We start from the raw sequence: 114,651 nt of genomic DNA, 5'->3' as shown, positions 1-114,651 counted from the left end.
CGGGCCATCCGCACCGTATGTAGCCCCGCTGCGCGAGGTCATGACCGCTAGTGGAGCAGCCGAGTGGACAGGCGATGACCAAACTCGCCGCGCGACACTGCGGATCTTCTGCCGCGCTGTGCACTTGCGGCCTGGACAAAGCGATTGGCGTCGAATTGCCTATGATGGCATCGCCTACGGTGAGCAGCTGTCCACAGACGTCATCTTCCAACAGGAGAGTGCCCGGGCTGCGGCATGGCGGGGACTGCTGCTGCGGCACCGGTTCGTGGGCGCCTGGCGACTGTGGTGGGCACGGCTGGTCGATGAGGTGCGTGAGGCACCAGAGCCCGTGCAACGAAACCAACTTCACGACTGGGTACGTGAACAGATGCCAGAAGGGCAGCTGGGCGCGTTCCTGGCAGATCTTCCGCCGACCGTGGATGCTGCCGGCCACCCGCTCCCGGCCGAGGACGACTTAGCCGACCGCGGAGAGCTTGAAACAGCGCTCGCCACGTTGCTGTTGGGCGCTCGCCGCTTGGGTGAACTCGAAGGGGAGGCGTTGGCGGCCTTCCGCGGTGGACGGCAAGCGCCGCGGCGGGCATACCTCGACCCACTATGGGTGGGTTCTCGCGCGTCCGAGGCATCACACGAAACGGTGCGGGACTTCGCATCGCTGATCGTTGACGACATGCTCGCGCAGTCGCATCGCATTGCGCTGAGCAAGCTCGAGGTCACTGCGGGCGGTCGGATCGTGCTCCCGACGAAACTCGGTGAGCGAGAGGGGCGGTACTTCGCGCTGGGGACCGAAGGCGCATACAACATCGGATTTCGAGCTGAATCCCTGGGCCGGATCGCTCACCAGCTCGGCATGCTGTCCTCGGACGCCGATGGGTTTGCCGTTACCGAAGTGGGTAGCAGCGTGATGGGGCTGCCGTGAGCGAGCGGGTGCAGTTCGACTTCTGCTCACCGTTGACACTGCTTCAGCAGTGGCACGACCGTGCGGACGGCGCCGGACTGCGCGAAGTGTTGCTCACCGGCTACACCCTGGATCTGTTGTTTGTCGAGCAGCGGGCGGTTGCGTTGGCTCGTGGCATGGGCGCACGGGTGACGATTCTCAGCGATGCTCATCACGCCGTTCACGACCCTGTCGACGTGCGGCGTGCCGGCCGCGCTTATCAGCACGCACACGCAGTTTGTACCGGCGCGTTCCACCCGAAGCTCGCAGTCCTCGTCGGTGAGAACGACGTGTGGGTGGCGATTGGCTCGGGTAATCCGACGACCGCCGGGTGGGGCCACAACGACGAACTCTGGATTGTGTTGCGCGGGAGCCGATCACACGGTCCGGCAGCATTCGTTGACCTCGCCGACTGGCTGAAGGAACTTGCCGACCATCCGGCCGTACACATGCCGAGCTGGATCGCTGCCGTCGTCACTCAGATCGCGGACATGGTCCGCCCACAGACAGTCGAGAACTCGGCGGTGCGGATTCTTGGCAATCTCGACCGCCCGATTCTCGACCAACTGCCTGATCTGGCGGTGGATGCGTTGGGTGTCAGCGCCCCGTTCCTCGACCCCGATGCCGCGGCTCTCGCCGCCCTGGTCTCTCGACTGAAACCCAAGTCGCTGACGGTGGCGCTGCAACCTGGACTCAGCAGCTACGACGGCGGCAAGGTGGCCGCAGCCGCACGCGGCGTTAATCAGGTCGAATTCCGCTGGCTGTCTGAGCAAGGTAGGCGCCTCAGTCACGGAAAGCTCGTCGAGTGGTGGACAGGCGATGCGCTCAGCGCCATGGTGGGCAGCCCGAACCTCAGTCGGGTCGCGCTACTGATCGCCACCCGCGACGGCGGGAACTGCGAACTCGCCGCTGTTAGTCCGGTCACCGATTCGCTGCTGCCCCAGGGGGTCGCGGTGGAGGAATCTGAAATTCGGCTGCGCCATACCATTTCGCCCATCGACAACCGCGCGACCGCAGTCGTGACGTTGCTCGGAGCACGGGCCAGCGACGGTGGCATCTCCGTCGAAATGATCTGCCGCAACGCCGCGCGAATCACGATTGAGATGGCGTCGACAGCCGCACCCGGACAGTGGCGTTCGTACCACACACTCGAAATAACTGAGGACCGCCGGGGCGCCCTCGTTGCAGAGTTTCTGGCACCAGAATCGGCGGGAGCCGCTGTTCGAGCGACCGCCACGATCGGCGATCAGACAATAACCAGTTCAGTGGTGTTCCTGACAGACACCGCAGCGTGCCTGCCGCGAACGGGCCAGGCTTCGACACCCCGGCTCACACGCGACTACACGACGGTCTTCGCCGATGATGAGCTGCGAGCCCGGTTTGAGAACGACCTCCTGAAGTTGTTGCAGGCCAATGCTGCCCACCGAGCTGCGGCACCCTCGGGCGTCACGACCCCGCGCGACGTCGCCGTGGACGACAATGACCGATGGGGGGCCTGGCTCAACGATGTTGAGGCAGCGCTGGGACCGGCACTGACAACAGGACTGTTTCCCGCAGCCCTGGCCACTACCCGTACCTCCGACTCGACCTGGGCTGTCGACTCCACGGTCTCCCTGGACGCCGAGGAACCTCCCGACGACGAGCGCGAAGGCGAGAACGAGGCCGCCGACGACCTCTCGGATCGTCGCCCCCCGCCGGACATCCCCGCCGAACAACGCCGACGGATGCGGGCTTGGGCGTCACGGTTACGCCGAGGGGTCACCGCTAATCCGGCGCCCGCCGTCGAACTTCGCATGCTGGTATCGCAACTGCACCTCGACATGCTCGCCGCAGGAGTGTGGGGGCCGGACGACGAAGAGTGGGCCGACCAACTCGCCGACGTCCTGATCACGACGCCACCGACGGCAGCGGATGACCTGCCAGACAGGGTCGAGCCATACGTCAGCGCCCTCATCGCCGTAGGTTTGGCGCTACTCGCTCAGGACGCCACGCTGCACGGAGGACGGCCACGCGACATCGTTCTGCAGCGAGCGTGGACAGCGATCGGTGACCATGCCGCCGACGCCGACCCAGAACTCATCGAGCATTACCTGTATCAGCCAGCGCAGTGCTTCAGCCGTGTCGCAGATTGGCAGGACGTGGAGAGGGTCATCTCGCTGGCAAAGGCGTCCCGGGAAGACCCCTACGCCGAACTTCTCGCCGCCTTCGAGGCTGAAGGGATCGCCGTGGACTTGATCAATGCGGCATGGGTTGCCGATTGCGGGAACCTAGTCCCGAGGCGTTTCGCGGCCCGGATCGCCACACTCGTCGAGCGTCACCAGAAAACCTACGCCGTCGTAGCCCGGGGTGCCCGGGGCAGCTGTGTCCTGCTGTGTCACAACAACACCCTCCTGCTCGCCGAAACACGCTCGCAGATTTGGAGGATCTTCCGGCGGCCATCGCCGCTAAGCACTCCAACGACAATGCTCGCGGAGGGACTACCGGCAGGGAGTAGCTATCCGCGAGGTAAGAGCCCGGAGAAAATGCCTGAAAGCGTTGCACAACTGGCTAACTCAATTGGCGTGAACATCGCGATGATGCTGGCTGCGCTAGCCTAAAGAGGGTCGTGATCCACGCGGGTGCGTGGAAGGCGCCGCGAAGCTTACTGAAACTAACCGTCTGACCCTTTGAACCAGGAAGACCGACCTAACCCCCGAAGTCGGCATGGTTACCTTCCAGCCCCTGGAAATCTACTTACTGCTGGCCGATGTTCGTGAAGCTCCGCTTCACGTGCGCAGGAATGGCCGACATCAACGCAACGGGCTGACCAAAGGCCGTGACACGAACTTCGCACTGAACACAATCAAGCGCCGCTTCGATGATCGCTATCTGGGTCGCGGACGTCGTGCTCAACGCGGTCCTGGTCCACGATCCAATCAAGATCATCTGGCCCGTCGAATACTTCGGATATGTCACACCAGGTCCGCCACTCCCGCGGTGCCGGAAACTTGTCGGACGCCATCGTATCCACCGCCTTCTGCCTCGGCCCGTGACTGCCCTAACCGACATCCAAGGGTAGCGGCGCCGGCCACGCGAAGCGGTCGTTGCTATGTGACTATCGCTCGTCGGTAACCCGACGGGGATCGATCATCTCGATGCGCAAGCGGATTCTGTATCTCCCGTTGGGTGAGTCGGAGATACGTCGCTGGCTTCAGATCGTGCCGCGAGCCCAGATCGTGAACAGCAGGTGGGCTGCCGCCGCTGCCTCTCACGTGTCACCCCTGCGGGTGAGACTGACGTGTGTGAGTGACACCGAGCCGCAGTGGCGGCACATCTGCGAAGTGTGCGGGGTCGAGAAAATCCTGACCCCGGGAGATGCATTCAACCTCGGATGGGACTATCCGCCGCGGATGGGCCAGTTCGGGGTCGTTGGCCCCCGCTGTTGCCCGAATTGCCCCAACGTCGGAACGGTTTGGTGGGCTCTCGCGATAGACGGCTATACCGAGGACATGCTGACCGAAGAGCAGCGGGAGACGGTCAGACGCATCGCCGGTGAGCCGCAATCTATTGCGGTACTCAGTGATTGACTCGCAACGAGTCCTTGACGTGAGCCGTCGGACAGCGGAACTCGTTCGCCAGCGGTACCGTCTGCTCTCCCTAGTGCCTCACGGAGGTGTGTTGTGGCACAACGAAAACTGAAGAAGGTGGTCGTGTCGGGCGAGGCCCTCAGGAACGCTGGTCGCCGCGCCACGAAAGCCTCGGCCAAGCTGGCAGGCAGGGTGGTCCCGGCTGACCATCGTCGGAGTGCGGCCGTTAAGGCATATCTCGCCAGACAGCAACCGGGGCAGCGTTGAGCTCGTAGAGCTGTCGGTCCTGGCCAGTACGGTCCCGATGCGGGCACTTGGGAAAGGGGCGCGGATGGGTGATGACTGGATCGCCGCGCGGCAGTTGGTGTTCGTCGCTGTCGTCGACGAGACAGACACTGCTGGACGTTGGAAAGCGGTGGCGCTGGCATCAGTCGGCGAAGTGGCTGCGACCGCCCACCAGGTACACGGATCAGCAGCCCAAGATTTCCTGAACCAGCGATTGGCAGCTGTGCTCGACCGACGTCGGCAGATAGCCGAACCTTGACGTGAATCCCCAGTGATATTGGATCGAGTGGTTCAGCGTTGCCCGTGGCCGTTGATCTTCGTGAACTGACGCTGTTCGTCAGCGACGTCGATGCGACCGCGCGCTTTTATGAAGCGATCGGATTGGCGTTGTTCTGCATCGAGGAACCGGAACATCCGCGCCACTACGACGGCGAACTGGGGCTGCAGCTGTGGCCGGCGACCGCGCGCCGCCCGGTAAGCTCTGTGCAACTCGGCTTCGTGGTCGAGGATATTCCGGCCGCGGCTTGACGCCGCCGGAGCGTCGTGGACCTGCGACCTGCCAAACTTCGTGCGCACCTCGGACCCCGAGGGCAACAAGATCACCTTGACGCAGCGCCGCTGACGTAACGACCCGACAATGTCGGCCCGCCGTGGTTACCTACCCACCGGAGCGTCGCCTGCAGGGAGAGCCAGAATGGCAGAGTTCGAATACACACAGTGGCGTCATCGGTGGCCCGAAGTGGTTGTCCAGCGCCGTACCGACGAGGCTGTCGAACTGTTGAGGCGCTACTACGCCGTCACCGCTGCCGGACGACCGGCCTATTCAGGATCGCAGTTCGAGGCAATGGCCGCGCTGAACAGTGATCCGTATTCGATTGGGCCAGCGGACTTCACCGCAGCCTCGATGCTTAGCGTCGATATCCCTGCCCAGGCGGCGATCCGCCTGTTGGGTCGCGACGCCTGCGACATCACCGCTCTGCTGCAGGACATCCCGGTGGACGTCGACATCATCGACATCGACCCCGACGACCTTGTGGCCGGTGGGCCTGGCAGCCGGTTGTGGCAGGTGCTGCGCCGAGGTAACGACGGTATGGGAAGAACCCGGACCAGCAAGCTCATCGCTGCCAAACGTCCACGGCTCATCCCCATCGGGGACAGCTTCGTTGAGCAGGCCACCGGCCTGGACACCGTGGACTATTGGCGACAGTTCCAAGCGGTGCTCGCCGCCGACGACCGAGCGATATGGACGTGGTTGACGCAGATCCGCAGCGGTGTGCCGAATATGCCTGCTGCGGTGTCGAATCTGCGGATCCTCGACGTGCTGCTGTGGATGACAGTCGATCAGCAGCGTTAACGGGTGTGCGACGGTAACGGCACCCAGGGGCCGCCGCCCGGGTCACGGCAGTTTTCCGTGGAAAACCATTGGCACGCAGCCCTACTGACTGAAATGTGATCTGCAACACATTTATTCGGCTCTGCGGGGATCTGGTAGCTCTGGGTCCCGCTTATGTTGTGGTGGGCAGTGTTGCATTTCGTAACCGGCATCTTTCGACCCCGCTGCACGTCAGGGTGCTGCGATCGTTACCGCTGGTGGAAACGTCTCCTGCAGAGGGAAATTGCTATGTGCCGTCCGAAATTCAGGATGCGCCGGATGCCCAGACACGCGCAGATCATGGCTACCGCGATCACCTCAAGTAACGGTTTAGCTTCAGCCATGCCGGTGCTGTACCGGCAATCGAGCGGAGGCGGGCAATGGACAGACCACACACCAGGGTGCGGGAGCGGGTCCGGGTCGAGTTACGGCTGCCACCTCATGTGGCCCAGATGATCTACGACCGTGCCCAACACTGGGATGTCTCACTGTCCGAGGCCGGTTCGCGTCTGATCCAGATCGGCCGCGATGGCTGCGACAAGGACGCTACGGACTTGCCCCGCTAGATCGCGCGTGGCCTGACGTGCGCTGGCCATCTGGCTGAGTGCCCCCAAAGTGAGGAGGAACGGCTACCAGAAACTGTTGACGTAAGGCACTTTTCGTCGGAAGTCCGTTAAAAACGGGAAAAGCCGGGCGGCAACCCGGCTCTCCGTCCGCCGCAAGTTCGCGGCGACCTCGTTCCCTTGGAACCTTTCCCAGATCCACTCAGGAGGAACTTTGTTCATTTCATCGTGTTCGCATGCGCATGTCAACGGCTGTGCCGGTGTGTCGCGGGGCGTGTGCTGATGGGCCGCCACGGCGCCATGGCCTCCGCCGCCGACGACCCGGAGCCGGAGAAGCCAGTGTCCAAGACCGGACACGACCGAGCCGACAGCCAACGCCAGGTGCTCGCGCCGTTCCACCACGACATCGACGAGCAGCGCTATCGAGCGTTGGCGGGCCTCACCATCAGAGGCGTCGATCCGCGCTACCTGGCGCCCGCGCTGGAATCAGCCAAACGCCTGTGGTGCCGTCTGGGTGACTTCGCGCCGTCGACCGACCGAATCTCGGCCGCCCATCTCGCCCGCTATCTGGCGTTCGAGGCCGAACGCGTCGGCACCTTCGACTACCGAACAGCGTTGCGCCGAGCCAACGTCGACCGGCATCTCATGGACATCGCCACCCGGAAAACCAACCGGTCCATGCGCACCATCAGGTGGATTCTCTATGACGCCGGCCGATTGGTGCACCCCCGGGAATACCCGGAGGCACGCACTCTGCCCGCGCCACGCACCAAGAGAATCGACGCGGCCGCACCGCAGGACATTCGTGACTGGTACACCCTGGCACCGACCCTGCCGCATTGGCTCCGACGACGCCTCACGCTCTTACTGGACCTCTGCTACGGCGCCGGCGCGCGGCCGCCCGACTTCAAAGTCTTGCGCGGCACCTCCATCACAAGCGAGACCATCGACGGCCGACCCATCGCCATCGTGCGCTTGCAGAACACAGCTGGCGGTACACGGCTCGTTCCGGTAACCGATCCCGGCGTCTCCCGCCGTCTGTGGGCCCTTGCGCAGAGCAAGGGATCGGACTACCTGTTACCGGCCACCACGGGAGAAGTGGAGCGCAACGCGACCAACCGCATCGGCGAGCAACTCCGCGCCCGCGGTCACGGGAACATCAACGCCGCCGCGCTGCGTAACCGCTGGATCCTCGACCTCGCCGACCGCGTCCCAGCAGCACTTCTGCTGCAACTCGCCGACGTGGTCGACGTTCAAGTCCTCGCCGACCAACGCACCCAACTCCCCACCTACGGCATCCATCGCGCGATCGCCCTCATGACAGAAAGCTGAACCATGATCACCGACTTCGAAAAGTCATACCGCCTGTCAGACAACCTCTTCCGTGAGGCCAAGGTCATCATCGAACGATCACAAGCGGCGGAGATGATCAACGATTTCCATGACCAGCACCGCGGCGCCGGTGGACAAGACTGCACCGGAATCGCCTACACCATCTCCGCCGTCCTCGTCGCCGCCCTGGGACTGTTGATGCTTGGGCGAACCCCGACCTACAAGGCCATCCAGCAAGCCATCGGCGACCTCACCCCGCGACAACTCACCGAAGTCGGCATGGCAGGACAAGACACCTCCCGCATCTTCGCCGACCGCGCCGAGCAACGCCGCGAGCGGACACGCTTCGTCGCCTGGCTCAACCGCCGCCTCGCACCACTCGATCCCAGCCCCGACCAACCAGCACGACGAATCACCAACGCCGAACACCGCCGCATCATCGCCCACCGCAGCACCGAACAACGCACAGCGAGCGTAGAAGCCACCGAACGCCTGCGAACGGTCATGAATCGCATCGTCTTCGGGTCCATCGTCGATCCGCGGCCACCCGAGGCCGTCGGCGACATCGTGGCCGACGAGACGATCTTCGACCTCGCCGGCCCCTCAGCTGGGCTGGGGATAAAACCCGACAAACAGCGCGGAGCCGCATACTTCGGCAGCTACTACTCCCGAGACAAGCACTCCACCACCGTGTATCAAGATGCCAGCGGCGGCGGAAAGCGTGGCTTCGGCATCGGACTGACCGCCGTGATACGCGTTGGACCACCGGACCAGCTACACGCAGTCGCGCCCGTCATCATCGGGATGGACGTCCATCCACCCACCTCCGGCAGCGTCGATGGACTCGACGTCGCTATCACTCACGCCAAACGCAATGGCCTTGACACGCGGCGTGCGGGACGGGCACGCCTGCCGCGTCTCACTACGGATATGGGCTACAACCCCAAAGACGGCTTCGCACGCCTCATGCTCGACCAGCAGTACGCAGCCGTCGTGCGGTACCCACAACACTGGACACTCACCGATACCGCGGCCAATCCATCCGGCGCCACCACAGACGTCCCGCCGGGACCCATCCAGTTCGCCGGCTCGTTCTACTGTCCGGCCGCGGCCGACCTACTTGCCCAACACCACATGCCCAAAACCCGCAACCTGCTGGCCGACAACGGGTGGGAGGCGCACGACCGCCGCCTGGCAAGTGTCCTGCCCTTCCTGATGGGCCTGAACTCCCGGCCGCGACTGAGCCGACCACGTGGACGCCCACCCCTGGGAGTCGAACCAAGACTCGACGTGAAGGCGGAGCTGGTCTGCCCTGCCGTGCAGCTGCGCGTCCAATGCCCACTTAAACCGGCGTCGATGACACGCGCCGCCTTCGGCGCCCCGACAGCAGCGCCGACCTGGCAAGCAAGCGATCGGCAATGCTGCGCCCAATCGATCGTCACCGTCACCTTGACACCCCGTCAGCTCAAGAAGGCCCAATGGGGACCGGTCGGCGCCAGTTGGGAACACACGCTGTACTTCGAGGCAGCGCGCGCTCGAACCGAGCAGACATTCAGCATCTTCAAGTCGGCCCACGTCACCAAGCTCGTCGACCTCAAGTGGGGTCCCCGGCGCGAACCCATGGTCAAGCTTCTGTTGGCGCTGGCCGTAGCCAGCACTAATCACCGCATCCAGAAGAGTTACCGGTCACGCCCGGCTCGCGCAGAATCCATTGACGTCCGATGGCGCCAACTACGCCGCCATCTCGGACACGAACCCGCGAAGACACCACCCCTGACCTGACGAGACCCAACCGCAGCGGGCCGCGCGAACCTCGTGTCGGCCCGCTTAGGCATGCCCAACGGGTCCAGATAAATCCCGGCCAAAAATTACCGGTCAAGGGAAGATCGCCGACTTCGCCGTCTCCCGCGGCAGATCCGCGACCCTGCGTCGGCGCTGAACTCGCACAAGAAGCCGCACCATAGCCTCGTCAACCGGCACCGCGGGGTCATCCACTTAGCGCCGCGTGCGCCGGATAAATCACTGGAGATTCCACATAAAACCGCTGGAACCGATTCCGCGAAGGGCGCTCTGAACAGCTGAAACGTACCGCACACATTGAGCGGTTCTACGAACTGCGACCACAAGGTCACGAACTCGGAAGAGTTCGTGACCTTTGTGTTTGGCGATAAGACGGACGAGTGTGGCTGTCTCGTTTCTCTGGATGTGAGACAGCGACACCTCCGAAGTCCCCCCGCACGCACCAGCGCAAGTCACTTCTCGGTGTAGGTCGACGACTGGTAACGGACGATGCAGAATTCGTTGCCTTCCGGGTCTTGCAGAACGACGACGGTGCCTTCCGGATACTCGTGGCGCTCACCAGTCGCGCGACCACCAAGATCGACCACACGCTCAATCGCCTGGTCGACGTCATCAACCGTGATGTCTAGATGGATGCGAACCTTTCCGCGCTTGGGCTCCGTGACCGGTTGGAAGTTGATCCGAGGCTCATCGTTGCGGGACTTCAGCTGAACCCATCCCGGAAGACCGGGCTCAAGCTCGCGGTCGAGTAGCTCACCCCAGAACGCGGCGAGCCGGTCGGGGTCCGTGCAGTCGACCGTTAGACCACTCCACCGAGTTCGCATCACTAAGTGAATCAGCTCGGGGCTCGATTCGACCACGCGTGGAGACAGGAAATGATCGACCTCGTTTCTCTACGTGCGAGATGCACGCACGCCTTGTGGAAATTGACCAACTTGCCCCTGGTACAACACCTCACGCGCGGGCTATGCGGTGACATCGGACTTACTGTCGATTCGTAATTGTGTGGATTAACGGCGCTCACGGTGCAGGCAAGACGACGACCAACGCTTTGGTTCAGAAGTTGTTGCCAAACTCACGCGTGTTCGACGCAGAGAAGGTTGGCGAGACCCTCATGGACATCACGCCGGGCTTGCCCGAAACTGATAACTTCCAGCACTGGCCACCGTGGCGCCCACTTGTTGTGGAGACCGCTCGCCGGGTCCTCGAGTACACCGGGGGCACCCTGGTGATGCCGATGACGGTGCTCATCGAGCAGTACTGGCGAGAAATTCACTCAGGACTCACCCATTACGGAATCCCGGTGCAGCACTTCGTTCTTCACGCCGATCAGGAAACACTTCGCCGACGCATCGAGGGAGACATCGAGGGTCCCTCGTCGTTCCGGCTGATCAATCTGCCGGTGTACGCCGAGGCGGCTCGGACATGGCTACACGCCGAGGCCCACGTCGTCGACACGCAAGACGCCACCGCCGAACAAGTTGCCCAAACCATCGCGGACGCAACCAAGATCCGAGACAAGACCTCCGATCGGGATAAGAGTCAAGCGCTGGCATGTCGCAGTCGTTGACCATTTCGGGCACTCGGTCCGTCGCTCGGGGACTCTATGCCGACGATTCGGAGTGTCTGGCAGGTCGCCGTGCGTGCTGGTCTAGTTTGCAGTGATGAGCGAACGATGGCATGTCGCTGGGGACGTTAGGTGACCATCTGGACGCGGGAGCGTGTCCTCGAACAGTCGGCGTCGTGGGTGTCGCCATGGCGCCCGCCGGGGTCCACTCATGCAGTGGTCGAGGGCTACGAGTTCTATCTCCTGGGTTCGGAAGCCACTGTGATGGCCTGTCCCGCAACGTCGCCACATTCTCGCGCAGGGATTCGGGACGCACTCGGCGCGGCTGCCCGCTGCGGCGCCAAATCTTTGGAGATCACAGTGTGCCCCGATCATCCGGGAGGTGACGCAGCGTTGGAGGAGCTGGCAACGATGTCGGCGGTCGCCCTCGTCGAGGTCTTCGACATCCTGGCGGTGGACCTGTCGGGCTCGGCTGCCGCAACCGTGTCTGAACCAACAGATGTTGACGTGGTCGAGGTGGGGTCTTTCGAGGAGGTTGCTGCGTTCGAACGCACGTCTGCCTTGGGGTGGGGGTATCCGCTGCCGTCGGAGGACGACATCCGCTTGGCCCATCGCAAGGTGACGCCGGGTTCGTTCCTTGCCCTTTGCGCCGGCGTTCCGGCTGGGACGGGCGGTTTCACCCTCGCGGAGCCGGCCGCGCGGTTGTGGGGTGCAGCCGTGGTACCGGCGATGCGGGGTCGAGGCGTCTATCGTGGGCTGGTTGCTGCCCGACTCGGCGCAGCCGCTGCGCGGGGCGCGACCCTCGCATTGGTCCATGCCGGACCCATGTCCTCACCCGTCCTTCAACGGCTGGGATTTCGAAAGTTTGGCGAGCGCCGCACGTTCCGTGTCGACGTCGACTCTTGACGCATGCGTTGGGCGGAACGACCCGCTACGCCACGGCGTCACCGAGCGCAGTAGGGAACGCCTGAGCTTCGTCGAAGCTCAGGCCACCTTGCAGGCAATGGTAGAGCTGGCCGAGCAGCTTGTTGAACAGGGGCCGCATCGCTGCGGCGTGTCGATCGCCGTGGTCTCGGCGGCGCCGGTAGTGATCGCCAGAGGCTTCACTGTTTGTCGAGGCCGCGAAGGCCCAGATCCAACCGACGGCGGCGAGCCTGTCGTTCTTGATCCGGCGGTGCGTGATCGATATCGACCGCCCGGAAGCCCGGGTGACTGGTGCCGATCCTGCGTAGGCCTTCACGCACGTGCGTCGGCGAACCGGGCCCGGTCGTCACCAATTTCAGCGAGAACTCGGGCGCCGGTCGAATCGGCCAGACCCGGGAAACTGGTGATGATCGCGTGGTCAGGATGGGTCTGGAACAGCTCAGCGGCCGCCTGGCCGAGCTCGTCGACGTTGGCGCAGGCGGTGTCGAGAACGGCCAGCAGCGCCAGCGCGTGTTTACCCAGCGCCGCTTCGATGCGAAGTGGTTGGCGCAGTTGCGGTGTGCGCACGTTGGCTTTGATGTCGTTGGCGGCTTCGTCGATGCCTCGACTGCGTCCGGCACGGCGCAGCGCCGCGGAGATCCGGGTTACCGTCAGCTTCATCGCGTGGGCCGGTGTGGGCGCGACCGCCAGTATGGCGCGGGCTTCGGGCCTGCTGATACCCAGCGCAAACCGTCCGGTGAACGTGGCCAAGAACGTGGGATAGAAATCCCGCAGCAGCGAGCGTAATTCATTGTGAGCCTTGGTGCGTGCCCAGATCGCGTCCTGGTGCGCTCGGGCCAGCACCGCGATCGCTTGGCACAGGTCACTATCGGCCGGCAGGCAGTGGTGCAGGTGGGCGTCCACGCGCAGGATGTGCGCCAGCGCCATTGCATCGGCGTGGTCGGACTTCGACCTCGCCAACGAGTGACGTTCTCGATATCGAGCGACCGCGAGCGGGTTGATCGCGTAAACCGCGCGCCCGGTGGCACGTAGCGCCGCCACGAGTAGACCGCGCGGGGTTTCGATCGCTACCGCTATCGGGTCTTCGCTGTTGTCGCCCGCGGCGCCAAGATTCGCAAATCGCTGGAGAGCTACACCAGCACCTACCTGCGATTGGTGTGGACCGTGTCCGCCACCGCTGTCGTCGTGTTCTACGGACTGTGGGCGTTCGAACGAGACGGACATTCCGGGTCCTGGTTTGCTGTTTCGATGATCCCCATCACGATCGCGGTGCTGCGCTACGCCGTCGATGTCGACGGCGGCATGGCCGGCGACCAGAAGAAATTGTTCTCCGTGACCGCCTACTGCAACTACTGGGCGTCGCGTGGATCGCGATACTGAGCGTCGCAATCGCCCTCGCTTGAGTGACTTACCTGAGACAAGAACTGAGCAGTCCACACTCTCTAGTAATTAGACGAGGGCCATCAACCCATGTCAGCGCACCGAGTGATGCACATCGGCAATTAGCGGAACCATCTCGCCAATAGGGTGGCCAAGCCATCGTCGGCGGCCGAGGGGCAGACCTCGTCGGCTACCGCCTGCACCGAAGCGGGAGAGTTGCCCATTGCCACGCCGTGAGCAGCCCAGGCGAGCATCTCCATGTCGTTGACACCGTCACCGACAGCCAACGTCTCCGATGCAGCGACCCGCAACTGCACGCGCAACCGCTCCAACATCGCTGCCTTAGTCACCCCCGCGCTAGTTAGATCAGCCAGCGGCTCATCGGGATAGCAACAGCACTCGACGTAGGGAATCGCTTTGTTGGACAAAGCATCCGCCAGTTCGCAGCCGCGGTGTCCGGGCCAGTGCACAGCCAGGCGGGTTGTCGACGCAGCTACCAAATCATCGATCTCGACCAGAGTGACCGCCCCATAATGGGTGTCGGCGTCGTCGACAAGACCCGTGGCCCACACCCCGACACCGGGGTCCTCGGCCACGAACACCGCACCGGGCAGCCGCTCGCGCAGGTGTGCGATCGGCACGGACAGGGAGAACGAGACCTGTTCGATGACACGTCCGGTCGCAGCGTCGATCAGCACCGCCCCGTTAGAACAGACCGCGAAGCCGGCCGACATCTCCAATTCCTGCAGGAACGGCAGCGTCGCGGCGGACAAGCGCCCCGTGCACAGCACCACGTGAGCGCCGCTTTCGGCGACGGCGCGCACCGCAGCTCGAACAGCCACGCTGATGCCCTGGTGTGCTCCACGATGAGTATCCGACGCCGCGTGCAAGGTGCCGTCGATGTCCAGAACCACCATCTCCGGACGCCCCGCGGCGAAATCCCCCGATGCCACAACACAATGGTGCCCCACGAGGGCCGTGGATACGGCTCGGTCCCCTACGCAGCTGAGACAGAATCTGAGCCGTCCACATTCTCTGGATATGAGACAGCAGGTGCATTATCGGCGCTCAGAGTGCAGTTTTGGTCGGGGTGGCGGCTTCTGGTTATTGCCAGAATGGGGGTTTTCCTTGCGCGAGCCATCCGGTGCAGGTGTCATGCCAGGAGTTGGCCTGTAGTGCGGGCAGGTCGGTGACCGAGAGCTTGCGGAGCTTGGGCGCGGTGAGAACCGTGCGCAACTCGCGGAGGTGAGTGAGGCCGTGGATGTGCAATTCCGCCAGCTGGGTTAGTTCTGACATGTCGAACAGATCGGTCACTGAGGTGAGGCCGGCGAAGTAGAGGTATTCCAGGCTGGTGGCTTTAGCGAGAGAGGTGAGGTCCGCCAGGCTGCGGACTTTGTGAAAGGCCAGCCAGGTGAGGTTCGGCAGCGCGGCCAGGGCGTCGATATTGGTGATGCTGCCAAGGTTCATCGAGAATTTGGTGACTGAGGGCGGCAGGAAACTGAGGTCTGGCAGCTTCCCGGCGTACCCCATTTTCGCGTAAGTGACCGAGGTGAGGTTGGCCAGAGCCGACAGATCGCGGTAGTGCCCGTCGAGCCACAATTCTCGCAGTGTCACTAGCTCGCCAAGGGGTGCGGCCGACAGTTTAGCGTCGGGACGCATAACCGTTAGTTTTTTGACGTGGCGCAGCGATTGGATGCCGTCGAAGGACTCCAACGGATGCAGGTTGCAGGTGAAGCGTTCCAAATTCGGGAAATGACGCAGGAATCCGAGGCTGGTGATGGGGTGGGGGGCCGAGGAGAGTTGTAGTGCATAGAGCTTCTTGTCGGGTTGACGTTCCAGCACAGCGGCCAGCGCACGGTATTCCTCATCAGCCAGCGGCTCCGAGAAGAGAATTCCTAGACAGTCTTCGGGCATTGGTTCGAGCATCTGCGGCGTCAGAGGAGATGTGACCTCCCGGTTGTACTCTTTGCCCACTTCGTCGCGCTCCTATCATCCATTTCATTTACGTGCGCAGCTTGCCCGAATCACCCTAGGTGTGCGTTGTCGCACTTGAACATTGCGATGCCGCCCTCCGACGATCGTCAATCGTTGAGGTCGAAGAACCGCCCAGCGTGGTGTCTCGACGTGCTGCGCCGCCCGGGTTTGGCGTTGTGCTACTTCTGACCTTTGCGGTGCTTCTTGGTCGTGCTTTGTTTCTTGACTTTCTTCGGCTGTTGCTTCTTGGTGGTGCGATGGGTTGAGCCATTGCTTGTTGAAAAGGTCTTATTTGGCCTGGTTGATGATTCCTCGCCGTTATTCTCTGTAGCGTTGTTGGCCGCTCTGGCGGTGTTGAGTGCTGCATTTCGGCGCCGATCGGTGAACGACTGTGTGGTGTCGGCCCGGATGCCACGGTGCTGCCCCGGACGGATATTGGAGGTCCGGACGACACCATCAGGTTGGGTCCCGTGGATCCGCTGGTACTCAGAGATCGCCAGACGTGATTCGTCCGCAACATCAGCTCTCACTGCTTCCCATTCGTCGGGGTGCAAGCCTGATTTGGCGCCGTTACAGAGTCGGCACGCAACCATGGCATTTTCTTGGACACCATCCCCACCGAGTTTGCGCGGGTAATAATGATCGATCTGAGCGCGGTCGGGCGGCACCTGGTCACCAGCTTGCGTGCGGCCTTCCTGTCGGAACACACGCGATCCGCAGTAATCACAATGGAGGTTGCCCCGAGCATCGGTGGCATCGGCGTAGGCCTGGTCCTTGACCGCATCAGGGAACTTGGTTCCGGTGACGGTCGGAGCTGTCGAAGGAGGCCCCGTAGGGATCTTCGGGGTACTGACACCGGGCTTTGGGGTCGCTGCGCCGGCGATGTCGTTGGCCAGTTGCGGTGACGGGGTGGGGGTGACCGGTTTGACTACGGTGGCGTCTCGCAGGGCGCCTTCGGCGACGTCGTCCCCGATTTTCTGCGCCCCGCGTTCAACGACGGCGGTCAGGCCTTTTTGGACGGCGCGGGCGGGGCTGATGTAGTTGGTGACCTCCAGGGCATCGCCCGCTAGCCCGAGCATCTGATCGGTGGGATCAGCGGCCGCGGCTTTCTGCACCAGCCCCGTGGTACCCGAGAGGACCAGGCTGGCGCCGAAACCGGAGCCGACCCCGGTCACCATAAGCGCGCCGCCACCGATGATTTCGGCGGATTCGACCGGGTTGTTCTTGATCCCGGTGACCAGTGCACTGCCGGCGGCTTGCAGAGCCGCGCCGTTGGCGCCGCTGGTACTGGCGTGAGTGAACGCATCACAGGCCGAGATGCACGGGTCGGCATACACCGGCCACACCGTGGCGGCATCGGGACGGATCACCTGGGCCAGCAGATACAGCCCAGGCCGGATCCGCTGTGTCACAAAAGCACTCGGCACAGGAGTGCCGTGGCTGTCACGAGCCTGCGGTGCGGCGATCGTGGCTATGGTGGTTGCCGCTGGGGTGGCCTGGTTGACGGTGATGGTCCCGTCGGTGTGGGCCAGCATCACCGTGTCAGGTGGGGTACGTAGAAACATGGGAACGGTCGGCAGCGCCTGCCCATCGGCGGTCGCAGCCCCCGAAGCTGCCGTAGCGTTCGCGGCAGGCTTGGGGATGCGGGTGATGGTGCGGCCCCCCGTGCCTTTGTTTTCGGCGATCACGCTGAAACCGGCGCCGCGATCGGGGTAGACAACTTGCCCGTCGGGCGTGGGCTCGCCGGCACCCAAACCGGCGGGCAGCACCAGTTGCACGCGACGCCCATCGGTGGTGGGCAAATCCCACCCGGCTACCGGATCGGTCGGGATGTTCGCCGAACGTGCCGCCGCACTGAGCGTGTCGTCGGAGGCCATGGCCGTCCCGGTGAATGCTGAGGACGCCGTGGAAGCCATCGTCTGCGCATCTGCCGGCGACGGCTTCTCAGCGGTAACAGGATGGTCAGGCGATGCGACAGGGGCCAGCCAGTGCAGTCCAGCCACGGTCAGGGCCACTACCACAATCATCGCGAAGGCGGGCTGCCACCAGCGACTGGTACTCCACCACGGCCGGTCTCCCGGCAGGAAGCCATTCATGAGCCACTCCTTCTACATCTCTTCCACCGCCCGCCAGCTACGGCGAACTCCTGCAAGGTGTAGTCGGGACCCAACCCCAAGACCGAACGTCCAGACAGCGGTGATCTAGCCCACAGCAACCAGTGTCAGCCGCTTACAGCGCGATCCGACAACAGGTCCCGAGCCCAGAAACCCGCGGGCACAACCACAGGAAAGCCCGATCAAAGCGGGTCAGGACAATCGCCATCACCGCAGCTCAAGCAAACACCCCACGGCTGAATCAAAATGTTCCCGACCTACCGACCGCTCGCCGGGCTGAGCAAACCACAAAGCCCCTCGATGTCCGAGACAAGAAATGAGCGGCCCACAATCTCTAGATAGGAGCTACGTGGTGCTGAACAAGCATGTTCTCTAAAAGGAGGGGCGACACAGCTATTGTTCCTGGTGTTGCCACCAGCAAGAAGGCGACAGAACTCCGGGAGGCGCGCGGTATGGGAGAGCAAGGTCAGAAGCGCCGGGCGACAGTGTTTTTCAGCCTTTTCTATGACCGCAGACTCAGGCGGAGGGCCGCAAGCCTGTACTACTGGATAGCGGCACTCGTATTCGCTGGCCTCGCCGTGTGGGTGCTCACTCCCTATGCGCCCTTTACTCCTGACAGTGCCGGAATGTCAGCATCCATGAAGATTCTGACGACAGGTCTGGGGTCAGTAATCCTCTTCGGGTTATCAGTCGTGCACGTGGTCTTGGCGAGACGCGTGAACGCGGATTCGCGCTAAGCCTCAGCGGACAAGCACTATCCGTCAACTGGATTCACGCCAGACCGCTAGGCAGCGCCAGGGCCGGACTGGCCAGGCTGATCCTTGGGATAATCTTCGCTTCGATCACGTTGTCCGACCCCTCGACCACCTGCGGCCCCACGGGTGCGGACTGGTGAGACAAGATCTGACCCACCTCGTTTGTGTAATTCGAGACAGCCGCGAGCGTCCCGAAGGTGTTGCCCACCGACCAACCCGCCGACGCCCCCGACCCTCTTAGGAGTTGCTTAATTATCTCTTAAGTTCCTTATTTTCTGTGTAGGGTCGCCCCATGACCTTCCGCGAGGAACAGCGGGGCGACGGCACGTGCGCGCAACACAGCCATAAACCCCGGCTGCCACCCACCCCCGATGCCACAACCGCGTACCACATCGTTTACGAGCGTCTTGACGCTCTGCTCCGCGGGCGTGGCGACGTGGAATCGCTACCGGTACCGGCGTGTCCGGGCTGGAGCATCCGCGAGACGGTCGCGCACCTTGTTGGCGTTGCGCAGGATGTTGTGTCGCTCAACGTGGAAGACAAAGCCGCCGACTCTTGGACCCAAGCGCAGGTCGAACGCCTAGCCGGGCACAGCCTCGACGACCTGCTCGACCAGTGGGGACACACGATTGATTCAGTGGCCTCGACCTTGGCCATGGCTCCAGAACTCTCGGCGCGCCAACTGGTCTTCGACGCTCTCACCCATGAGCACGACATCCGAGCCGCACTCAGTGAATCCGGTTCGCGTACAGGCGATCTCACCTTCCAGGTCGCCCTCGGTTTCGTCACCACAATGGGAGATCAATTCATCCGCCAAGGACGATTGCCGACCCTTGAACTGACCACTCCCACGATAGGAACCGTCCAGCTCGGCCCACCGGACAGTGGACGCGGTCAACTCGCCCTCCAACTCTCCGATTTCGAAGCCCTCCGATCCTTTGGTGGCCGGCGTAGTGTCCGCCAACTGTTGGCGCTGCCCTGGCGCGGCGATCCCGCCCCTGTGCTCCCGGCCTTCACCAAGCTACTTCCGGCCTTCACCAACGATGGTGTGCGCCCCCCATCCCACGACCTCTTCGAATGACATCCACGATGAAAGTCCTTGTCGCCAAGCGACCCACGCCGCCACTCCAACACCACGACGCATGGTCAGCCATGCGGGAAGAAATCGTCGTGGCACCATTCGTGTGCCCCGACCACGACTTCATCTGCACCCGTGTACACCAGGGCATCGTGTCGCACGGCTACTCCACCAAGGCTGAAGTACGAGACGTCGACACGACATCAGAGGCCCTAGTCGCGGCCTGCAGGTTCCACCTCGACTTCAGTCAATGGGCCGCCGTCGTCGAGGACCCGGCCGAACTGGAGCTCTTAGCCGCCGACCTCATCGACACCATGGTTCAAACCGCATCCCAACACCCCACCGGCACCGTGCTGCACATGACGTTTGACCGTCCAACCTCGACCTGGCTCTATACGACGGTGACGACGTGAGACAGAAACCGCGCCTCCACCTGCTCTCGATCCGAGATAGCAACTCCTCCGAATTCCCCGCACGCGCCATCGCGATTCACTTCTCGGTGTCACTCGACGACAGGTAACCAGCGATGCAGAGATCCTTGCCTCTCGGGTCTTGCAGAACGACGACAGTGCCTTCCGGAATTCCATTCAACCTGGCGGACGCCGATTTCGTTTTCGGTGGCGGATCCCAGAACCGAACGGTTGCGCAGATGTTGATTGCTGCCCTGCCTGAGGCAACCTTGTGTGGGCCTGCTGGATGTTTCATCGTGGAGCTATCTCGGCGAACTCGTTGAGAGCGTCGATGCCATGGGCGGCCATCGCGCCGCCGGATTCGTGGCCCATGCCGGCCACGATATGCAGTCGCGCTGCGGGCCAGGCTTGGGCGAGGTGCCAGGCGATGTCTGGTGGACCACTGAGGTCGAGGCGGCCGTGAATCAGCGCCGCCGGAAGATGAGCGATGCGGGTGACGTTGTCGAGTAGCTCGCGCTCGCCGCGCCACGCGGCGTGACGCCAGTAGTGAGTGACTAAGCGAGCGAAACACATTCGGAAATCGGGGTCAGCGTTGACCAGTCGGGGCCGCGGCTGTGGTTCGAGGTTGACGTGGGCGTCTTCCCATTCACACCAATCCAGGGCTGCCTTGTACCGCACGGCGGGGTCATGGTCGTCGAGCAGCCTGCAGTACGCCTCCACGAGGTCGCCGTCGCGGTCAGCTTCGGGTACCCCGTCGCGGAATCGGGCCCATTGAGCGGGAAAGAGCCGGCCAACATCGCGGGTGATCCAGCGGACCTCGCGTGCTGTGGTGGTCGTGACCGCCGTGAGCATCAGCGCCGCGACGTGCTCAGGGTGTTCCTCGGCGTAGGCCAGCGCCAGCGTCGTGCCCCATGACCATCCGGCCAGCACCCAGCGCCGCACGCCGAGGTGGATTCGGAGTCGTTCGATGTCGGCGATCAAGTGATCGGTGGTGTTCGTTGCAAGATCGACTGCACTGTCGCTGGCGTGGGGCGTGCTTCGCCCGCAGCCCCGCTGGTCGAACAGCACGACTCGATATTTGGCAGGGTCGAAAAGTTGTCGCATTCCGGGCACGCACCCCGACCCTGGACCACCGTGCACCGCCAGCGCCGCGACACCTTGTGGATTACCCGAGCTCTCCCAATAGATGCGGTGGCCCTGGCCCACATCGAGCAATCCCGACTCGTAGGGTTCATTCAGCGGATACAGCGACAACTCCCCTGCCACGACTCTCGACCCTATCCGCCAGTGCAAATCCTCAAGGACCTCATCGCATCTGGATCGACGGCCGGGGCTGTTCCTAAGCTCGCGGTGTCTCATTTCTTTGTCTCGCACCACACGAGGCGCCTTTGAGCTAGGACGCAGGACTTGAGGCGTTGAAGCGGATGGGGAGTGTCACGGGTCCTCGGATGGCGGGTGTGTCGCGCCAGGTTGGTGGGCCTTCGAGTGTGGGGTGTCGTTGCAGGATGCTGTGCAGTGCTGCGGTGGTTTCCATTCTGGCCAAGGTCGCGCCGAGGCAGTAGTGGACGCCGTAGCCGAAGGTCAGCGGCGCCGGTCCTGGCCTGCCGGGCTGGAATACGTCGGGGCCGGGGTAGATGGTGGGGTCGCGGTTGGCGGCCGCGACGCAGACGAGTACTGCTTGGCCGCAGCGGATGTCGATGCCGGCGAGTGTGTGGTCGGTGGTGGCGGTGCGGCCGATGGCTTGTACGGGGCTGTCGAGGCGTAGGAGTTCGGTGATCACGGCCGGATCGGTGGGGTCGATGGGCTCGGCGAGGTGGTGACCGTTGTTGTCTGGGGTGAGTAGTCGCAGAAGGCTGGTTCCGATGAGGTGTGCGGTGGTTTCGTGACCGGCGACGGCGATCAGGATCGCGGTGATGACGACTTCGTCAAGGGTGAGGTTGGGGTCGGCGGCGAGGAAGCTGAGGAGGTCGTCGCGGGGGTGGGTTCGGCGGTCGGCTGCAGCGGGCAGCATGGCGGCGAGCAGTGCGACCGACGCGGCGACACCGTGTTCGAGTTGCTCGTGGGTGGCGAAGCCGCCGAGCACACTGATGATGGTCGATGAGTGTTCCTGCAGGGCGGCGCCCTGGTCGCTGTCCAGGCCCAGCCAGGCCCCGATGACGGCTGCCGGCAGCGGCCTGGCGATGTGGGTCATCGCATCGAAGGTCTGGTGGGCGGGGATCGCCGAAACGGTGTCGTGGCAGAGTGATTCGATGCCGGCGTGCAGTCCGGTGACGGCCGAGCGACTGAACACCTCGCGTACCGCTGTGCGGAGTCGGTCGTGGTCGGGCCCGTCGGTGAACAGCATGTTGGCGTCGATCATGGTCGAGTTGAGCAGCGGCCCCGCGCTTGCGTTCGGGTTGGCTCGTGGGTCGCTGGTCCACTGCGCGCCGGTGAGGGCCTCGCGGGCGGCGTGGTAGCCGAGGATCAGCCACGCCTGGGCGGTGTCGTCCCAGACCACGTCACCGGCCTCCCGCTGGCGGCTGTAGAACGGATACGGGTCGGCGGCATCCCAGGGCAGCCGCGGGGATGGCCTGTCAGTGTTGGTCATGGTGATCCAGCCCGCAGGGCAGTCCACGCCCGCGTAGCCAGGCGTGGTGTTGTCTGCCGAGTTCGGTTGTGGGACCAGCAATTCCGTCGAGGTCGTCGGTAATCGCCCGCACGGGTAGCGTCGCGTGCAGACCCGCCGCGATGTGGGTGAAGGCGATCCCCATCCGAGGCAGGAACACCGATTCTGGCGTCACCTGTACATGCGCGGCGGGCAGGAAGTCATCGTGTCCGAAGAATCCGCGAAGACTCTGCGCCATGAATTCCGTGGTGTAGGTGACGGGTTGGGGCTGGGTGATCTCGCGGGTCATGTCGGCCACGATGCGTCGCACATCGTCGCGGCTTATCGACGAATTGGCGGAGAACATGCCGAGCTGGGTCATCAGGTCGAGGCAGTCGTCGTAGCGTTCCTCGATGCCGGCTCGCACGACGGCCCAGAACAGCCAGCGCCGCCGCTCGGTGAACGTTTGCACACAGCCGAAGTCCAGGAACCCGACGGTGCCGTCGGGGTTGAATCGGAAGTTGCCGGGGTGCGGATCGGCCTGGGCGAGGTTGCTGTGGCGGGAATTGCCATTGAGGAATCGGAAGATCGCCTCCGCCCACCCATTCTTCAGATCCTGGTCTGCCTGTTGGGCCTCAGTCCAGGACAGTCCGTCGAGGTAGGTCATGGTCAGTACCCGCTCGCTCGATGCCGTGGTGATGACCTCGGGGATGCGGATGAAGGGGTGGCCGCGGTAGAGGTCGCTGAACGCGGTGATCATCGCGGCTTCGTGGCGGTAGTCGACTTCCTCGCTGATCCGCGCGGCGACTTCGGCGGCCATCTCCCGGACGTCGAGGACCATGCCCGAGGCCGCGGTCATGAACCGCAGGAACGTCGCGAGCAGCTCGGTGTTGGCCAGGTCATCGCGGATGGCCTGCGCGACCCCGGGATACTGGATCTTCACCGCCACCCTGCGCCCATCCCGCAGGACCGCCCGATGTACCTGACCCACGGAGGCCGCCGCGATCGGGATCTCCTCGATATCGGCGAAAAGCTCCATCGCAGAACCGAGTTCCTCGCGAAGAACAACGCGCATCATGGCCGCCGGCATGGGCGGCGCATCGGTCTGCAACCGCGCGAGGGCCTTCTGATAGGGCGCGAAGCCCCCGTTACCCAGTGCGCTGGCGTCCACCATCGACAGGATCTGACCCGCCTTCATCAAGGCGCCCTTGGAATGTCCCAGCAGATCGGCGTAACGCTCGGCGGTCCGTTCATGAAACCGCTCGATCGCACCATCGTTACCCGCGCGCTCGCGGAGGCCAGCGACCAGGCGCCCGCCAGCAGCGCGAGCAGTAAACCCGGCCAACGGCATGGTCCGCCGCACCCGGCCCCGCGGCACCGGCCTGTCGTCCTGTGGCATCGAATCACTCCCCGGAAACTCACTCGCGCGTAGTAAAGTGTATTCATACGGACAGTAAGTGATCACTTACAGGAGGTCAATCATGGCGGCTACCCCCACCCGTGAACGGCTGGTCACCGAAGCGATGAAGCTGTTCAGCGAGCGGGGTTTCGAAGCCACCAGCGTCTCGCAGATCGAAGCCGCCGCGGGTCTGTCCGCCGGCTCGGGCGCCCTGTATCGGCACTTCAAATCCAAGGATGCACTGCTGGCGGCGGGCATCGACCGACAGTTGGACCGCCGCGCAGCGATGCAGGACATCCGCGCACTCTTCGGTGGCCTCGGGGATCTGCACAGCGAACTGACCGTGCTCGGCCGCTACCTGCTGACCGTCATCGACCAAGAAAGCGAACTGCTGCGGATCGCCGCGCGCACCCCCACCGGGCTCTGCGAGCGCCTCGACAACGCCTACGCAGCCCTGATCGACGGACTACGCGACGAACTGACCGGATGGATCCGAACGTGGGCACCGGCCGCCGCACCGAAACAGGCCCGCATGCTGGCCAGACTCGGAATCAACAGCCTCCTCGGCGAACGCACCGCCACCCACCTCTTCCACCACACACCCACTGCCACAAGCGACGCACCGTACCTACGGGAATGGACCGAAACCCTCGCAGCACGCGTCAACTCATTGGGTTGACTGGGCGCGGAGTCCCGTCTCGTGCGGTGACGGAGCCAGTCGCGCGTCCATCGACCGACGGAACAGTCAGTTGTCTCGTTGTCCCACAACGACTACCGCCTCCCCGCTGACCTGATCAGCGGGGAGGCGCAGGTCAGCGACGAGACGCAAACCCACCTGTTGCAGCAGGAAGATGAGTTGTTCTGGTCGCCATTGGTACGTCGTCCACTGGACCGGTACTCCGTTGTAGGCCTGCGTGCGCACGACGTCTTCATCACCGACGTGGGTCGCGATGATCAGCTGCCCGCTCGGGCGTAACGCTTCAGCGAAGCTGGCCAAGACGGTGGGCAGGATGTGGCGTGGCAGGTTGAACAGGGACCACCAGCCCAGGATGCCGCCCAGCGAACCCGAAGCAAGGTCGAGGTCGGTCACCGAGCCGACGGTGAAGGTGCAGTGCGGATAAAGCCGTCGAGCGTGATCGATCATGCGGGGCGACAGGTCGACACCGGTGACCTCCACGCCCCGCTCGGCGAGATAGGCCGTGACCGTTCCTGGCCCGCAACCAGCGTCCAGCACACGACCGACCGGCGCGACGGTGTCGGCGAAAACATCCACAGCCGCTTTCAGCCACGGCTGGGCGTGGATGTCCCCAACACCGGTGCTCTTCACCATCTCGACGTAGTTGTCAGCCGCACGGTCATACGATTCACGAACCGTATCGAGATCATCGGGTTGCGGGTTTGGTCCCAGACTCACCGCAGCCACGATAACCAAGGGTCGGTCCGCCACCGGCGATGACCTCATCGCGACACCCACCAGGCCGCGAGATCGATGACGTGCGGCCGGAAGCGGGTCGATCCACACCGGACGCCGCACGGCGCCGCCGCGACGCGCGCTAGAAATCACTTCCTGATGAGTGCGGGCGGGGATACTCGGCGGGTGCTCGGTCATCTCGGTATCAACGTGCCCAACCTCACCGCCGCTCAGCAGTACTACGCGGCGCTGCTGCCGCTTGTTGGTTTCGAACCATTCCTCACCGCCGACGACCAGTTCGCCTTCAGACCCGCCAACGGCAAACCCGGAACCTATCTGTTCTTCTATCCCTCCGCCACGGACGGCGACTACTCACCAGACCGAACCGGGCTACAACATCTCGCCTTCGTCGTTCCAGGACGCTCCCATGTCGAGGCCGTACATGACGTCGCCGTCAGCCACAGCAACACCGTCCTCTACGCCCCTCAGCACTTCCCCCAGTACCCCGGCCACTATTACGCCACCTTCTGGTTAGACCCCTTCGGCCTCAAGCTCGAAGCCGTCTGCCACCACGACCGCGACTAGAGGCAACACCGTGTCGAGCGACAACTCACAGCAGCCACCCGGCGCCGAACGCTGAAGGTTCCCACCGTGCAAGGGCAGCCATCCTATGGTGATCGAGTGGATCTGCTGGATCGCTGGAAGGTCGACGTGCCCGTCGCACAAGCGGGAATGAGCAACATGGCAACGCCGGCTCTTGCCGCTGCCGTCGCCCGCGCCGGCGGATTGGGCACCATCGGTATGTGCGCGCCCGCGAAGTTGACCGCTGCAATTGACGTGGTTCGCCAAGAAGCTCCAGACCGGGCCGTCGCCGTCAACCTGCTGATGCCTTTTGCCAAACCGACTCACGTCGACGTGTGCATCAAGCACCGCATCGACGTGGCCGTCATCGCCTTTGGTGGGGACGCCAGCCTTGTCGCTCACTTACAAGCCGCCGGCATCGCTGTAATCGTGTTGGTCGGAACCGAGTCCCAGGCACGCACCGCGTTGGATGTGTGGAGTGCAGACGGCGTGATCGCCCAAGGCAACGAAGCCGGTGGACATCTCACAGGCCACACACCGGCCCGCTCGCTCCTGCCGACCGCGCTCGCCGTAGCGGGTGACCGGCCGGTGCTCCTGGCTGGAGGGATAGCGGATGGCTCAGATACCCGGGCCGCTATGGACGCTGGAGCAGCGGGAGTCGTTGCCGGGACCCGCTTCCTGCTCACCCACGAGTCCGGCGCACATCCGGCCTACCAGCAGCGACTTCTGCACTCCGACAAGACAATCGCTACGACACTGTTTGGCCTCAGCTGGCCCGTACGTCATCGGGTAGTGCCGAATGAGGCAACACGACGGTGGTGTCGTCCGGATGGAACCGCGCGACGGCTGCCGTCGATGCTCAACGCCAAGAGCTCTGCACTCGCCCGCATCGGACCGCAAGACGCAGACGACCGAGCAATCTTGAGACTCCAGCGAGCCTCACTTCCCATCTTCACCCCAGCGGCCCCGACAAAAGACGTGCCCGATCACTGGATTGAGCGCTCAGCACTCTACGGCGGCGACTCCGCCCAGCGGATACGTTCCGTGATCAGCGCGGCCGACGCACTGACCTCACTACGTAGCTGACTCACACCGCGTTTGTTGGTTCGTGAGACCGGGGACCGCTCGCATGCCGTCTCAGCTGCGTACGATCGGCGGCCTACCTAGGATCATTGTGTTGTGGCATCAGAAGATGAGCCGGCGCTTTTCGCCTCAGGGCGCCCGACGATGGTAGTTCTGGACATCGACGGCACCTTGCACGCGGGATCGGATGCCCAACGTCGAGCACACCGGCGCATCAGCGTGGCCGTCCGCGCTGCCGTGCGCACCATCGTCGAGAGTGGCGCTCACGTGGTGCTGTCCACCGGCCGTTTGTCCACCGCGACCCTGCCTTTCCTGCAGGAACTGGAGATCTCCGTGGGCTTCGCGGTCTGTTCCAACGGCGCTGTGCTTATCGACACCGCGACCGGACTCCTCATCGAACAGGTGGTGTTCCCACTAGCCGCGCCGATCGCGCATCTACACGATCGGCTTCCTGGCGCAGTGTTCGTAGCCGAGAACCCCGGCGTCGGGGTGTGGACCACTGGTCTGGTCGACGACGCCGATACCCATTATGGCGCTGTCACACTGGTTGAGATCGACCAGTTGGCGGCCGCCTGGACAACCCGGCTGGCCGTGCACTGGCCCGGACACAGCGGCTCCGAGCTGGCTGAAGCTCTATCCAACAATGTGATTCCAAACGTCCAGTGTTGTTGCTACACCGATGAGCCGTTGGCCGATGTCACTGCCGTGGGGGTTACGAAGGCTGCGATGCTGGAACGGCTCCGCGTGAAATTGGGCGTCGGCGCGTCGCAGACGTTGGCAGTCGGCGACGGCGTCAACGACATCGAGATGCTCATCTGGGCGGCCCACGGTGTAGCTATGGGCAACTCGCCCGCTTCGGTCCAGGCGATCGCCGACGAGATCTGCCCCTCAGCCGCTGACGACGGTGTGGCCACCCTACTGTCGAGATGGTTCCCCTGAACGGGATGCGTCTCCGGTGCGCCCACGATTGGGAGTCATCAGAAAAGTGCGATCGCCAGCGTCATGGTCAAGAACAGTGCGAGTTGGTAGGCGCAGTTGATGACGGTCAGCCTGGGCGGCTTGAGTTCAAATGCGTTGTGCTGGAGCAGGGTTGTCACCGAGAAAGCCAACCAGGCTACGACGCCGACGAGGATCGCGAGCCACGCAGAGTGAACACCGGTGGCAATAGACGCCACCTCGAATGCCAGTGCAAGCCCTACCGCCGTCAGCGCGTTGGCCAGGACCAACTGGACCATGTTTCGTGTGCTGGACGCCTTGGACTGCTCCGGGGTGATGCCGGTCAGAGACCACCATGCGGCGGCAAACAGCTTCCCGTACCACAGCCCGGCGACTGCCGTCCCCGCAACGAGTGCGACCACGACACCAAGCCAGTTCATCTGCATCCCACCACTCCTCCTAGGACCATGTTGCTGCCGCCGATCCCGGCTCCATCCGCTGCGCTCCGCCCACGCCGACATGATCACGTGTAATCTACAAGTCCACAATCAAAAATGAAGCTAGCATGTGAGGGCGGTCATGAGCGAGCTACTCAACAAGGTTCTCGACGCCTACGGCGGCGTGGACCGCTGGCGGGCCCTCACCACGATCACCGCGCGTGGCCGCGTGGGTGGGCTGCTGCCCCAACGTTTCCCCGGCAACAAGTTGTCGAACTTCACCGTCGAGGTCTCCCCTGCCGAGCAGCGCACCGTTCTCCACGACTTCCCGCAGCCCGGCCGCCTTGGCGTGTTCGACCGCGGCCAGGCGCGCATCGAAACAGCAGACGGAGAGGTGATCGATTTCCGAACCAATCCCCGCACTGCCTTCTTTGGCCTCAGCGGGCTGCGCCGCAACGTTCGATGGGATCGTTCGGACACCACTTACTTTGCCGGGTATGCGTTCTGGAACTATCTCACCTCACCGCTGCTGCTGACCTACCCGGGCATCATCGTCACCGAGGGACGCCCGTGTCAGATAGCCGGCCGCCGGTGGCGAGAGCTGCAGGCAACGTTTCCTGGCACCATCCACACCCACTGCCGCCAGCAGACCTTCTACGTCGATGACGACGGCCTCATCGGCCGCCACGACTTTCGCGCCGAACCAGTCGGTACCTGGGCCAACGCCACGCTGTTGTGCAGCCAGTACCGCACCATCGATGGACTGGTGTTTCCGACCCAGCGGCGCGTGCTCGCACGCGGGCCGCGACACAGCGTCATGTCGTTGCCGACCCTATTGGCACTCGACTTCGACGAGATAAACGTCCACTAGCGAAGCCGAAGAACGGGCAGGAAGGGTTGGTCACTGGATGAGGTCATACGGTCAGTACTGCGGCCTCGCGCGCGCACTCGATGTCGTGGGAAACCGGTGGAGCCTGCTCATCGTGCGTGAACTCCTCACCGGCCCAGCACGCTACAACCAACTCCACGCCGGGCTTCCCGGCATCTCCACCAATCTGCTCACCGACCGCCTGCGTGAACTCGAAGACGCTGGAGTTGTCCAACGCCAGCTCGACCACACCAGCAACGGCGTCGCTTACGCACTCACAATCTGGGGACACGAACTCCGCAGCACCGTGGCAGCACTGGTGAACTGGAGCAAGCCCCTCATGGCCACCGGCCCCCAAAACGACAGCTTCCAACCCCACTGGCTTGTCGTAGCCCTCGAGTCACTCCGCGGCCCAATTCAATCCGAAACCCCGGCCGCAGTAGGTATCGAGGTCGACGGCACAACCCTGAGCGTCCACATCGACGAAACCGGCACCCACATCAGCCCCTGTGCCGACCAACAATCCAAGACCGTGCTACGCGCTGAACCCACGGTCATACTGGGCCTCGCCGCCGGAATGCTCACCACCCAACAAGCGATCACCGCCGGACACCTCACCGGTGACAAACACGACCTTGCCGCGGTATTCGACCCGCGCTGACAGACATCACCACGACACGACCGAATCGCTGCACCTGGCACGGCTGGGCTGTTTCGGTTGAGACAGCGAGTGATCAGCCTCGTTTCTAGAAGTGCAGAAAGACTTCCAAGCTTCGTCGCCATTTCAGCCGGCGGCTTGGCTAGCTGTCGTCGATGAGGACGTTGATGATGTCGGTTCCTTTGCCCGGCTGGCTTTCTCGGGTGAGGACCCGGATAGGTATGGCGCCTGTTCGGCTGAGTGGCACGTGATGGTGGTAGTCCGCGACTTCCAGGATGCTGCCGAAGGTCAGTTCGGGCTGCGGAAAATTCAGCGGGGCGTCAAAGATGAGTCGCCCCAGCCCGGTGATGTCGGCGCCTCGGTAGACGTAGATGTCGACGGTGCGATTAGCGTGCTCGTCCTGGTCGTCAGCGAAGGTAAAGACGTTGACGCTCGATTCATCCGCGATGAACTCCACGGGGTAGTCGTCGAGTTCTGGAACCTCGTTCCAGCCCAATGCAACGAAAGAAATCTGGCGATAGTCGGGGATCATGGTGGCTTGGGGCGAGGAGTTCATTCCCGATCATCCCTGCCATCAGCGTCGTCCTTTCCAGTTCAGTGAGGTTTGGGGTGGTGCTGGCTGCTTTTCTTCTTCTTTTTGTCCTGATCGCGGTTCTTGTGCCCTGATGATCCTTGGTCGTCGTGAGTGCGGTTCTCGCGAGTGGATATCGTCCCTGCTTTCTGAACGGCGGTCAGGCGTGACGGTTAGTCACGGTAGCCGCCCGGTCTGCCTGGATCGCTCGCTGCTGCGCCGGGTTGGAGGGCCGCAGTTGTGGCTGTCTGGTGAGCAGGTCGCGTTGGGCACAGTCGCGGCAGCTGATCGGACCGGAGCGATTGCTGCAGTCGAATGTGGTGTCGTAGCCTCTCACAGGTAATTGTCAGCGGCATGTCTGGGACGGGGTATGGGAATGCGTATAGGCGCGTTATGGTGCGGTATCGGAGTCACGGCAGTGAGCTTGGTCGGTTGCGGGCCGGCAAACGAGCAACATCCTGCGACGGTGTCGACGGTCACGGTTACCTCCACCAGTCCGTCTGCCACCGAGTCGGCTACCGCCGCGCCGACGTCCACAACACGACCCGGCGACATAACCGACCAAGACCGGGTGTTCCTAGCCCAGCTGCAGTCGTCGTCACAATGGTCATTCTTTTCCACCGTCGAGCGTGGCAGCCTGTTCGACTCGGCACACATGGCGTGCAACAAGTTCGATACCGTCGGCAAGGTTGGCACCTTGCAGTGGATGCTCAAGGCTGGTTTCAACATTGATCAGGCGACCCCTTTTTTGGTCGCCGCGGCAATGGCCTACTGCCCGAAGAATCTATCTGGCGTCCAGTAGTTCGGCCCCAAATGGTCTGAACTCGCCCCTCCCGAAGGCTCGCGGGGAGATCTCGACGTTGTTTGGCGGCCAGCTCAGCGCCTGGTGTCGGGGCGTGGGTCGATAACTTCGGCCAATACGTACAGTTGCGGGGCAACCTTTTTGACCACGTACGACGACGGGACGAGTCTTCCTGTGGCGTCGCGGGTTTCGGCCGGACTAAACATGCCGACGGTCTCGGCGGTCGGCGTGGCGCGGTTGATGGTCAGGTAGCCGTTGGTGTGGGCCAGCATCACCGTGTCGGCCGGAGTGCGTACGAACGTGGTGACCATCCGCACCCCACCGGCGCTGTTGATGCGGGCCACCGTGCGGGTACCGGTGCCGGTGTTCTCGGCCAGCATGTCGAACCCGGCACCGCGATCGGGGTCAACAAAACAACACGCGCAGGCGGAAAAGCACGTAACGGCACCCAACTCCCTACGAACGAGACAGGAATTGAGCTGCCTCGAATCTTTAGATTTGAGACGGTGTAGCCGCCGCGGAGCCGACGTGGATGAGCGATGGGTCGCGGATGGCGCCGCGGTCAGCAGAGGTGACCAAGGCGGCGTAGGCGTGCAGGGCGGTCGAGACGGTGCGGACACGGTGTCGGGGTTTGTGACCTTCACCGGCCGCGAGGGCTCGACGGCGCGCTGCCAGCTCCGCTGGGTCGACCCGCAGATCGATGGTCCGGTTGAGGACGTCGATGTCGACGAGGTCGCCGCCGTGGATCAATGCAATGCTGCCGCCGGCGGCGGCCTCGGGAGAGACGTGTCCGATCGACAAGCCGGAGCTGCCCCCGGAGAAGCGGCCGTCGGTGACCAGCGCACACTCTCGATCCAACCCGCGGCCCTTGAGAAACGCAGTGGGGTAGAGCATTTCTTGCATGCCGGGTCCGCCGCGGGGCCCCTCATAACGCACCACGAGCACGTCCCCTGGACGTACCCCACCGGCCAGGATGACCTCGACGGCTTCCTCTTGGGAATCGACGACGACCGCTGGGCCGATGAAACGCAGCATCGTCGGTGCAACACCGGCGGTCTTCACCACACACCCGCCCTCGGCCAGACTGCCCCTTAGCACGGCGAGTCCACCGTCTGCAGTGTAGGCATGAGCGACGTCTCGAATGCACCCGTCGTGAGCATCGGTATCCAGTGAATCCCACTGTGCTGCTTGAGAGAACGCCTCGGACGACCGCTGTCGGCCGGGTGCGGCACCGAACAACTCCACGGCATGCGCGGTGGCGGTGCCGCCGCGGATGTCCCAGTCGTTCAACCATTCCGATAGCGAAGTCGCGTGCACCGCCCACACCCGCTCGTCGAGCAGCCCACCTCGACGCAGCTCACCCAGCAGTGCCGGGATGCCACCGGCGCGGTGCACGTCCTGCATCAAGTGGGGGCCGTTGGGGGCGACCTTGCACAGGCACCCGACCCGCCGAGAGATCTCATCGACGTCGTCCAGGGTGAAGTCCAGGCCGGCCTCATGGGCAGCGGCCAGTAGGTGCAGGACGGTGTTGGTCGACCCACCCATCGCGACGTCCATGGCCATCGCGTTGCCGAACGCCGCCCGACTGGCCACCCGCCGCGGCAGCACCCGATCGTCGTCGGTGTCGTACCACCGCCGCGCCAGCTCCACCACCAGCGCTCCACTGCGCTCATACAGACCGCGTCGCGCGACGTGGGTGGCCAATGTCGACCCGTTACCGGGCAGAGCCAAACCAAGGGCCTCGACCAGACAATTCATCGAGTTGGCCGTAAACATCCCCGAACACGACCCGCACGTCGGGCAGGCCGCTTCCTCCAGGCGCGTTAAGTCCTCGTCACTGACCCCGGCATCGGCGGCACCAGCCATCGAATCGATCAGATGCAACCCATCGCGCCGAGTTCCATCGCTCAGGGTCGCCGACCCGCCCTCCATCGGCCCGCCCGAGACGAACACCGTCGGGATATCGAGGCGCAAGGCGGCCATCAGCATCCCCGGCGTGATCTTGTCGCAGTTGGAGATGCACACCAGCGCGTCGGCGCAGTGGGCTTGGACCATGTACTCCACCGAGTCGGCTATCAGCTCACGCGAGGGCAGCGAGTACAGCATGCCCGCGTGTCCCATCGCGATCCCGTCGTCCACGGCAATGGTGTTGAACTCTCGCGCGATCCCGCCGGCGGCATGGATCGCCCCGGACACGATTCGTCCGACCGGCTGCAGGTGGGTGTGTCCGGGCACGAACTCGGTGAAGCTGTTGGCGACCGCAACGATCGGTTTGCCGAAGTCGTCGCGGGCGACCCCTGTTGCGCGAAGCAGGGCACGAGCACCTGCAGCGTTGCGGCCATGAGTGACGGTGCGGGAGCGAAGTTCAGGCATCCCACCAGCCTGGTCGAACGCTGCAGTGCCGGGAAGACGCGCGGACTACTAGTAGTGGCAGTACTAGTGTCTTGCTATGGCTGATGGGGCCGAGCGTCGCGCCGAGATGGGGGCGTTCCTGCGAGCCCGCCGCGAGCAGATGCCGCGTGAGGCACATGGACTGCCGGTGCTCCCACGGGGACGCACCACCGGGCTGCGCCGCGAAGAGGTGTCCTACCTGTGCGGGGTGAGCGTCACCTGGTACACCTGGCTGGAGCAGGGCCGGCCAATCACCCCCTCACGCCACGTGCTCGACGCCGTCGCCTCCGCGCTGCAGCTCAGCGTTCCTGAGCACCGCTACCTGCTCGAACTGGGCGGCTACAGCCCCCAGCGGCCCGGTCCAGAACACCGTGCCGAGTCCGTACCGGAGCATCTGCAACGCCTTCTCGACGACATCAGCCACCCGGCCTACGCGCTCGCTGCGGACTGGTCGATCGCGGCATGGAACATCGCCTACGCCGCGCTGTACCCCACCATCGCACACACCGACACCGAGAACCGCAACCTGCTGTGGCTGGTGTTTACCGACCCCAGCGTCCGCGAGCTGCTCGACGATTGGGATCTGACCAGCAGCCGCTTTCTGGCCGAGTTTCGCGCCGAAACCGCCGCACGAATTGGTGATTCACGCATTACCTCCCTCGTCGACCGATTGCGCACCATCAGCCCCGAGTTCCGACGGGCCTGGGACGGGCACCCCGTCGCCGGGTTCCAGTCCAGAGAACGGATATTTCACCACCCCACCGCTGGACGGGTACGGCTCGAACACCACCAGCTGCGTCCCACCGACAGACCCGAACTCCAGCTCATCGTCTACACCCCGCTAGATGAACACAGCCGTCGCCGACTGGCCAACGCACGCCCCGCGGACAGCGCCATTGAATGAGACAGGATGCGAGCCGTCCCAAATCTCCACATGCGAGACGGCCGGACGATTTTGTTAGGTACTAAACAACTCGGGCACAGGCACCGCCGCGCCGGGGCGCTGTGGGTGGGGCCTCGGAAGATGCTGCGCGATACTGGCGCGGTGGGGGCTTGGGTTTCGATGTCGCGCTGTGATCGACAGATCTGCGGGCGAAAGACCCTCATAGCCCGATGAAATCGATACTTGTCGCCGCCGGTATAGCCCTGGTGGTCGCCGCTCTACTGACTCCGGTGTTGATCCGGACATTCTCCCGGCTTGGGTTGGGACAACCCATTCGCGCCGAGGCCCCGAAGAGCCACCAACGCAAGCAGGGAACGCCCACGATGGGCGGGCTGGCGATCGTCACCGCGATCTGGGTCAGCTACCTGACCAGCACCCTTTTCGACGAACTCGCGCTCGGCGGTGAGGGGCCGACGGCATCAGGGCTACTCGTTCTCGGACTAGCAACCGCACTAGGTGTTGTCGGTTTCACCGACGATTACCTCAAAGTGCGGCGAGGCCGGAACCTCGGCTTGACCAAGCGAGCCAAGAGCGCCGGCCAGCTCGCCGCGGCCATCCTCTTCGGCGTTCTCGCACTGCAGTTCCGCAACGCGGACGGGTTAACCCCTGGCAGCCCCGCGCTGTCCTACGTCCGCGACATCGCAGCATTCGCACTGCCGCCGGTGGTGTTCGTGCTGTTCTGCATCATGGTGGTTTCTGCCTGGTCGAACGCGGTGAACCTCACTGACGGACTCGACGGGCTGGCCGCGGGTGCCATGGCCATGGTCACCGCCGCCTACGTCATCATCACATTCTGGCAGTTCCGAAACCAATGCGCTGAGGCCGCCACACCCGGGTGCTACCACGTCCGAGACCCACTCGACCTGGCACTCGTCGCCGCCGCGACCGCCGGAGCCTGCATCGGCTTTTTATGGTGGAACGCAGCACCCGCCAAGATCATCATGGGTGACACCGGTTCTCTGACCCTGGGCGGCATCATCGCCGGACTGTCGGTGACCAGCCGCACCGAAATTCTGGCCATCATCCTGGGCGCGCTGTTCGTCGCCGAAGTCAGCTCCGTGGTAATTCAGGTCATCTCATTCCGTAGTACTGGCCGACGCGTGTTCCGGAACTCACCGCTGCACCACCACTTCGAACTCATGGACTGGCCGGAAACCGCGCTAACCATCCGGTTCTGGCTAATCGCTGCCATCTCCTGCGGACTCGGAATCGCGCTCTTCTACAGCGAATGGCTGGCAGCCGCCGGGATCTAAGCCCACCACGTCAGCGTCGATCGGCGCACCGGCACTATGCGAGACAGGACATGAGACGTCCACTATCTCTAGATCTGAGACATGTCGGGGCTCGTTGGATCGGATCTAGTCGCGATCGTGGTGGCAGACCGCTTCTAACTTCAGTCCAAACGGGTCCAGCCAGAAGGTGGCGTAGTAGTGCCCGGGGTACTGCGGGAAGTGCTGGGGAGGGTAGACGATGGTGTTCCCGCTGCCGCTCGCGAACTCGTGTACGGCATCGACGAGCGATCGATTGCGGACCATGAAAGCTAAGTGCTGCAGCCCTGTTCGGTCTGATGAGTAGGCGCCAGCTACAGCGGATGGGTAGAAGAATAGGTATGTGCCGGGTTTGCTGTTGGCTGGTCGGAAAGCGAACTCATCGTCGGTATCAAGGAATAGTTCGAAGCCGACAAGGGGCATCAGCGCCGTGTAGTAGCGCTTCGCCGCGGCGAGATCGGGCATGTTGACACCGAGGTGACCCAGCATCGGACGAGTATCCCCGCCGTAGTGGGACAGCATCTGAGCGGCCCACAATCTCTAGATAGGAGCTACGTGGTGCTGAACAAGCATGTTCTCTAAAAGGAGGGGCGACACAACTATTGTTGCTGGTGTTGCCACCAGCAAGAAGGCGACAGAACTCCGGGAGGCGAGTGGTATGGGAGAGCAAGGTCAGAAGCGCTGGGCGACAGTGTTGTTCAGTCTTTTCTATGACCGCAGACTCAGTCGGAGGGCCGCAAGACTGTACTACTGGATAGCGGCACTCGTATTCGCTGGTCTTGCCGTGTGGGTGCTCACTCCCTATGCGCCCTTTACTCCTGACAGTGCCGGAATGTCAGCATCCATGAAGATTCTGACGACAGGTCTGGGGTCAGTAATCCTCTTCGGGTTATCATTCGTGCACGTGGTCTTGGCGAGACGCGTGAGCGCGGATTCGCGCTAAGCGTCAGCGGACAAGCACTATCCGTCAACTGGATTCACGCCAGACCCCTAGACAGCGCCAGGGCCGGACTGGCCAGGCTGATCCTTGGGAAAGTCTTCGCTTCGATCACGTTGTCCGACCCCTCGACCAGCTCCGGCCCCACGGGTGCGGACTGGTGAGACAAGATCTGACCCACCTCGTTTATGTAATTCGAGATAGCCGCGAGCGTCCCGAAGGCGTTGCCGACCGACGAGCGCGCCAACGCAGCACCCCTTAGGATTTACTTAATTATCTCTTAATTTCCTTACTTTCTGTGTAGGGTCCTCCCATGAACTTCCGCGAGGAACAGCGGGGCGACGGCACGTGCGCGCAACACAGCCATAAATCCCGGCTGTTACCCACCCCCGATGCCACAACCGCGTACCGCATCGTTTACGAGCGTCTTGACGCTCTGCTCCGCGGGCGTGGCGACGTGGAATCGCTACCGGTACCGGCGTGTCCGGGCTGGAGCATCCGCGAGACGGTCGCGCACCTTGTTGGCGTTGCGCAGGATGTTGTGTCGCTCAACGTGGAAGACAAAGCCGCCGACTCTTGGACCCAAGCGCAGGTCGAACGCCTAGCCGGGCACAGCCTCGACGACCTGCTCGACCAGTGGGGACACACGATTGATTCAGTGGCCTCGACCTTGGCCATGGCGCCAGAGCTTTCGGCGGGCCAACTGGTCTTCGACGCTCTCACCCATGAGCACGACATCCGAGCCGTACTCAGTGAATCAGGTTCGCGTACAGGCGATCTCACCTTCCAGGTCGCCCTCGGTTTCGTCACCACCATGGGAGATCAATTCATCCGCCAAGGACGATTGCCGACCCTTGAACTGACCACTCCCACGATCGGAACCGTCCAGCTCGGCCCACCGGACAGTGGACGCGGTCAACTCGCCCTTCAACTCTCCGATTTCGAAGCCCTCCGATCCTTTGGTGGCCGGCGTAGTGTCCGCCAACTGTTGGCGCTGCCCTGGCGCGGCGATCCCGCCCCTGTGCTCCCGGCTTTCACCAAGCTACTTCCGGCCTTCACCAACGACGGTGTGCGCCCCCCATCCCGCGACCTCTTCGAATGACATCCACGATGAAAGTCCTTGTCGCCAAGCGGCCCACGCCGCCACGCCAACACCACGACGCATGGTCAGCCATACGCGAAGAAATCGTCGTGGCACCATTCGTGTGCCCCGACCACGACTGCATCTGCACCCGTGTACACCAGGGCATCGTGTCGCACGGCTACTCCACCAAGGCTGAAGTACGAGACGTCGACACGACATCAGAGGCCCTAGTCTCGGCCTGCAGGTTCCACCTCGACTTCAGTCAATGGGCCGCCGTCGTCGAGGACCCGGCCGAACTGGAGCTCCTAGCCGCCGACCTCATCGACACCATGGTTCAAACCGCATCCCAACACCCCACCGGCACCGTGCTGCACATGACGTTTGACCGTCCCACCTCGACCTGGCTCTACACGACGGTGACGACGTGAGACAGAAACCGCACCCCCCACCTTCTCCCTATCCGAAACAGCAACACCTCCGCATTACCCCCGCACGCACCATCGCGATTCACTTCTCTGTGTCACTCGACGACAGGTAACCAGCGATACACAATTCCTTGCGCACCGGGTCTTGCAGGACGACGACAGTGCCTTCTGGATCCTCGGGGACTGTGGAAATAACGGTGTTTCCGGCACTGACACGCTGAGCGTTGCTCGGCGAGAAAGGTGCCGTGATGACGACACTGGAAGATGTGGCGAAGGAGAAGGCGGCTGAGCAGTCCGCGGAGCAGAAGGCTGCGGTCGAGTTGGTTCGGCTGGCCCAGGAACAGGGCCTGTCGCTGACCGGGCCCGACGGGTTGCTCAAGCAGTTGACCAAGACGGTCCTGGAGACCGCTCTCAATGAGGAGATGACCGAGCACCTCGGTTATGAGAAGCACGACCCGCCCGAGGCGGGGTCGGGCAATGTCCGCAACGGCACCCGCACCAAGACGGTGCTGACCGACACCACCGGCCCGGTCGAACTCGACGTGCCCCGCGATCGGGCATCCACGTTCGAGCCCCAGATCGTCAAGAAGCGCCAACGCCGACTATCCGGTGTCGACGAGGTGGTCTTGTCCTTGTATGCCAAAGGGCTTACCACAGGCGAGATTTCAGCACACTTCGCAGAGATTTACGGGGCGTCGGTCTCCAAGGAGACGATCAGCCGGATCACGGACAAAGTACTGGAGGAGATGAACGACTGGGCGGTGCGGCCACTGGATGAAACCTACGCCGCGATCTTCATCGACGCGATCGTGGTCAAGGTCCGCGACGGCCAGGTCGCCAACCGGCCGTTCTACGCAGCTATCGGGGTCACCTTGGCCGGGGAACGCGACATCCTCGGATTGTGGGCCGGGACCGGCGGAGAAGGCGCGAAGTTCTGGATGAGCGTACTGACCGATCTACGCAACCGGGGCATCAAGGACACCTTCTTCGTCGTCTGCGACGGGCTGAAGGGGCTGCCGGAGGTGGTGGGCAACGTGTGGCCGCAGGCGATCGTGCAGACCTGCATCATCCACCTGCTGCGCAACACATTTCGGCTCGCCTCCCGTAAATACTGGGATGAGATCAAGCGTGATGTGAAACCGATCTACACCGCAGTCAACGCGGCCGCGGCCCGCGCGGCGTTCGACGAGCTGACCGAGAAATGGGGACAGCGCTACCCGGCGGTGATCCGGTTGTGGGACAACGCCTGGGACGAGTTCATCCCCTTTCTGGACTACGACGTAGAGATCCGGCGGGTGATCTGCTCGACGAACGCGATCGAGTCGCTCAACGCCCGCTACGCCGCGCGATCAAGGCCCGCGGGCACTTCCCGTCCGAGCAGGCCGCACTCAAATGCCTGTATCTGGTCACCCGATCGCTGGACCCGACCGGTGCCGGCAGGGCACGATGGACGATGCGGTGGAAACCTGCCCTGAATGCGTTCGCAATTACCTTCAGCGACCGATTCCCGGCAGCCGAAACCTACTGATGAAAACCGCCGGAAACACCGTTAGCGAGATAGTCCCGGATGAACCCCGGCTTCGGCCGGGGTTTTTCTGTTGAAGGCTCCGGCGATCACGGCGGGTCGGTGTCGTCTGCGGCGTCGGTTCGCTTGAGGATGTGGTGGGGGTTGAAGTAGTAGTTGCGGGGTGGTCGGCGGCGGGTGTTTCGTCGGCTCGGCCGCCATTCGATTCCTCTGTTGCTGAGGGTGACCGTGTATCCGCCCTTTTCCAGGATGCGGTTGTCAGGCCCGGACATCAGTGACAGCTTGTCGATGTCCGTGGGCCCGTTGTGCGGTGCGGCCCACTTGATGTTGTGGTTGACCTCGCAATGGTCGAACGGGGTGATCGATCCCGGCCGCGTGCTCCCGCCGTCGCGGGCGAACAGCATCAGACGCTGGGCGGCAGTCGCGATGCGCTTGGACCGGCCTTCGTTGAGCTGCAACGACTTTGCACCGTGGAAGATGGCCAGATAGGGGTGGGCCTGCTTGGCGTCGAGCAGGGCGACGACATCGGAGATGGGCAGCATCGACCCGCTGGAGGTCAACGCGTGGCCGGCGCGGGCTTCGAGGTCAGCCAAGTCGGCGCGGATGATGAGTTTGACCGGTAGCCCGCGGTGGGTGCCGAGGACGTCAGAGGCCAGGAACGCGGTGAGTAAGGCCTGCAGCCCGTCATGGTGGCGCTGCGCGGGCGTGCGCTTGTCGGCGGTGATCTGGTCTTCGGTGGTCTCCGAGCCCACGGTGGTGGGGTTCTCGGGAAGGTTGTGCCCCGGGGCGGCTTCTTTCTTCAGGGCCGCTTCCCAGGTGGCCCGCATTGCCGGGGTCAGCCAGCCCGCGAGCCGGCTCATGCCGTCCGCGCCTTGCCTGCCGATGACAATGCCGCGCTTCTTGGCACGGTCGGCGTCGCTGAACTGACCATCTTGGTTCCAGCAGTAGAGCTGTTTGGTGACCAGGGTGCGTAGTTCTTCGGGCGTGAACGCCGCGGCCAGCTCGGCGAGGTTGGCTTCGGCCTCGGCGATCTCGTGCGGGTCGACACCGGCGGGGATCCGGGCGGCGAAGTCAGCCATCACCGCGACATGCGCTTCGGTGATCAGCCCGTCAGCCTGGGCGGCGGCCGTGGCCGGCAGTTCGGGTCCGAGTGGTTGGCCCGTCAGCGACGTCCGTGTACCGAGTGCTCTGGCGTGATCCACCCGGCGGCGCGCCTCCGCCGAGGACAGCAGCAGCAGATCGCGCAACCACACCGCCCAGGTCGGCGCGTCGCCGAGCTCAGCAGGGGTGCTCTGGCGCTGCAGCGCGGCCAGCAGCCGATGCTCGATAGCGGGCAGCGCATTACGCACCCGCTGCAGTGACTCCAGCGCCGCCACCATCTCGCGCGGGCTCAGAGCCTCCACATCACAGGCCGTCAACCCGGACAACGCGTCGAGCAGGTCACCACACGCACCCGGCACACCCGCGTCGGCGGTGCACCTGTGATGTCTCAGGACATTGGTGACAGTTCTGCCTCAGGACATCGGTGACGGTTGGTGTGTCAGGACATCGGTGACGGTTGGTGTGTCAGGAGATCGGTGATGTTCATCGGTCTTGTCGTGGGCCGCGGGGTTTTCCATTGCCGACGTATCGCACGCCGGGTGCCGGACGGGTGTGCTCGATGAGGACTTCGCCGTCGAGGTCGGCCACGGTGATGTGGTCACCGTCGGTGACGACCAGGACGTGTTCATAGGCGAGCCGTCCGTCGACCTTGTAGTAGACCCCGGCGAGCATGAATGTGCCGGAGGTGTTCAGCGTCATCACCCGCGTCCCGGCGGGGAGGTCCTGTGGAGGCGGCGCGGGCCGTTTTCGCTTCGGTGCCGGTGCGGTGAACAACGGCTTGTCGGGCTTGGGGCGTGGGGGTTGGGCCTTGGCGGTGGCCTCCCATGCCGTACGGGGCGTGACGCGCCCGGGTAGACCCTGATGAGGGCGCTGGTTGTTGTAGATGTCGTCGAAGGCATCGACGTGGGCCTGCAATTCGGCCAGCGTCACCGCCAGCGGCTGTTTGTCCAGGTAGCGGAACAGGGTCTGGTGGAAGCGTTCGTTCTTGCCCTGGGTGGTCGGCTTATAGGGCTTGCCGGTGATCGCCTCCACACCGAGGCGCCCGATGTGTTCAACGAGCTTGCCCAGGTATCCGCGCCGCGAGGGGTTGAGCGCTATTCCGTTGTCCGACAGCAGCTTTTGGGGCACACCGTGGGTGGCGACAGCTTTGTCGAACACCGTGATCGCCGCGTCGGCAGTCTCGCTCCAGGCCACGTGGGAGGCCACCGCGTAGCGGGAGTGGTCGTCGATGAGTTGGAAGATCACGCACTGGCGTCCGCGGGTCAGGACGTATCCGGTGGCGTCGAGCTGCCAGCACGCATTCGGGGCCGGATAGACGAACCGGCGCCACGCCGAGCGCGGCTTCTTCTTCGGCTCGGCCTTGGCCACACCGGCTTGGCGGAAGATCCGGGCCAACGAGGCGACCGAGGGCACGGGGTCCAGGCCCAGAGCCCGCATCTTGTCGTGCACGCTAATCGGTCCGTGGTCCAAACCGGAGGCCTGCAGCGCAGCACGCACCGAAATGGCCTGCTCCTTGACCTCGCCGGTCAACGTCGACGGGCTCGACCTCGGCCGTCGGGACCTAGGCTCGAGCACCGCGGCTGGTCCGTCGGCCTTCGCGCGTTTGCGCAACTCGTAGAACGACTTGCGGGAAATGCCATGCTCGGCGCAGAACGTCGAGACCGCCCCGCGAGGTGCGTCATCGGGCCACTGCGAGATCGCCAGACGGACACGAGGATCGATGGGTTCATTGACAGCCACCGCCCGAGCCTCGGGGCACAAGTGTCACCACCAAGACCACCCAAACCGTCACCGATGTCCTGATACAGAACTGTCACCGATGTCCTGAGAGATGACACGTCGGCGGTGCACCCCAGATTCATCCTTCGAACATACATTCGACCACCGACAAATCTCGGGGACGGATGTGCAGCCTTCGGCCGGGGCCTTCTGTTGTACTGCTCTGGTGATTCGCTTCGCCGTGTCAGCCGTCGTGGCTGCGTTGGTCTTGGGATCGCTATCGGCGACCGCCGAGGCGGAACCCGCTGCGTATGACTACGCCTTCACGTGCAACCGCACCTCTCTGACGGCCGACTTCGCGCAGCGGGACGGGTTACCGCAAACCGATGCCGATCCGGCGGGCTGGTATGTCGAGCGCAATGGTCGCTACCCGAACGGTGGCTGGGGACCTGCGGCGGCGGTGTTCCCCGCGGTGAATGTGCCCGTCGATGCCGGGTGCGATGACGCCACCTGGAAGCGTGAGCGCATCGTGGCGACGGCGTTGCGCTACCTCAACGTGCCAGGTAACCCGCTGGGGTTGCAGTACCGGCACCACCACATTCCCGCGTGGGATCCGCCGGCGTCCACCGCGCCGCCCGCGGTGCAGAATGCCGATGATGCCGACGGGCAGTCGCTGGAGACCTGGGGGCCCGGCCGCGGGCTGGACTGCTCGAACTTCACTGCCTGGATCTACAACTACGGCCTGGGCATCAAGTTCGGTGGCGATGTGGGCAAGCAGTATGCGGGCACGGCCGGCCCGATGGGCGAATCGATTCCGGCGCAGGGACCGTTCGAGCCGGGCGATTTGGTGTTCCTGCACCCGAACGGCAACCCCGATAAGGCCTCGCACGTGGTGGTCTTCCTCGACGACCAGCATGTGATCGACAGCCGGCTCGACGCGCAGGGACTGGCCGGCGTCCAGGTTCGTGACCGCACCGGCTGGTATCGCACCGCGGTGCTGGGCGCGTGGCGACCGATCCCGGGGTGAGGTTGCCGGGCGGTCCGCACCACAGCACTACTCGCTGATCGATCCGACTCCCGATTCGTTGTCGCCCCCCGACTCCCCACCTTTCAGCAGCGGCAACAACACCCGATCGACGACGGCCTCGACCGTGGCGTCGGTCGGTGGCCGGTCCGACACCAGGGACCGGAACACCAGATATCCCGGTAGCAGATCGTGGATCTCTTCGGTGAGCGCCGACTCCTTAATCTCGCCGCGCCTGACGGCCTCGGCAAAGGCGCCATTGAGCACCATCTTTCGTTGCAGCACGAATTTCTCCTGCATCACGTCTTGCAGGGCCGGGTTGTGCGACATCTCGTTGAGCACCGCCCGCAAGGTGCGCATGTGCTCCTGGGTGTGCTTACAACAGGTGCGCCCGATCTCCAGCAGATCACCTCGCAGTGACCCGGTGCGAGGCGCGGTTGCGTCGGCGCGGGTTCCTTCGACGAGGGCCGCCAGCACCAGGTCGGCCTTGGACGGCCAGCGCCGGTAGACGGTGGCCTTGCTGGCCTTCGCCTTGGCGGCCACCGCGTCGACGGTCAGGCGGTCATATCCGTGTTCCTGCAGCAGTTCCAACGTGATCGCCAGCAGTTGCGCCTCGCGTTCGCTCCACGGACAGCCCGCCGAGTCGTCGCAGTGCTCGGTCACCACCGCGCTCCTTTCCGATCTGCCGCTCCGGGAATACCCGGGTAACGGTACGGCGTTGCCCCTCATCAACGGCAAGAGCAGGCTTTTCGTCCGCCGTCAACCAGTTGCAACCATGCGTACGGTACCGTACCGTTCTCCTGGTGTGGCGATCTCAGCGCGGAGATCGAGGCGGTTTCGCCGCCGGGGGTAGTCGAAAGGCTGTGGCTTGAAGAGAATCTCGGTGGGCAAGTTTGCGCGCCAGCAGTGGATACCCATCGTGGCAGTCCTCGTGGCCGCGCTCGTCGCCTTCTCGGTAGATCGTCTGCACGGCATCTTCGGCTCCAACAACGAGATCTCCCGGGCCGGATCCGAGGCCCTGGAAAACACCGGATACAACCCCAAGCACGTGCTGTTCGAGGTCTACGGAACACCCGGTTCGGTGGCCACCATCAACTACCTCGATATCCACGCACAGCCCCAACGCGTGACCGACGTGACGCTGCCGTGGTCGGTGAATCTGACGACTGATGATCCGACCATGTACGCCGACCTGCGAGCACAAGGTGACGGCGACACCATCGGATGCCGGATCACCGTCAACGGGATCGTCAAGGACGAAAGGTCGTCGGACAACGTGAACGGATACATCGCCTGCCTGGACAAGACGGCATGAGTCAACACAGCACCGAGACCGCGGTCGACGGACCGCTGGTCGCACGGTGGATCCGGCGGCTGGCGTTGCCCATCGTGCTGGCGTGGGTCGCCATCGCGGCGATCACCAACGCCGCGGTGCCCCAGCTGGAGGTCGTCGGTTGGGAACGGTCAGTGGGCCTGAACGCCCCAGACGCCCCCGGCATCCTGGCCATGCGGCACATCGGCCAGGTCTTCCGCGAATTCGATTCCGACAGTGCGGCAATGCTGGTGCTCGAAGGTCAGCAGCCGCTGGGCCCGGAAGCCCACACCTACTACGACGGCCTGGTGAAGAAGCTCCAGGCCGACACCGCACACGTCGAACACGTCCAGGACTTCTGGGGCGATCCGCTCACTGCGGGCGGCTCGCAGAGCAAGGACGGTAAGGCGGCCCTCACCCAGATCTACCTCCGCGGAAACCAGGGTGAGGCACTGTCCAACGAATCCGTCGACGCGGTACGCAAGATCGTCGCCGACACACCTCCCCCGCCCGGCCTGAAGGCTTACGTCACCGGCGCCTCACCCCTGGTGACCGACAACTTCGAAGTGGGTAGCGCCGGCACTCATGAGGTCACCGCAATCACCTTCCTGGTCATCGCGATCATGCTGCTGTTCGTCTACCGCTCGCTGGTCACCATGCTCATCGTGTTGGTGACCGTCGCCGTCGAGCTGTCCGCGGCCCGCGGCGTGGTCGCGCTCCTGGCCCACTCCGGGGTCATCGGACTGTCCACTTACTCCACGAATCTCCTTACCCTGCTTGCCATTGCCGCCGGCACCGACTACGCGATCTTCGTCGTCGGCCGCTATCAAGAGGCTCGCAGCAACGGAATGGACCGCATATCGGCCTACTACGACATGTGGCGCGGCACGGTCCACGTCATCGTGGGTTCAGGTCTCACGATCGCCGGCGCGGTGGCGTGTATGTCGTTCGCCCGGCTGCCGTACTTCCAAACCCTCGGCATCCCCGCGGCCCTCGGAGTGGTGGTGACCTTGGTCGCCGCGCTGACGTTGGGCCCTGCGGTCCTGCTGATCGCAACCCGCTTCGGGTTGATGGAACCCAAGGGACAGTTGCGCGCTCGGGGCTGGCGCCGGATCGGCACCGCGATCGTGCGCTGGCCCGGACCCATCCTGGTGGTGACGTGCGGCCTGGCACTCATCGGGGTGTTCGTCCTGCCCAGCTATCAGACGAGCTATGACAACCGGCCCTACATCCCGACCAGTGCCCCCGGCGTCGTCGGCATGGAGGCCGCCGAACGGCACTTCACCCAGGCGCGGATCAACCCCGAGTTGCTGATGATCGAGACCGATCACGACATGCGCAACCCTGCCGACATGCTGATCCTGGAGCGCGCCGCCAAGGCAGTGCTGCATACCCCCGGTGTCGCGCTGGTGCAGTCGATCACCCGGCCGCTTGGTACGCCAATCACGCACAGTTCCATTCCGTTTCAGATCAGTGCGTCCAGCGCGAGCCAGATCATGAACCTCGGTTACCAGAAGGACCGAGCCCAGGATCTGCTCAAGCAGGCCGACGACATCGACAACACCATCAACGTGCTCAAGCAGCAGCTCGCGCTGCAGCAGCAGAGCGCGGCTGTCACCCACGAGCAGACCGAGGCGTTCCACGACACCGTTGCGACCATGAACGAACTGCGTGACAAGCTGGCCAACTTCGACGACCAGTTCCGTCCGCTGCGCAACTACTTCTATTGGGAGCCGCACTGCTTCGACATCCCGATGTGTTCGGCGCTGCGTGACGTCTTCGATTCGTTGGACGGCATCTCCGAGTTGTCCGACAAGTTCACCAACATCACGGCCAGCCTGGACAAGCTCGATGCGCTCCAACCCCAGCTGGTCGCGCTGATCCCGCCGCAGATCGCCATCCAGGAACGCAATCGTGAACTGACACTGTCGAATTACGCCACCACCGGTGGCACCAACGCGCAGAGCGAAGAGGCACTGCAGAATGCCACCGCCATGGGGCAGGCGTTCGACGACGCCAAGAACGACGACACGTTCTACCTACCCCCGGAGGCGTTCGACAACGCCGACTTCAAGCGCGGCCTCAAGCTGTTCCTCTCGCCAGATGGCAAGGCTGCCAGGTTCATCGTCACCCACCAGGGCAACCCGGCCGACCCTCAGGCCATCCCGCACATCGATGCCATGAAGAATGCGGTGTTCGACGCACTCAAGGCGACTCCGATGTCGGACGCCAAGATTTACGTGGCCGGAATTGGCTCGACCAACAAGGACATTCAGGAGGGTATGAAGTACGACCTGCTGATCTCCGCGCTGGCCGCGTTGGCGCTGATCCTGCTGATCATGATGTTCGTGACTCGCAGTATCGTCGCCGCTCTGGTGATCGTCGGTACTGTCGCGATCTCGCTGGGCGCATCAGTGGGGCTGTCAGTGTTGTTGTGGCAGTACATCTTGGGAATCCATTTGTTCTGGATTGTGGTGCCGCTCGCGATCGTTCTACTGCTCGCGGTGGGCGCCGACTACAACCTGCTGCTGGTCTCGCGGTTCAAAGAGGAGATCCACGCCGGGTTGAACACCGGCATCATCCGGTCGATGGCTGGAACCGGCCGAGTGGTCACCGCCGCCGGCCTGGTGTTCTCCGCCACCATGGCCTCGTTCATCTTCAGCGACCTGGTGGTCCTAGGACAGATCGGAACCACGATCGGCCTGGGTCTGTTGTTCGACACGCTCATCGTGCGCTCGTTCATGACACCGTCGATCGCCGCCCTGCTCGGCAAATGGTTCTGGTGGCCGGTGAATGTGCGTCAACGTCCTGTCCCGACGCCGTGGCCGACGCCCGTTCAGAAGTCACCGGACGAGGTGCTGGCGTGAAGCGTGCGTTACTGATTCTGATGCTATGCGCTGCAGTGGGATTCGCAGCTGTGGCGCGCGCAGATCCGCCGGCCGGCGGTGACCCGGACACCAATTTCGCCGCGCAACTGCACACGGTCGGCATCTATGGTGCGCGTGACTACAACGCCTGGATCGGCAAGATCATGTGCGAGCGGATGTATAAGAACCTGGACGCCACCGCCACGCAGACGGCGACTTTTGTGCGCAACCAGCTCGACTCCAACAGCAGCACCGAGCAGGTCTGGCAGTTCGTGGGATTGGCTGTCGACTATTACTGTCCCGACAAGCGTGCGGTGCTGGACCACGCGGCTTGACGCCCGAATCCGAGCTTGGCGGACAGGAAATTGGTTGTCACCGCACCCGCGCAACCCTAGGCTTCCGACGTCGAATTCGGCGGACCCATCCGTCGGCGCCGGAAGGAGAAGTGGTTGATCGTCGATCTGTCGCACACCATTCGTGCCGGACTCATCACCTATCCGGGATTACCCGGCCCGTCGATCATGCCGCACCTCACCCGCGAGGCCTCCCGTGAAATCTATGGGCCGGGAACCGAATTCGCGATGGACGTGATCACCATGATCGGCAACACCGGAACCTACCTGGATTCGCCGTTCCACCGCTTCGAACATGGAGGTGACTTGGCGAGCCTGGACCTCAACACCCTGGTCGATCTCCCGGCCGTCGTCATCCACCACCGCAAGCCGACCCGGGTCGTCGGAGTCAAGGACATGCCCGAGGACATCGCGGCTGGCTCGGCCGTGCTGATCGACACCGGTTGGGACCGGCATTTCGGCACCGAGGTCTATGCTGCGGATGCCCCGTATCTCACCGAGGCTGCGGCCCGCCGCCTGGCGGATGCTGGCGTGGTTCTGGTCGGCATCGACTCCGTCAACATCGACGACATCAGTGCGGATTCCGGTGGCTGCCGTCCAGTTCATACTGTGTTGCTGGACAACGGTATTCACGTCGTCGAGCATCTCACCAACCTGGCACAGCTGCCCGAGCGAGGAGCGCGATTCACCGCAGCGCCGCCCCGTATCGAGGGATTCGGCACCTTCCCCGTGCGCGCCTATGCGAGCGTCCCGGACTGATTCCGAAGAACGCCGAGCTGATCGAGCGCTACTACCACCCTGAATTCGTGATGTACTCCGACGGGTCGTGGGTGGAGACCGCCGACCGGGTCGCCGTCCGGATGTGGATCACCACGTCGCGCCCGGGTGAGAAGCCAGAACTACTGACGCCACGGTCAATGCCGCGCCCGCCCGGGCGCGTGACTTCCGGACAGGTACCTTCGTGAGGCGTTGCCGGCCGGGGGCGCTACGCGGCTAATCTGACTCCATGAGCAGTCAGGTGCCGGGAGGCGTCGTCCATGCACTGCCGTCGGACCTGCGGGCGGCCTTGCTCGCCAACGCGACCGCGCTGGAACTCTGGAAAGACTGCACGCCCTTGGGCCGCAATGAATTCATCTGCTGGGTCGAGGACGCCAAGCAGGAGAAGACGCGGGAGCGTCGCATCCGTCGCACCCAGGAAGAACTCGAGGAAGGCAAGCGCCGCCCCTGCTGCTGGCCGGGGTGCAAGCACCGCGAACGCACCGGCAAGCCCTGATGACCGGGGGTCCCATCGTCGGGCGAGAACCCCCGCTGGTCCTGCGTCGCCGACTTCTTCTCACCTACTGCCTGTTCTTTGTGGGGGTGTACTGCCTCGGGCTCGTCTCGTGGCTTCGAGATACCCACCAGACTGACTTTCGCGGTGAGCTCTCGGCGGCAAGCCTGAGTGTCCTCGGTCTGCTGCTCTGTCTGCGCCCGCCGCTGATGGGCTGGCGGTACGCCCTGGCCGTGGTGTGCCTCACCTCGGCTCCGGTGGCGGCGCTGTTCTTTCACCGCAATCTCGCCGCGCAGGTGTGGTCGCTGATCCCACTGATGTTCCTCGGTATCTTCGTGCGGACCTGGCACGGGAAGACCACGACCCGGGCCTATGTCGTCGCCGTCGGCGCCGCCGCGACGGCGGGACTTCTGCTTGCTCCGGAACCGGCGCCACTGCTGTGGCCGGTGCTGTTCGTGGCATCGATTGCGGCCGCGGTGGTTGTCTTCGGGCTCAGTCATGCGGCCCTGCGCGATGCGGCCGACCGCGATCCGCTGACCGGGGTGTGGAACCGTGCGGGTGTCCTCTGGCAGGCCGATGCGCTGGCATCGCGCGGCCGAGGACGTGGGGTAGCCGTGCTCGTGCTGGACGTCGATGACTTCAAGTCCATCAACGACAACCAGGGCCACGAGGCCGGCGACCGCGTCCTCGTCGACCTGAGCCGCCGCTGGCACGAGCAGCTTCCCCGGGACGCGGTCATCGGACGTCTGGGCGGCGACGAATTCGTGGTTCTCTTGGGCGGATACGACCAGTCCAGCGCCGAAGAGGTCGCGACGACCTTCTCCGAGGGGACGGTTCGGGTCACCGTGGGTCTTGCCTGCGGGCCGTTCGACGGACCCGACGATCTCACCGCGCTGCTGGCCGCCGCCGACGCCGATCTCTACCGCCGCAAGCGGGAGCGGAAGTCGCCGACGTCCGAAGAGCGCCGCACGGGCTAGTCGCGCGCCAACCCCCGCAACAACACCGCCAGGCCGAACTCGAACGCGTCATCGGCCCGGTCTTCCTTGCCGGATCCGGTGGCCAGGGCCGCGGCGAACTCGGCACTGACGTCCTCGCCGGGGTGCCACGGTTCTTCCGGTGCGGCCACATCCAGGGCGGATCCCAGCACGAAGGAGTCCATCAACGTGATCACCCGCAGCGTGTCGGCGGGGTCGAAGCCAGCCCGCTTGAGCGTCGCCGCCAGCACGTTGTACATCCGCATCGCGTGACTGCTGTTCACCTGGTAGGCCGTCAGCAGCGGGATCAACCGCGGGTAGCGGGCAAAACTGCGGCGGTAGGAGCGCAGGATCTCGGCCACCACGTCGGCCCAGGGCTGATCCGGTGAGTCCTGCGGCAGCTGCACCTCCGACATCGCGCGCTCGCGCAGGAGCTCGACGATCTGCCCTCGGCCCGTCACGTGGTTGTACAACGAGGATGGGCTGACCTGCAGTTTTCGTGCCAGTTCGGGGATGGTGAAGCCGCCGGTGGCGCTGACGAGGTCCATGGCAGCTGCCGCGATCCGGTCGGTCGACAGCAGCGGTACGGGTGGTCGGCCCATGAATTTTCCGCCTTCCTATTGCGGAGAAGTATGAGTCAGTTCACACTAAACGAACTTCATTCGTTTTAGGAGTTTGATGACCACGCTCACCTCCCCTGCCCCGGAGCCGCCGTCCCGGTCGGCGCCCCCGCATCGGACCCCGCTGTCTTCCGGCTTTGGCCACGCCGCGACGGCGGTGGTCAAGTGAGCGCGACCCTGTTCACCAGTGGCGTGGTCTGGACCGGCACCGGCACGGAGTCCGACGCCCTGCTGGTCGTCGACGGCGTGGTGCGCGCCCTCGGTGATGCAGCACGCCAGCAGGCCGCTGAGTTCGATTGCCAGATCGTCGATCTCGAAGGCGGCTTCCTGATGCCGTCCTTCGGTGACGGCCACGCCCACCCGCTGTACGGCGGGCTGGAGGCCGCCGGTCCGGCGGTCCGGCCCTGCACGTCGGTCGACGAGATCTTGGCCGCGGTCAAGAAGTACGCGGACGAACATCCCGACGAGGAATGGATCACCGGCGCGTCCTATGACGGCAGCCTGGCCCCCGGCGGTCTGTTCGACGCCCGCTGGCTGGACTCGGTGGTTCCCGACCGCCCCGTCGTGCTGCGCGCCTGGGATTACCACACCATGTGGGTCAACACCGAGGCCCTCAACCGCGCGGGCATCGCCCCCGATACTCCCGACCCGGTCCTGGGTGAAATCCCGCATCGGCCCGACGGCTCCGTGCTGGGGACGTTACGGGAATGGGGCGCAACCGATCTGGTGACCGCGGTCATGCCACCTCGCGACGAGGCCCAGCGCATCGCCGCGCTCGGCACCGCCGCCGACTACTACCTGCCCTTCGGCGTGACGTGGGTACAGGACGCCTGGGTCGAGCCGCAGGACGTCGCCACCTACGTCGAGGCGGCGCGGCAGGGTGCCTTGCGGATGAGGTTCAACCTCGCCCTGTACGCCGACCCGCGGCATTTCGACACCCAGTTGGCGCAGTATGCCGAATCACGGCGCGCCGTCGACGAGGTGGGATCGCCGTTCCTCACCGCGAACACGGTGAAGTTCTTCGCCGACGGTGTGGTGGAGAACGAGACCGGCGCGCTGCTGGCGCCGTACTGCTCTGGGCTGCATTCTCACGGCGGGCAGGAGCGCAGCGACTCGGGGGAGAACCTGGGCATGCGGACCTGGGAGGGTGACTCGCTGGCGCAGGCTGCCCAACGGGTCGACGAACTGGGATTCCAGATCCACATCCACGCCATCGGCGACGCCGCCGTACGGCAAGCCCTCGATGCCATCGAATATGTCCAGGAGCGCAACGGGTCTCGGGACCGCCGTCCCGTCATCGCCCACGTCCAGTTGGTGGACGAGGCCGACCTCGAGCGTTTCGCCACTCTCGGTGTGATCCCCAACATGCAACCGCTGTGGGCCCAGATGGACGCGCTGATGACGGTGCTGACCATCCCGCGGCTCGGGGTGGAACGCGCCGACCGGCAGTATCAGATGCGCACGCTGCACGACACCGGTGCCGCGCTGGCGTTCGGCTCGGACTGGCCGGTGTCCTCGGGCGCGCCGTTGGACGGTATCGCCATCGCGGTATCCCGTCGCACCGCCGAAGGCGAGCCCGAAGGTGGCTGGACACCGCACGAAATCGTCCCGATCGACCTCGCCCTGTCGTCCTACACCGGGGCGGTGGCGTATCAGGCGTTCGCCGAAGGCAATTGGGGACGCATCGTGCCCGGAGCCAGCGCCGACCTGGTGTGGCTCGGCGCCGACCCGCGCAGCGCTCCCGCGCTGCAGCTACCGGGCGTGAACATTCGCGCCACCTACTTGCACGGGGCCCAGGCCTACCGCGCTGACAATGGAAAGGTCTGACATGACAGCGGAATTCATCGCCGGCCCGCACGAGGGCCACCTGAAACGGGCATTGGGCCTGCCGTCACTGGTGCTGTTCGGCCTGGTGTACATGGTGCCGTTGACCGTCTTCACCACCTACGGCATCGTCACCGAGACCTCGGGCGGCCGACTGCCACTGGCCTACATCGTCACGCTCGTCACGATGGTGTTCACCGCGCTGTCCTACGCGCGGATGGCTGCGGCGATCCCGGTGGCCGGCTCGGCATACACCTACACGCAGCGGACCTTCGGAGCACCCGTCGGCTTCCTGGCGGGCTGGTCGCTGCTGCTCGACTACCTCTTCCTGCCGATGCTGAACTACCTGGTGATCGGGCTCTACCTGAACGCAGCGGTGCCCTCGCTGCCGGCCTGGGTCATCGTCTTGGTGTCGATCGCGATTGTCACGGTGCTCAACATCGTCGGTATCGTCTCTGTCGCCCGGGCCAACTTCCTGATCATCGCGATCCAGGCCATCTTCATCGTGGTGTTCGTGGTCCTCGCCGTCGCCAAGACCACCGGCTACGGATCGGTCGATCTGCTGGCGCCATTCACCGGTGACGGCACCGCCGGCGGCATGAGCCCCATCCTGGCCGGCGCGGCCATCCTGTGTCTGTCGTTCCTCGGCTTCGACGCGGTCTCCACGCTGTCCGAGGAGGCCCGCGACGCCAAGCGCACAGTGCCGCAAGCGATCATGATCGCGACCATCGTCTCGGGGATCATCTTCATCGTGCTGTCCTATGTGTCGCAGCTGGTGTTCCCGTCCAATAAGTTCGCCAGCGTGGACACCGGCTCGACCGACGTGATGCTGGCCACCGGTGGGGCGTTCGTGAACACGTTCTTCACCGCGGCCTATGTGGCAGGTGCGCTCGGTTCGGCGCTGACCTCACAGGCGTCGGTGGCCCGCATCCTGTACGCGATGGGCCGCGACGGCATCCTGCCCCGCAAGGTGTTCGGGCACGTGTCGGCGAAGTACAGCACACCGGTCTATGCGATCCTGACCGTCAGCGCCATCTCGCTGCTCGCCATCTGGATCGATCTGGCCATCCTGGCCTCGGTCGTCAGTTTCGGTGCGCTGGTGGCCTTCTCGGTGGTCAACCTGTCGGTGATCAAGCACTACTTCGTCGACATGCACGAGCGCAACGTCCTGCTCAACGTGGTTGCCCCGGTGATTGGCTTCCTGCTCACCGCATGGCTGTGGACCAGCCTGTCGGGAACGGCCCTGACCATCGGATTGATCTGGCTGGCAATCGGATTCGTCTGGCTGCTCGTGGTCACCCAGGGCTTCCGCCGGCCCACGCCGGTATTGGACCTGGACTACGAGTGAGCCGGTGGGTTCCGGCCCGCTGGCGGGCTACCCGGCAGGCACTTCCTGGGCGTAGGCTGTGAGTCATGGCACTGCGGCGGCGGCTCGGCAGGCTGCTGATGGCCGCCGTCTGCGCGGGGTTCTTCGTCGGTGTCCCGATGGTGGCCGCGGCTCCGGCCGGCGCCTGCCCGATCGGCCATCTGGCTGACCCGATCACCGGCCAGTGCTTCGTGGCCAACAGTGGTGTTCCGACGGTCGGCGGGATCCCGTGCATCCCCGGCAAGTCGCTGGGCACCTGCCTGGGAATCCTGCAGAACCAGTCACCACCCGGTGGCGGTCCGCCCGTCGGCGGATTCTGGCCGTAGCTGCTTGCTTCTCCTAGCGCATGGTGCCGGGCCGGAAGGCCTCCACCGGATTCACCAACGCCACCGCCATCGCATTGCCGATGGGTCCGTATTCGTCGAACACCGCGGCGGTGCCGGAGGCGATCCCGTCATGGCTGGTGTGCACCACGGCGGCCATGCCGATGTTCGGGCCTTTGGGCAGCCGGGTCAGGCTCAGGGTGTAGTCGAGGTTGATGTACTGCAAACCCTGTGTGCCCCAATGGGTCAACGCGCTCGTCGCGTCCGCGGCCATCGTCGCCTCGACGAAAGGGCTGAGTGCCTCGCCGGTGACCAGCGGCCGGCGTTGCCGAATCCAGATGTATTTCGGTCCACCGCAATGCCATTGGGCGAAGCCGAACTCCCCGCCGCTGGAGCCCTCTCCCCCGTACCCCCAGACGAACATCGGCAAGTCGTCGGGCAATGGACCGGGGTCGGGCGGCATCGGCGGCATCTGGATGTCCGACGACCAGATGTCACCGACGTGCTGGTCACCGGGGCGTACGAACACCCCGCTGGCCCGGGACACCACGACATCGTTCTGCACGACCTCGGCATCGACGAGCCGGATCCGGCGGCCTTCGCGCTGTACGGAGGTCCGTATCTGCAGCGGCGCGATAGCGGTGGGCTTGAGCAGGTCGACCGTGATGCGGGCCGGCTGGAAGTCGTCGCGTTGGCCGGCGTTCTCCAGGGCCCGGGCCAGTACTCCGCCGACGACGTGGCCGCTGATCGTGGGTCCCCACGGCCCCTGACAACTGGGGTCCGGCAGCAGGATGTCGCCGTCGAGTGCGAAGTAGGCCGGTGGTGCAGTGCTGGTGCTGCCGGAATTTGCCACGAGGTCTCACGATAGCGGCGCCGGCTTACCCGGCTTGGACGGCCTTCCGCAGGTACTGCTCGATGTCGTCGGTCACGGGGTCGACCGCGCTGGCGAACTCCGGGTGCTTGTCCAGAAAGCTGGCGACCAGCGGGCACACCGCGACCATGCGGCGCCCGGCGTCGCGGGTCTGGGCCAGGGCTTCGGCGACCAGGATGGTGGCCAGACCCCGGCCCTCGTAGGCTTCGGCGATTTCGGTGTGGTGGAAGATGCGCTGCTCACCATGGTCGACGAAGGCGGCCAGACCGACCTGCTGTCCGTCCACGGCGATGGTGAACTTGTTGCGGTCGGTGCGGACTGTGGTGGGTGCACCGGTCTTGTCGGTGGGGGTCATCGGACTCCTACGGTTGGCTGCGACGTGGCCGCAGGCGGATGGCCGGAAGCGTCGGGGCGGGCAACCGGTCGACAGCTCCGGAGTACCCACTGACGGTGCCGAATCGCGCATCACCGTCCTGCCAGAGTTGCCGGTACTCGGCGATCTCATCGTGGCTGCGGGCCACGAAGTTCCACCACATCAGCAGATCCTCACCAAACGGCGGCCCGCCGAGCAGCAGCATCCGCGCGCTCTGCCCGGCGGGGTTGTGCAGTCGCAGCGTGCCGGCGCCCGGCCCGCGGTACGCCAGCTGCCCGGCGACCAGCCGGCGCCCGGCGACCTCGACAGTGCCGAGATCGAGCAGCACACCGTGTTCGTAGGCTCGGTCGACGTCGAGCTCGATGACGGTGCCGGCCGGCAGATCGAGCTGCGCACCCAGCAGCGGGGTGAAGGTGTGCACCGGTGAGCGCTGGCCGGCCAGTGCGCCCAGGAAGACCCGGATGGTGGCGCCGGACGTCGAAACCGGCTCGGGCACATAGTGTTCGAAGTCGCGGCTGGTATGGCGATCTGCGTCCGGTAGCGCGACCCACAGCTGGGCGCCGTGCAGGATGGCCGTGGCGGGTGTCGACACTTCGGAGTGGCAGATGCCCGCACCGGCGGTCATCAGGTTCAACTCCCCCGCCCGGACCAGTTGGTGTACGCCCGCGCTGTCGCGGTGCTCGATCTCCCCGTGGAACAACCAGCTGACGGTCTGCAGGCCGGTGTGCGGGTGCGGTGGCACGTCCATACCCGGACCGTTGCGGAGGTCCTGGGGGCCGTAGTGGTCGGCGAAGCACCACGCGCCGATCAGTGAACGGTCCCGCTGCGGGAGCGTGCGGCGCACGGTCAGCGCCCGCGGACCCCCGAGCGGCACCTCCCGCGGCTCCAGCACCTCGGCGCCATCCAAGCCCCTTGCACTACAAGGAACTTCACGTGGAGCGCTCTCGAGGTTGCTCACCTGCCGGAGCCTACCCGCCGACAGATTCAGTCGGTGCGGGCATCCGGCGACGGGCCGTCCCGTTCGGCGGAGATGTCCGGGGCGAACATGTCGGCGCTCATCCGGGCCGGCACCGTCACCGCCGTAGCGTCATCGTCGGCGGCGGATGGGTCTTGCCCGGCGGTGTCGTTGCCGCGCCGCTCGGTGCGCCAGTCCCGCAGCAGCAGCACGATGCCGATGACGGCCAGCGCGATAGCAGCGATAGCCACCAGCGAACTGTCGGTGAGGATGGCGATCAACAACGCCGCCAGACCCGCCAGGGCCACCACCACCACAAGTCTCATTGACTGTCCTCCGTCGACGTTGCCGTCACAGTCTCCAACGCCTACCCGCTTTCGGGCGGCGTATCACCCGCGCTCGGCGCGTCTCCCCGCGGTGGCCGGCTGACGTTGCGGCGCGGTCAGCATCGCGGCCAGCATGGAGACGATCTCCTCGAGGCTGTCCGGACCCGCTCCCCCGCTCTCGGCCCGACGTTCGCGGTCGGCCAGCAGCGCCCACATCGTCGTCGCGACCGCGGATACCCGGCGGATGCGGTCGCCGCGGTCGGCGGCGGGAACCAACTCGTGCATGGCACCGGTGACGCGGGGCCAGGCCGACTCGGCCGGGCTCTGGGGTTCGCGGTTCAGCCGGATCCGCACCACTTCCAGGAAACGGGCGTAGTGGGTGGCTTCGAGGTTGCCGAACGGCTCGACCAGTACCCGCAACAACGCGTGCGCGTCGCGCAGCTCCTGCTCCGACATACCGTCGAGCATGGCCTGACGCTGTGCCTCCATGGGGACCAGGCGCCGGGCCACCACCGCGTCGATCAGGTCCTGCCGGCTGCGGAAGTAGTAGTTCACCGCGGAGTTGTTGCGCTGGCCGGCGGCCTTGGCGATATCGCGCAGGGGCACCTCGAAGCCGTGCTCGGCGATCAGGCGTTCTGCTGCGTCGAGCAACTCTTCCCGGGCTCGGGCACCACGGTCCACGTCAGGAAGTGTACGAAACGTTGAGGATGTTTAAGCACCCGTGCTTAAATTAAGCACGGGTGCTTACTGTTCACACCAGAGCGAAAAGGATGCGCCAGATGACTGAGATCCGGGAGATCGACCCCGGCACGCCCATGACGCGGTTCGCCCGTGGGTGGCACTGCCTGGGCCTGGCCGAGAACTTCCGCGACGGCAAGCCGCACGGCATTCAGGCGTTCGGCGGCAAGCTGGTGGTCTACGCCGACAGCAAGGGCGACATCCACGTGCTCGACGGTTACTGCCGGCACCTGGGCGCCGACCTCGCCAAGGGATCGGTCAAGGGTGACAACATCGCCTGCCCGTTCCACGACTGGCGGTGGAACGGTGCAACCGGACGGTGCGCCGAGATCCCCTACGCCCGCCGCGTTCCCAAGCTGGCGCGCACCCGCAAGTGGCAGACCCTGGAGGTCAACGGCCAACTGCTGGTGTGGCACGATCCCGAAGGCTCAACCCCCGGCCCGGAGCTGACTCCGCCGCAGATCGAGGGCATGGGCACCGACAAGTGGTCGAAGTGGACGTGGAACTCGATCCTCATCGAGGGCGCGCACTGCCGTGAGATCGTCGACAACAACGTCGACATGGCGCACTTCTTCTACATCCACTACGCCTACCCCACGTACTTCAAGAACGTCTTCGAAGGCCACACCGCTAGCCAGTTCATGGAATCCAAAGGGCGCCAGGACTTCACCGAACATCCCGAGCGGATGTGGGAGGGCACCAAGCTGCGCTCGGAGGCCACCTACTTCGGGCCGGCGTACATGATCAACTGGCTGCACAACGACCTGGCACCGGAGTTCACGGTCAATTCGATCCTGATCAACTGCCACTATCCGATTTCGCAGAACTCCTTCATGCTGCAGTTCGGCGTCTCGGTCGAGGTTCCGGAAGGAATGACCAAGGAGAAGGCCGACAAGCTCGCCGAGTCCTACTCCAAGGTCTACGAGGTCGGCTTCCTGCAGGATGTCGAGATCTGGAAGCACAAGACCCGCATCGAAAATCCCCTGTTGTGCGAGGAAGACGGCGCGCTGTACCAGTACCGCCGGTGGTACGAACAGTTCTACGTCGACGCCGCCGAGGTCACCACGGACATGACGGACCGTTTCGAACTCGAAGTCGACACCACCCATGCGTACGGGGTGTGGCAGCGTGAGGTCGAGGAGAATCTCGAAAAGCGCGACGCAGTAACGGTTTCAAGCTAGGCCGCGGTGCGGGGCATCCGCCCCAGCGGCAGGTGGACGACGGTGGCCGCCGGCACCGGCAACGCCTCGTTGCGCGCGAGTAGCTCGGCACTCTCGGGCAGTTCGCGCGGATTGATCTGACCGTCGGCGATCCGCCGCAGCATGTCGTGGGCGTGCGCGAGCTGGGCGCGCTTGCGGTACTGGCCGCCGGGAAGTTTGATCCCGGCCCACACCCCGTATTCCTCACCGGCCTCGATGGCTCGTCGCGCGCAGGCCCGCTGCTGCGCCAGTGGGCAGCGGCGCAGGCAGATCGTGCGCGCGCGGGTGGCGGACTGTTCGTAGACGCGAGCCTTGGCGGCCCCATCGCTGGCGTCATCGTCGGAGTAGCCGAACCACAGGTCGGGGTCTGCCGAGCACGGGCGGAAGTTCATTGCGGCCTCCTTGTCGAGATTCGATGACGGAACCGTATACGACCTGGCGTGGCAACGCAACAAAAACGTCGATCAAAACGTATATCCGATGATGGCTGTGTACGATCCGTATATGGCTGGAGCCCGTCGGTGAGCCGAGAGGCAGCGGGTGCGGCCATTCGAGCGCTCAGAGAGTCCCGCGGGTGGTCGCTGGCCGACCTGGCCGGTGAAACCGGAGTGAGCATCATGGGGCTAAGCTTCCTCGAGCGCGGCGCCCGCAAGCCTCACAAAGGCACAGTTCAGAAGGTGGAAAACGGGCTGGGACTGCCCGCCGGCACCTACTCACGGCTCGTCATGGCCGACGATGCCGAGGCCGAACTCAGCCAACTGTTGGCGGCCCCAGCGGCCCCGACCGTCCAGCCGCGGACGGCTCCGGAGATCGTGGTGAACCGCCACAGCGACACTGAAGTCCTCGAAGCCCACGCCGAAGCGCACCTCGAATCGCTGCACTCGTTGATAGCCAGACTGCCAGCGGAGACGTCAAACGAATACGAGACGTATATTCTGTCCGTGATCGCTCAATGCGTGAAGGCGGAGATGCTGGCGGCCAACTCCTGGCGGGTCGCGGTCAACGCCGGCGCTGAATCCGCCGACCGGCTGATGACCCACCTCAAGGCCCTCGAGAAGATCCGCACCGGATTGCTGCAACGCATGCCGGGCGCCATCGCGACCCGCTTCGACCAGGCCTGCGCCCGGTCCGGTCTGCCCGAGTCCGTCATCGCCGCGCTGCTGGGTGTCAGCACCGAACAACTGTGGGACATCCGCAATCGAGGTGCCATCCCACCGGGGGCGTTGCCTCGGGTGCGGGCATTCGCGGAGGGACAGTGGTGACCGACGTCGACCTCCTCGTTCGTGCCCACGGCCTGTTCGCCGGGACTCCCGCGGCGGTCTCGCTGCCGTCCGAACCACCGGCGTCTCCCGCGTTCGATGCGGTGCCGAGCGCCTACCGGGCCGCGGCCGATGGGCATCGCGCCGAGTTGGTGCGGACCCGCACCGTGGACGCGGAGCTGGCGGCGGTCCTGGCCGGCGCGGCCCGCGACCACCGGGACGCGCACCACCAGACCAGGGCCGTCGTCGAGGCGGCGCGCGCAGATGCCGACACGGCCCCGGATAATCCGGTCGCACAGCGAGAACTACTGCGCCGCAGGGCAGCCCGACTTCGAGCGCAACATGACCACGTACTCGGCGCCCGGCGTCGCGCGCGCAGGCGGCTCGCGCTCCTGCGCGCTCTGCGCTACCGCATGCGGCGCCGCCGGTTGCCGTTGCCCAACTCGCGGGCCGGGCAGGCGGTGCGCGCCGCCCTCTCCCGCCTCGGCTGCCCCTACGTGTGGGGTGCGACGGGCCCGGACAGCTTCGACTGCTCGGGATTGGTCAAGTGGGCGTACGCCCAGGCCGGGGTGCACCTGGACCGCACCACCTATGACCAGATCAACGACGGTCTGCCGGTGGCCCGCTCCCAGGTCCGGCCCGGTGATCTGGTGTTCCCGCACACCGGCCATGTCCAGCTGGCCATCGGCAACAACCTCGTCGTCGAGGCGCCGCACGCCGGGGCGACAGTACGGATCAGCCCGCTGGGTCAGTACGTGGCGATCCGCCGGCCGGTCTGGTGAGTTGTCCGGCGAAAACCGCCTGAGTACCGTCGAGCCATGGCAGGCAACAGCGGACAGTCCGGGGAGGCCCTCGATTCTGCCCGCGCGGCGCTCGCCGCCCGCGACCGCGAGCTCGCCGAGGCCGACGCCCAACTCGCCGGAATGATCTCGGCCGCCTACACCTCAGCCACCGACGCCATCCGCCGCATCGAGGCGATCCAATCCGAGATCGACGCGGCCGTCGCCCAGTACGCCGGGGATACCCCCGCGCAGGGCCGTGAGGTGGCCCGTCTGCTGCTGGACAAGAATCGCGAACTGGTGGATCTGGTGACGGCCGTGAAGGCCGATGCACAGGCCAAGACCGCTGCGCTACAAGGACTTCGGCACCACTACCAAGGGTGAATTGTCACCCCATCCGGCCCTGGATACAGTCGCCGGCATGAAAGGTGACCGGTGGCGAGCTACCACGATCTGCTCGACGCAATAGCGCGGGTCCGAGCGGCCGCCGGCAATCCCGACGCCTGGATGGCCGGTCTTTCCGGCGATGACCTCGCGGTTGCCACCAATCCGCTCAGCGGGACGGCTGCCGTCGACGCCGTCCTGGCCAAGATCCGCGCCGCGCATACCGAGGTGTTCGGCGCGGTCGCCCAGCCTCAGGAAGGCAGCGCCGCGGAGGCGATCCGTACTGCGGAAACATCACTGGCCCAACAGAATTCGCTGAGTGCGAAAGTTGACCTGCAGGTCATCACCGCGGTGCTCAATGCGCACTCCACGCATGCTGCCAGCCGGGAGACGCTCGACGCCCTGCAGGACCAGATCGAGGCCGCCGTCACCACCCGCACCGATCTCGACACCCCGGCCGGAGCGCGGGCGTTCCAGCGCTACCTCATCGACAAACTCCGCGACATCAGAACGGTCGTCGAAACCGCAGGACTCGACGCCACCTCCAAGGCAGCGCTGGCGGCTGCGTTGGCGTCGCTGTACTCGGCTGCCACCCCGGCCACCGAATCCGGCCCGGATTCCGATCCCGAGTCCCAACCGCCCGAAAAACCCGCGGCGCCAGTAAGTGCGGAGCCCAGGCCTGCTGATCCACCCGCGCCCGGACCGGCCCCGGCCGATCCGCTCGGCGACCCGCTCCTCGATCCGCTACTGGGCACCGATCCCGGCCCGGCAGATCAGACTGCGCCGCCGGCACCCGCGCCGGTGGCGGCTCCGATGCCGCCGTCGATACCGGCCATGCCGGCCTTCGGGGGCGGCGGCCTTCCGCCTGCGTCTCCCGCGGGCCCGCTGTCGTTGCCGGAAGCCCTCACCGCTGGGCTGCGCAGCCCGCAGGACAGCCCCACGACACACGATCTGCAGCCGGAGGAGCCGGCCGACCTCGAGACCGATCCCGAATCCGTCGATGACCCCGCCGCCGACGAGGCCGCCGATGACGCCGACACCCCACCCGCGGCGGCCGACGAGGGCACCACGCTCGTGCAGCTGCCCGATGGGCAGACCATCACCGCGCCCACGCCGCGGCTGGCCGCCGTCATCACCGCCGCGGTGGCCGGCACCCCGATCCCTGAGGCGTTCAAGGCCCAGGGCATCACGATCCCACCGGCGGGCACCGCGGTGGCCAACCCGGTCGATGCCACCCGCCTGCAGCCCGGCGACATCGGCATGTTGACCGACCGGCACGCCATTGCACTGGGCAACGGCAAGGCCGTCTTCAACAACAGAATCGAACCCATTGCGAGCGTGACCGGCCCGAGCTTTCTAGGGTGGGAGCATCCGCCGGAGCCGGGCCCAGCCGCCCCACCCACGACGCCGGACCGTCCGACGCCGACCCGGCCCGCGGTGACGGCCGGCCCGTCCTGATAGGAGAAATCTCATGGCAGAGCGCATCCACGTGGTGCCCGACGAGCTGCGCCGGGCGGCCCGTCACCATCAGGAGACCGCCGAACAGCTCAGCCAGGCGCCGGCCAGCCATGCCGACATCCTGGCCAGCCTGGAGTCTCTCGGGCCGATCTTCGCCGACCTCCGCGACGTCGGCCGGGAGCTGCTCGACCACCGGCGCACCTGCTATGAGCAGCAGTCGCAGGCCCACGCGGAGCTGGCCGACAACCTGCGCTACGCCGCTGACACCTGGGAGTTGCAGGACAGCGCGGGTGCCGCAGAGCTCAACCGCATCGTCGATGGCAGTCCATGACCGAACCCGATCCGGCGTTCGACGCCGTGCATCCCAGCGGGCACGTGCTGTTCCGCTCGTGCCGGGGTGGCTACTTGCACAGCGTGACGTTGGCCGAAGCCGCGCTGGACGCCGACGCGACGTCGCTGGCCGAGGCAATCCTGCTGACCGCCGATGTGTCGTACCTGAAGGCGCTGATGGAGGTGCGGGCCGAGATCGTCGCCGCCGGGCACACCCCGTCCGCTGATGTGCCCGGCGAACGCGATCTCCGGGAAGCAGTCGCGGTGTTGCAGGAACACCGGCTGTCGGCTTCCGAATAGCGCGCATACGCGAGCTAGGTACTCAGCGCCGCGTGCAGCGACTTCTTGGCCTCGACGACGGAAGCCAGGATGGCGGCCTTCGCTTCGGCCAGCACGGCCTTCTGTTCCGCCGTTCCCGACGTGGTGATGGTCTTGCCCAGGCTGGCCGTCTGCAGTAGTTCCTTGCGGATCTGGATCACGTCGCCCAGTTGGGCGAACCTGCCCAGGATCGCGCGCGCGGTGTCGGCGTTGACGCCGTGCCAGGCCAGGATGTTTCGGCCAAGCTCGGTCACGCTCGCCGTCCCGTCGACGATGGTGACCAGTCCCCGCCCGGCCATGAATCCCAAGGTCAGTTCGGCATTCGCCACCGGTGGTGACATCGCGCCGCCGGTGGCAGCGGTGACCCGCGCGACGATCTCGGCCGCCGTCGCAGGCGCTTCGAGCAGGAGTGCGGCCACCACGGTGGCGCGCCGAACGATCGCCTGCTGTGGTGCGGGCGCTACGGAGGCGCCGAAGCCCGGCCCGGCTGACCCGACCAGGGGCCCGGCCCAGCCGGGTTCGCCCAGCGGGAGTGGCCACGACGGCGAGGCGATCGCCTCCGATGGGCCGAAGTCTTGCCGGAAGGGTCCAGGGAACATGTGCGATCTCCTCGGGGTGACGTCGTTGCGAGCCAGCGACTTTGAGTGACAAGTAACTTGATACATGCGGGGCGCGGATAGTGTCAAGTAACTTGATACATTCGGGTGTGCGAACCAGATCGGCTGGTCGGCGTCCGTATCGGAGGGAGGCGATGTCAGCATGGGTGACATGAGCCAGACCGAATTCGACGGTGCAGACGCGCCGATCGGCTATCTGCTGCACCGGGTGGTGGCGGTCATGCGTCCCGGCGTGAACGCCGGACTGCGGGAACTCGGGATCAGCCTGCCCGAACTGGTCTGTCTACGCCTACTCGCGGCGAACCCCGGGCTCACCAGTGCCGATCTGGCTCGGGCGACCAACGTCTCGGCGCAGGCGATGAATCAGGTACTCAACCGGCTCGAGGAGCTCGGAGCGGTGTCGCGGCCGACCGTCGAGGCCCGCCGAACCCTGCCCGCTCAGCTCACACGGCAGGGCAAGACGCTGCTGAAGAAAGGTCTGGACGCGGCCGCGGTGGCCGACCGCCACCTGCTGGACGCCCTCAGCCCGGCGGAAGTGGGCGAACTCAAGCGGCTGCTCTACAAGGCTGGGACTAGTTCGGAGTCTCCGGATCGGGCGGGATGATCTCCGGCGGGGCAACCGGGTGCGCACCGAACAACTCCCGGGTACGCAGCAGCAGGGCGCGCACCTCGTCGAGTTGCTGTTGCAGCAGCGAATCACCCATGGCCGCAACGGTAGTCCGGGGAACGTAAGCCCACAATTCACCTGCCGCCGGGAATCTCGGCGGCGATCCGGTCCAGCAGTGCGGTGTAGCGTCCGGCCTCGCGATGCCAACCGGGCTTGCCACTGCTGATCACCCCGACCGAGATCCGGCGCTCGGGGTCCGCCCAGATGGCCACGTTGGTCAGGCCGGTGTGGCCGAAGGCGGCCGGCGCGTCCCGGCCGAACGGCCCGAACCGCTTCGACCCCAGCATGTAGCCGGTGCCCCAGCGCAGCGGAGTCAAGCCCGTCGCTACATCCGGCCGCAGCCGCCGCGCCTCGGTGACCGCACCGCGCAGCGTCTCCGGTGACAGGACGCGCACGCCGTCGAGTTCGCCGCCGCGGCGCAGTATTTCGGCGAACCGGGACAGCTCGTCGGCGGTCGACACGGTGCTCGACGACGGGATCACCCCGGTGAGGAACAGCGGCGTGTTCGAGAACGGGATGATCTGCGCCATGGTGCCGCCGACGGCTTTGCGAAACGCTGCCGCCATCGGTGCCGGCAGCGGCTTGCCGGTCACGTGGCTCGGCGCTACTAGGGGAACATCGCCTTCCGCGACGCCGTAATTGGTCCACCGGAAGCCCAGCGGGTCCAGAATCTCGGTGGCCAGGATCTCGCGAATTCCGCGTCCGGTCGCCGCCGAGACGATTTCGCGCACCAGCGGTCCCCAGGTCAGCCCGTGATAGATGTGCATCAAACCGGGTTTGTGGATCGGCTTGAACTCGGCCAGCTTTGCGCGGGTGTACTCGCTGTCGTTCATCCGCTTGAGGCTGGGCCGCGGTCCGGTGGCGAATGGGATTCCTGCGCTGTGGGTGATCACGTGCCGGATGGTGGTGCTGTCCTTGCCGTGCCGGCCGTATTCGGGCAGGTAGTCGGCCACCCGATCGTCGAGGGAGAACTCGCCCCGCTCGACCAGCATGTGCACCACGGTGGTGGTGATGGCTTTGGCCGCCGAGTACACGCAGAACGGGGTCGAGACGGTGACGGGGACCTTCTGTGCAGACGGCGGATCGGCTGGGCCGTTGCCCCAGCCGTGCCCGATTGCCCGGTTGAGTACCACCGCGCCGTCGTAGCGCACACAGACCTGGATCGCCGGGTGCATTCCGGCGGCATACCAGTGCCGGGTCGCCTGCCAGATTCGCTCGATCGCGGCGGGGGAGAGGCCGCCGTCCTCCTCGGCACCGATGTCGGTGACGGCGTCGAGGTCGGCGGGGACCGCGATCCGGCCGTCGGCCTCGGGGGCGACCGCCGCCATCACGGCTGCCTGTGCAGCGTGGCGCTCAGATGCTTGACCAGCGGCACACCAACCGCACCCATCAGCAGCGTGTAGGACAGTTCGTCGCCGGCGACGCGGATTGAACGCGTCACGGCGGTAACCTCTTTCGCCGATCCGGTCAGCCCGATCGAGGTGGACTCCGCGTCGATACCCAGGCCCGACCCGTCGACGGAGAGCACACCTTCGTCGACCTCGGTGACCCCGGTCGGCTGCACGATCACGAACTCGATCCGGCCCGGCGACGGCACCCGGAGATAGCCGGTCTCGGCGTGCAGCGGACGGCCGTCGGCACTGGCCTTGGTGCGCTGCGTGTAGGTCAGGAACGGCTTGCCGGTGTGGCCGAAGGTGACGTCCTCGCCGTAGTCGAACGGTTCGATCGTCGGGTACTGCCCGTGCCCCGTACCGGACCAGGTGCCCAGTAGCGGAGCGAGTACGGCGACACCGGGATGCAGATCGGCCACGTAGGCCAGCGTACGGCCTGGGATCAGCCCAGCGGACCGACGAGCTCCACCCAGTTACCGTCCGGGTCTGCCACGAACATCCAGCCCATGCCGGGTACCGGCGCGAACTCGGCGAGTTCCTGGGCGACGTCGTAGCCGGCGGCCTTGACCTGCTCGGCTGTGGCCGTCACGTTGGCCACCACGATCGTGAAATAGCGGATGCCGGCCGCGGCCGGTCCGCCGCCTGCGACGGCCCCAGCGGCCGGCGGTTCGTCCAGGGTGACCAGCTTGAGCACGTTGCTACCCAGGCCGTAACGCCTCATCGTTCCGCCGGGAAAGTCGAGATCGCCCTGGAAGGGCAGGCCGAGGAAGTTCTCGTAGAACTCGACCATCGGCTTCAGGTTGGTGGTCACCAGACCGATTTCGACGTTGGGGGCGAGCAGCTCGATGGCCATCGTGTTCCTCTGCGTTGAGAAGGGCGGACGTCGGTGAGGATAGCGGCCGGGGCGCCGCAGCAAAGCTCAAGTCTTGGTGCCGATCGTGATGAGGTCCCAGACTGCTTTGGTCCACAGCGGACGGTGGACGCGATGCTGGTCGGTCAGCGCGAAACCCGCGTCGGTGAACAGCGCCTTCAGCTCGTCCGGCGAGGGGTTGTGCGCCGGATTCGACAGGCTCACCGACAGTTTGCGCAGCACCGCTGGGGCCGGCGGGCTGATGGTGGCCACCGCGACCAGACCGCCGGGGCGCAGCACCCGGTGGAATTCGCGCAGCGCGGCCGGCTGGTCGAAGAAGTGGAAGGCCGAGGTGGTGACGACGGCGTCGAGCGCCTCATCGTCGAACGGCAGCTCTTCGGCCGGGCCCTTGAGCCAGGTCACCTCAGTGGAGCGGGCCTGCGCCTCGCGGAGCATCCCGTCGGACATGTCGACCCCGTACACCGCCTCGGGTCGCAGTTCGCGTTGGATTCGGTCAGCGAGAATGCCTGTGCCGCAAGCAATATCGGCTACTGTGCGGGCTCCGTGGGCGCGCAACTCCGCGATGACCTCGTCCTGGGCCGGCTGATAGACCCACTGTTGCAGCACGGGCAGGTCGTAGAGCGGGGCGGCCAACGTCCAGAAACCGGTGACGACGTCGTTGAGATTGCGTCCACGAGCGGGCATGCCGCCAGTGTAGGAACGCCGCCAGCCCGGTGTCAGGACAGCGCGGTCAGGGCAGCGGCGTCAACCGCAGATGCCGGTGCGGCCCGCGGGCCAGGACCGCCACTGCCGAGACGATGTTGCCTGCTGTGGCCAGCGTGCCTTCGGGGTCGCATACCCGCAGTACGCGGGACACTGCCGGGCCGGGAACCAGCACCCAGTCCACCCCGCGGCGCGCGCAGCGCACGTTGACGGTGTGCAGGGCGGAGAACCCGTCGGTTCCGAAGAAATCCAAGGGGGACAGGTCCAGGACCAACTGCTGGTAGCCCGCGACGTGATCCTCGATGAAGCTGAAGAGGTCGGCTGAATTGGCCGCGTCGACCTCGCCGACGGCGGCGACCAGGACAGTCGTCTGGCTCAGTTCCCGAGAGCGGAACTGTCCGCGCTGGGCGTGGCGGACACCGGGGCGGGGGGCGGCCACCGGTTCTGAAGAAATGGCAGCAGACATGACGCCTCCGTCAGTCGTAATCCGTGGTTGCCGGCACGACGCCATGGCTGGAGCCCTTGGACTCAAGACCCTGCCGCGAGGTTCGTAGACAACGTCGCCCCGCTCAATGGCGTCTCCGGCTGGCTGTGAATTCAACCTGCATGAAATCTACTACGGATTTCGTGGCGAATCCACAATTCATTGCGAATACCTATATTCCCAGATCAGATGTACTTTCATCGACTTCTTAGAATTCCCGAGCCGTCATTTCTGGCAAATATTTACGCGCTTCACAATTGATTCCGCATTTGTGTCGCGCGGCACCGGTGAAGACAGATTTGAGATTGTGTCTACCCCTGCGATGTGATCCCGATTACGCTGGCGACCGGCACCGAGGAGGCATGGATGTATGACCTGACCATCACCGGCGGCACCGTCGTCGACGGCACCGGCGACAAGCCCTTCCGCGCGGATATCGGTATCAAGGGCGGCACGATCGTCGAGATCCGTCACCGCGAGGGTGATGACCCCGGCCTGCAGGGCGAGGCGGCGCAGACCATCGACGCTACCGGGCGCATCGTCACCCCTGGGTTCGTCGACATCCACACCCACTACGACGGGCAGGTCAGCTGGGACGGTCTGCTCGAACCGTCCAGCATGCATGGCGTCACCACGGTCGTCAGCGGCAACTGCGGTGTCGGGTTCGCCCCGGTACAACCCGGCCGCGAGCAGTGGCTGATCGAACTGATGGAAGGTGTCGAGGACATCCCCGGCACCGCGCTGACCGAAGGGATCAGCTGGGGCTGGGAAAGTTTCCCGGAGTACCTGGACGTCATCGAAAAGCAAGCACTGGCAGTCGATTTCGGAACCCAGATCGCCCACGGTGCGGTGCGCGGCTATGCCATGGGGGAGCGTGGTGCGCGCAACGAACCGGCCACCGCGCAGGACATCGCCGTCATGGCGCGCATCGTGCAGGAGGGAATCGAGGCCGGCGCCCTCGGCTTCTCGACCTCGCGCACCGAGGCGCACCGCGCGATCGACGGTGAGCCGGTGCCCGGCACCTACGCCGCCGAAGACGAACTATTCGCACTCGGCCGCGCGATGGCCGCCGGTGGGCAGGCCGTGTTCGAGGTGGCCCCGGCCGGAACCGCCGGTGAGAGTCTGGACGGCCCGATGAAGGAGCTGGACTGGATGGTCCGGCTGGCTGCCGAGATCGACCGGCCGCTGTCGTTCCCGGTCATCCAAACCCAGTCCGCCCCCGACTTGTGGCGTAAGCAGCTCGAGATCGCCGGCCGCGCGCTCGACGACGGGATCCGGGTGCACCCGCAGTTTGCCGCCCGCCCGTTCGGGATGCTGTTCGGTTTCGCCGGCTACCACGCCTTCACCCACCGGCCGACGTTCCGCAAGCTGAAGGCCGAGCTGGCCCCGGCCGAACTCGGTGCCCGGCTCGCCGACCCGGCGGTGCGCGCCGCGATCCTGGCCGAGTCCGACCTGCCGCCGCAGCCGCTGCCGCTGTTCGACTCGCTGTTCGCCTTGATCCAGCACAGTGTGGACTCGATCTATGCCATCGGTGACCCGCCGGATTACGAGCCGACCCCGGACCAGACCGTCGGCGCCATCGCCAAGGCCCGCGGCCAGGATCCATTGGCCACCATGTACGACCTGATGCTGGAGTCCAGCGGCACCGCGATGCTGATGCTGCCGTTCTTCAACTATGTCGACGGCAACCACGATGCCATCCACGAGATGATGTCGCATCGCGCCGCCATCTCGGGACTGTCCGACGGCGGTGCGCATTGCGGCCTGATCTGCGACGCGTCCTACCCGACATTCATGCTCACGCACTGGGCCCGAGACCGCAAGCGCGGGCCGCGCTTCCCGATCGAGTACGTGGTGCGCAAGCAGACCCTGGATACCGCGACGCTGTTCGGGCTGTCCGACCGCGGTGTCCTCAAGGTCGGGAAGAAGGCCGATGTGAACGTCATCGACCTCGACGCGCTGACCCTCGAGGTGCCACTGATGGCCTATGACCTGCCCGCCGGTGGCAACCGGCTGATGCAGGGCGCCCGCGGGTACGAGGCCACCGTCGTCAGCGGCGTCGTCACCCGCCGGCACGGCAGGGACACCGGCGCGCGCCCGGGAGCCCTGTTGCGCGGGGTGCGCTGACCGGTCTGCCCGCCGGGCGACCCAGTATCTTCGGTGTCAGGACCATGAGCATCCCCTTCACACCGCAGACACCGGCCGAGACGCCGACCTGCTACCGCCACCCCGACCGACCTACCTACGTGCGGTGCGCCCGCTGCCAGCGGCCGATCTGCCCCGAATGCATGCGCAGTGCGGCGGTGGGGCACCAGTGCGTCGACTGTGTTGCGGCCGGCGCGCAGAATGTGCGTCCAGTGCGGACCACGTTCGGCGGGGTGCAGCGCACCGGCGCACCGGTGGTGACCTACGCGCTGATCGCGGTCAACGTCGTCTTGTTCGTGCTGGACATGACCTCGCGGGCGCTGCGACAGCACTTGGTGCTGTGGGCACCCGCGGTCGCTGCCGGCGAGTACTACCGGCTGATCACCTCGGCGTTCGTGCACTTCGGCATTGCCCACATCCTGTTCAACATGTGGGCGCTCTACGTCCTGGGGCCACCGCTCGAGCAGCATCTGGGCCGGTTGCGGTTCGGCGCGCTCTACGGCCTGAGCGCGTTGGGCGGTTCGGTCTTGGTGTACCTGGTCGCACCGATCGGAGCGGCGACCGCGGGGGCTTCGGGCGCGGTGTTCGGTCTGTTCGGGGCCACGTTCGTGGTGGCCCGCCGGCTCAACCTCGACATCCGCTGGCTGGTGATCCTGATCGTCGCCAACCTGGTGATCACGTTCACGGTGCCCGGCATCAGCTGGCAGGGGCACCTGGGCGGGCTGATCACCGGCGCCGTGGTCGCGGCGGCATATGTCTACGCGCCCAAGGACAATCGCGCTCTGGTCCAAGCTGCCGTCACCGTCACGATGCTGGTCGTCCTGGCGGGTCTGACGGTCTGGCGCACCGCGGATCTACTCGATCATTTCGGTGCGCTGGTCGCCCGTTGAGTTAGAGCCGGGTCAGCCAGAACGGATAGCTGAACGTTCCGCCGGGAGCACCGTCGCAGCCGGCGTCGAAGGACGACTGCAACGTTCCGGACAGCGTGTTGGCGTCGAAGGTGTAGACGTCGTGGGTCGGGATGACCGGCCCGTAATAGATGTCGCCGCAGCGTAAGCCGTCGGGGACGTCGACGGTCAGGGTGTACTGGCCGTTGGCCAGCACGGCATGGCCGTACCAGGGGTAGGCCTTGGCGATGGGCTGCGCGATCGCCGATACCAGGGTGCACTCCGGAACGATCGTGTTCGGCGGGTTGCAGGAGCTGATGCTCCAGATCCAGGTGTGGAAGTCGCGCCGGTCGGGGATGTTGACGTTGTAGTTGCCCGACATCAAGGCGGCCGACGCCGACGGGGCAAAACCCAACGCCGCCAGGAACATCAGCACCACGCTGACCGCGAACCTCCGCACGAGCGGACTCCCTTCCTCGGGCCGTACTGCGGGCCGTATCGAATCTATGCTGTGCAGCCGCCCAGATCGAGGGAAATCCCAATGTCCGGTCCCAACCCACGTCGACCTGGCCCAGTGGCTACGATTCTCAGCACGTCGCCGGGGAAACGACGCCGGGCGGACCGAGCATGAGGGACTGACCTGTGGCAACTGACTTTGCGATGGCGGTGCGCGCGCCTGCTCACAAAGCCCGGACCGGCATGATCGTCGGCGCCCTCGGTGTGGTGTTCGGCGACATCGGCACCAGCCCCATCTACACCTTGCAGACACTGTTCAATCCGGACGATCCCCATCCGGTGCCGATCACCCGAGACAATGTCTACGGGGTGGTCTCACTGGTCTTCTGGTCGGTGATGATCATCGTCAGCCTCACCTACGTCACGCTGGTCATGCGCGCCGACAACGATGGTGAGGGCGGCGTGATGGCACTGATCACGCTGGTGCGCAGGTTGGGCAGCAGGTCGAGCAAGCGCGTGATCACCCTGCTCTCCGGGCTCGGAATCCTCGGTGCCGCACTGTTTTTCGGGGACAGCATGATCACCCCCGCCATCTCCGTGCTATCCGCGGTCGAGGGCATCAAGGTGGTCGACCCCGGGCTCGCCGAGTTGGTGGTCCCCATCACCGCGGTGATCATCATCGGACTCTTCCTGGTGCAGCGGCACGGCACCGCGGTGGTGGGCCGGTTCTTCGGCCCGGTGATGATCGTCTGGTTCGTCGTCATCGGCGCCTGTGGTGTGCGCGGCATCCTGCGCCATCCGCAGATCCTGCGGGCGTTGTCGCCCACCTATGCGCTGGACTTCATGTTCAGCCATTTCCATATCGCCTTCTTCGCGCTGGCCGCGGTGGTGCTGGCGGTGACCGGAGCCGAGGCGCTCTACGCCGACATGGGCCACTTCGGCCGCGCCTCGATCACCTGGGCGTGGGCCGGGCTGGTGTTGCCGGCGCTGGTGCTCAACTACCTCGGGCAGGGTGCGCTGCTGCTGGGCAACCAGAGCGTGGTCAACGCACCGTTTTTCCTGCTGGTGCCCGCCGGTTGGGAGCTGCCGATGATGGTGCTGGCCACCGCGGCCACGGTGATCGCCTCGCAGGCGGTGATCACCGGCGCCTATTCGGTGGCCTCGCAGGCCGCTCAACTGGGCTACCTGCCGCGGCTGCGGGTCTCCCACACCTCCGAGTCATCCATCGGACAGATCTACGTGCCGTGGATCAACGGGATGCTGATGGTTGCCGTGCTCATCCTGGTGTTCGCGTTCCGCAGCTCGGCGGCGCTGGGGTACGCCTACGGTATGGCGGTCACCGGCACGATCACCATCACCACGGTGCTGTTCCTCTACATCGCCCACAAGCGCTGGCGGTGGCCGCTGTGGCTGGTGGTCACCGGGGGCGGTGCGCTGCTGCTGGTGGACCTGATGTTCCTGGCCGCCAACCTGACCAAGATCGTGCACGGCGCGTGGCTGCCGCTGCTGATCGGGCTGGTCGCCTTCACCGTGCTGATCACCTGGCAGCGCGGCCGGGTCATCGTCACCAAAGCCCGCGATATCGCCGAGGGGCCGCTGCGCGAATTCGTCACCGACATCACCCACCGCAATCCACCCCTGACCCGGGTTCCCGGCACCGCGATCTTCCTCAACCGTGGCGGCGAGACCGCTCCGCTGTCGTTGCGCGCCAATGTCGAACACAACCACGTGCTGCACCAGCACATCATCATCATGTCGATCGACACCCCGCCGGTGCCGCGAGTGCCGGACAGCGAACGGATCACCGTCGACGACCTCGGTAGCCACTACGACGGAATCTTCTTCGTCTCAGCACGATTCGGCTACATGGAACGCCCGAACGTGCCGGCCGCACTGCGCCTGGTCAATCCCGCCGACACTGAGGGCGTCGTCGACGTCGACAACGCGTCGTTCTTCCTGTCCCGGATCGACCTGTGTGCCGGCGACCAACCCACCATGGCGCCGTGGCGCAAGCGACTGTTCATCGCGACCTCGCACATGACCGCCGACGCGGCCGGCTACTTCGGACTGCCGTTGGATCAGACCGTGATCATCGGCGCGCGCATCGAGGTCTAACGTGAAGTCATGACCGACTCCACCACCTGCGCCATCGTCGGCGGGGGTCCCGCAGGCATGGTGCTCGGGCTGCTGCTGGCCCGCGCCGGTATCGACGTGACCGTGCTGGAGAAGCACGCCGATTTCCTGCGCGACTTCCGCGGTGACACAGTCCATCCCAGCACCCTGCGGCTCCTCGACGAGCTGGGCCTGTGGGACAGGTTCAACGCCCTGCCGCAGAGCAAGGTCGAAGCGGCCACCATGACGGTGGACGGCAAAGCCCTGACGATGGTGGATTTCCGCCGGTTGCGCCAACCCCACCGCTACGTGGCCCTGGTGCCGCAGTGGGATCTGCTCAACCTGCTCGCCGAAGCGGCCGAGGCCGAACCGACGTTCACGCTACGGCTGCGGCACGAGGTCACCGGGCTGGTGCGTACCGGTGGTCGCACTACCGGGGTTCGCTACACCTCACCGGACGGAGACGGTGAGCTCAGTGCCGACCTGACCGTTGCCTGCGACGGCCGCGGGTCGGTCGTGCGGCAGGCGGCGGGTCTGGTGACCCACGAGTTCCCGGTCGGTTTCGACGTGTGGTGGTTCCGGCTGCCGCGTGACAGCGACGCCGTCTACTCGCTGGTCCCCCGGACCGCACCGGGTCGCGTGCTGATCATGATCCCGCGCGAGGGTTACTTCCAGATTGCCTACCTGATTCCGAAGGGCAGCGACGCCGCGCTGCGGGCCGCCGGCCTGGACGCGTTCAAGGCCGAGCTCGACGAACTCGTGCCGGAGGCCAACGTGGACAGCCTGACCTCGTTGGACGACGTGAAGGTGCTCGACGTGCGGCTCAACCGGCTCAAGAGGTGGCACACCGATGGGCTGCTGTGTCTTGGCGATGCCGCACACGCCATGTCGCCGGTGGGCGGGGTCGGGATCAATGTGGCGGTGCAGGACGCGGTCGGTGCGGCGACGCTGCTCGCCGATCCGCTGCGCCGCCGCGATGTCACCGACGCCGACCTGGCCGCCGTGCGCCGCCGCCGGCTGCCCGCGGCGGTGGTGACACAGGCCGTCCAAAAGGTGATGCACCGCCAACTCGTGGAGCCGATCCTGCGGGGGCGCAGCGCCAATCCGCCCGTGGTCATGACGACGCTGATGTCGCGGCTGCCGTGGTTGTCGGTGATCCCGGCGTACATCGTCGGCGTCGGTGTGCGTCCGGAACGGGCACCGGCCTTCGCGCGACGCTGATCGTGCTCGAGCGTGCACAGTCGCGCGCTCACATTGCGCGGCTCGCCGAATGTGCCGGTGGGACTTGGCTATTGGCTTAGTCCCGTTGTCTGGAACTCATTTCCCGCCGAAGTGCAAGAATCGCGCGATGCCGGTCGAGAATCGCGTCACGTACTGCCGGATCTGCGAGCCGATGTGCGGGCTGATCGCCACCGTCGAGAACGAACGGCTGATCTCGCTGCGCCCCGATCCGGACCACCCGCTGTCCCAGGGCCGAGCCTGCCCGAAGGGCATCGCGTTCACCGACGTGCAGAACGATCCGGACCGGGTGCTGACGCCGCTGCGCAGGCGCGCCGACGGGCAGTTCGAGGAAGTCAGCTGGGATACCGCGCTCGACGACATCGCCGGACGGCTCACCGCCATCATCGCCCGCCATGGCGGTTCCGCCGTCGGCCAGTACATCGGCAACCCGACCGCATTCGGCTATGCAGCCGGATTGTGGGGCGGCCTGCTGATGGCGCGACTGGGCACCAAACACCTGTATTCCGCTGGGTCCCAGGACATCAACAGCCGCTTCGTGGCCAGCAAGTTGCTCTACGGCGCCATCAGCCAGCTGCCGTTCCCGGATCTGCCGCGCACCGACTTCCTGCTCATGCTCGGGGCCAACCCGCTGGTGTCGCGCGGCAGTGCGGTACGCGCGCCGCGGATCAAGGACGACCTGAGCGCCATCGTCCGCCGTGGTGGCCGGGTGGTGGTGATCGACCCGCGCCGCACCGAAACCGCGCGGGTGTACGAGCACGTCGCCGTGCGCCCGGACTCCGATGCCTGGCTACTGGTGTCGATGCTGAACGTGATCTTCGCCGAGGGTCTCGAGGACGCGGCGGCCATCGCCCGCCAGTCCACGGGCGCAGCGGCGCTGCGGGCGCTGTGTGCACCGTTCCCGCCCGAGGCCACCGCGCAGCGCACCGGCTTGACTCCCGACCTGGTCCGCACGCTGGCCCGTGACTTCGCCACCGCCCCCACCGCCACCGCCTACGGCCGCACCGGCGCCTGCCTCGGCCATCACGGCACCCTGGTCAGCTTCCTGCTCGATGCGCTCACCCTGGTGACCGGCAACCTCGACCGGCCCGGCGGAACCTTGATGTCGCATGCGGTGATTCCGTTGGAGGACATGGGCGAACGCTCAGGGAACCTGAGCTACGGCAAGTCGCGATCGCGGATCGGCAACCTACCCGACGTCAACGGCACCTTCCCGGCCGCCGTCATGGCCGAGGAGATCACCACCCCGGGTGCCGGCCAGTTACGGGCGCTGTTCGTCCAGGCCGGCAACCCGGTGCTCACGGTGCCCAACAGCGATGCGCTGGAAGCCGCGATCCAGAAGCTCGAACTGCTTGTCTCCCTTGACTTCTACGTCACCGAGACCAACAAGTACGCGCACTACGTCCTGCCGGCCACCACCATGCTGGAACGCGACGACCTACCGACCACCTTCGCGGCGTGCTGTCCGTCGGTGTTCGTCCAGACCACCGAGGCCGTGCTCGAGCCCTACGGGCAGGCCCGCGCGGAATGGGAGGTGTACGCCGACATCGCCAGGCGGATGGGCCTGTCACTGTTCGCCACCGGACCGCTGCAGCGGCTCAATCCCGTTCTGGCACTGCTGGAGCGCAAGGGCCTGATGAACGTGACCCCGCGGAACCTGATGTCGCTGCTACTGCGCACCGGGCCCTACGGGGACCGGTTCGGTCTGCGTCGGGGTGGGCTCAACCTGTCGAAGCTGCGCGAGCATCCGCACGGTATGGTGCTGGCCGAGCATGCCCCGACCGGCGTGCTGGAGAAGGTTGTCCGGCATCCCGGTGGGAAGGTGTGTCTCGACCCGCCGGAGATCGTCGCCGAGATCGGCCGGCTGGGCACCCGCGTCAACGATGATCCCGATTTCCCGCTGCTGGCCATCGGTATTCGCGAAGTGCGGTCGCAGAACTCGTGGATGCACAACAGCCCCACCCTGATGAAAGGCGACCGCAAGCACCGCACCCGGATCAATCCCGACGACGCAGTGGCCGCCGGGATCGTCGACGGGGGACGGGTGCGGATCACGTCCCGGCAGGGTCAGATCGAGACCGACGTCGTGGTCACCGACGAGGTGGGCAGCGGAACCATCGCCGTTCCGCACGGCTGGGGCCACCGCGGCGGCTGGCAGCTGGCCAACAGCATGCCCGGAGCCAACGTCAACGAGCTGACCTCCAGCCGCCCCGAGGACCTGGAGACCCTGGCCGGGATGTCGGTGCTCAACGGTGTCGCGGTACGCATCGAAGCGGTCACTGGGTGACCGTGAACCCGGCCAGCCAGTCCTCGTGCATCTCGTCGGCGATCGAGACCCGCCACTGGTAGCGTTCGCCCACCGTGAGGTTCAGCGGCGGGATGGTCGCGATGAACGGAATGGTGACCGGGGTGCCCGCCGGGTGTACCGGGTGGCGGCGCGCCTTGATGGTGTTCTCCTCGGTGTGGGCTACCCGCGCCCCGTCGCTGTCGACGAGTTCGGCACGGATCGGGAACGACCGGCCCAACTCCGACCACTGCACCTCGACGAACACGATCAGGACGTGCTGCGCGGTGGGCGTCGGACTGGTGGTCCAGCCCAGCCCCAGCGCGTGGACCGTTCCGTTCTGGTCGAGATGACCGCTGTGGGCCAGCAGCACGATGGCTCTCATCGTTGGGTGATGCTAGTCAACGTCGTCGGTGACCGGCTCAGGATCGTTCGTGCCGGCGTGCGGAGGTGCGCGTCGAGTGTCCGCTGAGTTGCCGGGCGGTGTTGATCAGCCCGACCAGGCTGAATGCCTGCGGGGTATTGCCGACCTGCTGGCCGCTCTCGGTGTCGTACTCCTCGCTGAGCATGCCCACGTCGTTGCGCAGGCTCAGCAGCCGCTCGAACAACTCGGTGGCGGCCGCGTCGCGGCCGGTGCCGCTGAGCGCATCGGCGAGCCAGAAACTGCACGCCAGGAACGCGCCTTCAGTGCCGGGCAGACCGTCGTCACTGTGCTGCGGGCGGTAGCGCAGTACGAAACCGTCTCGGCACAGCTGCTCCTGCACCGCGTCGACAGTGCCGACGATCCGTGGGTCGTCCCACGGCAGGAAGCCAACCCTGGGCAGCAGCAGTGCCGCATCCAACTCGTGGGACCCGTAGGACTGGGTGAAAGTGTTTCGGGCGCGGTCAAATCCGCGCTCACAGACCTCGCGGTGAATCGTGTCGCGAAGGGCTCGCCAGGTATCCAGCGGGCCGGGCAGCCCGTGGTTCTGCACGGTGCGCACCGCCCGGTCCGCTCCGGCCCAGGCCATCACCTTGGAATGTACGAACTGCCGCTGCGGGCCGCGCACCTCCCACAGGCTGTTGTCCGGCAGCTGCCAATGTCCGGCAGAATCAGCAGAAGTCTGCGGCGAGCTTCTTCTTGTCGACCTTCTCGCCCGCGACGGTGGGCAGCGGTGCGTCACGGATCACCCAGCGGCTGGGCACGGCGAAGTAGGCCACGATGCCGCGCAGGTGCTCGGCCAGTTCGTGTTCGGACGGAGCCCGGTCGCCCCGGCGGTGCACGACGACGGCGGCGAGTTCCTCGCCGAGGTCGGGGTGCGGCAGCCCGATCGCCGCGGCCTCCACGACATCCGGATGCGACAGCAGGGCCTCTTCGACCAGCGGGCAGGAGATGTTCTCGCCGCCGCGGATCACCATGTCCTTGCTGCGGCCGTCGATGAACAGGTAGCCCTCGTCGTTGAGATGCCCGAGATCGCCGGTGTGCAGCCAGCCATCGGAATCGACTGGGCTGCTGTCCATTCCGACATAGCCGAGCATCACGGTGGGCGAGCGCACCAGTACCTCACCCACCCCGTCGTCGTCGGGATCGGCGATCGCCAGTTCGACCGTCGGGTACGGCGGCCCCACCGACCCGGGGTACTTGGCCAGATCGGATCCGCCGGCCACGGTGAAGAATCCGGCGCCCTCGGTCATCCCCCAGGTATTGGCCAGACCGCGGGCCTGCAGCTGCGGCAGCTTGCGGGCCATCCGCTCCAACAGAACGGGGGAGACGGCAGCGCCCCCGAGGGGAAAGGCTCGCAGGCTCGACAGGTCGTAGGAATCGAAATCGGGATGCTCGAGCAGCCGCACCGCCATTGTGGGCACACCGCCCCAGCGCTGCACACCCTCGGCCTCGATCAGGGCGAGCACCTGGCCCGGGTCGAATCGACCGGAGTTGAGCACGATGCGCCCGCCGGTGATCACCTGACCGAGCAGGGTGGCCAATGCGCCGACATGGAACAACGGTGTGCACACCAGGTTGACTTGTTGTGGCGCTTGCACATTCAGCAACTGTGGTAGCTGTCGCGAGCGCACCAGCACGTTCTGCTGATTGCCTGCGATACTCCGGAACGACAGCTCGACGCCCTTCGGCAGTCCTGAACTGCCGGAGGTGAACAGGACCGCGGCGGGATCGTCCTCGTCGGCGGGACCGGGCAGCACCGGCGGCGAGTCGTTGAAACCGCCGAAGCACGAACGCAATTCAGCGATATCGAGCACCGGCAGTGTGGTCGGCACGCTCACATCGTCGGTGATAACGGCGACGGGGTCCACCAGCGTGATCGAGTGTTCGGCCTCTCGGGGGCTCCACCACCGGTTGCCCAGCACGGGCACCGCGCCCAGTGCCCAGATTCCCCACAGCGCCAGCACCCAGTCCGGGCTGTTGTAGCCCACCAGCACCACCCGACGGCCCGGCGTCACGCCCAGGGCGCCAAGCGTGTCGCGGGCAGCACCGACCGCGGCGAAGAACTCCCCGAAGCTGATGCGGCGCTCGCCCTGCACCAGGAAGCTGCGATCAGCCCATCGCTGGCACCCGAAGAACAGGTCGGCGAATGTGCGGGGCCGCTGCGGGTAGATCAGGCCGGGGTGGCCGGCGTAGTGACCGGCCTCGACATCTTCACCCCACGGCGACTGCACAAGACGCGATCCTAGAAGGCGCCCTCGCTGCCCGCGGTGGCGAGGTCGGCGCGGACCGCCTCGATACGCGCCGGCACATGCTTGTGCCAGGGTGTCCCGGCGTAGGCGTCCCGCCAGTCCGCTGAGGTCAACTCGTTGGGTGCGACACCGGGGACCTCGGTGGCGCCGTCCGCGGCGACGAAGTCGAGTCCGTAACCGTTGGGCAGTGCGGCATGGCCGGGCAACATGGTCTCGCTGATCTCGACGCGGGCCTCGGCGCTGCCGGCGGCGGTGGTGATCCGGGCCAGGCCGCCGTCGACCAGGCCGAGCGCCTCGGCGTCTTCGACGCTGACCCGCAGCGCGCCGTCGGCGTCGCGTTTACGCCAGGACGGATCGCGGAAGATGTCGTTTGCGGTGAACGCCCGCCGCTCACCGGCCGATAGCACGATGGGGAACTCGTCGGTGGCGTACCCCGGACGAGCGGTGTGCAGCGCGCGGATCTCGTCGAGCATCTCCGGCATCTCCAGCCGGATCTTGTGGTCGGGATGGCTGATCAGCGCGAAATCGTCGGCGTACTCGTGCGCGCTGAACGTCACCCCCGACTTGCCAGCCAGGATGGCGTCGAACAACGCGTTGCCGTCGGCATGACCGGCCCGGTGCACCGCGTCAGGGTAGGTGAGCACCGCCTTCTGGGCCAAACCCCATAGTGCAGCAGCGCCTTTGAGCCCGTCGGGCAGGGTGGGGCCGAGCGTCTCGTAGAGCACGTAGGGCAGCACTTTGCCCAGTGCGGGGTTGGCGGCCATCGCGGTGAAGAATGCCGCGGTGTAGGCGTCGCGCCCCTGTGCGGCCGCCTCGCGCAGTGGGCGCAGGTCCTCGTCGCTGACGATGTCGAGGGCGCGGACCAGCCGGGCCCAGATCTCCGGTTCGGGCAGGGTGCCGGGCAGCGGCTCGAACAGCGGGTGGCGCAGATGAACCTCGTTGTGCGGGAACTCGAAATTGAAGAACGTGGCCTCGGGCTTCTCGAATTGGCTGGCCGCGGGCAGCACGTAGTGGGCCAGGCGCGCGGTCTCGGTCATGGCCACGTCGATCACCACGAGGAACTCCAGCGACTGGAACGCAGTGCGACATAGCTCGGAGTCGGCGATCGAATGGGCGGGGTTGGCGCTCTCGACGATCATCGCCCGGAACCGGTCGGGGTGATCGGTCAGGATCTCTTCTGGCACCACATTGGACGGCATCAGTCCGGCGATGATGGGCGCACCGGTCACGGGGGAGCGGCCGACCCCGCTGGGGCTGAAGAGCGGGGCGAACGTCGAATGAAGGTGCTGTCCACCGCGTTTGGCGAAACTACCGGTCAGGATCCACAGCAGTTTGTTCAGGTAGGAGCACAGCGTGCTGTTCGGTGCCTGTTGCACGCCGAGGTCCTCGAACACCGCGACGCTGTCGGCCGCGGCGATGCGCCGGGCGGCCGCGCGCAGAAGCTCCTCGTCGACCCCGCTGCGCTCGGCGTAGTCGTCGATCGGCACGGTGCGTAGTACGTCACGGACGGCGTCGGCACCGTGCACATGCTCGGCGAGAAAGCTTTCAGCACAGAGATTCTCCTGCACCAGCACGGCCGCGAGCGCGGCCAGGCACCAGGCGTCGGCGCCGGGCTTGACGCGCAGGTGGAAGTCGGCCATCTTCGCGGTGTCGGTGAGCACCGGGTCGATCACGATCATCGATCGCGCGGGGTCCTTGGCGATCTCATTGAGCACGGTGCGGGCCTGTGGGAAGCCCTGTGACATCCAGGGGTTCTTCCCGACGAACACCGAGACTTCGGCATTGCGGAACTCACCGCGGGTGTGCCCGCCGTACAAGTGGGCGTCCACCCAGTACTCGCCGGTCTTCTCCTGTGCCAGCGCGTTGGAGCGGTACCGCGAACCCAGCGGCTTGAGGAACGCACTGCTATAGGCACCACCGAGATGATTGCCCTGCCCGCCGCCGCCGTAGTAGAAGATCTTGTTGCCGCCGTAGGTTTCGGCGATCTGCTGGAAGCCGGCGGCGATCTCGGTGATCGCGGTGTCCCAGTCGATCTGCTCGTAGCTTCCGTCCGGCCGGCGCCGCTGCGGGGAGGTCAGCCGTGACGGGTTGTTCTGGTAGTGGTCCAGGCGCAGCGCCTTGTTGCAGGTGTACCCCTGCGATCCGGGGTGGTCCTTGTCGCCCCGGATCTTGGCCAACCGGCCACCTTCGGTCTGCACGACGATGCCGCAGTTGCACTCGCAGAGGATGCAGGCGGTGGGCTGCCAGTCAGCGGACATTCGCGGTACTCCCTGTTCTCAGCAGGCCTCGAGCAGACTGCGTAGTTGGCGGTGGACGGTATCGAGAGGAGTGCTGTCGCGGGCGGCGCGGGCCAGCACGATCGCGCCTTCCAGAGCCGAGATCATCAGCACCGCGAGGTCAGCGGCGCGCGTGGTGGCCATACCGTCGGCGATGAGGCGCTGTGCGATCAGGGCGTTCCAGCGGTCGAATGCCGCCGCGGCACGCTCGATCATCGGCGAGCCGGCGTCGGGATCACCGGCTTCCACCGCCACCGCGAGTACCGGGCAGCCCGCCCGATAGTCCGTCTCCAGCAGGTGCTTGCGGTAGAAGCGGACCAGGGTGTCGAGCATGTCGGCTCCGCTGGTTGCGCGCTCCATCTTGGCGGCCACGTAGTCCGCGGCGTAATCGACTGCCTCGCAGAGCAGTTGGGTACGGCCGCCGGGGAAATAGTGGTAGGCAGAACCGCGCGGCGCCCCGCTGTGCGCCAGCACGTCGGCGATCGCCGTCGGATGGGCGCCACGCTCCCGGATCAGCAGAACGGCCGAGCTGACCATGCGCTCACGGGGACCTGCCACCCTATGTATGTAACCATACATAACGGCTGGGCGCCAGGGGCCCGGCGAAGGTGAACCGAAGGCTCAGCTCACCGGCGCCGACATGACCGTCGGCTCCAGTCGCCCCCGGAGCACTTCGGCGCCGCACTCGGTCCATCGAGCGCGTTCGGCCGGCGCGGTCTCCAGGAGCGCCACCGCCGAGCACAGTGCCCGGGCCGGGGTGAGCTTGGCCCGGTCGGCCAGCCTGGCCGCCTCGTTCACGGCGTCGCCGATGACGGTGTATTCGTAGCGATGCTCGGCGCCGACGTTCCCGGCGAACACCGGGCCGGCGGAAACACCGATTCCGAAGTCCACCAAAGGAAGTCGGCGCAGGGTACTAGTGAGCTCGCGGGCTGTCGCCAAGGCGTCGGAGGCCGCATCGGCGTTGGCCAGCGGGGCCCCGAACACCGCCAGCACCGCGTCACCCTGGAACTTGTTGATCAGGCCGCGGCGTTGGTCCACTGCTGCCACCACGATCGCGAAGAAGTGATTGAGCACCTCGGCGACTTCGGCCGGTGACCGGGATTGGGCGAGCTGGGTAGAGCCGACGAGGTCGACGAACAGGATCGCCGCATGGCGCACCTCACCGGTCAGCGTGTCGGCGTCAGCGACTGCGCGCAGCGCCACATCGGTCCCGACGTGGCGGCCGAACAGATCGCGTAGCCGGTCGCGTTCGGCCAGCCCGGCAAGCATCCGGTTGAATCCGCTCTGCAGCCGGCCGACCTCGGAGTGCTCATACACCGGCACCCGGGTAGCGATCTCCCCGTGTTCGACCTTGGCCATGGCATCGACCACGTCGCGTACCGGGTCGGAGATTGACAGGGCGGCGATCGTCATCGCACGAAGGCCGACCAGTCCGGAGACGACCGCCAAGACCACGACGGTCACCTCGATGGAGGCCGTCTTCTCGATGATCCAGCCGTGCGAGTGCATCACCACCACGATCGCGATGCCAAGCGTGGGAAGTGCGCTGGAGACTAGCCACATCAACAGCAGCCGGGCCAGCACCCCCGGGGTGCGTTCCCGCTCCGACGGTGTGTAGATAGCGGCGATGATGGGGCGCAGTGTTCGCTGGATGAGCAGCAGTGCGGCCCCGGCCGAGGTGGTGGCGCCGAAGAACATGGCTATCGCGACCAACCAGGCCGCGGCCGCACCGGCGTCGCGACTGACGATCACCAGCACCACGCCGCTCAAGGCCCAGATGCCCGCCAGCACTTCCCACTGGGTGCGCAGAAGGCGCCGCACGAAGGCGCGGTCGGCGGCACCGGGCGGTTGTCCGGCTGTGAACCAGCGGAGTTTGACGTCCACTACGTAGATGGCACAGGCGATGACAGCCGCGATGCCGAGCACCCCCAAAACCGACCCGGTGATCAAGGTGCCGGGGTTGAAGACGGCCTGAGCTTCCGGCACCACCTGGTGGCGCAGCGGCATGATCAGGATGATCAGCTCGACGGTGGCGAGCAGCTGACCGAGCGCCAAGGCTCTGGCGTAGCGGAGCCGCAGTCTGCTCGCGGTCATGGCCGTAGACGCTACTGCGGGCCGGCCGCGGAGTCATGCATTCCAAGCCGCCGGACGGGTGCATTACGGCGTGGCCACCGACGCCTTCGGCGCGATCCGGAGCAGGATGGCAGCGACCAGGACACACACCGCGACAGCGCCGATGGTCGCGGGCACCGACACCGCGACCAGCAGCGCCCCGGCAGCGGCCCCGGCAAGCATGGCGCTGATGGAGGCGATCCGCCGGCCCGGGCGGGCGCCGGGGCCACCGGCGATCCGGCTGTCGGCGGCCAGACCGGTCACCGTCAGCGTCAGCACGGTGGTGGTGAGGTCGGGCACGGCCATCCGCCGCGCGGTGCTGTTCTGTAGGCCGAATGCGAACGCCAGCACCGCCACGATCGGTGCGCGACCGACCGCCGCGGTGCCCAGGACGGCCAAGGCGACCGAACTGCCTGCGAGCAGCAGAGCCTGGACACCGAGGATCGAGGACGGCCACGCCCGGGTGGCGGCCAGGCGGTGGCCCACCGCACCGCCGGCCAACGCCCCTAACAAGAACGCCCCCAGCGCAATCAGCGCCAACGTGGCGGACAGACCCGAACCGCGGTTGGCGGCGAAACCCAGGAACACCACGTTGCCGGTCATGTTGGCGACGAACACGTGCCCGAGTCCCAGATACGAGACGGCATCGACGAGTCCGGTTCCCACGGTCAGGATCAGCAGGGCGGCCTGGGTAGTGCGCATACGCTCCCCAACCACAACGGCGCCGGTTTGTTCCCGCGATGAGGTTGTCCCACATTCCCGACCATCCGGCCCGGACTCGAACGTATGGTGTGGCCGTGACTGACACCACCAAATCCCTGGCAGGCAGAGTCGCCTATGTCACCGGTGGGGCCCGCGGCCAGGGTCGCGCGCACTGCATCCGGCTGGCGCAGGCCGGCGCGAACATCGTCACCATCGACGCCTGCGGTCCCGTGGGCAGGCACATCGGCTATGAGCCGGCCACGCCAGAGGATCTCGCCGACACCGTCCGCCTGGTCGAGGACGAGGGTGTCAAGATCAGTGCCGAGCGGGTCGACGTCCGCGACCTCGACGGCCAGAAGCGGGTAATCGCCAGTGCCGTCGAACAATTCGGCCGCCTAGATGTCGTCGTAGCCAACGCTGGTGTGATGAGCTGGGGCCGCGCCTGGGAGATCCCGCCGGAGATGTACCAGGAGATCATCGACATCAATCTCACCGGGTTCTTCAATACCGTGCAGGCGACGGTGCCGGCGATGATCGACGCGGGCAACGGCGGGTCGATCATCGCGATCAGTTCGTCGGCCGGGATCAAAGCGGTGCCCGGTGCCGGGCATTACTGCGCCAGCAAGTTCGGCGTTGTGGGCCTGGCCAATTCGCTGGCGCTGGAACTCGGCGAGTACGGGATCCGGGTGAACTCGGTGCACACCTATGGCGTCGATACCGCGCTGGGCAACGACCTTTCGATGTACGAGATGTTCCAGAAGCATCCGCACTTCGTGTACAGCTTCTCACCCGGCGCACTGCCCACCGAGTCGCTGATCCCGCCCAAGGACGTCAGCGAGGTGGTGCTGTTCCTGGCCAGCGACGCATCGTCACTACTGACGGCGGCACAGATCCCCGCCGACAAGGGCTACCTGAAGGTGTAGGCAGGCGCTCTAGGCCTGGGCGCCAAGGCTTTCCGCAGCGACAGCCTTGGCCCACCGGTAATCGGCCTTGCCGGCGGGGGAGCGCACGACCTTGTCGGTGCGGATGAATGCCTTCGGCAGCTTGTAGTGCGCGATGTGCTGCGAGCAGGCCTGCTCGAGTTCGTCGTCGGTGGCCGACTTGCCCTCGGCGAACTGGACGATGGCCACCACCTCGCTGCCCCAGCGTTGCGAAGGCCGGCCGGCCACCACCACGTCGTACACCGCCGGATGGCTGGCCACCGCACGCTCGACCTCCTCGGCGAAGATCTTCTCGCCGCCGGAGTTGATGGTCACCGAGTCCCGGCCGAGCAACTCGATCTGACCGTCGGCCAACAGGTTTGCGCGGTCGCCGGGAATCGACCAGCGAATGCCGTCGATGGTCGGGAAGGTGCGAGCCGTCTTCTCGGCGTCGCCGAGGTAACCCAGCGGCACGTAGCCACGCCGTGCCAGCCAGCCCTCGCCGTCGCCGGGCTGCAAGACCCGGGTGAAGTCTTCCGACACCACCGTGGTGTCTGCCAGGGCGGTGAACGTCGCCGCCTTGGCGCCGGCGCCCTTGGTCGCCACCGTCGTCATCTGTGCGCCGGACTCCGAGGAGCCCACCGCGTCCATCACCATGATGTTGGGCAGCGCCTCCAGCAGTTGGTCGCGGACCGTCGGCGACAGCGGCGCACCGCCGTTGGTCATCACAAACAGCCCGGACAGGTCATAGGCGCCGGTCACGATTTCGTCGAGCAGTGGGCGGGCCATCGCGTCACCCACCAGCGGGATGCTGAGCACCCGCTCCCGCTCGGCCAGCCGCAGCACCCCCTTGGGATCGAGGTGTTTGACGTTGTCGGGCAACGCAACCCAGCCACCGGTGCTGATGGTGTTGTAGACGCCCCACTGGGCGGCGCCGTGCATCAGTGGGGGAAGTAGCAGTAGCGACCGAACGCCGGCGTTGGTGCGGGCCTGCTCGGCGAGGTCGGAGTAGCTGTTCAGGTCCCCGCCGCCCATGAACGGGCGACCGCCCATCGCCGACATGAAGATGTCGTGCTGGCGCCACAGCACGCCCTTGGGCATCCCGGTGGTGCCGCCGGTGTACAGGATGTACAGGTCGTCGCCGGTCGGGGTGGGCATACCGCCGGCCGGTTCGGGGGTGCTGACGATGGATTCGTAGTCCACCGCACCGGGCAAGAGCTCATTGCCGGAATCGTCGGCAACCTGGATCAGCAGCTGCAGATCGGGCAGCTGGTCGCGGATGGAGGCCACATGCGGTGCGAACTCCGCGGCGTAGACCAAGGCCTTGGCCCCCGAATCGGTGAGCAGGTACAGCAGTTCTTCCTCGACATAGCGGTAGTTGATGTTGAACGGCGCCACCCGCGCCCGGTACCCGGCCACCATCGCCTCGAGGTATTCGTTGCCGTTGCGCAGGTACAGCCCGACGTGATCCTGGCCGGACTGGTGGCCCTGCAGCTGGTCACGTTCGGTGTGGCAGCCGAGGCCTTGGGCGACCAGGTAGTGCGCCACGCCGTCGATGCGGGCGTCCATCTGGGCGTACGTCAGATCCAGGTCGCGCCAGACCAGTACCCGGTTGTCGGGGAGCGTGGTCGCGACGGTGTGGAAGACCGTGGAAAGGTCGAAGCTGGCGTCGCTGCTGCCCATGGACTCTCCTGCGCTGTGTGGCCGTACTAGAACGCGTTCTAGTGTGCCAGAGGTTACACAGCTGGCGGGCGCGGAATCTGACGGGGCCGCGGCAGGGGGAGACCCCGGTCGAACAGTTCCGAAACTCGATCGCCATGCTGGAAGGGGATACCGTGCGGATCCCTGAAGAGGCCTGAGACCAAGGAGCAGCCGTGACCGAGCGCGCCCGTATCGACTTCCCGTCCCGCATCGGAGTGTGGTGGGGCGGCACCGCCTGGCCCATGCCCGCCGCCCAGCAGGTGGCCCGCGACATCGAATCCCTGGGCTACGGTTCGCTGTTCATCCCGGAGATCGGGCTCAAGGACTGTCTGGTCGAGTCCGCCGCCCTGCTCGAAGCCACCGACAACCTGGTGATCGGCACCGGCATCGCCAACATTCACGCCCGGCTGCCGATGGTGGCCGAAGGCGGTGGCCGCGCTCTGACCGCGTTGCACCCCGGCCGGTTCGTGCTCGGCCTCGGCGTCAGCCATGGCCCATTGGTGGAGAACGCCTTCGGCCTGACCTATGACAAGCCGCTGGCCACCATGCGCGGCTACCTCGAACGCATGGCCGCGCTGCCCGACTTCATCGAAGGCGGGGTCCGTCCGCCGCGCCTGCTGGCGGCCTTGGGCCCCAAGATGATCGAACTCTCCGGCACGATGGCCGACGGTGCGCATCCCTACCTGGTCAATCCGGAACAGACCGCCACGACCCGCGAGATCCTCGGCCCGGACAAGTGGATCGTGTCCGAACAGGCAGCGGTCGTCGAGGGCGATGCCGAGGAACAGCTGCGCCGCGCACACCTGCACCTCGAGGTCTATTCGGGCCTGCCGAACTACCGGAACTCGTGGCTGCGCCAGGGATTCGACGAGTCCGACTTGGTCAGGGGCGGTTCAGACCGGCTCGCGCGGGGCATTGTCGGCATGGGCTCGGTCGAACAGGCGGCCGCCTCGGTGACCGCACACCTCGACGCCGGGGCAGACCACGTTGTGGTCCAGGTCCTGGGCGACGGCAATCCGATGTGGGACCCGCGCCCGTCGCTGCGCGAACTGGCGGCCGCGTTCGGACTTACGGATTGATGGTGTTCTCGCCCACCTGACGTCCCCACACATACTCGGTGAGGATCGGCTGGCCCAGCTCGAAGTGGTTGTAGGGCGCCAGCGATGCGCCGTAGTCGGCGACCAGATACGGCGCAGGCCAGAAGTCGTGAGTGATCTCCTGCCAGCAGCCCGGTGCTCCGCCCGGGCCGCCCTTGGCGTTCACCCGCGGCAGGTTGTCGGGGTAGACGTAGGGGTTGGGTGCGCCGGTGAGCCCGATGTGGAAGTCGATGGAGTATCCGTTCCCGCCGGCGCTGTCCTTGGCCTTCGACGTCGCGTAGTTGCGGATCATGCAGAACAACTCGGGGCTGTAGGTGTCCAGCAGCCGCGAAGTGGTCACCAGATCCCGTTGGCCCGCAATGAAATACGGTGCCCCACGCTTGAACACGTCAGCCCCGGTGTTGCCGAATCCGGTCGAGGCCAGCAACGCGGCGTCGAGGTCGCCCTGCTGCCGATTGAGCGTGCCCGCGGTGGTCACCGCGTGGTCGAGGAAATCCCAGAAGTCGGGGGAGGCCTGTTTGTAGACATCGGCGAGGTTGGCCAACTGGCGGATGTTGGACCGGATCTGCGGCATCTGGGGGTTGATGTCGTCGAGCACGGCGTTACCGTTGAGCACCGACTGACCGAACTTGGTACCCAACCCGTTGAGCGCCTCGGCCGCTGCCGACAGCGTGAGGTTGAGCTTGACCGGGTCGACCTTTTCCGAGATCGACGTCAACGTCTCGAACAAGGTGTTGAATTCGGTCGTCACGTGGCTGACGTCGATGACATCGGCACTGGAGATCCGCTGCGCGCTGGGGTTGGCCGGGCTGCGGAAGGACACGTACTTGTTGCCGAACACCGTCGTCGCCTTGATCTCGGCGATCGCATTGGCCGGGATCAGCATGATGTACTTCGGGTTCACGTCCAGCGAGAGCTGGGCCTGCGTGCTGCCGTTGCGATCGATGGCCTCCACGCCGGTGACCCGGCCGATCTCCACGCCGTTGTAAGTGACCTTCGAGCCGGGGTCCATCACCAGGCCGGCCCGGTCCGAGACCATGGTCAATCTGGTCTTGGGGGTGAAATCACCGCGAAACTGCAGGTAGACCAGGACGACCACGATGGTCAGCAGGATTGCGGTGATGGTGAACGCCGTCTTGATCGGCGGATGGAACTGCCAGTGCCGGGTATGTTCCTGCCACCAGCCCAGCGGTTGGCTCTCCGCCCCGCTCATCGGCAGCGCGTCTGGATCGGGTCGCCCGGGCTGGCCGGGACGACGGGTCGGACATGCACTGGCGATCCCCTCCGCCTAACCGTTCGGCGCACCTTCCCCTCACTATGGCACGGCGAGGGCACCGTTCTGCTCTTTGGAGCAAAACGGTTCGGGGTGACAAATGTCGGACCCTCGCCCCAGGTGTGACACCGGTCACATCTGATGTTCAGGCGCTCCGGGCGGCCTCTCGGACTCGTTCTGAAACAGGTTGTAGCACTGGATACTTGGGGTTGCGACCGTCCCCTGAGGAGCGACCCCGCAGATGACGCCACAGCCATGGGATGAGCAGGCCACGCGTCCATTGCGCCTGGGCGTAGACGCGTTCGTAGAACCCGGTGGGCTCCACCTCCGCGCTCGCCAGCGCCCAGTCGCCGTTGCAGCCCGGCAGCTCGAGCGCCTCTGCGGCGGCCTCGGCGAACAGCCGGTGCCCCAGCGCCGAGGCGTGCATCCGGTCGTGACTCCAGGTGCGGGTCTGCGACATCGACGCAGCACTGTAGAGATCGACCAGCCTGAACCCGTGCCGCCGCGACGCCGCGACGATCACGTCGTTGATCTGGTGGACCCGCGCGCTGATCAACCTGCCGACCGGCAGCATCATGGCGACGTCGGGAAAGGTCGTGGTGACGACCGTGGCGCCGGAGGCCGACAACCGGCTGTAGACCTCGTCCAGGTCGGCCAGGGCGGTGGTGAAAGCCCGACCGGGCCTGATCACGTCGTTCATCCCGATGCAGACGGTGATGAGGTCGGGGTCCATGGCCAGGGCCTGGGGCAGTTGGTTGTGCAGCACGTCGCCGATCCGGCGCCCCCGGACGGCGAGATTGGCATACAGCAGGCCCGGATAGCGTGCGTCCAGGAGGGCGGCCAGCCGGTCGGCGAACCCGATCAAGCCGCTGGTGTCGTCGCCGTCCCACAGGCCCTCGGTCTGGCTGTCGCCGATCGCGACATAGCGGGCGAACCCGAAGTCGGACATGATGGCGAACTCTAGTGGACACGGCGGACGTACGATCGGCACGCAGTGGGAAGGGGGTGTGTACAAACGGTGAAGGTGCAGTCTGCGAACCCACCCACTGCGGCCGACGTCACGCCCCGCCAACGCCTCGTCGATGCGATGGCGGCTTCGATCGCCGACATCGGCTACTCGGGCACCACGGTCGCCGAGATCGTCCGTCGGGCCCGAACCTCGCGGCGAACCTTCTATGAGTACTTCTCCGACCGGGAGGCCTGCCTGGTCGCCCTGCTCGGCGACACCAATCGGTCGACGATCCAGGTCATCTCGGCGGCGGTTGACCCGGCGGCGCCGTGGGAGACCCAGATCCGGCAGGCGGTCCAAGCCTGGATCGCCAATGCCGAATCGCAGCCGGCAGTGATGCTGAGCTGGATCCGCGACCTGCCCGCCCTGGGGATGGCGGCCCGCGAGTTGCAGAAGCAGGTCACCGAGGCGTTCATCACGCTGATCCAAACCCTCAGCGACACTGACGAATTGCATGCCGCCGGCATCAACACGGTATCCCGTCAGCGGGCCATCATGCTGATCGGCGGTCTACGCGAACTGACGGCGATGACCGTCGAAAGTGGTGGCCGGATGCGCGACGTCACCGAGGAGGCGGTCGCCGCGGCGATCGCGCTGCTCGGGCCTACCGGGTGAGCCAGGCGCGAACCTTGTCCAGGTCGCGGGTGTACATCTCGTACATCTCGTCGTCGAAGAACGACGCCCCGCTGATGGCCTCCTCGCCCTGCCAGATGACCCGGACCCGGTGCTTGTCGCGCGAGTAGACGTCGGCACGGTCCGCTTCGCGGGTGTTCCAGCCGCGCCCCTCGCCGAATTCGCGCAGCGCCTGCCGTTCGCCGCTGACAGCCATCTGTCCTCCTCGTCGAAGTGCTGTAGTGCCCTGGCCAAGGGTACTGGGCCGTTCCGAGGGCGCCCGGGTTGTGCCCCTCGGTACAGCGGCGTACCGTGCCTGGTACAGCGATGTACCGAGATGACGAGGGGTAACCCGATGGCACAGGCGACGACGGATCCGGTCAGGCTTCCCCGGGGGCCGCGGACGCCCAAGCTGATCCAGGGCATCACGTTCGTCGCCTCCCGGCGCACCTCGGTGGGCTCGTTGGCCCGCCGTTACGGGCCAACTCTCACGCTGAACCTGCCGATCTTCGGCAAGACCGTCCTGATCAGCGAACCTGACCTCGTCAAGGACCTCTTCACCGCCGGCGCCGACCTCGTCGGACGGGCCACCAACCTGGGCGAGGTACTCGGCCCCGGCTCGACCTTCAGCCTGGACGGCGAGGAGCACCGGGCCCGCCGCAAGCTCCTGGTACCGCCTTTCCACGGCAAGCGGATGCACAGCTACGAAGCCGTCATCGAGGAAGAGGTGATGCGCGAGGTCGCCACCTGGCCTGAGGGGGTCGAGTTCGAGACGCTGCCCTCGATGATGCGCATCACCCTGAACGCGATCCTGCGCACCGTGTTCGGTGCACAGGGCGCGGCGTTAGACGAACTGCGCGATCTGCTGCCGCGTGCGGTGGAGATCGGTTCACGGCTGGTGGTGCTGCCGCGGTTCGTCCGCCGGGACCTCGGCCCCCGCAGTCCTGGCGGCATGATGCGACGCTACCGCCAGCGCTACGACGAGATCGTCGACTCGCTGATCGCCGAGGCGCGCTCCGATCCGAATTTCGAGGATCGCGCCGATGTGCTCTCGCTGATGCTGCGGGCCCGCTACGACGACGGCTCCCGAATCTCCAACCGGCACATCGCCGACGAACTGCTGACCCTGTTGACCGCCGGCCACGAGACCACGGCCACCACGCTGGCCTGGCTGGTCGAGCGCGTGCGCAGGCAACCCGGACTGCTCGAGCGGCTCACCATCGAGGCCGACGCCGGTGGCTCGGATCTGCAGCAGGCGACTATCTGGGAGGTGCAGCGGGTGCGCCCCGTCATCGACGGTACCTCCCGGCGCACATTGACCCGGATTCGATTGGGCGAGTGGGTGATTCCGGAAGATCACGTGATCATGGTGAGCATCGCCCTGGCGCACGCGTCAGCCGAACGGTTTCCTGACCCATCGGTCTTCGACCCGGATCGGTTTCTGGGTAATCCGCCCGACAACTACGCGTGGATTCCGTTCGGCGGGGGGATTCGCCGGTGCATCGGTGCCGCCTTCGCCAACATGGAGATGACCGTTACGTTGCGAACCCTGTTGCGTGAGTTCAGCTTCGAGCCCACCGGTGCGCCGGGTGAGCCCTACCAGTCCCGGGGAGTCGCCAATGCGCCCGGTGCCGGGGGCCGCGCTATCGTCCGCCGGCGCAGCCAGGCCCACCGGCCCAGCGGCCCACCCAGCCTGGTGGCCGCCGAGTCATAACCGGCACTGGCCGGTGCTGCCGACACCTGTGCGGTAGCTGGCAATGTGGTGGGAATTGCGGCGGCCTGGGGCCGCACGGCACGTTCGGGGCATGCCTCAGCCCGGCAGTCGGCGGTTCAGCACTATCCCGGCCGCCACCGACAGGGCCAGCGCCAATGCGCCGAGCGCGATCCAGGCCGCGCTCGCATCGCCCTGGATGACCTGGTAGCCGATCTGCTGATCCAGGGTCGAGTACACCCGGGTGAGCTCTTCGAGGCTGCTGGCTTGAAACGCCTCGCCGCCACTGAGTTCGGCGATCCGGGCCAGCGATTCGTCGTCGGTGGGAACCGGAATCGACTGGCCGTCGATCTCGACAACGCCGTTCTTGGTGCCGAAGGAGATCGTGGAGATCTGGACGCCCTGCTCCTTGGCCGCCCGCGCGGCGGTGAACGCCCCGCGCGGTGCCTCCAGATCCGGCGGGACGGTCTCCTTGCCGTCGGACTCCAGCACGATCCGACCCGGCGGCGGCCCGTCGGCGCCACCCATCACCGCACCGGTGGTCGCGATCGCCTGCAGCGCGGTGAAGATGCCCTCGCCGGTCGCCGTCCGCGGCTCGGGAACCAGCTTGTCTATCGCGGCCTTGACCTGCTCATGGTCGGTCGTGGGAGCCACCAGCAGGGTGGCACCGGAGGAGAACTTCACCAGCCCGAGGTTGATCCCCGGCGTGAGCATGTCGGCGAAATGCTTGCCGGCTTCCCGCGCGGCTTCGATCCGGCTCGGGGCGACATCGGTGGCCGCCATCGATTCCGACACGTCGATGAGCAGCATCACCACGGCGCGATTGCGGGGGATCCGCACATCGTGGGTGGGGCCCGCCATGGCCGTGGTCAGCAGTGCCAACGCGGCCACCAGGAGGGCCACCGGCAGATGCCGCCATCGACGCGGCTTTCGGCCCGCCGCGACCTGCTCGAGCAACTCCATGTTGGCAAACCGCAGCACCCGGCGGTTCCTGGCCCGCTGAATCAGGACGTATACCGCCACCACTGCGGCGATGATGGCGAAGTACAGGAAGAACCACGCGCTGGCGAACCCCGACACCGACAGTGAATTCACCGACGGACGGCTCCGGTCCACGCCCCGGGGCTCCTCGCCACCAAGCACACCATCGCTGCTGCCTTCCTCTTCGACCCGAGTTTCGACCCGAGTTCTTCTCAGCGAAGATCGGTACAAAGACACGGTAGCCACGTTGGCTGCGGATTCGCCGTGAGCGATCAGGAGGGTCGGAGTGGTTCTGCCGTGACTGCCGGTGCCGAGATGTACTCCAGGGCCGGGTCCCTGCGATGACGCTGCCCGGAATCGGGACGCTGACCCTGTCGGGTCTGGCGCACCCGATGTACCTGCTGCTGGCAGTGGTGCCTGCGGCCCTGGTCGCGCTGTACGTGGTCGCGCAGGTGCAGCGGCGCCGGCGGCTGCGCCGATACAGCGATTCGGCCCTGCTCGGCGCGGTGTCGTCCCGGCGGCGCGGGGTGCTCCGGCACGTGCCCATCGCGCTGGCGTCCGTCGCCCTGCTGATGCTGGTCTTCGCGCTCGCCGGACCGATGCACAGCGTGCGGATCCCACGCAATCGCGCGGTGGTGATGCTGCTCATCGACGTGTCGCAATCCATGCAAGCCAAGGACGTGCCGCCGACGCGGTTGCGGGCAGCCCAGGACGCGGCCAAGCAGTTCGCCCAACAGTTGACGCCGGGGGTGAATTTGGGTCTGGTGTCGTTCTCCGGCAACGTCAATCTGCTGGTCTCGCCGACACCGGATCACAGCGCCACCATCGCGGCCCTGGACAACCTGCAGACCGATAACTCCACCGCCACCGGTGAAGCCATCTTCACCGCGCTTGACTCCATCAAGACCGTCAACACCGTCCTGACGGCCGGGAACGCGACGCCACCGCCGGCACGCATCGTGCTGCTGTCCGACGGTGGGGCCAACAAGCCGGCGAATCAGGACAACCCGCGGGGTGCGTTCACGGCCGCGCGTGCGGCCAAAGACCAGGGGATCCCGATCTCCACCATCACTTTCGGCACGCCGACCGGAGTGGTCACGCTCAAGGACGACCATGTTCCGGTCCCCGTCGACGGCACGCAGATGAAGCGCATCGCCGAGCTGTCCGGCGGCCAGCACTACACCGCCAGCAACGTCGCCGAGCTGGACAAGAGCTACTCCTCGGTGCTCGAACAGGTCGGCTATCAGACCATCAGCGCCCCGGCTGGAACCGGTTGGTTGCGAGTGGCGGTGCTGTTCGCGACCATCGCGACCTTCCTCGCGCTGGCGCTCAACCGGACCGCGCCGGTATAGGAAACTTCGACGGCACAGGCTTACACCCCGATGCCGGTGGGCATAGGTAGCGATATGAGCGATCGCGCGCCGCAGGAGAACCCCACCAAGGACCAGTCCGACTGGGTCACCGGTGATGAACCCATGACCGGACCACAGCGCAGCTACCTGGGCACGCTGGCCCAGGAGGCCGGCCTCGAGGTGCCGGCGCACCTCACCAAGGCCCAAGCCTCCGCGCTCATCGACGAGTTGCAGCAGAGCACCGGGCGTGGCGCGTGATCACCGCCGACGACCCGGTGCTGGATTCGGCGCTTTCCGAGCTCGGTGGTTAGCTTTTGCGGGCTTGGGCAGTGAGTTCCACTGTCGCCGAACGCAATTCGTCAGCGGAATCCAACGCTCTACCGAACCCGACGCGGGTGTAGGCGGCCGCCGGCCCACGTGGGGTGCTGACCCGCAAGTCCAGTCCGTACCGGTCGATGCCGGTGCACACCGCTGCGGTGGCGTCGGGGTAGCCGCCCAGCACCCGCGCCATCGCCGCCAGCGAGTCGGCATGGTCGGCGTTCAGATGGGCGATCGCACCGGCAGCATGTGGCCGCACCGGATCCGGTGTGGCAGCGCAGTAGGCCGCTGCCGTCGCCGAATCCATCCGGCCGTAGCCGCCGACCCAGCGGACCCGCTGCACACGCAGCACCCACAGGGCGAAGTCCGAGTAGTCGATGTAGTACTTGGCCGCCGCGACCGCCTCGAGGTGCGCCTCGCGCGCTGCCGCCAGCTCATCGCCGACCGGGTGCTCGACCACCCCGGCCAGCGTGATCCGGCCGCTGGCCAAGGGATCGGTCTCGGTGGTCGGTGCCACGATCGCCAGGCTGGCGCGGTGATCATGGGCGAGGTTGCGCCCGTGCTCGGCCATGTGCGAGACACACAGCACCGGTGCGCCGTCCAGCAGGCCGTAGGTGACGAACGAAGCCCACGGATCACCGGAGGTGGTCAGGCTCGCCAGCACCCCGGTGTTGGTGGACGCGGCGATGGTGCGGGCTTCCTCGGCGGCCGACGGCCGCGTCTCGTCGACGACGGAGGTCAGGGGCGGCGGCACCGAAGGGGCGTCGCCAGGGTCGCCATGATCACGGGATGCCACGTCGGCACGATACCGCGCTCGCCGCGGCCGGCACGTTGGCGCGATCGAGTCCACCCCCATTCGCCGCCGAGGGCAGCGAGGTCAACATGTTCCGCTGCGGTACCCCCGGGCCCATGGCCCAAACAAAACGCAGTGTTGCGACCCCGGTGCAGAGGTAGCTTGTCGATCATGAGCGAGACGAACTTCGACGCGCAGGAACGCGACCGCCTGGAGGGCGAACTCGCCGAACTGCGGCAGCGGCGCGACCAGATGCGGGCCGAGCTGCAAGGGGACGCCGACACCGTCGGTGACCGAGGCGACGCCGCCGACGCACTGCAGCGTGCCGAGGACCTGGCCGGTATCGATGAGCAGATCGGCCGGCTGGCCTGGCTCCTCGCCGGCGGAAACGCCGACGTGCCAGGTCAACTGCCCAACGGCACCAAGGTCACGGTGCGCTTTCCCGGCGACGAGCCGGTGCGCATGCGGGTGATCAACTATCTCGAGGAGACGCCGGCCGGTGCGGAGGACAGCACACTGACCGCGGACAGTCCGCTCGGTCTGGCGCTGTTCGGGCGCAGCGCCGGCGACACCGTCACCTACTCCACTCCGCGGGGTGAGCTGCAGGTCGAGCTGCTGGCCATCGAGGTGCCGAAGTAGCGTGCAACACTGACGGCCATGCGTGCGATCAGAGTGACCGAACTCAGCGGCCCGGAATCAGTGCAGGTTGTCGAGATCGACGAACCGGCCGCCGAGGGCGGCGTCGTGGTCGACGTCTACGCCGCCGGGGTGGCTTTCCCCGATGCGCTGCTGACCCGCGGTCTCTACCAGTACAAGCCGGAACTGCCGTTCACCCTCGGCGCCGAGGTCGCCGGTGTGGTGCGCTCTGCGCCGGAGGGCGCCGCGGTCAAGGCGGGTGACCGGGTGGTCGGTCTGACCCTGATCGCCGGAGCGATGGCCGAGACCGCGGTGCTCACGCCCGAGCGGGCGTTCCCGTTGCCCGACAATGTCAGCTTCGAGGCGGGCGCGGGCCTGTTGTTCAACGACCTCACCGTGTACTTCGCGCTCACCGAACGTGGTCGGCTGGCCAAGGGCGAGTCGGTACTGGTGCACGGCGCGGCTGGCGGTATCGGCACCTCGACCCTGCGGCTGGCCCCGGCACTGGGCGCGAGCCGGGTGATCGCCGTGGTCAGCACTGAGGACAAGGCCGAGGTGGCCAGGGCTGCCGGCGCCACCGACGTCGTGCTGGTCGACGGGTTCAAGGACGCCGTCGCCGAACTGACCAGTGGCAAGGGCGTCGACATCGTCATGGACCCGGTGGGCGGCGACCGCTTCACCGACTCGCTGCGCTCGCTGGCGCCCGGCGGACGGCTGCTGGTCGTCGGCTTCACCGGCGGTGAGATCCCGACTGTCAAGGTCAACCGGCTGCTGCTGAACAACATCGACGTCGTCGGCGTCGGATGGGGTGCCTGGACCATGACGCACCCGGGCGCGCTGGCGCAGGAGTGGGACGGCCTGGCCGCCCTGCTCACCTCCGGTCAACTGGCCGTCCCCCAGCCTGAGGTCTACCCTTTCGAAGAGGCCGCCGCCGCGGTGGCGTCGCTGGAAAACCGCACCGCCAAGGGCAAAGTTGTAGTGCGCGTGCGGGATTGACGCTCGACCGTGCGTGTCTGCACGCCGACACGCCGCTGTGACGAACTCTTGGCGCACGCTCGGCGGCGGTGTGATTCGGTTCGGCCAGTGTGGGGTAGTGAAACGTAGATGGAGTTGACGAGCGACCCGGCAGGTGGCAGCCACGTCGAAGGCGGCGTGGTGGAGCATCCGAACGCCGAGGACTTCGGCCAGGCGCACGCCCTGCCCGCAGACCGCACCTGGTTCAAGAGTGCGGTGTTCTACGAGGTGCTGGTGCGGGCCTTCTACGATTCGAACGCCGACGGGGTCGGTGATCTGCGCGGACTGATCGAACAACTCGACTATCTGCAGTGGCTCGGGGTGGACTGCCTGTGGCTGCCGCCGTTCTACGATTCGCCGCTGCGTGACGGCGGCTACGACATCCGCGACTTCTACAAGGTGCTGCCCGAGTTCGGCACTGTCGACGACTTCGTCGCCCTGCTCGACGCCGCCCACAAGCGCGGCATCCGCATCATCACCGACCTGGTGATGAACCACACCTCCGACTCGCACCCGTGGTTCCAGGAATCCCGGCGCGACCCCGACGGGCCGTACGGTGACTTCTACGTGTGGAGTGACACCAGCCAGCGCTACACCGACGCCCGCATCATCTTCGTCGACACCGAAGAGTCGAACTGGACGTTCGACCCGGTGCGCAAGCAGTTTTACTGGCATCGATTCTTCTCGCATCAGCCCGACCTGAATTACGACAACCCTGCCGTGCAAGAGGCGATGATCGACGTCCTTCGGTTCTGGCTGGACCTCGGCATCGACGGGTTTCGGCTCGACGCGGTGCCGTACCTGTTCGAGCGGGAGGGCACCAACTGCGAGAACCTGCCCGAGACCCATGCGTTCCTCAAGCACTGCCGCAAGGTCATCGACGACGAGTTCCCAGGGCGGGTGCTGCTGGCCGAGGCCAACCAATGGCCGGCCGACGTGGTGGAGTACTTCGGCGACCCCGCAATGGGCGGCGACGAATGCCATATGGCGTTCCACTTTCCGCTGATGCCGCGCATCTTCATGGCGGTGCGCCGCGAGTCGCGGTTTCCGATCTCGGAGATCCTGGCCCAGACCCCGGAGATCCCGGACATGGCGCAATGGGGCATCTTCCTGCGCAACCACGACGAGCTGACCCTGGAGATGGTCACCGACGAAGAGCGTGACTACATGTACGCCGAGTACGCCAAGGATCCGCGGATGAAAGCCAACGTGGGTATCCGTCGGCGGCTGGCACCGCTGCTGGAGAACGACCGCAACCAGACCGAACTGTTCACCGCCCTGCTGTTGTCGCTGCCGGGCTCGCCGGTGCTGTACTACGGCGACGAGATCGGCATGGGCGACATCATCTGGCTCGGCGACCGCGACGGTGTGCGCACCCCGATGCAGTGGACCCCGGACCGCAATGCCGGCTTCTCCACGGCCAACCCCGGCCGGTTGTACCTGCCGCCCAACCAGGACCCGATCTATGGGTACCAATCGGTGAATGTCGAAGCGCAGCGCGATAGTTCGACGTCGTTGCTGAACTGGACCCGCACCATGCTTGCGGTGCGACGCCGCTACGATGCGTTCGCCACCGGCACGTTTCGGGAACTGAGCGGTTCCAACCCGTCGGTGCTGACCTATGTCCGGGAGCTCGACGGCGGCGACACCGTGCTGTGTGTGAACAACCTGTCGAGATTCCCCCAGCCGATCGAACTGAATCTGCAGCACTGGAATGCCTACACGCCGGTGGAACTGACTGGGCACGTGCCGTTTCCCAAGATCGGGCAGCTGCCCTATCTGCTCACCCTGCCGGGGCACGGGTTCTACTGGTTTCGGCTGTGCCCGCCCGAGGAGAAGTCATGAGTTCGCCGCAGCACCTCCCCTGGGCCGAGTGGCTGCCCACCCAGCGCTGGTATGCCGGCCGTGGACGCGAGATCGCTGCGGTGCACCCTGCAGTGGTGGTGGGGCTGCGTGACCAGCTGGAGTTGCTGCTGCTCGACGTCAACTACACCAACGACACTACGGAACGCTATCAAGTTCTGGTGCAATGGGATTCAGCTCCGGTGTCCGAGTACGGCACCGTCGCAACCGTCGGTTCGGTCGGCGATCACACCGCCTACGATGCGCTCTACGATCCGGCCGCCGCCCGGTTCCTGCTGTCGCTGATCGACTCGTCGGCCACCATCGGCGATGTCACGTTCACCCGCGAGCCCGGTGTGGAGTTGCCGGTGGATGCCGCGCCCCGGGTCTCCGACGCCGAGCAGAGCAACACCAGCGTGGTCTTCGAAGATCAGGCGATTCTGAAGGTGTTCCGGCGGGTGGCGTGTGGCATCAATCCGGACATCGAACTCAACCGGGTGCTGGGCAGAGCCGGAAATGTCCATGTGGCAAGGCTTCTCGGGACATTCGACACGGTGGACGGCGAGCAGACGTGCCCGCTGGGCATGGTGGCCGCCTACGCCGCCAACTCCGCCGAGGGCTGGGATATGGCGACGGCCAGTACCCGCGATCTGTATGCCGAGGGCGACCTGTACGCCTACGAGGTCGGCGGGGATTTCGCCGGGGAGGCCTACCGTTTGGGCGAGGCTGTCGCCTCGGTACACGCGACCCTGGCCACCGAGCTCGGTACGTCGACAACGGTGTTGCCGATCGACGTGATGCGCGAACGGCTTTCGACCGCCGCAGCCGCGGTGGCCGAACTCGCCGACTATGTGCCGGCGATCGAAGAGCGCTACGCCAAACTGGCCGACGAGCCGATCACCGTACAGCGGGTGCACGGCGACCTGCACCTGGGACAGGTGTTGCGAACTCCGGAACGCTGGCTGCTGATCGACTTCGAAGGTGAACCGGGGCAGCCGCTGGAGGCCCGGCGCAAGCCTGACTCGCCGTTGCGGGATGTCGCCGGCATGCTGCGCTCGTTCGAATACGCGGCGTATCAGCAGCTGGTGGACCAGACCGCCGACCGGCAACTGGCGGCGCGGGCCAAGGAGTGGGTGGACCGTAACTGCGCCTCGTTCTGCGACGGGTACGCGTCGGAATCGCAGACCGACCCGCGAGATCAGTCTGCGGTGTTGTCGGCCTACGAACTCGACAAGGCGGTGTACGAGGCGGCCTACGAGGCCCGCTACCGGCCGAGCTGGTTGCACATCCCGCTGCGCTCGATCGCCCGGCTGGTGGGCTGATCGGCGTTCATTCAGAACTCACGCCGACGTCTACTCGCACTTTGTCTGCCTAGCTTCTGTCTCAACGGTTGGTAGTAACCGCAGCGCCAGCCGGGGGCAGCGCTTCACCGCGGCCTTGGCGTACTTCAGCGACTCGCCGGGTACCAGCGGTTCGCGAGCAGCCTTGCGGGCCAGCGGATATCCCCAGTCGTCGCGGGTCAGTACATCCGGCAGCAGTTCGGTGCACAGGCCGCGGCCGTCGCACCGGGTCCAGTCGATATGCAGTCGCTGTGTCACTTCGGCCACCCTCCTACCGTCCGTACCTCGCCGTCGGAGTCGACGAGTCGAGCCGGAACTTCCAGGCTCGCAATCCATTCCGGGGCGCGGTGGCCCCGGATCACAGCTGCGGTGCTGATCGTGTTCGCCGCAACGCAGGTGCCGGCCACCACGCTGACGGTGCGCCAGACCGGGTCGGCAGACCGGCCGGTTCGCGGATCGACGATGTGGTGGACCAGATCGCCGTCGCGCCACCACCGTCGGCGCTGGGTGCTCGAGGTCGCCAGGCCGGTGTCAGTGCCCAGCGACACCTGCGCAACCGGGTCGTCGTCGGTATCGGTCACCAGCACCTGCCAGCCGTCCTCGGGTACCGGCCCGGCGGTGGCGATGTCGCCGCCCAGGTTGACCAGCACACCGCTGCCGGTATGGGCGAACACCAGCTGTGCGCACCGGTCGGCGGCGAGCGCCTTCGCGGTGGCCCCCAGATCCAGCAGCACCCCGGTGGGCAGCCGGACACTACGGCCGTCGAAGTCCACCATCGCCCAGTTCGCCGGCCGTGCGATCGACGTCACCCGGGGTCCCCCGAGCTCGTCGATGTCACGGTCGTAGCCCAGCGCGATCAGCGCCGAGCCGACCGTCGGGTCCACATCCCCGTCGGTGAAGCGGGCCGCGTCCAGCGCAGCCTCGATCAGCGCCGCCAGCAGCGGGCTGATCGGCATCGGTGCGCCCGCGTGGGCGGCCAGCATGCTGACCTCCGAGTCGGGCCGGAACCGGGATGCGGCCAGCTCGATGGCATCCAGCTCCGCATCCACCAGAGCCCGTGCCGTCGGCAGCGCACCAGCATCGGCGACCAGCAGATGCATCTGGGTGCTCCACCGGTGCCACTGCGACTGGCCGGGCCCGGCCAGCGTCCACGCCGTCATGCCTTCAGCGTGCGGGGTCATTCTTTGAGCGCTGTAAGAATCGCCATTGCACGCGGTATGGCCGGTGTCGTGGCACTCTCGACAGCGTGTCAACCGATGGACCCCGGCTGCTGGTCGTCGAGGACGACCGTGTGCTCAGCGCCATGCTGGCCGAGTTGTTCACCGATGCGGGCTACCGGGTCGAGGTGGCCTACGACGGGCAGCAGGGGATGCATCGCGGCCTGTCCGGCGACTTCGGTGCCCTGATCGTCGACCGTGGCCTGCCGGTGATGGACGGTGCCGATCTGGTGGCGCTGCTGCGCTCGCGTGGGATCACCACACCGGCGCTGATCCTCACCGCCCGCGGGGCGGTCGACGACCGCGTCGAGGGGCTGGACGCCGGTGCGCAGGACTACCTGGTCAAACCATTCGAGGTCCCCGAGCTGCTGGCCCGGGTGCGGGCCCTGCTGCGCCGCACCGACGGCAGTGCCACGATCAGTGCGGGCGGTCTGGTGCTGGACCGGGTCACCCGCCGGGTCTGCGGTGCCACCCCGGATGGCATCGATGTCGAGCTCTCCGAGCGGGAGGCATCGCTACTGGGCACCCTGATGGCCGCCCCGAAGCGGGTTTTCAGCCGCGCACAGTTGCTGGACTCGGTGTTCGACGGTGCCGAATCCGGCGGTGCGGTCGACCTCTACGTGCACTACCTACGCCGAAAGCTGGGCAAACAGGTGATCCGCACGGTGCATGGCACCGGCTACCGGTTCGGGCTGGGGTGACGATGGTGCGCGGCAAGGACACCAGCGCACCGCCGAGTGATCTGGCGTTGGTCAAGCGTGCCGGCCGGCTGGCGGCATTCCAGGCATCGGCCGCGCTGGCTCTGGTGCTGCTGCTGGTCGGCGGCGTGGTGTTCGCGGTCTATGTGCGCACGCAGCGGCGGGAGATCGACGCCGAGCTGCAGACCGTGGCGATGGCCGCCGACGACACCGACGACCCACCACCGGACATGGAACTGGCCATGCGCACCCTGGACGGCCGGGTGTCGTTCAGCGACGGCGGCCAGCCGGGTGCGCCACTGCTGACCGGGCCGGCCGGTTTCGGTGATCTGCACGCCGAAGGCCGGCACTTCCGGACGCTCGCGGTGGACCGTCCGCAGGGCCGGGTGGTCGCGATGATCGATCTGGCGCCCTATCAGGCCGGGCGGGGCCGGCTCCTCATCTCGCTGGCGTTCGCCGAACTGGTGGGCATCCTGGCGTCCATCGGGGTGGTGGCCCTGTTCACCCGGCGCTCCGCGCAACCTCTTGCGCAGGCGCTGGCGCTGCAGCGCCGGTTCGTCGCCGATGCCTCCCACGAGCTGCGCGCCCCGCTGACCGTCCTGCACACCCGGGCCCAGATGCTGGCGCACCGGGTGGGTACCGCCGACCCGCAGACCGTACAGCGGGACGCCGACGCGCTGGTGGCCGATACCCGGGTGCTCGGCGACATCGTCGAGGATCTGCTGGCCTCGGCCACCATGACCGCCGGCGCACCGCTGCGCGACCGGGTGGACATCGCCGCCGTCGCCGCCGCCGTCCGCGACAGCATGGCCCCCTATGCGGACTCGTTGGGCGTCACGCTGAGCTACCAGAAGTCCAGCGGTGCAGGATCATTCGCGGTTCTGGGTTCTGAGGCGGCGCTGCGTCGCGCGGTGACCGCGCTGGTGGACAACGCTCTGGGACATCAGCACCGCGGCGGCACGGTGCAGATCCTGGTGGGGCGCACCGGCGACACCGTGACGGCGGCGGTGGCCGACGACGGTGTGGGTATCGACACCGAAACCATGGCGACCCTGTTCACCCGCTTCTCGCACGGTGCCGAACACACCACCCGGGAAGGCCGCGAGTCCTACGGTATCGGCCTGGCCCTCGTGCGCGAGATCGCCCATGCGCACGGCGGGGACGTCACGGTGGCCTCCACGCCGGGACAGGGCGCGACGTTCACGCTGACGTTTCCGGCCGCGCGCTGACGTCAGCGTTCCGGGCGGATGCCCGCCGCGCTGTCGGCGCCACGGTTTACGGTGGTCCCGATGGCCCTGCACCTCCACCGCGCCGAACGCACCGACGTGCTCGCCGACGGTCTGGGTGCGCTGCTGGCGACCCCACCACCAGACCCCTTCGCCGAAGAACTCGTGGTGGTGCCGGCGCGCGGGCTGGAACGGTGGCTATCGCAGCGGCTGTCGCATGTGCTGGGCCGGGGCACCGGTGCTGACGGCATCTGTGCGGGGGTGTCGTTTCGCACCCCGGGCTCGCTCATCGCCGACATCGCCGGCACCCGCGACGAGGACCCGTGGTCCCCGGATGCGCTGGCCTGGCCGCTGCTGGAGGTTATCGACTCCCACCTCGACGAGCCGTGGTGTGTCACCCTGGCCACCCACCTCGGTCACTTCGACACCGGTGAAGAGCAGGAACTGCGGCAGGGACGGCGCTACGCGGTGGCCCGCCGGTTGGCCGGCCTGTTCGTCTCCTACGCCCGTCAGCGCCCCGGGCTGCTGGCCGACTGGCTCGACGGTGCGGCGGACGACCTCGACCGCGACCTGCAGTGGCAACCGCACCTGTGGCGTGCCCTGGTCGAGACGGTGGGCATCGACCCGCCCCACATCCGGCACGCCAAAACCCTTGTGCAGCTGCAGGAGTCCGGCGCCGACCTGCCGGATCGCCTGTCCCTGTTCGGCTACACCCGACTGGCGTGTACCGATATCGAGCTCGTTGAGGCGCTGTCCACCCACCACCAGGTGCATCTGTGGCTGCCACATCCCAGTGCGGACCTGTGGACGGCGTTGGCGGGGGTGCACGGCAGCATCCCGCGGTCCCAGGACCTGACCCACCGCCGTGTCAACCACCCACTGCTGGCCACCCTGGGCCGGGATCTGCGAGAGCTTCAGCGCAGCCTGCCCGCCGCGGTGGCCACCGACGAGTTCCTCGGCGCTGCCCTGCGACCGGACACGCTGCTCGGCTGGCTGCAGTCCGATATCGCCGCCAATGCGGTTCGCCCGCAGGGCAGGTCGCTGCGCGAGGGTGACCGGTCGGTTCAGGTACACAGCTGCCACGGCCCGGCCCGTCAGATCGACGTGCTGCGCGAAGTGTTGCTCGGGCTGCTGGCCGACGACCCGACCCTGGAGCCGCGCGACATCCTGGTGATGTGTCCCGACATCGAGACCTACGCCGCGCTCATCATCGCCGACTTCGGTCTGGGCGAGGTGGTGCCCGGCGCACATCCGGCCCACCGGCTGAGGGTGCGGCTGGCCGACCGCTCGCTGGTTCAGACCAACCCGCTGCTGACGGTCGCCGAGCAGCTGCTCGAGCTGGCCGGTGGCCGGGTGACCGCCACCGAGGTGCTCAACATCGCACAGGCCGCACCGGTCCGGGCCCGCTTCGGCTTCACCGACGACGACCTGGAGAACATCACCCGGTGGGTGCAGCAGGCCAACATCCGCTGGGGGCTCGACAAGGACCATCGCGCTCGCTACGGCATCCCGTTCATCCAGAACACCTGGCGCTTCGGCATCGACCGGGTTCTGGCCGGGGTGGCGATGTCCGATGACTCCAAGGCGTGGCTCGATGTCACCCTGCCGCTCGACGATGTCGGCAGCAACAGTGTGGAGCTGGCCGGCCGGCTCGCCGAGTTCGTCGACAGACTCCAGCGGGTCATCGAATCACTGAGCGGCACAAGGCCACTGTTCGAGTGGCTGGCAGCGCTCGATGACGGGATCGCACTACTGACCCGGACCTCGGGAGACGATGCCTGGCAGAGCAGCCAATTGCAGCGCGAGTTCGGCGACCTGGTGACCACCGCAGGGCCGCGGGCGGACACGCCGATGCGGCTGCCCGACATCACCGCACTGCTGCGCAGGCACCTGGCCGGCCGTCCCACCCGGGCCAACTTCCGCACCGGCACGCTCACGGTGTGCACCATGGTGCCGATGCGGTCGGTGCCGCATCGGGTGGTCTGCCTGGTCGGCCTGGACGACACCGTGTTCCCGCGGATCGGCGTTCGTGACGGCGACGACGCCCTGGCGCGGATACCCATGACCGGTGAACGCGACGTCCGTTCCGAGGACCGTCAGTTGCTGCTCGACGCGATCTGCTCGGCCACCGACACCCTGGTGGTCACCTACACCGGTGCCAACGAGTACTCCGGGCACCCGCGACCGCCCGCGGTGCCGCTCGCCGAGCTGCTCGACGCGCTCGACCGCACCACCGAGGCACCGGTATACGACCAGGTCGTGGTGCAGCATCCGTTGCAGCCCTTCGACATCCGCAACGTGACCCCGGGTGCGCTCGGCGTCCCCGGCCAGCCGTTCACCTTCGACACCACCGCCATCAATGCCGCGTCGGTCACCGCGCACACCAGGCCCGAACAACCCGACCTGCTGGCCCAGCCGCTGCCGCCACCGCCACCCGACGACGTGACCCTGCCCGAGCTGATGCGGTTCTTCGCCAACCCGATCAAAGGCTTCTTCACCGCGCTGGACTTCACCCTGCCGTGGGAGGTCGAGGGCGTGCAGGACGCCATGCCGGTCGAGATCGACAACCTGCAGGAGTGGACGGTCGGCCAGCGGTTGCTCACCGACATGCTCAGCGGGATGAACCCCGAACAGGCCGGCCAGGCCGAATGGCGCCGCGGATCGCTTCCACCGGGCCGCCTCGGGTGGCGCAAGGCGGGCGAATTACGGGACCAGGCAACCGAACTCGCCCGGGCCGCCCTGTCCCACCGCACCGGTGCGCCGCAGGCCTACGACGTCGACATCGATCTCGGCGGTGGCCGCCGCCTCACCGGCACCGTCTCCCCGGTGTACGGCAGCCACCTGGTCGAGGTCACCTACTCCAAGCTCGACGCCCAGCACCTGCTGAGAGCCTGGATCCCACTGCTGGCGCTGTCGGCGGCCCGGCCAGGCCGATGGTCGGCGATCTGCGTCGGCAGGCAGCGCCGGCGCATCGGTGCCATGCAACGGGTGCTCGGACCTCCGCAGCAGGATCCCGTCGCCGTCCTGCGTGACCTGGTGGCGATCTATGACGCCGGACGCCGCGAGCCGATCCCGTTGCCCATCAAGACATCCCACGCGTGGGCGGCCGCCAGGGCAAGTCGGCAGGATCCGCGTGGCGAGGCTGTCGCAAAGTGGCGTTACGAGCGCGACGATCCTGCCATCGAACGGATCTGGGGCCGGGAGCCCGATATCGAGGTGCTGCTGAGTGCACCGGGTGCCGATGAGCAGGCCGAGGGCGAGACCACCCGGCTGGGTGCCTTCGCGGCACGGCTGTGGGGTCCGCTGCTGGCCGCCGAGGACGGTGCGTGATGCGCGAATTCGATCTATTGGGCGCCCTGCCCGCCGCCCGGTCCACCACCGTCCTGGAAGCCAGCGCCGGAACCGGCAAGACGTTCACCCTGGCCGGTCTGGTCACCCGCTACATCGCCGAGGGGCGCGCCACGCTGGACCAGATGCTGCTGATCACCTTTGGCCGCGCCGCCACCCAGGAACTGCGGGAGCGGGTCCGGCGTGCGCTGCACGAGGCGTTGCGCGCCTTCGACGATCCGTCGGGCACCGGCGGTAACCAGCTGCTGGAGTCGTTGATCGACGGTGAGGCGACCGAGCTGGCCTGCCGCCGGGATCGGTTGCGTGATGCGTTGGCGTCGTTCGACGCCGCGACCATCGCGACCACTCACCAGTTCTGCAACCTGGTGCTCAAGTCGCTCGGCGTCGCCGGCGACAGCGACAGTGGTGTGACCCTCGCCGAGAGCCTCGACGACCTGGTCAGCGAGATCGTCGACGATCTCTACCTCCGGCACTTCGGTCAGGAGCTCCAGGCGCCCCCGTTGACCAGAGCCGAGGCGCTGGCGCTGGCGCGCGAGGTGGTGGCCAACGCGGGAACCGACCTGCGCCCGCACAATCCGCCGCCCGGATCGGAACCCGCGGTTCGGGTGGGCTTCAGCCGGGATGTGCTCGCCGAGTTGGAGCGGCGCAAACGCAAGCGCGGCATCCTGAGCTACGACGACCTGCTCAGCCGGCTCGCCGACGCACTGCAGTCGGCCGATGCACCGGCGGCCACCCGCATGCACCAGCGCTGGTCGGTGGTGATGGTCGACGAGTTCCAGGACACCGACCCGGTGCAGTGGCAGGTGATCGAGCGGGCCTTCAGCGGCCGGTCCACCCTGATCCTCATCGGCGATCCCAAGCAGGCCATCTACGCCTTCCGCGGCGGTGACATCGTCACCTATCTGAGCGCGGCGAAGACGGCGGGCCACCGGCTGACCCTGGGCACGAACTGGCGCAGCGACGCCGCTCTGGTCGACCGACTGCAACAGCTGCTGCGGGGCGCCGAACTCGGTGACCCCGATATCAAGGTGCTCGACGTCACGCCGCATCACCACGGTCACCGGCTCGCCGGGGCGCCGCACAACGATCCGGTGCGGTTGCGGGTAGTCACCCGAGAGACGTTCGGGCTCAGCGGAACCCGGACCATCAAGATGGATGCGCTGCGCTCGCACATCGCCGCGGACCTGGCCGCCGACGTCAGCGCCCTGCTGGGCAGCGGAGCCACCTTCGCCGGTGAGACGTTGCGGGCAAACCAGATCGCGGTGATCACCGAGAGCCACCTGGATGCCAGGGCGTGTTTCGACGCGCTGATCCGGGCCGGGGTGCCCGCGGTGTACACCGGCGACACCGACGTGCTGCGCTCACCCGCCGCCGACGACTGGCTGTGCCTGCTGGAGGCGTTCGACCAGTTGCATCGGCCCGGTCTGGTGCGGGCTGCCGCAGCGACCATGTTCTTCGGCAAGACCGCCGAAGACCTCGCCGACGGCGGCGACGCGCTCACCGACCAGGTCGCCGACACCCTGCGCCAGTGGGCCGATCACGCCCGTGAAGCAGGGGTAGCGGCGGTATTCGAGGCGGCGCAACGGGCCGGGATGGGTCGGCGGGTGCTGTCCTGGGCGGGTGGCGAACGCAACATGACTGATCTGGCGCACGTCGGTGAGGTGCTGCACGACGTCGCCCACCGCGAGCACCTCAGCCTGACGGCGCTGCGTGACTGGTTGCGCACCCAGCGCGACGAGCGCAGCGGCGCGCCGGAGCGCAACCGGCGGCTGGACAGCGATTCGGCGGCCGTGCAGATCATGACCGTCTGGGTCAGCAAGGGGCTGCAATTCCCGATCGTGTACCTGCCCTTCACCTTCAACCGCTATGTCCGCAAGCAGGAGGTCGTGCGCTTCCACGACGAGGGGCGCCGGTGCCTGCACATCGGCGGCGAGACCAGCCCCGACCTCGCCGCCGCACAGGCGCAGGGCCGCAGGGAAGCAGCCGGTGAGGAGACCAGGCTGACCTACGTGGCATTGACCCGCGCCCAGTCACAGGTGGTGGCGTGGTGGGCGCCGTCGTGGGACGAGCCCAACGGCGGGCTGTCCCGTCTATTGCGGGGCCGGCGACCCGGTGAGGCGACGGTTCCCGACCGGTGCGATCCGGAGAAGATCGACGACGCCGACGCCCGAGCACTGCTGGGGCAGTGGGAAGCCGTCGGCGGACTGGTGGTGGAGGACTCCCGGATCGAACCGCTCGTGGACCTGGCGACGCCGCCTGGGCGAGATGACCTGAGCATCAGGCACTTTCACCGCAGCATCGACACCACCTGGCGCCGCACCTCGTACTCCGGGCTGATCCGTGCCGCGGAGACACCCGGTGTGAGCAGTGAACCGGAGGTGGTCGGACTCGACGACGAGTCCGGCGATGTCGCGGTGAGCGCAGCACCGGCCGGCGCGGACATCACCTCCCCGATGGCCGATCTGCCGACCGGGGCCACCTTCGGCAGTCTGGTACACGCGGTGCTGGAGACCGCCGATCCGCTGGCCGCCGACCTTGCCGTCGAACTGCGGCGTCAGGTCGAACGGCACGCCGTGTGGTGGCCGGTCGAGGTGTCGGCCGACGACCTTTCCGACGCCCTGATACCGATGCACGACACCCCGTTGGGGCCGTTGGCCGGGGATCTGACGCTGCGGCAGATCGGACTGCGAGACCGGTTGTGCGAGATGGACTTCGAGTTCCCGCTGGCCGGCGGCGATCGGCGGGAAGCGGTGCCGGACATCCGGCTCTCGGCGGTCGGAGCCCTGGTGCGTCGGCATCTGCCGGCCGAGGACCCGCTGGCCGCCTATGCCGACCGGCTGACCGGCGACGCCCTGGGCAGCCAGTCGCTGCGCGGATACCTGTCCGGATCGGTCGATGCCGTGCTGCGCATCCCCGACGGTGCCGGGCACCGCTATCTGGTGGTCGACTACAAGACCAACTGGCTCGGCGAGGCCAACCGGCCGCTGACGGCCGCGGACTATGGGCGGGCCAGGATGGCCGAAGCCATGATGCACTCGGACTACCCGCTGCAGGCCTTGCTGTACAGCGTTGTGCTGCACCGCTTCCTGCGTTGGCGGCAACCCGGCTACGACCCCCGCCGCCACCTCGGTGGGGTGCTGTACCTGTTCGTCCGTGGTATGTGCGGCGCCGGCACCCCGGTGACTGACGGCCACCCTGCCGGGGTGTTCAGCTGGCAACCGCCCGCCGAGTTGGTGGTCGAGTTGTCCGATCTGCTCGATGGTGGGCAGGTGGCGGCATGACGGTCGACGACGTCGACGCCGCAAGCTGGCGCTACGCCACTGGCGCGAGCGGGGTACTGCGCACGTTCAACGACGCCGACGTGATCGAGGCCGCCGATGTGCTTGTCGCCCAACGGCTGGCGGCACTGGCCGGTGAAGCCGACGAGACGGTGGCGCTGGCCGTCGCCTTCGTGGTCCGCGCGGTGCGCGCCGGTTCGGTGTGCGTCGACCTCACCGCGGTCCAGGCCCAGGTGGACCATCCTGACCTGGACTGGCCCGCGTCGTCGGACTGGGTGGCTGCCGTGGCGGCCAGCCCCCTGCTGGGTACGCCACCGGTTCTCCATCTCGAGGACGGCCTGCTGTACTTTGACCGCTACTGGCTGGAGGAGCATCAGGTTGCCACCGATATCCTGGCGCTGGCCTCAACGGCGCATCGTGGCGGAACACCCGATGCCGCAAGACTTTTCCCGGATCAGTTCGCCGAGCAGCGCGCTGCCGCCCAGATTGCGCTGTCCCGGGGCCTGACGGTGCTGACCGGCGGGCCGGGGACCGGCAAGACCACGACGGTGGCCCGGTTGCTGGCGCTGCTGGCTGAGCAGGCCGAGTTGAATGGCGCGCCGCCACTACGGATCGCGCTGGCCGCCCCGACCGGGAAGGCGGCCGCCCGGCTGCAGGAGGCGGTGCAGATCGAGGTCGACAGGCTCACGGCCGTGGACCGTGGCCGGCTGCCTGCGTTGCGGGCCACCACACTGCACCGGCTGCTGGGCGCGCGCCCGGACACCTCATCGCGGTTCCGGCACCACCGCGACAACCGGCTGCCGCACGACGTCATCGTGGTTGACGAAACGTCGATGGTGTCGCTGACCATGATGGCCAGGCTGGTCGAGGCGGTGCGCCCCGATTCGCGGCTGCTGCTCGTCGGTGACCCCGATCAGTTGGCGTCGGTGGACGCCGGTGCCGTGCTGGCCGATCTGGTGGACGGGCTCAGCGCTCGCGATGACAGCGCTGTCGCCACGCTCGTCACCTCACACCGCTTCGGCGCGTCGATCGGTGCACTGGCCCAGGCGATCCGCGACGGCGATGCCGACCAGGCAGTGGCCGTGCTCAGCCGGGACGACGAGCACATCGAGTGGGTGGACACCGCGGATCCCGCCGGTGTCCTGCGTGCCGTCCTGGTGCCGCATGCGCTGCGCCTGCGGGAGGCCGCGGTGCTGGGCAACGGGCAGGTGGCGCTGACCACGTTGGACGAACACCGACTGCTGTGCGCGCACCGGCGCGGGCCCTACGGGGTGGCGTACTGGAACCGGCAGGTGGAACGATGGCTGGCCGAGGTGACCGACACCCCGCCGTGGGCGACCTGGTACGCCGGCCGGCCATTGCTGGTCACCGCCAATGACTACGGGCTGGGCCTCTACAACGGCGACACCGGGGTCACGGTGCTGCGCGACGGGGTGCTGCGCGCGGTGCTGCCCGGTGGCGACGGGCCGGTCGAGTTCGCCACCAGCAGGCTGGCCGATGTGGAGACCATGCATGCGATGACGATCCACAAGAGCCAGGGATCTCAGGCAGTCGAGGTGACGGTGCTTCTGCCCGAAGAGGATTCGCGCCTGCTGACCCGTGAACTGCTCTACACCGCCATCACCAGGGCCCGCACCAAGGTGCGGGTGGTGGGCACGGCCGCCCAGCTGCGGGCGGCCATCGAACGCCGGGCCGTGCGGGCGAGCGGGCTGAGCCGGCGGCTGCGCTGAGATCCGCCGACTGTCACACCAGAGTGACATTGGGCGCTGTCGGTCACTCCTGTGTGACGCTCGGCGTATTCAGGCCACCAGTCGGCGCAGCAGGGCAGAGGCCGCGGCGATACCCACGACTGCGGCCGCCACCAGCACCGCGATGTCCAGCCACGGATGCGTCGAGGGCATACCCACCAGCAGCAACCGCAACGAATCCACCTCGTAGCTCAGCGGATTCACCCGGCTCAGCCAGCGCAGCCAGTCCGGCATGACCGCCACCGGGTACAGCGCGTTGGAGGCGAAGAACAACGGCATGGTGATGGCCTGGCCGATCCCCATCAGGCGGTCGCGGTTGCGCACCAGCCCGGCCAGTGTCATCGACAGGCAGGCGAAGAATGCCGAGCCGAGCATCACCACGCCCATCGCCGCCAGGATCCGCAGCGGGTTGTGCGTCATGTGGATGCCCATCACATAGGCCAGCAGCAGCACCCCCACCACCTGCGCCACCGAGCGAACCCCCGCGGCGAACGCCTTGCCGGTCACCAGCGCTGAGGCCGGGGCAGGTGTCACCATCAGCTTGGCCAGGATGCCGGCGTCGCGGTCCCAGATGATCTGGATGCCGTAGAAGATCGAGATGAACAGTGCCGACTGCGCGATGATGCCCGGTGCCAGGAACGCCAGGTACGGCACCGAGCCGGTGTCGATCACGTGCAACCGGTTGAAAGTGGTGCCGAAGATCAACAGCCACAGCGCCGGTTGCACCAACCGGGTGAAAAGCTCGGTGCGGTCGTGGCGCAGCTTCTGCAGCTCCACCCAGGCGAACGTCGCCATCCGCCCGGCCAGGCTGCGTGCCCGCCGCCAGCCGTGCGGTGCACGCAGCAGGCCGGGGGCTACCAGGGCATCAGCCGGCATGGCGCGCCGCCTTGCGTCCCGCGCGGATCTCGCCCAGACCGGCGGGAGCAGTGGTCCCACCCAGTTCGGCGCCGAGTTCCGAGCCCGCGTAGTGCCGGAACACGTCTTCCAGCGTCGCCTCCGGCCCGACCTTGGCCTTCAATTCGGTCGGCGTTCCCACCGCCCGCAACGCCCCATGGTGCATCAGCGCGACCCGATCGCACAGCACATCGGCTTCCTCCATGTAGTGGGTGGTCAGCAGGACGGTCATGCCGAAGTCCTGCTTCATCTGCTGCACCTGGGACCAAACCCCTTCGCGGGCAATCGGATCCAAGCCGACGGTGGGCTCGTCGAGGATGAGCA

General features: G+C 66.2%; 112 protein-coding genes and 2 pseudogenes (2 of these 114 cut by a window edge). 64 read left to right on the top strand and 50 right to left on the bottom strand.

The features are described 5' to 3' along the window. The 9 genes from G6N35_RS18925 to G6N35_RS18885 all read left to right on the top strand — a co-directional run. Positions 1-916: the 3' portion of a hypothetical protein gene (locus tag G6N35_RS18925; protein ID WP_163805631.1), read on the top strand. The gene continues 545 nt to the left of window position 1, outside the view; only the last 916 of its 1,461 coding nucleotides appear in the window; the start codon falls outside the window, past its left edge; it ends in the stop codon at positions 914-916. Continuing rightward, a complete protein-coding gene (locus G6N35_RS18920; RefSeq protein ID WP_163805630.1) occupies positions 913-3,531 on the top strand; it encodes a phospholipase D-like domain-containing protein in 2,619 nt (872 codons plus the stop codon). Before G6N35_RS18925 ends, G6N35_RS18920 begins: the two co-directional genes overlap by 4 nt. A gap of 684 nt (positions 3,532-4,215) precedes the next feature. Beyond that, positions 4,216-4,500 (top strand): hypothetical protein, encoded by a 285-nt coding sequence (locus G6N35_RS18915; RefSeq protein ID WP_163805629.1) that lies wholly within the window; start codon positions 4,216-4,218, stop codon positions 4,498-4,500. Positions 4,501-4,831: 331 nt separating this feature from the next. Continuing rightward, positions 4,832-5,044 carry a hypothetical protein gene (locus G6N35_RS18910; protein ID WP_163805628.1) on the top strand — a complete coding sequence of 71 codons (213 nt, stop codon included), beginning with the start codon at positions 4,832-4,834 and terminating at the stop codon, positions 5,042-5,044. Positions 5,045-5,088: 44 nt separating this feature from the next. Then, a complete protein-coding gene (locus G6N35_RS18905) occupies positions 5,089-5,313 on the top strand; it encodes a VOC family protein (protein WP_246224377.1) in 225 nt (74 codons plus the stop codon). A 166-nt stretch (positions 5,314-5,479) separates the two neighbouring features. Then, positions 5,480-6,139 (top strand): DUF6308 family protein, encoded by a 660-nt coding sequence (locus G6N35_RS18900; RefSeq protein WP_163805627.1) that lies wholly within the window; start codon positions 5,480-5,482, stop codon positions 6,137-6,139. Between the two features lie 398 nt (positions 6,140-6,537). Continuing rightward, a complete protein-coding gene (locus G6N35_RS18895; RefSeq protein WP_163805626.1) occupies positions 6,538-6,723 on the top strand; it encodes a hypothetical protein in 186 nt (61 codons plus the stop codon). Between the two features lie 279 nt (positions 6,724-7,002). After that, on the top strand, positions 7,003-8,052 hold the full coding sequence (locus G6N35_RS18890) for a hypothetical protein (protein ID WP_163805625.1): 1,050 nt from the start codon (positions 7,003-7,005) through the stop codon (positions 8,050-8,052). A gap of 3 nt (positions 8,053-8,055) precedes the next feature. Further along, positions 8,056-9,834: a hypothetical protein gene (locus tag G6N35_RS18885; protein WP_163805624.1), complete on the top strand. Its 1,779-nt coding sequence runs from the start codon at positions 8,056-8,058 to the stop codon at positions 9,832-9,834. A gap of 470 nt (positions 9,835-10,304) precedes the next feature. Here the strand turns inward: G6N35_RS18885 and G6N35_RS18880 are convergent, their stop codons facing one another. Further along, positions 10,305-10,712, bottom strand: coding sequence for a VOC family protein (locus tag G6N35_RS18880; protein ID WP_246224376.1), 408 nt, complete (start codon positions 10,710-10,712; stop codon positions 10,305-10,307). Between the two features lie 221 nt (positions 10,713-10,933). Here G6N35_RS18880 and G6N35_RS18875 point away from each other — a divergent pair, with 221 nt between their 5' ends. Next, entirely contained in the window at positions 10,934-11,422 is a 489-nt protein-coding gene (locus tag G6N35_RS18875) for an ATP-binding protein (protein WP_220098510.1), read from the top strand. Between the two features lie 390 nt (positions 11,423-11,812). Further along, complete coding sequence (locus G6N35_RS18870; RefSeq protein ID WP_163805623.1) at positions 11,813-12,325, top strand: GNAT family N-acetyltransferase; 513 nt, start codon at positions 11,813-11,815, stop codon at positions 12,323-12,325. Between the two features lie 330 nt (positions 12,326-12,655). On the opposite strand, the gene G6N35_RS18865 is transcribed toward G6N35_RS18870, so the two are convergent. Then, positions 12,656-13,384, bottom strand: coding sequence for an IS110 family transposase (locus G6N35_RS18865; RefSeq protein ID WP_246224374.1), 729 nt, complete (start codon positions 13,382-13,384; stop codon positions 12,656-12,658). A 60-nt stretch (positions 13,385-13,444) separates the two neighbouring features. Here G6N35_RS18865 and G6N35_RS18860 point away from each other — a divergent pair. Continuing rightward, positions 13,445-13,746, top strand: a pseudogene (locus G6N35_RS18860) (decaprenyl-phosphate phosphoribosyltransferase); the annotation flags it as partial. A 99-nt stretch (positions 13,747-13,845) separates the two neighbouring features. Here the strand turns inward: G6N35_RS18860 and G6N35_RS18855 are convergent. The 4 genes from G6N35_RS18855 to G6N35_RS18840 form a co-directional block, all read right to left on the bottom strand. Next, positions 13,846-14,676: an HAD family hydrolase gene (locus G6N35_RS18855; RefSeq protein WP_163805622.1), complete on the bottom strand. Its 831-nt coding sequence runs from the start codon at positions 14,674-14,676 to the stop codon at positions 13,846-13,848. 151 nt (positions 14,677-14,827) lie between these two features. Beyond that, the gene (locus tag G6N35_RS18850) at positions 14,828-15,697 is read right to left on the bottom strand and encodes a leucine-rich repeat domain-containing protein (RefSeq protein WP_163805621.1); all 870 of its coding nucleotides are present in this window, start codon (positions 15,695-15,697) and stop codon (positions 14,828-14,830) included. A gap of 179 nt (positions 15,698-15,876) precedes the next feature. Further along, positions 15,877-17,793, bottom strand: a complete 1,917-nt coding sequence (locus tag G6N35_RS18845; RefSeq protein ID WP_163805620.1) for an HNH endonuclease — start codon at positions 17,791-17,793, stop codon at positions 15,877-15,879. A 789-nt stretch (positions 17,794-18,582) separates the two neighbouring features. Then, a complete protein-coding gene (locus G6N35_RS18840) occupies positions 18,583-18,774 on the bottom strand; it encodes a hypothetical protein (protein ID WP_163805619.1) in 192 nt (63 codons plus the stop codon). An 84-nt stretch (positions 18,775-18,858) separates the two neighbouring features. On the opposite strand from G6N35_RS18840, the gene G6N35_RS18835 reads away from it, so the two are divergent. Beyond that, a complete protein-coding gene (locus G6N35_RS18835; protein ID WP_163805618.1) occupies positions 18,859-19,647 on the top strand; it encodes a maleylpyruvate isomerase family mycothiol-dependent enzyme in 789 nt (262 codons plus the stop codon). Next, a complete protein-coding gene (locus G6N35_RS18830; protein WP_456093993.1) occupies positions 19,644-20,057 on the top strand; it encodes a DUF7715 family protein in 414 nt (137 codons plus the stop codon). Before G6N35_RS18835 ends, G6N35_RS18830 begins: the two co-directional genes overlap by 4 nt. Positions 20,058-20,345: 288 nt before the next feature. Here G6N35_RS18830 and pip read toward each other — a convergent pair whose 3' ends face one another. From pip to G6N35_RS18815, 3 genes are all read right to left on the bottom strand, one after another. Then, positions 20,346-21,320 (bottom strand): prolyl aminopeptidase, encoded by a 975-nt coding sequence (pip, locus tag G6N35_RS18825; RefSeq protein WP_246224372.1) that lies wholly within the window; start codon positions 21,318-21,320, stop codon positions 20,346-20,348. 127 nt (positions 21,321-21,447) lie between these two features. Continuing rightward, positions 21,448-22,641 (bottom strand): cytochrome P450, encoded by a 1,194-nt coding sequence (locus G6N35_RS18820; protein WP_163805616.1) that lies wholly within the window; start codon positions 22,639-22,641, stop codon positions 21,448-21,450. Further along, a complete protein-coding gene (locus G6N35_RS18815) occupies positions 22,628-24,037 on the bottom strand; it encodes an ABC1 kinase family protein (protein WP_246224370.1) in 1,410 nt (469 codons plus the stop codon). The genes G6N35_RS18820 and G6N35_RS18815 overlap by 14 nt, the downstream gene beginning before the upstream one ends. A gap of 82 nt (positions 24,038-24,119) precedes the next feature. On the opposite strand from G6N35_RS18815, the gene G6N35_RS18810 reads away from it, so the two are divergent. Further along, complete coding sequence (locus G6N35_RS18810) at positions 24,120-24,716, top strand: TetR/AcrR family transcriptional regulator (RefSeq protein ID WP_163805615.1); 597 nt, start codon at positions 24,120-24,122, stop codon at positions 24,714-24,716. A 66-nt stretch (positions 24,717-24,782) separates the two neighbouring features. On the opposite strand, the gene G6N35_RS18805 is transcribed toward G6N35_RS18810, so the two are convergent. Beyond that, positions 24,783-25,460, bottom strand: a complete 678-nt coding sequence (locus G6N35_RS18805; RefSeq protein WP_246224369.1) for a class I SAM-dependent methyltransferase — start codon at positions 25,458-25,460, stop codon at positions 24,783-24,785. Positions 25,461-25,634: 174 nt separating this feature from the next. On the opposite strand from G6N35_RS18805, the gene G6N35_RS18800 reads away from it, so the two are divergent. From G6N35_RS18800 to G6N35_RS18790, 3 genes are all read left to right on the top strand, one after another. Next, positions 25,635-26,033 (top strand): VOC family protein, encoded by a 399-nt coding sequence (locus G6N35_RS18800; RefSeq protein WP_163805614.1) that lies wholly within the window; start codon positions 25,635-25,637, stop codon positions 26,031-26,033. A 96-nt stretch (positions 26,034-26,129) separates the two neighbouring features. Further along, positions 26,130-27,116 carry a nitronate monooxygenase gene (locus tag G6N35_RS18795; RefSeq protein WP_163805613.1) on the top strand — a complete coding sequence of 329 codons (987 nt, stop codon included), beginning with the start codon at positions 26,130-26,132 and terminating at the stop codon, positions 27,114-27,116. A 141-nt stretch (positions 27,117-27,257) separates the two neighbouring features. Then, positions 27,258-28,052 carry an HAD family hydrolase gene (locus G6N35_RS18790; protein WP_163805612.1) on the top strand — a complete coding sequence of 265 codons (795 nt, stop codon included), beginning with the start codon at positions 27,258-27,260 and terminating at the stop codon, positions 28,050-28,052. 38 nt (positions 28,053-28,090) lie between these two features. Here G6N35_RS18790 and G6N35_RS18785 read toward each other — a convergent pair whose 3' ends face one another. Then, positions 28,091-28,495, bottom strand: coding sequence for a DUF1761 domain-containing protein (locus tag G6N35_RS18785; protein ID WP_163805611.1), 405 nt, complete (start codon positions 28,493-28,495; stop codon positions 28,091-28,093). A 133-nt stretch (positions 28,496-28,628) separates the two neighbouring features. Between G6N35_RS18785 and G6N35_RS18780 the strand changes: the two genes are divergently transcribed. Together G6N35_RS18780 and G6N35_RS18775 are read left to right on the top strand one after the other, a co-directional pair. Next, the gene (locus G6N35_RS18780) at positions 28,629-29,357 is read left to right on the top strand and encodes a hypothetical protein (protein WP_163805610.1); all 729 of its coding nucleotides are present in this window, start codon (positions 28,629-28,631) and stop codon (positions 29,355-29,357) included. A gap of 37 nt (positions 29,358-29,394) precedes the next feature. Further along, positions 29,395-30,015, top strand: a complete 621-nt coding sequence (locus tag G6N35_RS18775; protein WP_163805609.1) for a winged helix-turn-helix transcriptional regulator — start codon at positions 29,395-29,397, stop codon at positions 30,013-30,015. 139 nt (positions 30,016-30,154) lie between these two features. Here the strand turns inward: G6N35_RS18775 and G6N35_RS18770 are convergent, their stop codons facing one another. Further along, complete coding sequence (locus G6N35_RS18770) at positions 30,155-30,568, bottom strand: hypothetical protein (protein WP_163805608.1); 414 nt, start codon at positions 30,566-30,568, stop codon at positions 30,155-30,157. Between the two features lie 481 nt (positions 30,569-31,049). Here G6N35_RS18770 and G6N35_RS18765 point away from each other — a divergent pair, with 481 nt between their 5' ends. Next, a complete protein-coding gene (locus G6N35_RS18765) occupies positions 31,050-31,385 on the top strand; it encodes a DUF732 domain-containing protein (protein WP_163805607.1) in 336 nt (111 codons plus the stop codon). A 74-nt stretch (positions 31,386-31,459) separates the two neighbouring features. On the opposite strand, the gene G6N35_RS18760 is transcribed toward G6N35_RS18765, so the two are convergent. After that, the gene (locus G6N35_RS18760) at positions 31,460-31,765 is read right to left on the bottom strand and encodes a hypothetical protein (RefSeq protein WP_246224368.1); all 306 of its coding nucleotides are present in this window, start codon (positions 31,763-31,765) and stop codon (positions 31,460-31,462) included. Between the two features lie 112 nt (positions 31,766-31,877). After that, complete coding sequence (gene ilvD, locus G6N35_RS18755; protein ID WP_163805606.1) at positions 31,878-33,758, bottom strand: dihydroxy-acid dehydratase; 1,881 nt, start codon at positions 33,756-33,758, stop codon at positions 31,878-31,880. Positions 33,759-33,834: 76 nt separating this feature from the next. Here ilvD and G6N35_RS18750 point away from each other — a divergent pair, with 76 nt between their 5' ends. Together G6N35_RS18750 and mraY are read left to right on the top strand one after the other, a co-directional pair. Further along, positions 33,835-34,680, top strand: a complete 846-nt coding sequence (locus G6N35_RS18750) for a helix-turn-helix transcriptional regulator (RefSeq protein ID WP_163805605.1) — start codon at positions 33,835-33,837, stop codon at positions 34,678-34,680. Positions 34,681-34,889: 209 nt separating this feature from the next. After that, positions 34,890-35,972 carry a phospho-N-acetylmuramoyl-pentapeptide-transferase gene (gene mraY / locus G6N35_RS18745; protein ID WP_163805604.1) on the top strand — a complete coding sequence of 361 codons (1,083 nt, stop codon included), beginning with the start codon at positions 34,890-34,892 and terminating at the stop codon, positions 35,970-35,972. 105 nt (positions 35,973-36,077) lie between these two features. Here the strand turns inward: mraY and G6N35_RS18740 are convergent, their stop codons facing one another. Then, a complete protein-coding gene (locus tag G6N35_RS18740) occupies positions 36,078-36,476 on the bottom strand; it encodes a VOC family protein (RefSeq protein WP_163805603.1) in 399 nt (132 codons plus the stop codon). A gap of 761 nt (positions 36,477-37,237) precedes the next feature. Here G6N35_RS18740 and G6N35_RS18735 point away from each other — a divergent pair. From G6N35_RS18735 to G6N35_RS18725, 3 genes and pseudogenes are all read left to right on the top strand, one after another. Continuing rightward, positions 37,238-38,026, top strand: coding sequence for a maleylpyruvate isomerase family mycothiol-dependent enzyme (locus tag G6N35_RS18735; RefSeq protein ID WP_163805602.1), 789 nt, complete (start codon positions 37,238-37,240; stop codon positions 38,024-38,026). After that, positions 38,023-38,436 (top strand): DUF7715 family protein, encoded by a 414-nt coding sequence (locus G6N35_RS18730; protein WP_456093992.1) that lies wholly within the window; start codon positions 38,023-38,025, stop codon positions 38,434-38,436. Before G6N35_RS18735 ends, G6N35_RS18730 begins: the two co-directional genes overlap by 4 nt. A 242-nt stretch (positions 38,437-38,678) precedes the next feature. Continuing rightward, positions 38,679-39,961: pseudogene (locus G6N35_RS18725) on the top strand (IS256 family transposase). Between the two features lie 86 nt (positions 39,962-40,047). Here G6N35_RS18725 and G6N35_RS18720 read toward each other — a convergent pair. Both G6N35_RS18720 and G6N35_RS18715 read right to left on the bottom strand, forming a co-directional pair. Beyond that, positions 40,048-41,418, bottom strand: a complete 1,371-nt coding sequence (locus tag G6N35_RS18720; protein WP_163805600.1) for a 13E12 repeat family protein — start codon at positions 41,416-41,418, stop codon at positions 40,048-40,050. A 124-nt stretch (positions 41,419-41,542) separates the two neighbouring features. Beyond that, positions 41,543-42,799 (bottom strand): integrase core domain-containing protein, encoded by a 1,257-nt coding sequence (locus tag G6N35_RS18715; RefSeq protein ID WP_163805599.1) that lies wholly within the window; start codon positions 42,797-42,799, stop codon positions 41,543-41,545. Between the two features lie 205 nt (positions 42,800-43,004). On the opposite strand from G6N35_RS18715, the gene G6N35_RS18710 reads away from it, so the two are divergent. Next, positions 43,005-43,805: an NlpC/P60 family protein gene (locus G6N35_RS18710; RefSeq protein WP_163805598.1), complete on the top strand. Its 801-nt coding sequence runs from the start codon at positions 43,005-43,007 to the stop codon at positions 43,803-43,805. A gap of 27 nt (positions 43,806-43,832) precedes the next feature. Here G6N35_RS18710 and G6N35_RS18705 read toward each other — a convergent pair whose 3' ends face one another. Beyond that, positions 43,833-44,465, bottom strand: coding sequence for a TetR/AcrR family transcriptional regulator (locus G6N35_RS18705; RefSeq protein WP_246224366.1), 633 nt, complete (start codon positions 44,463-44,465; stop codon positions 43,833-43,835). Positions 44,466-44,670: 205 nt separating this feature from the next. Between G6N35_RS18705 and G6N35_RS18700 the strand changes: the two genes are divergently transcribed. The 6 genes from G6N35_RS18700 to G6N35_RS18670 all read left to right on the top strand — a co-directional run bounded on the left by G6N35_RS18700 (position 44,671) and on the right by G6N35_RS18670 (position 50,581). Further along, positions 44,671-45,117, top strand: coding sequence for an MmpS family transport accessory protein (locus G6N35_RS18700; RefSeq protein ID WP_163805596.1), 447 nt, complete (start codon positions 44,671-44,673; stop codon positions 45,115-45,117). Further along, positions 45,114-47,981: an MMPL/RND family transporter gene (locus G6N35_RS18695; RefSeq protein WP_163805595.1), complete on the top strand. Its 2,868-nt coding sequence runs from the start codon at positions 45,114-45,116 to the stop codon at positions 47,979-47,981. The genes G6N35_RS18700 and G6N35_RS18695 overlap by 4 nt, the downstream gene beginning before the upstream one ends. Then, entirely contained in the window at positions 47,978-48,316 is a 339-nt protein-coding gene (locus G6N35_RS18690) for a DUF732 domain-containing protein (protein ID WP_246224365.1), read from the top strand. The genes G6N35_RS18695 and G6N35_RS18690 overlap by 4 nt, the downstream gene beginning before the upstream one ends. A 114-nt stretch (positions 48,317-48,430) precedes the next feature. Then, complete coding sequence (locus G6N35_RS18685; protein WP_163805594.1) at positions 48,431-49,093, top strand: cyclase family protein; 663 nt, start codon at positions 48,431-48,433, stop codon at positions 49,091-49,093. A gap of 247 nt (positions 49,094-49,340) precedes the next feature. Continuing rightward, entirely contained in the window at positions 49,341-49,607 is a 267-nt protein-coding gene (locus G6N35_RS18675) for a YdeI/OmpD-associated family protein (protein WP_163805593.1), read from the top strand. Then, positions 49,607-50,581 (top strand): GGDEF domain-containing protein, encoded by a 975-nt coding sequence (locus G6N35_RS18670; RefSeq protein WP_163805592.1) that lies wholly within the window; start codon positions 49,607-49,609, stop codon positions 50,579-50,581. The genes G6N35_RS18675 and G6N35_RS18670 overlap by 1 nt, the downstream gene beginning before the upstream one ends. Here the strand turns inward: G6N35_RS18670 and G6N35_RS18665 are convergent. Beyond that, positions 50,578-51,180, bottom strand: a complete 603-nt coding sequence (locus G6N35_RS18665; protein WP_163805591.1) for a TetR/AcrR family transcriptional regulator C-terminal domain-containing protein — start codon at positions 51,178-51,180, stop codon at positions 50,578-50,580. The two genes, G6N35_RS18670 and G6N35_RS18665, sit on opposite strands and share 4 nt — an antisense overlap. Positions 51,181-51,363: 183 nt before the next feature. Here G6N35_RS18665 and G6N35_RS18660 point away from each other — a divergent pair, with 183 nt between their 5' ends. From G6N35_RS18660 to G6N35_RS18650, 3 genes are all read left to right on the top strand, one after another. Then, a complete protein-coding gene (locus G6N35_RS18660) occupies positions 51,364-53,025 on the top strand; it encodes an amidohydrolase (RefSeq protein WP_163805590.1) in 1,662 nt (553 codons plus the stop codon). 1 nt (position 53,026) lies between these two features. Continuing rightward, on the top strand, positions 53,027-54,370 hold the full coding sequence (locus G6N35_RS18655; RefSeq protein ID WP_163805589.1) for an APC family permease: 1,344 nt from the start codon (positions 53,027-53,029) through the stop codon (positions 54,368-54,370). Between the two features lie 65 nt (positions 54,371-54,435). Beyond that, a complete protein-coding gene (locus G6N35_RS18650; protein ID WP_163802236.1) occupies positions 54,436-54,714 on the top strand; it encodes a hypothetical protein in 279 nt (92 codons plus the stop codon). A 13-nt stretch (positions 54,715-54,727) separates the two neighbouring features. On the opposite strand, the gene G6N35_RS18645 is transcribed toward G6N35_RS18650, so the two are convergent. From G6N35_RS18645 to G6N35_RS18625, 5 genes are all read right to left on the bottom strand, one after another. After that, positions 54,728-55,564 carry an acyl-CoA thioesterase domain-containing protein gene (locus G6N35_RS18645; RefSeq protein ID WP_163805588.1) on the bottom strand — a complete coding sequence of 279 codons (837 nt, stop codon included), beginning with the start codon at positions 55,562-55,564 and terminating at the stop codon, positions 54,728-54,730. Positions 55,565-55,589: 25 nt separating this feature from the next. Continuing rightward, a complete protein-coding gene (locus G6N35_RS18640) occupies positions 55,590-55,937 on the bottom strand; it encodes a GNAT family N-acetyltransferase (RefSeq protein WP_163805587.1) in 348 nt (115 codons plus the stop codon). Between the two features lie 7 nt (positions 55,938-55,944). Then, on the bottom strand, positions 55,945-56,913 hold the full coding sequence (locus tag G6N35_RS18635) for a pirin family protein (protein WP_163805586.1): 969 nt from the start codon (positions 56,911-56,913) through the stop codon (positions 55,945-55,947). A 26-nt stretch (positions 56,914-56,939) separates the two neighbouring features. Then, positions 56,940-57,236 carry a hypothetical protein gene (locus tag G6N35_RS18630; RefSeq protein WP_163805585.1) on the bottom strand — a complete coding sequence of 99 codons (297 nt, stop codon included), beginning with the start codon at positions 57,234-57,236 and terminating at the stop codon, positions 56,940-56,942. Between the two features lie 63 nt (positions 57,237-57,299). After that, the gene (locus tag G6N35_RS18625) at positions 57,300-57,917 is read right to left on the bottom strand and encodes a TetR/AcrR family transcriptional regulator (protein ID WP_163805584.1); all 618 of its coding nucleotides are present in this window, start codon (positions 57,915-57,917) and stop codon (positions 57,300-57,302) included. A 98-nt stretch (positions 57,918-58,015) separates the two neighbouring features. On the opposite strand from G6N35_RS18625, the gene G6N35_RS18620 reads away from it, so the two are divergent. Next, complete coding sequence (locus G6N35_RS18620) at positions 58,016-59,155, top strand: 3-ketosteroid-9-alpha-monooxygenase, oxygenase component (protein ID WP_163805583.1); 1,140 nt, start codon at positions 58,016-58,018, stop codon at positions 59,153-59,155. On the opposite strand, the gene G6N35_RS18615 is transcribed toward G6N35_RS18620, so the two are convergent. After that, the gene (locus G6N35_RS18615; protein WP_163805582.1) at positions 59,152-59,565 is read right to left on the bottom strand and encodes a WhiB family transcriptional regulator; all 414 of its coding nucleotides are present in this window, start codon (positions 59,563-59,565) and stop codon (positions 59,152-59,154) included. The genes G6N35_RS18620 and G6N35_RS18615 overlap by 4 nt on opposite strands. 129 nt (positions 59,566-59,694) lie before the next feature. Here G6N35_RS18615 and G6N35_RS18610 point away from each other — a divergent pair, with 129 nt between their 5' ends. Genes G6N35_RS18610 through G6N35_RS18585 form a run of 6 tightly spaced genes read left to right on the top strand, consistent with a single transcriptional unit; the run spans position 59,695 to position 63,683 of the window. Continuing rightward, complete coding sequence (locus G6N35_RS18610) at positions 59,695-60,435, top strand: helix-turn-helix domain-containing protein (RefSeq protein WP_163807776.1); 741 nt, start codon at positions 59,695-59,697, stop codon at positions 60,433-60,435. Then, positions 60,414-61,214, top strand: a complete 801-nt coding sequence (locus G6N35_RS18605; protein WP_163807777.1) for a C40 family peptidase — start codon at positions 60,414-60,416, stop codon at positions 61,212-61,214. The genes G6N35_RS18610 and G6N35_RS18605 overlap by 22 nt, the downstream gene beginning before the upstream one ends. 36 nt (positions 61,215-61,250) lie before the next feature. Then, the gene (locus G6N35_RS18600; RefSeq protein ID WP_163805581.1) at positions 61,251-61,595 is read left to right on the top strand and encodes a DUF4226 domain-containing protein; all 345 of its coding nucleotides are present in this window, start codon (positions 61,251-61,253) and stop codon (positions 61,593-61,595) included. 51 nt (positions 61,596-61,646) lie between these two features. After that, the gene (locus G6N35_RS18595) at positions 61,647-63,053 is read left to right on the top strand and encodes a DUF4226 domain-containing protein (RefSeq protein WP_163805580.1); all 1,407 of its coding nucleotides are present in this window, start codon (positions 61,647-61,649) and stop codon (positions 63,051-63,053) included. 13 nt (positions 63,054-63,066) lie between these two features. Beyond that, complete coding sequence (locus G6N35_RS18590; RefSeq protein ID WP_163805579.1) at positions 63,067-63,384, top strand: ESX-1 secretion-associated protein; 318 nt, start codon at positions 63,067-63,069, stop codon at positions 63,382-63,384. Next, positions 63,381-63,683: a DUF2694 family protein gene (locus G6N35_RS18585; protein WP_163805578.1), complete on the top strand. Its 303-nt coding sequence runs from the start codon at positions 63,381-63,383 to the stop codon at positions 63,681-63,683. Before G6N35_RS18590 ends, G6N35_RS18585 begins: the two co-directional genes overlap by 4 nt. Before the next feature lie 14 nt (positions 63,684-63,697). Here G6N35_RS18585 and G6N35_RS18580 read toward each other — a convergent pair whose 3' ends face one another. After that, complete coding sequence (locus tag G6N35_RS18580; RefSeq protein ID WP_246224362.1) at positions 63,698-64,300, bottom strand: hypothetical protein; 603 nt, start codon at positions 64,298-64,300, stop codon at positions 63,698-63,700. Between the two features lie 169 nt (positions 64,301-64,469). Here G6N35_RS18580 and G6N35_RS18575 point away from each other — a divergent pair, with 169 nt between their 5' ends. Continuing rightward, positions 64,470-64,922, top strand: a complete 453-nt coding sequence (locus tag G6N35_RS18575) for a MarR family winged helix-turn-helix transcriptional regulator (RefSeq protein WP_322790618.1) — start codon at positions 64,470-64,472, stop codon at positions 64,920-64,922. Here G6N35_RS18575 and G6N35_RS27640 read toward each other — a convergent pair. The 6 genes from G6N35_RS27640 to G6N35_RS18550 all read right to left on the bottom strand — a co-directional run bounded on the left by G6N35_RS27640 (position 64,891) and on the right by G6N35_RS18550 (position 68,415). Further along, positions 64,891-65,022 (bottom strand): hypothetical protein, encoded by a 132-nt coding sequence (locus tag G6N35_RS27640; RefSeq protein ID WP_281357024.1) that lies wholly within the window; start codon positions 65,020-65,022, stop codon positions 64,891-64,893. The two genes, G6N35_RS18575 and G6N35_RS27640, sit on opposite strands and share 32 nt — an antisense overlap. 37 nt (positions 65,023-65,059) lie before the next feature. After that, positions 65,060-66,313 carry a lipase LipE gene (gene lipE / locus G6N35_RS18570; protein WP_163805576.1) on the bottom strand — a complete coding sequence of 418 codons (1,254 nt, stop codon included), beginning with the start codon at positions 66,311-66,313 and terminating at the stop codon, positions 65,060-65,062. Then, on the bottom strand, positions 66,313-66,795 hold the full coding sequence (locus tag G6N35_RS18565) for a peroxynitrite isomerase (protein WP_163805575.1): 483 nt from the start codon (positions 66,793-66,795) through the stop codon (positions 66,313-66,315). The genes lipE and G6N35_RS18565 overlap by 1 nt, the downstream gene beginning before the upstream one ends. 23 nt (positions 66,796-66,818) lie before the next feature. Continuing rightward, positions 66,819-67,229, bottom strand: a complete 411-nt coding sequence (locus tag G6N35_RS18560) for a VOC family protein (RefSeq protein ID WP_163805574.1) — start codon at positions 67,227-67,229, stop codon at positions 66,819-66,821. A 66-nt stretch (positions 67,230-67,295) separates the two neighbouring features. Next, positions 67,296-67,931: a class I SAM-dependent methyltransferase gene (locus G6N35_RS18555; RefSeq protein ID WP_163805573.1), complete on the bottom strand. Its 636-nt coding sequence runs from the start codon at positions 67,929-67,931 to the stop codon at positions 67,296-67,298. 46 nt (positions 67,932-67,977) lie between these two features. Further along, the gene (locus tag G6N35_RS18550; protein ID WP_163805572.1) at positions 67,978-68,415 is read right to left on the bottom strand and encodes an STAS domain-containing protein; all 438 of its coding nucleotides are present in this window, start codon (positions 68,413-68,415) and stop codon (positions 67,978-67,980) included. A 384-nt stretch (positions 68,416-68,799) separates the two neighbouring features. Here G6N35_RS18550 and G6N35_RS18545 point away from each other — a divergent pair, with 384 nt between their 5' ends. Beyond that, on the top strand, positions 68,800-70,560 hold the full coding sequence (locus tag G6N35_RS18545; RefSeq protein ID WP_163807774.1) for an N-acyl-D-amino-acid deacylase family protein: 1,761 nt from the start codon (positions 68,800-68,802) through the stop codon (positions 70,558-70,560). A gap of 44 nt (positions 70,561-70,604) precedes the next feature. After that, positions 70,605-71,468, top strand: a complete 864-nt coding sequence (locus G6N35_RS18540; protein WP_163805571.1) for a rhomboid family intramembrane serine protease — start codon at positions 70,605-70,607, stop codon at positions 71,466-71,468. 1 nt (position 71,469) lies between these two features. Here G6N35_RS18540 and G6N35_RS18535 read toward each other — a convergent pair whose 3' ends face one another. Then, on the bottom strand, positions 71,470-71,925 hold the full coding sequence (locus G6N35_RS18535; RefSeq protein WP_407664561.1) for a hypothetical protein: 456 nt from the start codon (positions 71,923-71,925) through the stop codon (positions 71,470-71,472). Positions 71,926-72,125: 200 nt separating this feature from the next. On the opposite strand from G6N35_RS18535, the gene G6N35_RS18530 reads away from it, so the two are divergent. The 3 genes from G6N35_RS18530 (at position 72,126) to G6N35_RS18520 (ending at position 77,559) form a co-directional block, all read left to right on the top strand. Next, complete coding sequence (locus G6N35_RS18530) at positions 72,126-74,036, top strand: potassium transporter Kup (RefSeq protein WP_163807772.1); 1,911 nt, start codon at positions 72,126-72,128, stop codon at positions 74,034-74,036. 9 nt (positions 74,037-74,045) lie between these two features. Next, positions 74,046-75,254, top strand: coding sequence for an FAD-dependent oxidoreductase (locus G6N35_RS18525; protein WP_163805570.1), 1,209 nt, complete (start codon positions 74,046-74,048; stop codon positions 75,252-75,254). Positions 75,255-75,381: 127 nt separating this feature from the next. After that, a complete protein-coding gene (locus G6N35_RS18520) occupies positions 75,382-77,559 on the top strand; it encodes a molybdopterin-dependent oxidoreductase (protein WP_163805569.1) in 2,178 nt (725 codons plus the stop codon). Here G6N35_RS18520 and G6N35_RS18515 read toward each other — a convergent pair. The 7 genes from G6N35_RS18515 to G6N35_RS18485 form a co-directional block, all read right to left on the bottom strand. Further along, a complete protein-coding gene (locus tag G6N35_RS18515) occupies positions 77,549-77,941 on the bottom strand; it encodes a DUF6941 family protein (protein ID WP_163805568.1) in 393 nt (130 codons plus the stop codon). The two genes, G6N35_RS18520 and G6N35_RS18515, sit on opposite strands and share 11 nt — an antisense overlap. A 37-nt stretch (positions 77,942-77,978) precedes the next feature. Continuing rightward, positions 77,979-78,719 carry a glycoside hydrolase family 15 protein gene (locus tag G6N35_RS26955; protein WP_281357023.1) on the bottom strand — a complete coding sequence of 247 codons (741 nt, stop codon included), beginning with the start codon at positions 78,717-78,719 and terminating at the stop codon, positions 77,979-77,981. Beyond that, complete coding sequence (locus G6N35_RS26950) at positions 78,649-80,211, bottom strand: class I adenylate-forming enzyme family protein (RefSeq protein ID WP_170313138.1); 1,563 nt, start codon at positions 80,209-80,211, stop codon at positions 78,649-78,651. The genes G6N35_RS26955 and G6N35_RS26950 overlap by 71 nt, the downstream gene beginning before the upstream one ends. An 11-nt stretch (positions 80,212-80,222) precedes the next feature. After that, positions 80,223-82,487 (bottom strand): molybdopterin-dependent oxidoreductase, encoded by a 2,265-nt coding sequence (locus tag G6N35_RS18500; protein WP_163805567.1) that lies wholly within the window; start codon positions 82,485-82,487, stop codon positions 80,223-80,225. An 18-nt stretch (positions 82,488-82,505) separates the two neighbouring features. Further along, positions 82,506-83,063: a TetR/AcrR family transcriptional regulator gene (locus G6N35_RS18495; RefSeq protein WP_163805566.1), complete on the bottom strand. Its 558-nt coding sequence runs from the start codon at positions 83,061-83,063 to the stop codon at positions 82,506-82,508. Positions 83,064-83,126: 63 nt separating this feature from the next. Further along, positions 83,127-84,599, bottom strand: coding sequence for an adenylate/guanylate cyclase domain-containing protein (locus G6N35_RS18490; protein WP_163805565.1), 1,473 nt, complete (start codon positions 84,597-84,599; stop codon positions 83,127-83,129). Positions 84,600-84,662: 63 nt separating this feature from the next. Continuing rightward, positions 84,663-85,319 (bottom strand): YoaK family protein, encoded by a 657-nt coding sequence (locus G6N35_RS18485; protein ID WP_163805564.1) that lies wholly within the window; start codon positions 85,317-85,319, stop codon positions 84,663-84,665. Positions 85,320-85,414: 95 nt separating this feature from the next. Here G6N35_RS18485 and G6N35_RS18480 point away from each other — a divergent pair, with 95 nt between their 5' ends. Continuing rightward, on the top strand, positions 85,415-86,242 hold the full coding sequence (locus G6N35_RS18480) for a mycofactocin-coupled SDR family oxidoreductase (RefSeq protein WP_163805563.1): 828 nt from the start codon (positions 85,415-85,417) through the stop codon (positions 86,240-86,242). A 9-nt stretch (positions 86,243-86,251) separates the two neighbouring features. Here the strand turns inward: G6N35_RS18480 and G6N35_RS18475 are convergent, their stop codons facing one another. Further along, the gene (locus G6N35_RS18475; RefSeq protein WP_163805562.1) at positions 86,252-87,922 is read right to left on the bottom strand and encodes an acyl-CoA synthetase; all 1,671 of its coding nucleotides are present in this window, start codon (positions 87,920-87,922) and stop codon (positions 86,252-86,254) included. Positions 87,923-88,113: 191 nt separating this feature from the next. Between G6N35_RS18475 and G6N35_RS18470 the strand changes: the two genes are divergently transcribed. Beyond that, the gene (locus G6N35_RS18470; RefSeq protein WP_163805561.1) at positions 88,114-89,019 is read left to right on the top strand and encodes an LLM class F420-dependent oxidoreductase; all 906 of its coding nucleotides are present in this window, start codon (positions 88,114-88,116) and stop codon (positions 89,017-89,019) included. Here the strand turns inward: G6N35_RS18470 and G6N35_RS18465 are convergent. Continuing rightward, a complete protein-coding gene (locus G6N35_RS18465; RefSeq protein WP_163805560.1) occupies positions 89,009-90,250 on the bottom strand; it encodes an MCE family protein in 1,242 nt (413 codons plus the stop codon). The genes G6N35_RS18470 and G6N35_RS18465 overlap by 11 nt on opposite strands. Before the next feature lie 205 nt (positions 90,251-90,455). Beyond that, positions 90,456-91,259 (bottom strand): SGNH/GDSL hydrolase family protein, encoded by an 804-nt coding sequence (locus tag G6N35_RS18460; protein ID WP_163805559.1) that lies wholly within the window; start codon positions 91,257-91,259, stop codon positions 90,456-90,458. 138 nt (positions 91,260-91,397) lie between these two features. Between G6N35_RS18460 and G6N35_RS18455 the strand changes: the two genes are divergently transcribed. Further along, entirely contained in the window at positions 91,398-91,934 is a 537-nt protein-coding gene (locus tag G6N35_RS18455; RefSeq protein ID WP_163807771.1) for a TetR/AcrR family transcriptional regulator, read from the top strand. Here the strand turns inward: G6N35_RS18455 and G6N35_RS18450 are convergent. Next, complete coding sequence (locus G6N35_RS18450; RefSeq protein ID WP_163805558.1) at positions 91,924-92,148, bottom strand: hypothetical protein; 225 nt, start codon at positions 92,146-92,148, stop codon at positions 91,924-91,926. The two genes, G6N35_RS18455 and G6N35_RS18450, sit on opposite strands and share 11 nt — an antisense overlap. Positions 92,149-92,286: 138 nt before the next feature. Between G6N35_RS18450 and G6N35_RS18445 the strand changes: the two genes are divergently transcribed. Continuing rightward, positions 92,287-93,645 carry a cytochrome P450 gene (locus tag G6N35_RS18445; RefSeq protein ID WP_163805557.1) on the top strand — a complete coding sequence of 453 codons (1,359 nt, stop codon included), beginning with the start codon at positions 92,287-92,289 and terminating at the stop codon, positions 93,643-93,645. Between the two features lie 96 nt (positions 93,646-93,741). Here the strand turns inward: G6N35_RS18445 and G6N35_RS18440 are convergent, their stop codons facing one another. Continuing rightward, positions 93,742-94,758: a VWA domain-containing protein gene (locus G6N35_RS18440; RefSeq protein WP_246224360.1), complete on the bottom strand. Its 1,017-nt coding sequence runs from the start codon at positions 94,756-94,758 to the stop codon at positions 93,742-93,744. Between the two features lie 206 nt (positions 94,759-94,964). On the opposite strand from G6N35_RS18440, the gene G6N35_RS18435 reads away from it, so the two are divergent. Next, on the top strand, positions 94,965-95,975 hold the full coding sequence (locus G6N35_RS18435; protein ID WP_163805556.1) for a VWA domain-containing protein: 1,011 nt from the start codon (positions 94,965-94,967) through the stop codon (positions 95,973-95,975). A 54-nt stretch (positions 95,976-96,029) separates the two neighbouring features. Further along, the gene (locus tag G6N35_RS18430; RefSeq protein WP_179967385.1) at positions 96,030-96,233 is read left to right on the top strand and encodes a DUF3072 domain-containing protein; all 204 of its coding nucleotides are present in this window, start codon (positions 96,030-96,032) and stop codon (positions 96,231-96,233) included. Between the two features lie 49 nt (positions 96,234-96,282). Here the strand turns inward: G6N35_RS18430 and G6N35_RS18425 are convergent, their stop codons facing one another. After that, positions 96,283-97,089 carry a HugZ family pyridoxamine 5'-phosphate oxidase gene (locus tag G6N35_RS18425; RefSeq protein ID WP_163805554.1) on the bottom strand — a complete coding sequence of 269 codons (807 nt, stop codon included), beginning with the start codon at positions 97,087-97,089 and terminating at the stop codon, positions 96,283-96,285. 168 nt (positions 97,090-97,257) lie between these two features. Between G6N35_RS18425 and G6N35_RS18420 the strand changes: the two genes are divergently transcribed. The 4 genes from G6N35_RS18420 to G6N35_RS18405 all read left to right on the top strand — a co-directional run bounded on the left by G6N35_RS18420 (position 97,258) and on the right by G6N35_RS18405 (position 101,900). After that, positions 97,258-97,725: a GreA/GreB family elongation factor gene (locus G6N35_RS18420; RefSeq protein ID WP_163805553.1), complete on the top strand. Its 468-nt coding sequence runs from the start codon at positions 97,258-97,260 to the stop codon at positions 97,723-97,725. A gap of 18 nt (positions 97,726-97,743) precedes the next feature. After that, complete coding sequence (locus tag G6N35_RS18415) at positions 97,744-98,718, top strand: NADPH:quinone oxidoreductase family protein (RefSeq protein WP_163805552.1); 975 nt, start codon at positions 97,744-97,746, stop codon at positions 98,716-98,718. Positions 98,719-98,826: 108 nt separating this feature from the next. Next, positions 98,827-100,581, top strand: a complete 1,755-nt coding sequence (treS, locus tag G6N35_RS18410; RefSeq protein WP_163805551.1) for a maltose alpha-D-glucosyltransferase — start codon at positions 98,827-98,829, stop codon at positions 100,579-100,581. After that, the gene (locus G6N35_RS18405) at positions 100,578-101,900 is read left to right on the top strand and encodes a maltokinase N-terminal cap-like domain-containing protein (RefSeq protein ID WP_163805550.1); all 1,323 of its coding nucleotides are present in this window, start codon (positions 100,578-100,580) and stop codon (positions 101,898-101,900) included. Before treS ends, G6N35_RS18405 begins: the two co-directional genes overlap by 4 nt. 30 nt (positions 101,901-101,930) lie before the next feature. Here the strand turns inward: G6N35_RS18405 and G6N35_RS18400 are convergent, their stop codons facing one another. Next, positions 101,931-102,176: a ferredoxin gene (locus G6N35_RS18400; RefSeq protein ID WP_322790616.1), complete on the bottom strand. Its 246-nt coding sequence runs from the start codon at positions 102,174-102,176 to the stop codon at positions 101,931-101,933. Then, positions 102,173-103,078 carry an FAD:protein FMN transferase gene (locus G6N35_RS18395; protein WP_246224356.1) on the bottom strand — a complete coding sequence of 302 codons (906 nt, stop codon included), beginning with the start codon at positions 103,076-103,078 and terminating at the stop codon, positions 102,173-102,175. Before G6N35_RS18395 ends, G6N35_RS18400 begins: the two co-directional genes overlap by 4 nt. Positions 103,079-103,164: 86 nt before the next feature. Between G6N35_RS18395 and G6N35_RS18390 the strand changes: the two genes are divergently transcribed. The 5 genes from G6N35_RS18390 to recD are packed head-to-tail and all read left to right on the top strand — an operon-like array spanning position 103,165 to position 113,415. Then, a complete protein-coding gene (locus G6N35_RS18390; RefSeq protein WP_163805547.1) occupies positions 103,165-103,836 on the top strand; it encodes a response regulator transcription factor in 672 nt (223 codons plus the stop codon). Positions 103,837-103,838: 2 nt separating this feature from the next. Beyond that, positions 103,839-105,062: a sensor histidine kinase gene (locus G6N35_RS18385; protein WP_246224644.1), complete on the top strand. Its 1,224-nt coding sequence runs from the start codon at positions 103,839-103,841 to the stop codon at positions 105,060-105,062. Positions 105,063-105,122: 60 nt separating this feature from the next. Continuing rightward, on the top strand, positions 105,123-108,389 hold the full coding sequence (gene recC, locus G6N35_RS18380) for an exodeoxyribonuclease V subunit gamma (RefSeq protein WP_163805546.1): 3,267 nt from the start codon (positions 105,123-105,125) through the stop codon (positions 108,387-108,389). Further along, entirely contained in the window at positions 108,389-111,688 is a 3,300-nt protein-coding gene (recB, locus tag G6N35_RS18375; RefSeq protein WP_163807768.1) for an exodeoxyribonuclease V subunit beta, read from the top strand. The genes recC and recB overlap by 1 nt, the downstream gene beginning before the upstream one ends. Further along, complete coding sequence (recD, locus tag G6N35_RS18370) at positions 111,685-113,415, top strand: exodeoxyribonuclease V subunit alpha (protein WP_163805545.1); 1,731 nt, start codon at positions 111,685-111,687, stop codon at positions 113,413-113,415. The genes recB and recD overlap by 4 nt, the downstream gene beginning before the upstream one ends. A gap of 69 nt (positions 113,416-113,484) precedes the next feature. On the opposite strand, the gene G6N35_RS18365 is transcribed toward recD, so the two are convergent. Further along, entirely contained in the window at positions 113,485-114,309 is an 825-nt protein-coding gene (locus G6N35_RS18365; RefSeq protein ID WP_163805544.1) for an ABC transporter permease, read from the bottom strand. Next, a protein-coding gene (locus tag G6N35_RS18360; RefSeq protein WP_163805543.1) for an ATP-binding cassette domain-containing protein crosses the window boundary here: on the bottom strand, positions 114,299-114,651 show its final stretch. It continues 469 nt past the right edge of the window; 353 of the gene's 822 nt are visible here — the last part of the coding sequence; its start codon lies off the right edge, out of view; its stop codon occupies positions 114,299-114,301. Before G6N35_RS18360 ends, G6N35_RS18365 begins: the two co-directional genes overlap by 11 nt.

The sequence above is a fragment of the Mycolicibacterium anyangense genome, from assembly GCF_010731855.1.
GTDB lineage: Bacteria > Actinomycetota > Actinomycetes > Mycobacteriales > Mycobacteriaceae > Mycobacterium > Mycobacterium anyangense.
This window is presented reverse-complemented; position numbering and strand designations above follow the sequence as displayed.

Coding starts and splice junctions, on each gene's coding strand:
- G6N35_RS18670 (WP_163805592.1), top strand. CDS start 49,607: ATGACCGGGGGTCCCATCGTCGGGCGAGAACCCCCGCTGGTCCTGCGT.
- G6N35_RS18790 (WP_163805612.1), top strand. CDS start 27,258: ATGGTAGTTCTGGACATCGACGGCACCTTGCACGCGGGATCGGATGCC.
- G6N35_RS18560 (WP_163805574.1), bottom strand. CDS start 67,229: ATGGCCATCGAGCTGCTCGCCCCCAACGTCGAAATCGGTCTGGTGACC.
- G6N35_RS18550 (WP_163805572.1), bottom strand. CDS start 68,415: ATGTCTGCTGCCATTTCTTCAGAACCGGTGGCCGCCCCCCGCCCCGGT.
- G6N35_RS18785 (WP_163805611.1), bottom strand. CDS start 28,495: ATGCAGATGAACTGGCTTGGTGTCGTGGTCGCACTCGTTGCGGGGACG.
- G6N35_RS18815 (WP_246224370.1), bottom strand. CDS start 24,037: ATGCCACAGGACGACAGGCCGGTGCCGCGGGGCCGGGTGCGGCGGACC.
- G6N35_RS18770 (WP_163805608.1), bottom strand. CDS start 30,568: ATGAACTCCTCGCCCCAAGCCACCATGATCCCCGACTATCGCCAGATT.
- G6N35_RS18545 (WP_163807774.1), top strand. CDS start 68,800: ATGTATGACCTGACCATCACCGGCGGCACCGTCGTCGACGGCACCGGC.
- G6N35_RS18730 (WP_456093992.1), top strand. CDS start 38,023: ATGACATCCACGATGAAAGTCCTTGTCGCCAAGCGGCCCACGCCGCCA.
- G6N35_RS18885 (WP_163805624.1), top strand. CDS start 8,056: ATGATCACCGACTTCGAAAAGTCATACCGCCTGTCAGACAACCTCTTC.
- G6N35_RS18615 (WP_163805582.1), bottom strand. CDS start 59,565: ATGAACTTCCGCCCGTGCTCGGCAGACCCCGACCTGTGGTTCGGCTAC.
- G6N35_RS18740 (WP_163805603.1), bottom strand. CDS start 36,476: ATGCTGGGTCACCTCGGTGTCAACATGCCCGATCTCGCCGCGGCGAAG.
- mraY (WP_163805604.1), top strand. CDS start 34,890: ATGAAATCGATACTTGTCGCCGCCGGTATAGCCCTGGTGGTCGCCGCT.
- G6N35_RS18760 (WP_246224368.1), bottom strand. CDS start 31,765: ATGCTGGCCGAGAACACCGGCACCGGTACCCGCACGGTGGCCCGCATC.
- G6N35_RS18640 (WP_163805587.1), bottom strand. CDS start 55,937: ATGACCCCCACCGACAAGACCGGTGCACCCACCACAGTCCGCACCGAC.
- G6N35_RS18385 (WP_246224644.1), top strand. CDS start 103,839: ATGGTGCGCGGCAAGGACACCAGCGCACCGCCGAGTGATCTGGCGTTG.
- G6N35_RS18895 (WP_163805626.1), top strand. CDS start 6,538: ATGGACAGACCACACACCAGGGTGCGGGAGCGGGTCCGGGTCGAGTTA.
- G6N35_RS18455 (WP_163807771.1), top strand. CDS start 91,398: ATGGCGGCTTCGATCGCCGACATCGGCTACTCGGGCACCACGGTCGCC.
- G6N35_RS18735 (WP_163805602.1), top strand. CDS start 37,238: ATGAACTTCCGCGAGGAACAGCGGGGCGACGGCACGTGCGCGCAACAC.
- G6N35_RS18445 (WP_163805557.1), top strand. CDS start 92,287: ATGGCACAGGCGACGACGGATCCGGTCAGGCTTCCCCGGGGGCCGCGG.
- G6N35_RS18910 (WP_163805628.1), top strand. CDS start 4,832: ATGGGTGATGACTGGATCGCCGCGCGGCAGTTGGTGTTCGTCGCTGTC.
- G6N35_RS18460 (WP_163805559.1), bottom strand. CDS start 91,259: ATGTCCGACTTCGGGTTCGCCCGCTATGTCGCGATCGGCGACAGCCAG.
- G6N35_RS18590 (WP_163805579.1), top strand. CDS start 63,067: ATGGCAGAGCGCATCCACGTGGTGCCCGACGAGCTGCGCCGGGCGGCC.
- G6N35_RS18475 (WP_163805562.1), bottom strand. CDS start 87,922: ATGGGCAGCAGCGACGCCAGCTTCGACCTTTCCACGGTCTTCCACACC.
- G6N35_RS18435 (WP_163805556.1), top strand. CDS start 94,965: ATGACGCTGCCCGGAATCGGGACGCTGACCCTGTCGGGTCTGGCGCAC.
- G6N35_RS18580 (WP_246224362.1), bottom strand. CDS start 64,300: ATGTTCCCTGGACCCTTCCGGCAAGACTTCGGCCCATCGGAGGCGATC.
- lipE (WP_163805576.1), bottom strand. CDS start 66,313: ATGGCGGCGGTCGCCCCCGAGGCCGACGGCCGGATCGCGGTCCCCGCC.
- G6N35_RS18600 (WP_163805581.1), top strand. CDS start 61,251: ATGGCAGGCAACAGCGGACAGTCCGGGGAGGCCCTCGATTCTGCCCGC.
- G6N35_RS18525 (WP_163805570.1), top strand. CDS start 74,046: ATGACCGACTCCACCACCTGCGCCATCGTCGGCGGGGGTCCCGCAGGC.
- recC (WP_163805546.1), top strand. CDS start 105,123: ATGGCCCTGCACCTCCACCGCGCCGAACGCACCGACGTGCTCGCCGAC.
- G6N35_RS18530 (WP_163807772.1), top strand. CDS start 72,126: ATGGCGGTGCGCGCGCCTGCTCACAAAGCCCGGACCGGCATGATCGTC.
- G6N35_RS18890 (WP_163805625.1), top strand. CDS start 7,003: ATGGGCCGCCACGGCGCCATGGCCTCCGCCGCCGACGACCCGGAGCCG.
- G6N35_RS18465 (WP_163805560.1), bottom strand. CDS start 90,250: ATGAGCGGGGCGGAGAGCCAACCGCTGGGCTGGTGGCAGGAACATACC.
- G6N35_RS18775 (WP_163805609.1), top strand. CDS start 29,395: ATGAGGTCATACGGTCAGTACTGCGGCCTCGCGCGCGCACTCGATGTC.
- G6N35_RS18650 (WP_163802236.1), top strand. CDS start 54,436: ATGGCACTGCGGCGGCGGCTCGGCAGGCTGCTGATGGCCGCCGTCTGC.
- G6N35_RS18450 (WP_163805558.1), bottom strand. CDS start 92,148: ATGGCTGTCAGCGGCGAACGGCAGGCGCTGCGCGAATTCGGCGAGGGG.
- recB (WP_163807768.1), top strand. CDS start 108,389: ATGCGCGAATTCGATCTATTGGGCGCCCTGCCCGCCGCCCGGTCCACC.
- G6N35_RS18620 (WP_163805583.1), top strand. CDS start 58,016: ATGACTGAGATCCGGGAGATCGACCCCGGCACGCCCATGACGCGGTTC.
- G6N35_RS18540 (WP_163805571.1), top strand. CDS start 70,605: ATGAGCATCCCCTTCACACCGCAGACACCGGCCGAGACGCCGACCTGC.
- G6N35_RS18575 (WP_322790618.1), top strand. CDS start 64,470: ATGAGCCAGACCGAATTCGACGGTGCAGACGCGCCGATCGGCTATCTG.
- G6N35_RS18515 (WP_163805568.1), bottom strand. CDS start 77,941: ATGAGAGCCATCGTGCTGCTGGCCCACAGCGGTCATCTCGACCAGAAC.
- G6N35_RS18820 (WP_163805616.1), bottom strand. CDS start 22,641: ATGACCAACACTGACAGGCCATCCCCGCGGCTGCCCTGGGATGCCGCC.
- G6N35_RS18665 (WP_163805591.1), bottom strand. CDS start 51,180: ATGGGCCGACCACCCGTACCGCTGCTGTCGACCGACCGGATCGCGGCA.
- G6N35_RS18900 (WP_163805627.1), top strand. CDS start 5,480: ATGGCAGAGTTCGAATACACACAGTGGCGTCATCGGTGGCCCGAAGTG.
- G6N35_RS18395 (WP_246224356.1), bottom strand. CDS start 103,078: ATGACGGCGTGGACGCTGGCCGGGCCCGGCCAGTCGCAGTGGCACCGG.
- G6N35_RS18520 (WP_163805569.1), top strand. CDS start 75,382: ATGCCGGTCGAGAATCGCGTCACGTACTGCCGGATCTGCGAGCCGATG.
- G6N35_RS18695 (WP_163805595.1), top strand. CDS start 45,114: ATGAGTCAACACAGCACCGAGACCGCGGTCGACGGACCGCTGGTCGCA.
- treS (WP_163805551.1), top strand. CDS start 98,827: ATGGAGTTGACGAGCGACCCGGCAGGTGGCAGCCACGTCGAAGGCGGC.
- G6N35_RS27640 (WP_281357024.1), bottom strand. CDS start 65,022: ATGGGTGATTCGCTGCTGCAACAGCAACTCGACGAGGTGCGCGCCCTG.
- G6N35_RS18365 (WP_163805544.1), bottom strand. CDS start 114,309: ATGCCGGCTGATGCCCTGGTAGCCCCCGGCCTGCTGCGTGCACCGCAC.
- G6N35_RS18420 (WP_163805553.1), top strand. CDS start 97,258: ATGAGCGAGACGAACTTCGACGCGCAGGAACGCGACCGCCTGGAGGGC.
- G6N35_RS18415 (WP_163805552.1), top strand. CDS start 97,744: ATGCGTGCGATCAGAGTGACCGAACTCAGCGGCCCGGAATCAGTGCAG.
- G6N35_RS18490 (WP_163805565.1), bottom strand. CDS start 84,599: ATGACCGCGAGCAGACTGCGGCTCCGCTACGCCAGAGCCTTGGCGCTC.
- G6N35_RS18585 (WP_163805578.1), top strand. CDS start 63,381: ATGACCGAACCCGATCCGGCGTTCGACGCCGTGCATCCCAGCGGGCAC.
- G6N35_RS18555 (WP_163805573.1), bottom strand. CDS start 67,931: ATGCCCGCTCGTGGACGCAATCTCAACGACGTCGTCACCGGTTTCTGG.
- G6N35_RS18500 (WP_163805567.1), bottom strand. CDS start 82,487: ATGTCCGCTGACTGGCAGCCCACCGCCTGCATCCTCTGCGAGTGCAAC.
- G6N35_RS18780 (WP_163805610.1), top strand. CDS start 28,629: ATGAGCGAGCTACTCAACAAGGTTCTCGACGCCTACGGCGGCGTGGAC.
- G6N35_RS18405 (WP_163805550.1), top strand. CDS start 100,578: ATGAGTTCGCCGCAGCACCTCCCCTGGGCCGAGTGGCTGCCCACCCAG.
- recD (WP_163805545.1), top strand. CDS start 111,685: ATGACGGTCGACGACGTCGACGCCGCAAGCTGGCGCTACGCCACTGGC.
- ilvD (WP_163805606.1), bottom strand. CDS start 33,758: ATGCCTGAACTTCGCTCCCGCACCGTCACTCATGGCCGCAACGCTGCA.
- G6N35_RS18810 (WP_163805615.1), top strand. CDS start 24,120: ATGGCGGCTACCCCCACCCGTGAACGGCTGGTCACCGAAGCGATGAAG.
- G6N35_RS18845 (WP_163805620.1), bottom strand. CDS start 17,793: ATGAATGGCTTCCTGCCGGGAGACCGGCCGTGGTGGAGTACCAGTCGC.
- G6N35_RS18830 (WP_456093993.1), top strand. CDS start 19,644: ATGACATCCACGATGAAAGTCCTTGTCGCCAAGCGACCCACGCCGCCA.
- G6N35_RS18675 (WP_163805593.1), top strand. CDS start 49,341: ATGAGCAGTCAGGTGCCGGGAGGCGTCGTCCATGCACTGCCGTCGGAC.
- G6N35_RS18485 (WP_163805564.1), bottom strand. CDS start 85,319: ATGCGCACTACCCAGGCCGCCCTGCTGATCCTGACCGTGGGAACCGGA.
- G6N35_RS18655 (WP_163805589.1), top strand. CDS start 53,027: ATGACAGCGGAATTCATCGCCGGCCCGCACGAGGGCCACCTGAAACGG.
- G6N35_RS18430 (WP_179967385.1), top strand. CDS start 96,030: ATGAGCGATCGCGCGCCGCAGGAGAACCCCACCAAGGACCAGTCCGAC.
- G6N35_RS18835 (WP_163805618.1), top strand. CDS start 18,859: ATGACCTTCCGCGAGGAACAGCGGGGCGACGGCACGTGCGCGCAACAC.
- G6N35_RS18630 (WP_163805585.1), bottom strand. CDS start 57,236: ATGAGACTTGTGGTGGTGGTGGCCCTGGCGGGTCTGGCGGCGTTGTTG.
- G6N35_RS18750 (WP_163805605.1), top strand. CDS start 33,835: ATGGCTGATGGGGCCGAGCGTCGCGCCGAGATGGGGGCGTTCCTGCGA.